General features: G+C 40.6%; 97 protein-coding genes, 7 tRNA genes and 1 riboswitch (1 of these 105 running past the window's edge). Of the genes, 85 read left to right on the plus strand and 19 right to left on the minus strand.

Annotated features, from left to right (window positions below):
• Nucleotides 1-121: 121 nt before the first annotated feature.
• Both ACTNC0_RS10645 and ACTNC0_RS10650 read right to left on the minus strand, forming a co-directional pair.
• Nucleotides 122-192, minus strand: a tRNA-Trp gene (locus ACTNC0_RS10645).
• 138 nt (nucleotides 193-330) lie between these two features.
• A tRNA-Ser gene (locus ACTNC0_RS10650) sits at nucleotides 331-418 on the minus strand.
• A 272-nt stretch (nucleotides 419-690) separates the two neighbouring features.
• Here ACTNC0_RS10650 and epsC point away from each other — a divergent pair.
• The 3 genes from epsC to ACTNC0_RS10665 all read left to right on the plus strand — a co-directional run bounded on the left by epsC (nucleotide 691) and on the right by ACTNC0_RS10665 (nucleotide 2,118).
• Nucleotides 691-1,617 carry a serine O-acetyltransferase EpsC gene (gene epsC, locus ACTNC0_RS10655; RefSeq protein WP_441087341.1) on the plus strand — a complete coding sequence of 309 codons (927 nt, stop codon included), beginning with the start codon at nucleotides 691-693 and terminating at the stop codon, nucleotides 1,615-1,617.
• Between the two features lie 354 nt (nucleotides 1,618-1,971).
• Nucleotides 1,972-2,042: transfer RNA gene (locus tag ACTNC0_RS10660), tRNA-Gly, on the plus strand.
• 3 nt (nucleotides 2,043-2,045) lie between these two features.
• A tRNA-Gly gene (locus ACTNC0_RS10665) sits at nucleotides 2,046-2,118 on the plus strand.
• 143 nt (nucleotides 2,119-2,261) lie between these two features.
• On the opposite strand, the gene ACTNC0_RS10670 is transcribed toward ACTNC0_RS10665, so the two are convergent.
• Both ACTNC0_RS10670 and ACTNC0_RS10675 read right to left on the minus strand, forming a co-directional pair.
• On the minus strand, nucleotides 2,262-2,477 hold the full coding sequence (locus ACTNC0_RS10670; RefSeq protein WP_441087342.1) for a DUF378 domain-containing protein: 216 nt from the start codon (nucleotides 2,475-2,477) through the stop codon (nucleotides 2,262-2,264).
• Between the two features lie 194 nt (nucleotides 2,478-2,671).
• Nucleotides 2,672-3,724 carry a DUF5067 domain-containing protein gene (locus ACTNC0_RS10675; RefSeq protein WP_441087343.1) on the minus strand — a complete coding sequence of 351 codons (1,053 nt, stop codon included), beginning with the start codon at nucleotides 3,722-3,724 and terminating at the stop codon, nucleotides 2,672-2,674.
• Nucleotides 3,725-4,212: 488 nt separating this feature from the next.
• Here ACTNC0_RS10675 and ACTNC0_RS10680 point away from each other — a divergent pair, with 488 nt between their 5' ends.
• The 4 genes from ACTNC0_RS10680 to ACTNC0_RS10695 all read left to right on the plus strand — a co-directional run bounded on the left by ACTNC0_RS10680 (nucleotide 4,213) and on the right by ACTNC0_RS10695 (nucleotide 6,555).
• Nucleotides 4,213-5,136 carry an alpha/beta fold hydrolase gene (locus tag ACTNC0_RS10680; protein ID WP_441087344.1) on the plus strand — a complete coding sequence of 308 codons (924 nt, stop codon included), beginning with the start codon at nucleotides 4,213-4,215 and terminating at the stop codon, nucleotides 5,134-5,136.
• A 111-nt stretch (nucleotides 5,137-5,247) separates the two neighbouring features.
• Complete coding sequence (locus ACTNC0_RS10685; protein ID WP_441087345.1) at nucleotides 5,248-5,415, plus strand: hypothetical protein; 168 nt, start codon at nucleotides 5,248-5,250, stop codon at nucleotides 5,413-5,415.
• Nucleotides 5,416-5,623: 208 nt separating this feature from the next.
• Nucleotides 5,624-6,052, plus strand: a complete 429-nt coding sequence (locus tag ACTNC0_RS10690; protein WP_441087346.1) for a hypothetical protein — start codon at nucleotides 5,624-5,626, stop codon at nucleotides 6,050-6,052.
• The gene (locus tag ACTNC0_RS10695) at nucleotides 6,049-6,555 is read left to right on the plus strand and encodes a VanZ family protein (protein WP_441087347.1); all 507 of its coding nucleotides are present in this window, start codon (nucleotides 6,049-6,051) and stop codon (nucleotides 6,553-6,555) included. The genes ACTNC0_RS10690 and ACTNC0_RS10695 overlap by 4 nt, the downstream gene beginning before the upstream one ends.
• Nucleotides 6,556-6,624: 69 nt before the next feature.
• On the opposite strand, the gene ACTNC0_RS10700 is transcribed toward ACTNC0_RS10695, so the two are convergent.
• Nucleotides 6,625-7,419, minus strand: coding sequence for a sirohydrochlorin cobaltochelatase (locus tag ACTNC0_RS10700; RefSeq protein WP_441087348.1), 795 nt, complete (start codon nucleotides 7,417-7,419; stop codon nucleotides 6,625-6,627).
• A 512-nt stretch (nucleotides 7,420-7,931) separates the two neighbouring features.
• On the opposite strand from ACTNC0_RS10700, the gene ACTNC0_RS10705 reads away from it, so the two are divergent.
• From ACTNC0_RS10705 to ACTNC0_RS10720, 4 genes are all read left to right on the plus strand, one after another.
• Nucleotides 7,932-9,041 (plus strand): glycoside hydrolase family 172 protein, encoded by a 1,110-nt coding sequence (locus ACTNC0_RS10705; protein WP_441087349.1) that lies wholly within the window; start codon nucleotides 7,932-7,934, stop codon nucleotides 9,039-9,041.
• Entirely contained in the window at nucleotides 9,029-9,316 is a 288-nt protein-coding gene (locus ACTNC0_RS10710) for a hypothetical protein (RefSeq protein WP_441087350.1), read from the plus strand. Before ACTNC0_RS10705 ends, ACTNC0_RS10710 begins: the two co-directional genes overlap by 13 nt.
• 76 nt (nucleotides 9,317-9,392) lie before the next feature.
• Nucleotides 9,393-10,328, plus strand: a complete 936-nt coding sequence (locus tag ACTNC0_RS10715) for a helix-turn-helix domain-containing protein (protein WP_441087351.1) — start codon at nucleotides 9,393-9,395, stop codon at nucleotides 10,326-10,328.
• Between the two features lie 235 nt (nucleotides 10,329-10,563).
• Nucleotides 10,564-12,228, plus strand: coding sequence for an alpha-glucosidase (locus ACTNC0_RS10720; protein ID WP_441087352.1), 1,665 nt, complete (start codon nucleotides 10,564-10,566; stop codon nucleotides 12,226-12,228).
• A 210-nt stretch (nucleotides 12,229-12,438) separates the two neighbouring features.
• Here ACTNC0_RS10720 and ACTNC0_RS10725 read toward each other — a convergent pair whose 3' ends face one another.
• Both ACTNC0_RS10725 and ACTNC0_RS10730 read right to left on the minus strand, forming a co-directional pair.
• Nucleotides 12,439-13,470 (minus strand): LacI family DNA-binding transcriptional regulator, encoded by a 1,032-nt coding sequence (locus ACTNC0_RS10725; protein ID WP_441087353.1) that lies wholly within the window; start codon nucleotides 13,468-13,470, stop codon nucleotides 12,439-12,441.
• A gap of 346 nt (nucleotides 13,471-13,816) precedes the next feature.
• Nucleotides 13,817-15,496 (minus strand): glycoside hydrolase family 13 protein, encoded by a 1,680-nt coding sequence (locus ACTNC0_RS10730; protein ID WP_117844514.1) that lies wholly within the window; start codon nucleotides 15,494-15,496, stop codon nucleotides 13,817-13,819.
• 350 nt (nucleotides 15,497-15,846) lie between these two features.
• On the opposite strand from ACTNC0_RS10730, the gene ACTNC0_RS10735 reads away from it, so the two are divergent.
• From ACTNC0_RS10735 to ACTNC0_RS10745, 3 genes are all read left to right on the plus strand, one after another.
• A complete protein-coding gene (locus ACTNC0_RS10735; protein WP_441087354.1) occupies nucleotides 15,847-16,800 on the plus strand; it encodes a diacylglycerol/lipid kinase family protein in 954 nt (317 codons plus the stop codon).
• Between the two features lie 335 nt (nucleotides 16,801-17,135).
• Complete coding sequence (thyA, locus tag ACTNC0_RS10740) at nucleotides 17,136-17,984, plus strand: thymidylate synthase (RefSeq protein ID WP_441087355.1); 849 nt, start codon at nucleotides 17,136-17,138, stop codon at nucleotides 17,982-17,984.
• Between the two features lie 19 nt (nucleotides 17,985-18,003).
• The gene (locus tag ACTNC0_RS10745) at nucleotides 18,004-18,495 is read left to right on the plus strand and encodes a dihydrofolate reductase (RefSeq protein WP_025580581.1); all 492 of its coding nucleotides are present in this window, start codon (nucleotides 18,004-18,006) and stop codon (nucleotides 18,493-18,495) included.
• 151 nt (nucleotides 18,496-18,646) lie between these two features.
• On the opposite strand, the gene ACTNC0_RS10750 is transcribed toward ACTNC0_RS10745, so the two are convergent.
• Nucleotides 18,647-19,672, minus strand: coding sequence for a branched-chain amino acid aminotransferase (locus ACTNC0_RS10750; RefSeq protein ID WP_441087356.1), 1,026 nt, complete (start codon nucleotides 19,670-19,672; stop codon nucleotides 18,647-18,649).
• 487 nt (nucleotides 19,673-20,159) lie between these two features.
• Between ACTNC0_RS10750 and ACTNC0_RS10755 the strand changes: the two genes are divergently transcribed.
• The 7 genes from ACTNC0_RS10755 to ACTNC0_RS10785 all read left to right on the plus strand — a co-directional run bounded on the left by ACTNC0_RS10755 (nucleotide 20,160) and on the right by ACTNC0_RS10785 (nucleotide 33,069).
• Nucleotides 20,160-21,440, plus strand: a complete 1,281-nt coding sequence (locus tag ACTNC0_RS10755; RefSeq protein ID WP_441087357.1) for a 5-bromo-4-chloroindolyl phosphate hydrolysis family protein — start codon at nucleotides 20,160-20,162, stop codon at nucleotides 21,438-21,440.
• 99 nt (nucleotides 21,441-21,539) lie between these two features.
• The gene (locus tag ACTNC0_RS10760) at nucleotides 21,540-22,688 is read left to right on the plus strand and encodes a toxic anion resistance protein (protein WP_441087358.1); all 1,149 of its coding nucleotides are present in this window, start codon (nucleotides 21,540-21,542) and stop codon (nucleotides 22,686-22,688) included.
• A 241-nt stretch (nucleotides 22,689-22,929) separates the two neighbouring features.
• Nucleotides 22,930-23,985, plus strand: coding sequence for a flavodoxin-dependent (E)-4-hydroxy-3-methylbut-2-enyl-diphosphate synthase (gene ispG, locus ACTNC0_RS10765; protein WP_441087359.1), 1,056 nt, complete (start codon nucleotides 22,930-22,932; stop codon nucleotides 23,983-23,985).
• Nucleotides 23,986-23,996: 11 nt separating this feature from the next.
• Nucleotides 23,997-28,487 carry a PolC-type DNA polymerase III gene (locus ACTNC0_RS10770; RefSeq protein WP_441087361.1) on the plus strand — a complete coding sequence of 1,497 codons (4,491 nt, stop codon included), beginning with the start codon at nucleotides 23,997-23,999 and terminating at the stop codon, nucleotides 28,485-28,487.
• Nucleotides 28,488-28,511: 24 nt separating this feature from the next.
• On the plus strand, nucleotides 28,512-30,467 hold the full coding sequence (locus tag ACTNC0_RS10775) for a fructose-1,6-bisphosphatase (RefSeq protein ID WP_118629083.1): 1,956 nt from the start codon (nucleotides 28,512-28,514) through the stop codon (nucleotides 30,465-30,467).
• Nucleotides 30,468-30,938: 471 nt separating this feature from the next.
• Nucleotides 30,939-32,354 carry an amidophosphoribosyltransferase gene (locus tag ACTNC0_RS10780; RefSeq protein ID WP_117844503.1) on the plus strand — a complete coding sequence of 472 codons (1,416 nt, stop codon included), beginning with the start codon at nucleotides 30,939-30,941 and terminating at the stop codon, nucleotides 32,352-32,354.
• A gap of 118 nt (nucleotides 32,355-32,472) precedes the next feature.
• Nucleotides 32,473-33,069, plus strand: coding sequence for a hypothetical protein (locus ACTNC0_RS10785; protein ID WP_441087362.1), 597 nt, complete (start codon nucleotides 32,473-32,475; stop codon nucleotides 33,067-33,069).
• Between the two features lie 117 nt (nucleotides 33,070-33,186).
• On the opposite strand, the gene ACTNC0_RS10790 is transcribed toward ACTNC0_RS10785, so the two are convergent.
• The gene (locus tag ACTNC0_RS10790) at nucleotides 33,187-33,402 is read right to left on the minus strand and encodes a helix-turn-helix domain-containing protein (RefSeq protein WP_117675806.1); all 216 of its coding nucleotides are present in this window, start codon (nucleotides 33,400-33,402) and stop codon (nucleotides 33,187-33,189) included.
• Between ACTNC0_RS10790 and ACTNC0_RS10795 the strand changes: the two genes are divergently transcribed.
• The 14 genes from ACTNC0_RS10795 (at nucleotide 33,403) to ACTNC0_RS10860 (ending at nucleotide 52,048) form a co-directional block, all read left to right on the plus strand.
• Nucleotides 33,403-33,591, plus strand: a complete 189-nt coding sequence (locus ACTNC0_RS10795) for a DUF6783 domain-containing protein (protein ID WP_441087363.1) — start codon at nucleotides 33,403-33,405, stop codon at nucleotides 33,589-33,591. It begins immediately after the preceding gene.
• A gap of 235 nt (nucleotides 33,592-33,826) precedes the next feature.
• Entirely contained in the window at nucleotides 33,827-35,356 is a 1,530-nt protein-coding gene (locus ACTNC0_RS10800; protein ID WP_441087364.1) for a YifB family Mg chelatase-like AAA ATPase, read from the plus strand.
• Between the two features lie 20 nt (nucleotides 35,357-35,376).
• A complete protein-coding gene (gene dprA / locus ACTNC0_RS10805) occupies nucleotides 35,377-36,348 on the plus strand; it encodes a DNA-processing protein DprA (RefSeq protein ID WP_441087365.1) in 972 nt (323 codons plus the stop codon).
• Between the two features lie 183 nt (nucleotides 36,349-36,531).
• Nucleotides 36,532-38,598 carry a type I DNA topoisomerase gene (gene topA, locus ACTNC0_RS10810; RefSeq protein WP_441087366.1) on the plus strand — a complete coding sequence of 689 codons (2,067 nt, stop codon included), beginning with the start codon at nucleotides 36,532-36,534 and terminating at the stop codon, nucleotides 38,596-38,598.
• Between the two features lie 468 nt (nucleotides 38,599-39,066).
• Complete coding sequence (codY, locus tag ACTNC0_RS10815) at nucleotides 39,067-39,852, plus strand: GTP-sensing pleiotropic transcriptional regulator CodY (RefSeq protein ID WP_117675813.1); 786 nt, start codon at nucleotides 39,067-39,069, stop codon at nucleotides 39,850-39,852.
• A 539-nt stretch (nucleotides 39,853-40,391) separates the two neighbouring features.
• A complete protein-coding gene (gene groES, locus ACTNC0_RS10820) occupies nucleotides 40,392-40,676 on the plus strand; it encodes a co-chaperone GroES (RefSeq protein ID WP_117844495.1) in 285 nt (94 codons plus the stop codon).
• A 38-nt stretch (nucleotides 40,677-40,714) separates the two neighbouring features.
• Nucleotides 40,715-42,334: a chaperonin GroEL gene (groL, locus tag ACTNC0_RS10825; RefSeq protein WP_441040097.1), complete on the plus strand. Its 1,620-nt coding sequence runs from the start codon at nucleotides 40,715-40,717 to the stop codon at nucleotides 42,332-42,334.
• A gap of 562 nt (nucleotides 42,335-42,896) precedes the next feature.
• On the plus strand, nucleotides 42,897-43,973 hold the full coding sequence (locus ACTNC0_RS10830) for a hypothetical protein (protein WP_441087367.1): 1,077 nt from the start codon (nucleotides 42,897-42,899) through the stop codon (nucleotides 43,971-43,973).
• A gap of 22 nt (nucleotides 43,974-43,995) precedes the next feature.
• Nucleotides 43,996-46,350, plus strand: a complete 2,355-nt coding sequence (locus tag ACTNC0_RS10835) for a CAP domain-containing protein (protein ID WP_441087368.1) — start codon at nucleotides 43,996-43,998, stop codon at nucleotides 46,348-46,350.
• Between the two features lie 205 nt (nucleotides 46,351-46,555).
• On the plus strand, nucleotides 46,556-47,059 hold the full coding sequence (locus ACTNC0_RS10840; RefSeq protein WP_441087369.1) for a DUF6106 family protein: 504 nt from the start codon (nucleotides 46,556-46,558) through the stop codon (nucleotides 47,057-47,059).
• 109 nt (nucleotides 47,060-47,168) lie between these two features.
• Nucleotides 47,169-48,626, plus strand: coding sequence for an IMP dehydrogenase (gene guaB / locus ACTNC0_RS10845; RefSeq protein ID WP_441087370.1), 1,458 nt, complete (start codon nucleotides 47,169-47,171; stop codon nucleotides 48,624-48,626).
• 354 nt (nucleotides 48,627-48,980) lie between these two features.
• Nucleotides 48,981-49,745 carry a peptidoglycan recognition protein family protein gene (locus tag ACTNC0_RS10850; protein WP_441087455.1) on the plus strand — a complete coding sequence of 255 codons (765 nt, stop codon included), beginning with the start codon at nucleotides 48,981-48,983 and terminating at the stop codon, nucleotides 49,743-49,745.
• A gap of 231 nt (nucleotides 49,746-49,976) precedes the next feature.
• Nucleotides 49,977-50,057, plus strand: a riboswitch (ZMP/ZTP riboswitch).
• 58 nt (nucleotides 50,058-50,115) lie between these two features.
• The gene (locus ACTNC0_RS10855; RefSeq protein WP_441087371.1) at nucleotides 50,116-50,829 is read left to right on the plus strand and encodes an IMP cyclohydrolase; all 714 of its coding nucleotides are present in this window, start codon (nucleotides 50,116-50,118) and stop codon (nucleotides 50,827-50,829) included.
• A gap of 34 nt (nucleotides 50,830-50,863) precedes the next feature.
• Nucleotides 50,864-52,048 carry a phosphoribosylaminoimidazolecarboxamide formyltransferase gene (locus ACTNC0_RS10860; protein WP_441087372.1) on the plus strand — a complete coding sequence of 395 codons (1,185 nt, stop codon included), beginning with the start codon at nucleotides 50,864-50,866 and terminating at the stop codon, nucleotides 52,046-52,048.
• Nucleotides 52,049-52,363: 315 nt separating this feature from the next.
• Here the strand turns inward: ACTNC0_RS10860 and ACTNC0_RS10865 are convergent.
• Nucleotides 52,364-52,436, minus strand: a tRNA-Gly gene (locus ACTNC0_RS10865).
• Between the two features lie 279 nt (nucleotides 52,437-52,715).
• On the opposite strand from ACTNC0_RS10865, the gene ACTNC0_RS10870 reads away from it, so the two are divergent.
• The gene (locus ACTNC0_RS10870; protein ID WP_441087373.1) at nucleotides 52,716-53,810 is read left to right on the plus strand and encodes a 3D domain-containing protein; all 1,095 of its coding nucleotides are present in this window, start codon (nucleotides 52,716-52,718) and stop codon (nucleotides 53,808-53,810) included.
• Between the two features lie 101 nt (nucleotides 53,811-53,911).
• Here ACTNC0_RS10870 and ACTNC0_RS10875 read toward each other — a convergent pair whose 3' ends face one another.
• Nucleotides 53,912-55,195, minus strand: a complete 1,284-nt coding sequence (locus ACTNC0_RS10875) for an O-acetylhomoserine aminocarboxypropyltransferase/cysteine synthase family protein (protein WP_441087374.1) — start codon at nucleotides 55,193-55,195, stop codon at nucleotides 53,912-53,914.
• 120 nt (nucleotides 55,196-55,315) lie between these two features.
• On the opposite strand from ACTNC0_RS10875, the gene ACTNC0_RS10880 reads away from it, so the two are divergent.
• On the plus strand, nucleotides 55,316-55,417 hold the full coding sequence (locus ACTNC0_RS10880) for a DUF6783 domain-containing protein (protein ID WP_349826277.1): 102 nt from the start codon (nucleotides 55,316-55,318) through the stop codon (nucleotides 55,415-55,417).
• Nucleotides 55,418-55,476: 59 nt separating this feature from the next.
• Here the strand turns inward: ACTNC0_RS10880 and ACTNC0_RS10885 are convergent.
• Nucleotides 55,477-55,549: transfer RNA gene (locus tag ACTNC0_RS10885), tRNA-Phe, on the minus strand.
• A gap of 116 nt (nucleotides 55,550-55,665) precedes the next feature.
• A complete protein-coding gene (locus ACTNC0_RS10890) occupies nucleotides 55,666-56,850 on the minus strand; it encodes an iron-containing alcohol dehydrogenase (RefSeq protein ID WP_441087375.1) in 1,185 nt (394 codons plus the stop codon).
• Between the two features lie 356 nt (nucleotides 56,851-57,206).
• Here ACTNC0_RS10890 and ACTNC0_RS10895 point away from each other — a divergent pair, with 356 nt between their 5' ends.
• The 7 genes from ACTNC0_RS10895 (at nucleotide 57,207) to ACTNC0_RS10925 (ending at nucleotide 67,508) form a co-directional block, all read left to right on the plus strand.
• A complete protein-coding gene (locus ACTNC0_RS10895; RefSeq protein WP_441087376.1) occupies nucleotides 57,207-58,574 on the plus strand; it encodes an extracellular solute-binding protein in 1,368 nt (455 codons plus the stop codon).
• Between the two features lie 362 nt (nucleotides 58,575-58,936).
• Nucleotides 58,937-59,839 (plus strand): carbohydrate ABC transporter permease, encoded by a 903-nt coding sequence (locus tag ACTNC0_RS10900; protein WP_291811366.1) that lies wholly within the window; start codon nucleotides 58,937-58,939, stop codon nucleotides 59,837-59,839.
• Nucleotides 59,840-59,842: 3 nt separating this feature from the next.
• Nucleotides 59,843-60,691 carry a carbohydrate ABC transporter permease gene (locus ACTNC0_RS10905; RefSeq protein WP_291811368.1) on the plus strand — a complete coding sequence of 283 codons (849 nt, stop codon included), beginning with the start codon at nucleotides 59,843-59,845 and terminating at the stop codon, nucleotides 60,689-60,691.
• Nucleotides 60,692-60,820: 129 nt separating this feature from the next.
• Nucleotides 60,821-62,608 (plus strand): sensor histidine kinase, encoded by a 1,788-nt coding sequence (locus tag ACTNC0_RS10910; protein WP_300336003.1) that lies wholly within the window; start codon nucleotides 60,821-60,823, stop codon nucleotides 62,606-62,608.
• Nucleotides 62,601-64,160: a response regulator gene (locus ACTNC0_RS10915; protein ID WP_441087378.1), complete on the plus strand. Its 1,560-nt coding sequence runs from the start codon at nucleotides 62,601-62,603 to the stop codon at nucleotides 64,158-64,160. The genes ACTNC0_RS10910 and ACTNC0_RS10915 overlap by 8 nt, the downstream gene beginning before the upstream one ends.
• An 80-nt stretch (nucleotides 64,161-64,240) precedes the next feature.
• Nucleotides 64,241-66,361, plus strand: coding sequence for a glycoside hydrolase family 3 C-terminal domain-containing protein (locus ACTNC0_RS10920; RefSeq protein ID WP_287638007.1), 2,121 nt, complete (start codon nucleotides 64,241-64,243; stop codon nucleotides 66,359-66,361).
• Nucleotides 66,362-66,446: 85 nt separating this feature from the next.
• Entirely contained in the window at nucleotides 66,447-67,508 is a 1,062-nt protein-coding gene (locus ACTNC0_RS10925; RefSeq protein ID WP_441087379.1) for a DUF4340 domain-containing protein, read from the plus strand.
• Between the two features lie 186 nt (nucleotides 67,509-67,694).
• Here the strand turns inward: ACTNC0_RS10925 and ACTNC0_RS10930 are convergent, their stop codons facing one another.
• Nucleotides 67,695-69,269, minus strand: a complete 1,575-nt coding sequence (locus tag ACTNC0_RS10930) for a glycoside hydrolase family 43 protein (RefSeq protein ID WP_441087380.1) — start codon at nucleotides 69,267-69,269, stop codon at nucleotides 67,695-67,697.
• Between the two features lie 338 nt (nucleotides 69,270-69,607).
• On the opposite strand from ACTNC0_RS10930, the gene ACTNC0_RS10935 reads away from it, so the two are divergent.
• The 8 genes from ACTNC0_RS10935 (at nucleotide 69,608) to ade (ending at nucleotide 78,791) form a co-directional block, all read left to right on the plus strand.
• Nucleotides 69,608-70,516 (plus strand): NAD(P)/FAD-dependent oxidoreductase, encoded by a 909-nt coding sequence (locus tag ACTNC0_RS10935; protein ID WP_441087381.1) that lies wholly within the window; start codon nucleotides 69,608-69,610, stop codon nucleotides 70,514-70,516.
• Between the two features lie 111 nt (nucleotides 70,517-70,627).
• Nucleotides 70,628-70,930: a thioredoxin gene (gene trxA, locus ACTNC0_RS10940; protein WP_008705666.1), complete on the plus strand. Its 303-nt coding sequence runs from the start codon at nucleotides 70,628-70,630 to the stop codon at nucleotides 70,928-70,930.
• 6 nt (nucleotides 70,931-70,936) lie between these two features.
• Nucleotides 70,937-72,613 carry a B12-binding domain-containing radical SAM protein gene (locus ACTNC0_RS10945; RefSeq protein WP_441087382.1) on the plus strand — a complete coding sequence of 559 codons (1,677 nt, stop codon included), beginning with the start codon at nucleotides 70,937-70,939 and terminating at the stop codon, nucleotides 72,611-72,613.
• Nucleotides 72,614-72,754: 141 nt separating this feature from the next.
• Nucleotides 72,755-73,351: an AIR synthase-related protein gene (locus ACTNC0_RS10950; RefSeq protein ID WP_441087383.1), complete on the plus strand. Its 597-nt coding sequence runs from the start codon at nucleotides 72,755-72,757 to the stop codon at nucleotides 73,349-73,351.
• Nucleotides 73,352-73,421: 70 nt separating this feature from the next.
• On the plus strand, nucleotides 73,422-73,922 hold the full coding sequence (locus ACTNC0_RS10955) for a tRNA (cytidine(34)-2'-O)-methyltransferase (protein WP_008705660.1): 501 nt from the start codon (nucleotides 73,422-73,424) through the stop codon (nucleotides 73,920-73,922).
• Between the two features lie 27 nt (nucleotides 73,923-73,949).
• Nucleotides 73,950-74,531: a TetR/AcrR family transcriptional regulator gene (locus ACTNC0_RS10960; RefSeq protein ID WP_227292099.1), complete on the plus strand. Its 582-nt coding sequence runs from the start codon at nucleotides 73,950-73,952 to the stop codon at nucleotides 74,529-74,531.
• A 297-nt stretch (nucleotides 74,532-74,828) separates the two neighbouring features.
• Nucleotides 74,829-76,805, plus strand: a complete 1,977-nt coding sequence (locus ACTNC0_RS10965) for an oleate hydratase (RefSeq protein WP_441087384.1) — start codon at nucleotides 74,829-74,831, stop codon at nucleotides 76,803-76,805.
• Between the two features lie 261 nt (nucleotides 76,806-77,066).
• Nucleotides 77,067-78,791, plus strand: coding sequence for an adenine deaminase (ade, locus tag ACTNC0_RS10970; protein ID WP_441087385.1), 1,725 nt, complete (start codon nucleotides 77,067-77,069; stop codon nucleotides 78,789-78,791).
• Nucleotides 78,792-78,844: 53 nt separating this feature from the next.
• Here ade and ACTNC0_RS10975 read toward each other — a convergent pair whose 3' ends face one another.
• The 3 genes from ACTNC0_RS10975 to ACTNC0_RS10985 are packed head-to-tail and all read right to left on the minus strand — an operon-like array spanning nucleotide 78,845 to nucleotide 83,348.
• Complete coding sequence (locus tag ACTNC0_RS10975) at nucleotides 78,845-80,257, minus strand: ATP-binding protein (protein WP_441087386.1); 1,413 nt, start codon at nucleotides 80,255-80,257, stop codon at nucleotides 78,845-78,847.
• Nucleotides 80,254-80,955: a response regulator transcription factor gene (locus ACTNC0_RS10980; RefSeq protein ID WP_117675866.1), complete on the minus strand. Its 702-nt coding sequence runs from the start codon at nucleotides 80,953-80,955 to the stop codon at nucleotides 80,254-80,256. The genes ACTNC0_RS10975 and ACTNC0_RS10980 overlap by 4 nt, the downstream gene beginning before the upstream one ends.
• Nucleotides 80,956-80,966: 11 nt before the next feature.
• Nucleotides 80,967-83,348 (minus strand): endonuclease MutS2, encoded by a 2,382-nt coding sequence (locus tag ACTNC0_RS10985; RefSeq protein WP_441087387.1) that lies wholly within the window; start codon nucleotides 83,346-83,348, stop codon nucleotides 80,967-80,969.
• A gap of 584 nt (nucleotides 83,349-83,932) precedes the next feature.
• Here ACTNC0_RS10985 and ACTNC0_RS10990 point away from each other — a divergent pair.
• The 15 genes from ACTNC0_RS10990 to ACTNC0_RS11060 all read left to right on the plus strand — a co-directional run bounded on the left by ACTNC0_RS10990 (nucleotide 83,933) and on the right by ACTNC0_RS11060 (nucleotide 97,069).
• Nucleotides 83,933-84,017 (plus strand) — tRNA-Leu (locus ACTNC0_RS10990).
• Nucleotides 84,018-84,154: 137 nt separating this feature from the next.
• The gene (locus ACTNC0_RS10995) at nucleotides 84,155-85,105 is read left to right on the plus strand and encodes a tyrosine-type recombinase/integrase (RefSeq protein ID WP_441087388.1); all 951 of its coding nucleotides are present in this window, start codon (nucleotides 84,155-84,157) and stop codon (nucleotides 85,103-85,105) included.
• Nucleotides 85,106-86,204: 1,099 nt separating this feature from the next.
• Complete coding sequence (locus ACTNC0_RS11000; RefSeq protein ID WP_441087389.1) at nucleotides 86,205-86,348, plus strand: hypothetical protein; 144 nt, start codon at nucleotides 86,205-86,207, stop codon at nucleotides 86,346-86,348.
• Between the two features lie 480 nt (nucleotides 86,349-86,828).
• Nucleotides 86,829-87,914, plus strand: coding sequence for a hypothetical protein (locus ACTNC0_RS11005; protein WP_441087390.1), 1,086 nt, complete (start codon nucleotides 86,829-86,831; stop codon nucleotides 87,912-87,914).
• A gap of 119 nt (nucleotides 87,915-88,033) precedes the next feature.
• Nucleotides 88,034-88,525 (plus strand): hypothetical protein, encoded by a 492-nt coding sequence (locus ACTNC0_RS11010; RefSeq protein WP_441087392.1) that lies wholly within the window; start codon nucleotides 88,034-88,036, stop codon nucleotides 88,523-88,525.
• Between the two features lie 47 nt (nucleotides 88,526-88,572).
• The gene (locus ACTNC0_RS11015; RefSeq protein ID WP_441087394.1) at nucleotides 88,573-88,860 is read left to right on the plus strand and encodes a hypothetical protein; all 288 of its coding nucleotides are present in this window, start codon (nucleotides 88,573-88,575) and stop codon (nucleotides 88,858-88,860) included.
• Between the two features lie 11 nt (nucleotides 88,861-88,871).
• A complete protein-coding gene (locus ACTNC0_RS11020) occupies nucleotides 88,872-89,714 on the plus strand; it encodes a hypothetical protein (protein WP_441087395.1) in 843 nt (280 codons plus the stop codon).
• Nucleotides 89,715-89,815: 101 nt separating this feature from the next.
• Nucleotides 89,816-90,142, plus strand: coding sequence for a hypothetical protein (locus tag ACTNC0_RS11025; protein WP_441087396.1), 327 nt, complete (start codon nucleotides 89,816-89,818; stop codon nucleotides 90,140-90,142).
• 22 nt (nucleotides 90,143-90,164) lie between these two features.
• Entirely contained in the window at nucleotides 90,165-90,344 is a 180-nt protein-coding gene (locus tag ACTNC0_RS11030; protein WP_441087397.1) for a helix-turn-helix domain-containing protein, read from the plus strand.
• Nucleotides 90,345-90,464: 120 nt separating this feature from the next.
• On the plus strand, nucleotides 90,465-91,367 hold the full coding sequence (locus tag ACTNC0_RS11035) for a hypothetical protein (protein WP_441087398.1): 903 nt from the start codon (nucleotides 90,465-90,467) through the stop codon (nucleotides 91,365-91,367).
• 852 nt (nucleotides 91,368-92,219) lie between these two features.
• On the plus strand, nucleotides 92,220-93,404 hold the full coding sequence (locus tag ACTNC0_RS11040) for a hypothetical protein (RefSeq protein ID WP_441087399.1): 1,185 nt from the start codon (nucleotides 92,220-92,222) through the stop codon (nucleotides 93,402-93,404).
• A gap of 165 nt (nucleotides 93,405-93,569) precedes the next feature.
• Nucleotides 93,570-93,716 carry a hypothetical protein gene (locus ACTNC0_RS11045; RefSeq protein ID WP_441087400.1) on the plus strand — a complete coding sequence of 49 codons (147 nt, stop codon included), beginning with the start codon at nucleotides 93,570-93,572 and terminating at the stop codon, nucleotides 93,714-93,716.
• Entirely contained in the window at nucleotides 93,717-94,160 is a 444-nt protein-coding gene (locus tag ACTNC0_RS11050; RefSeq protein WP_441087401.1) for a hypothetical protein, read from the plus strand. It begins immediately after the preceding gene.
• Nucleotides 94,161-94,187: 27 nt separating this feature from the next.
• Nucleotides 94,188-95,750, plus strand: a complete 1,563-nt coding sequence (locus ACTNC0_RS11055) for a hypothetical protein (protein WP_441087403.1) — start codon at nucleotides 94,188-94,190, stop codon at nucleotides 95,748-95,750.
• 14 nt (nucleotides 95,751-95,764) lie between these two features.
• Entirely contained in the window at nucleotides 95,765-97,069 is a 1,305-nt protein-coding gene (locus ACTNC0_RS11060) for a phage portal protein (protein WP_441087404.1), read from the plus strand.
• Nucleotides 97,070-98,137: 1,068 nt separating this feature from the next.
• Here ACTNC0_RS11060 and ACTNC0_RS11065 read toward each other — a convergent pair.
• Nucleotides 98,138-98,347, minus strand: coding sequence for a helix-turn-helix domain-containing protein (locus ACTNC0_RS11065; RefSeq protein ID WP_216417848.1), 210 nt, complete (start codon nucleotides 98,345-98,347; stop codon nucleotides 98,138-98,140).
• Nucleotides 98,348-98,475: 128 nt separating this feature from the next.
• On the opposite strand from ACTNC0_RS11065, the gene ACTNC0_RS11070 reads away from it, so the two are divergent.
• The 12 genes from ACTNC0_RS11070 to ACTNC0_RS11125 all read left to right on the plus strand — a co-directional run bounded on the left by ACTNC0_RS11070 (nucleotide 98,476) and on the right by ACTNC0_RS11125 (nucleotide 108,372).
• Nucleotides 98,476-98,829, plus strand: a complete 354-nt coding sequence (locus tag ACTNC0_RS11070) for a hypothetical protein (RefSeq protein ID WP_441087405.1) — start codon at nucleotides 98,476-98,478, stop codon at nucleotides 98,827-98,829.
• Between the two features lie 135 nt (nucleotides 98,830-98,964).
• Complete coding sequence (locus tag ACTNC0_RS11075) at nucleotides 98,965-100,083, plus strand: Ig-like domain-containing protein (protein WP_441087406.1); 1,119 nt, start codon at nucleotides 98,965-98,967, stop codon at nucleotides 100,081-100,083.
• An 84-nt stretch (nucleotides 100,084-100,167) separates the two neighbouring features.
• Entirely contained in the window at nucleotides 100,168-100,572 is a 405-nt protein-coding gene (locus tag ACTNC0_RS11080) for a hypothetical protein (RefSeq protein ID WP_441087407.1), read from the plus strand.
• An 11-nt stretch (nucleotides 100,573-100,583) separates the two neighbouring features.
• A complete protein-coding gene (locus ACTNC0_RS11085) occupies nucleotides 100,584-101,555 on the plus strand; it encodes a hypothetical protein (protein ID WP_441087408.1) in 972 nt (323 codons plus the stop codon).
• Between the two features lie 411 nt (nucleotides 101,556-101,966).
• Complete coding sequence (locus ACTNC0_RS11090; protein ID WP_441087409.1) at nucleotides 101,967-103,250, plus strand: S1C family serine protease; 1,284 nt, start codon at nucleotides 101,967-101,969, stop codon at nucleotides 103,248-103,250.
• A 102-nt stretch (nucleotides 103,251-103,352) separates the two neighbouring features.
• A complete protein-coding gene (locus tag ACTNC0_RS11095; protein WP_441087410.1) occupies nucleotides 103,353-104,300 on the plus strand; it encodes a 3'-5' exoribonuclease YhaM family protein in 948 nt (315 codons plus the stop codon).
• A gap of 5 nt (nucleotides 104,301-104,305) precedes the next feature.
• Nucleotides 104,306-105,748, plus strand: a complete 1,443-nt coding sequence (rlmD, locus tag ACTNC0_RS11100; protein WP_441087411.1) for a 23S rRNA (uracil(1939)-C(5))-methyltransferase RlmD — start codon at nucleotides 104,306-104,308, stop codon at nucleotides 105,746-105,748.
• Between the two features lie 151 nt (nucleotides 105,749-105,899).
• Nucleotides 105,900-106,223 carry a SymE family type I addiction module toxin gene (locus tag ACTNC0_RS11105; protein WP_441087412.1) on the plus strand — a complete coding sequence of 108 codons (324 nt, stop codon included), beginning with the start codon at nucleotides 105,900-105,902 and terminating at the stop codon, nucleotides 106,221-106,223.
• The gene (locus tag ACTNC0_RS11110) at nucleotides 106,205-106,354 is read left to right on the plus strand and encodes a hypothetical protein (protein WP_441087413.1); all 150 of its coding nucleotides are present in this window, start codon (nucleotides 106,205-106,207) and stop codon (nucleotides 106,352-106,354) included. Before ACTNC0_RS11105 ends, ACTNC0_RS11110 begins: the two co-directional genes overlap by 19 nt.
• A 9-nt stretch (nucleotides 106,355-106,363) precedes the next feature.
• Complete coding sequence (locus tag ACTNC0_RS11115) at nucleotides 106,364-107,149, plus strand: ParA family protein (protein WP_441087414.1); 786 nt, start codon at nucleotides 106,364-106,366, stop codon at nucleotides 107,147-107,149.
• Nucleotides 107,139-108,083 (plus strand): ParB/RepB/Spo0J family partition protein, encoded by a 945-nt coding sequence (locus ACTNC0_RS11120; RefSeq protein WP_441087415.1) that lies wholly within the window; start codon nucleotides 107,139-107,141, stop codon nucleotides 108,081-108,083. The genes ACTNC0_RS11115 and ACTNC0_RS11120 overlap by 11 nt, the downstream gene beginning before the upstream one ends.
• A gap of 1 nt (nucleotide 108,084) precedes the next feature.
• Nucleotides 108,085-108,372, plus strand: coding sequence for a hypothetical protein (locus tag ACTNC0_RS11125; protein ID WP_441087416.1), 288 nt, complete (start codon nucleotides 108,085-108,087; stop codon nucleotides 108,370-108,372).
• A 46-nt stretch (nucleotides 108,373-108,418) separates the two neighbouring features.
• On the opposite strand, the gene ACTNC0_RS11130 is transcribed toward ACTNC0_RS11125, so the two are convergent.
• Complete coding sequence (locus ACTNC0_RS11130) at nucleotides 108,419-109,135, minus strand: hypothetical protein (protein ID WP_441087417.1); 717 nt, start codon at nucleotides 109,133-109,135, stop codon at nucleotides 108,419-108,421.
• Nucleotides 109,136-109,641: 506 nt separating this feature from the next.
• On the opposite strand from ACTNC0_RS11130, the gene ACTNC0_RS11135 reads away from it, so the two are divergent.
• The 6 genes in view from ACTNC0_RS11135 to ACTNC0_RS11160 are tightly spaced (at most 24 nt apart) and all read left to right on the plus strand, a layout consistent with a single transcriptional unit that may run on beyond the window.
• Nucleotides 109,642-110,529 carry a hypothetical protein gene (locus ACTNC0_RS11135; protein ID WP_441087418.1) on the plus strand — a complete coding sequence of 296 codons (888 nt, stop codon included), beginning with the start codon at nucleotides 109,642-109,644 and terminating at the stop codon, nucleotides 110,527-110,529.
• Nucleotides 110,530-110,537: 8 nt separating this feature from the next.
• Nucleotides 110,538-111,149 (plus strand): hypothetical protein, encoded by a 612-nt coding sequence (locus ACTNC0_RS11140; RefSeq protein WP_441087419.1) that lies wholly within the window; start codon nucleotides 110,538-110,540, stop codon nucleotides 111,147-111,149.
• A gap of 17 nt (nucleotides 111,150-111,166) precedes the next feature.
• The gene (locus ACTNC0_RS11145) at nucleotides 111,167-111,790 is read left to right on the plus strand and encodes a hypothetical protein (RefSeq protein ID WP_441087420.1); all 624 of its coding nucleotides are present in this window, start codon (nucleotides 111,167-111,169) and stop codon (nucleotides 111,788-111,790) included.
• The gene (locus ACTNC0_RS11150) at nucleotides 111,790-114,060 is read left to right on the plus strand and encodes an AAA family ATPase (protein WP_441087421.1); all 2,271 of its coding nucleotides are present in this window, start codon (nucleotides 111,790-111,792) and stop codon (nucleotides 114,058-114,060) included. Before ACTNC0_RS11145 ends, ACTNC0_RS11150 begins: the two co-directional genes overlap by 1 nt.
• 24 nt (nucleotides 114,061-114,084) lie before the next feature.
• Nucleotides 114,085-114,297 (plus strand): helix-turn-helix domain-containing protein, encoded by a 213-nt coding sequence (locus tag ACTNC0_RS11155; protein WP_441087422.1) that lies wholly within the window; start codon nucleotides 114,085-114,087, stop codon nucleotides 114,295-114,297.
• 17 nt (nucleotides 114,298-114,314) lie between these two features.
• Nucleotides 114,315-115,343, plus strand: the 5' portion of a protein-coding gene (locus ACTNC0_RS11160; RefSeq protein WP_441087423.1) for a DNA methyltransferase. It continues 72 nt past the right edge of the window; 1,029 of the gene's 1,101 nt are visible here — the first part of the coding sequence; the start codon lies at nucleotides 114,315-114,317; the stop codon falls past the right edge of the window.

Consider the following 115,343-nt stretch of genomic DNA (forward strand, 5'->3'; position numbering starts at 1 on the left):
AAGTATGCCCATACAAAAAAACAAAAAGCAGGAATCGTAGTTTTATAAATGCTTACGATTTCTGCTTTTTGCTAAAGTTAATGACATTGTGTAAATACAAGGCTTTCGAGCGTTTTAAGAGCAGGGGATGAGAGAATCGAACTCCCACCAAAGGTTTTGGAGACCCCTATCATACCATTTGACCAATCCCCTATGTGAATTCTTTTGAAGAATTTCTTTTACTGTTGCAATTATACATATAAAAGCAACGATTGTCAAGGCTATTGTGCAATTATTATAAATAATTTTGCCCACATTACTGAAAATTAGTGTCAACAGTAACATGCAGAGCGGAGATGGAGGGATTTGAACCCTCGCACCGGTTGCCCGGTCTACCGCATTTCGAGTGCGGACCCTTCAGCCACTTGGGTACATCTCCGGATTAATATCAGAAAACAGTTCTGAATATATTCAAATCTGTATATATTCCGGAACTGTTACTTATTATATAAGGAATTAACGGAAAGGTCAATTCTTTTTTATTGACGAATTCTTCTCTCTGTAATAAGATAATAGCAAAATACAGTTATTTATTCTTGGTATTTCTGTGACTGGGTAAATATGAAGCTTATATATTTCATATCAGTTAATAGATATGTGTGATGTTCAGAAAGGTAAATGACTGTCAGAAAGTAGAATAGGATGACAATCATGACAGATAAGAAGAAAACAATTCTGGAGGCAGTGGAGAAGCTGACAGATAATTATCGCAAAGAAGATCTTTTTCTTGGAAAGGACAGAGACCGTCTTCCAAATAAGAAAGAGATTATTAACTTTATTAAAGATATGAGATCTATTATTTTTCCGGGATACTTCAGCGTAGACTCCAGTGCGAAGATGTTTCCGGAGCATTATGTGGCATATCGTTTAAATGACCTGTATGACTGCTTACAGGAGCAGATCGAGGTGGCATTTCTGTATCAGGGAGAGCCAGAGCAGCAGGCAAAAGACCATGCAGAGCAGATTACAGAGAGATTTTTTGCCAGCGTACCGGAGATTCAGTCCATGCTCCTGACAGACTTACAGGCGGGCTTTGATGGTGACCCGGCTGCCAAGAGTAAGGAGGAGATTATTTTCTCTTATCCTGGATTTTATGCAATTTATGTATACAGACTTGCACATGTCCTCTATCGTGAGGAAGTGCCATTTATCCCGAGAATCATGTCAGAGTATGCGCATGGTTATACCGGAATTGATATCAACCCGGGTGCCACGATCGGAGAATATTTCTTTATTGACCATGGTACAGGTGTTGTAATCGGTGAGACCACAGAGATTGGAAAGAATGTAAAACTTTATCAGGGTGTGACACTTGGTGCACTTTCCACCCGTCAGGGACAGTTACTTGCCAATGTGAAGAGACATCCGACCATCAGAGATAATGTGACAATTTATTCTAATTCTTCTGTACTGGGCGGTGAGACAGTGATCGGAGAGAATACCATTATTGGTGGTAACACATTCATCACAGAATCTATCCCTGCAAATACTAAAGTCAGCGCAAAGAGTCCTGAGCTTGTAATCAAGAAACCGAAAAGCGCAGTAGAAGCTAAGAATGTGTGGGATTGGGAGAATTGATAATCTATACCAAATAAACTTTAAATAGGTTATTTGTTTAGGTTATTTGTTGGAGAGTTGTATAGGTCAGATGGATTGTATATATTTGTCTGACCTATAGCAATTTCAGAAAATAATGCGAATTATATGCTATTTTGATTGTGAGTTGCAAAGATAAGAAGTTAGTCATAGAATTATGAGCAAATTTCTGTAATTTTTGAAGTAGCTGGAATGAGGTACAGCCTTGTTTTTTACCTGAAATTGTGCATACTGTTAAAAAAATAGAAAAAATTCAAAAATAGTGTTGACAAATGAAGTTTCATCATATATACTAATCTTCGTTGATGCAACAGAGATGCACAGACAACAAACTGTGCGGGTGTAGTTCAATGGTAGAACACCAGCCTTCCAAGCTGGATACGTGGGTTCGATTCCCATCACCCGCTTATGCGATAGTGGCGTAGTTGGTAACGCGCGACCTTGCCAAGGTCGAGACCGCGGGTTCGAGCCCCGTCTATCGCTCTTAGGACTTCGGATTTTCCGAAGTCCTTTTTTCTTTTAAGAACCACTATAAAAGAACTGCGGCATATCCATTTGATAAATATGCCACAGTCCGTTAGGAAGGATTATAGTATAGAATTATAATTTCAGATGTCGGCTTGTACTCAGGATTGTTCTGAGATAGTGTCGGAATCACCGTAAAAGGTCAGAAGATAGAGTCCGCAGATTCCAACCAGACCATATACGATTCTGGAAATCCAGCTCATGCTTCCGAAAAGGAGAGCGACCAGGTTCAGATTGAAAAAACCAATCAGTCCCCAGTTAACAGCTCCGATAATGGCGATAGTCAGCGCCGTATATCTTAAACATTTGCTTCCCATAAGTCACCATCCTTTCATAACCTGTCGCTGTATACAGCTTTTACAGGAATCATAAAGCCAGTACACCGTTTTCGAATAATGTACTATACATTTCATATTGTTTCACGGAAAATAAAAAATATACACAGCCTTCAAATTTAACCAAATCAAGTAAGTCCCTGCTTCAATTGCGAATATCCGATTGACTACAATCGTTATTTTACTTTAAGAATCTGTTTTGCAGTTGTATCTTCATCAAAGGAATATGCTTCCTGTGCCTGAACGGTGACATCACTTTCATCTGTCAGTGTAAATGCCTGACATACATTTACAGTCTGTCCCGGCTGGATTTCTGCTGTATAATGATCAATTGCATCATCATTATTCTCTGGAATAGCAGCCTCACAGACTTCGCCATGCTGGTAAGCTTTCAGACTTACATCAACCATAGCGCTGGATGCGGAAGCTGAATTGTTGGTGTAATCATAATAAACCATAATACATGGATTTCCTGAAAAGTCTTTGGTGATCACATGTTTCGTGTATTTGATCGTAAATTTCTCTGTGGTAAGATTCAGAATGTCATCAGCAGTTGCCTCTGGTGCATTGGCTGTGGAATTTTCGCCGTCTGCATTGTTAAGTGAATTGTTGATTTCTTCCTCTACACTCTTGAAATTAGCAGACATGATTTTTACTGTTTCATCATCCAGAGAAACGATTTTCCATCCGGAATCTGTTTTAATTACCGGGTAGGTGATATCTGCTTCTGAGAATACATCTTTCTCTACTTTCTTTGCCTGTTCATTCAGAATAGATGCAAGCTTTTCCTGAGTTTCTTCTGTTGTGAGCTGATTTCCGGCATAAGCGATTGAAACGATCTGACGGAGAAACTCTGTGATGGTTGCCTTGTAAATATTGGTTCCGTCAATGTAAGTAATGTGAGCGGTGACAGAAGCAGTACCATTCTGAATGTCAAATCTGTTCTTTGTGATCTTGTAGGTCATTTTCTTATTGATTTCTGAGAAGAAATCAGTGTATGCAGCGTTTCGGACATCTGCATTGTCCAGCGCAGAGAGATCACTGCTCTGAATCATAGATTCCATTGTAGTAAAGTCCATATTCTTCATGCTGTCAAGAAATTGTTCCACTGCTTTGCGTGGCTGCTGGCGCTGATAGAAATAGAATCCTGTGCCTCCGCCAATGGCGAGAACCAGGATTAAAATAAAGATAATCAGCCCGGCGTGTCCTTTTTTATTCTTTTTTGTCATGTTTCCTCCTGTCTTAGAGTTATAGTAATTCCATAAAATACTGTAATTAATCCAGTTTATCGGAGCGTGAAGTCCTGCTGTACTGTCTTATTTGTATTATTTTGTTACTGTTCACACACCACTATCCCGCGAGGTGTTTTGACATAAATATGCCAAAATCCCGAGACATACAAGCCAAAATTCCATTGCCGCAGACAATCTGGAATTTTAGCTACGTTACTGAGAACGGAGTGAACAGTAACATTATTTTCTGAAATTGCTATAAGCTTTGAAACGTATTGTACTGTAGGGACTGCTGTTTACGAAGCGTGTCGTTGTTCACCTGTGCTACATTGGTGAATACGGATTGAACGCTAACAGCATATAAAATGTAACAATTTGATTATAACAGAATGCGTTGACAATGGCAAATACCTTACCTATAATCAAAATAACAGGATAAGGTAAGGGTATAACAATAATGAAAACAGGAAAGAAGGCGTGAATTTATGAAGTACGAGAGCTCTTTTAAATCAGAGGCGGATAATCTTGAGATTTCGATTATGGCGGTGATACCGGATAAGAAGCCATATCGCGCAGTCGTGCAACTGGTGCATGGAATGAGTGAGCATAAAGAGAGATATCTTCCGTTTATGGAATATCTGGCGAAGCTTGGATATGTGACAGTGATTCACGATCACAGAGGACATGGAAAAAGCGTAAAATTTCAGGAGGATCTGGGTTTCACGTATGGCGGAGGCGCACAGGCGATGCTTCAGGATATCCGTACGGTAAACAGAAAAATACATGCCAGATATCCGGAACTTCCAGTGATTTTGATGGGACACAGTATGGGTTCGCTGGCGGTAAGAGCATTTATAGCAGAGCATGACAGCTGTGTCGATATGCTGATCGTATGCGGCTCTCCAAGCTATAATACAGCAATGCCTCTGGGCGTAGGAATTGCGAAGCTGGAGAAAACACTTTTTGGATCCAGACATCGAAGTAAACTGATTGAAGCGATGTCTTTTGGTGCGGGCGTTGCCAAGTTCAGAAAAGATAAAACATGTACCGCATGGATCTGCTCAGATCCTAAAGTGGCAAGAGAATATGAAGAATCTGAATTATGTGGATTTACCTTTACGGATGATGCGTATCTTGCGCTGTTTGAGTTGATGAAACGTGCTTATGATGTGGAACATTTCTCATGTACAAATCCGAAAATGCCGGTATTGTTTGTAAGCGGTGCAGAGGATCCATGCCTGATCAATGTGCGTCATTTTGCAAAGACAGTAAAGGCAATGCGTCATGCAGGTTACAGGGACGTAAAAGGAAAACTGTATCCGGGAATGCGCCATGAGATTCTGAATGAAATCGGAAAAGAACAGGTTTATCATGACATAGCGGTTTATATGCGGAAGAAAGGATTTTAGGGCCTGGAAAAGCATATAGGTTTCTTTGGATGTATAAAATGAATATATCTGGTGAAACTATATAAATCCTTAATATTTTAAAATATTGTGGATGAAAAGGAGAATCAGATATTGAAAAAAATTAAAATATTGCTGCTATTGGTAGCTACATTTGTCTGTGTAAATTGCAGCGGATGTGCGGACAGAAAACAGGAAACAGAGCAAGGAGAACTTGTAAGGAATGAGACTGTCGGAGATTACTGTTCACACGCAACTATCCCGCGAGGTGTTTTGGCATGAAAATGCCAAAATCCCGAGACATACCGCGCGAATTTATGCGAATAGCATAAATTCTGTGCATCGCGAAGCGTGTTACTGGGCACGGAGTGAACAGTAACTGTCGGAGAAATCTGGCAGTCTTTCTCTTTCAGAAGACTTTACGTCTGAGTAAAAAAATGGTAAGATAATAGTCAATTTAACCGAACCCACAAAAGAATTGGAGGTTTTTATGGAGGAAAATAAGAATAAAGAACTACAGGAAGATACACAGGCAGTTGTGGAAAATCAGGAGGAAACGAAATCTCCTAATGCACGATATGCACTTTGGATCCTGGCTGGAGGTTACTTATTATACACAGCTTATAGCCTGTGCAAAGGATTTATAGCAGGTGAAGAAGGTACAAGCGTTGGATTTCTGCTTGCCGGAATTGCGTTTGCGGTAATTGGAGCCAGATTGGTCTTTGTAAGCATCAAAAATATGATTTCAGAAGACCGGCTCAAGAAAGCAAAGGAAGCAACAAATGCAGCAGTGAAAGCGGCAGCAGGCGGAGAATTTGCAAAAGAAAGTGAACCGGAAATACATAAATCTATGAGCATTGCTGAGAGGGCAAACCTTACGAAAAGACTGGATGATGAAGAGGAAGATGAGAAAGAATGAAAGTATTGATCACATTGCTGAAACCCCTTTCTTTTCTGCCGGCACTGCTGATGATGTATATCATTTTTTCATTTTCAGCGCAGCCGGGAGAGGTTTCCGGAAATCTGAGCTATAAGGTAAGCTATGAAATCGTAGAAATGAAAAGCGAACTTTTATCAGAGAATTTAAGCAGTGAGGAACTGGCTTATAAAGCGGATGGGATCCACTATTATGTGAGAAAAGCTGCGCATATGACAGAGTATTTTCTGCTTGCAATTGCGATTTCCTTTCCGTTATATGTGTATGGAGTGAGAGGAATCTGGCTGATGCTCCTTGCCGGAATCGTCTGCGTAGGATTTGCGGGACTTGATGAATATCATCAGTCGTTTGTTGGCGGTCGTACTTCAGCGATAAAGGATGTGGGGATTGACAGCAGTGGTGCTTTTATCGGTATACTGTTAGTACAGGCATTTTGCTGGTCTGTGTTAAACAATCCGAATAAAAAGAAGAAAAAGAGAAAATAATTAATATGGACTGAAAAAATGTGAAGTATCTGCTGTAAAAACAGAAGCTTCACATTTTTTGGAATAGAATTACGAAAGCTTGTCCAGTCCCATTTTAGTGTGGCGGATAAAAATATCTCTGATCGCCTGAATCTCCCCCAGTCCTTTCAGCGTACAGGTGACAGAATAGCCCTCTCTTTCCAGAATGCTTTTCCAGGAATCATCATCTTCTCCGGACATATCATTGGTCGCGTGATCTCCTGCAACGATCATAAAAGGTGCCAGATGAATATGGGCCGGATGAAGTTCTTTTAACTCATCAAGAAAACTTTCGATAGAAAAATCCCCCTCAACAGTTCCCATATGCATATTTGAATAACCAAAATGTTTAAACAGGCCGTCCATTTCCGGATAGAGTTCATTGGCAACATGTTCTGTTCCATGTCCCATAAATAAAAGAACTTCATCAGAACCTGGATGATATTCGGAAGCCATGGCCTGACAGACTTCTTCTTTGTCCTGTCTGGTGATCATCAGGGAATCGCAGATGATAATAGAATCAAAATCATTCTTAAATGCCAGAACCTTTTCTTTCATCGCATCACTTTCAAATCCGGTGATCACATAAGTTGGCTGTACGATCACGTTTCGGATTCCATCATTTTTGATCTGATTCATGACTTCATCGATATCCATGATGTGGATTCCATCTTGTTTTAAGAGTTTGGCACGGATGCGCCGACTTGTCCACGCGCGATATAACGGATATTCAGGATATGCGTGATGCAGATCCTGTTCTATTTGTTCAATTGTTTTTTTTCGTGTTTCCTCATAACTTGTACCGAAACTGATAACAAGAATTGCTGTTTTTTCAGATGCACCCATTTGTGATCTCCTTATATAAAATATAGTTGCCACAAGCTGTCATTTCCGCGAAACAACTGTGACGGTAACAAAAGTAAATACGCACTCATATAAGATATTGCAACCTTTCAGTTACGATATCTGCTCTATTATACAGGGGAAAATACAGAAACTCAAGCAAAAGCTGGAGTCTTTTTCAAGCATGCTATAGTATTTCGTTACTGTTCACTCCGTGCCCAGTAACACGCTACGCGATGCAAAAAAATATGAACCTCCTTGTGCAAAGCCCAAGGAGTATCGTTTGCTTCGCAAACTTAATTTATGCTAAGCGCATAAATTCGCGCGGTATGTCTCGGGTTTTCTGTGACCTTCGCTCACAAAAAACACCTCGCGGAATACTACCAGTGAACAGTAACACGATCATTCTTCTGCCAATAATTATTTTTGTTGCGGTCTTTGAAAAACAGACTATGGATGGTATAATGGCAGATAGAGTAAAAGCATAATAATGAATATATCAGGGAGGAAAAACTATGTATCAGTCATTTAAAGGTGGACTTGGTGGAATCGCGCTTGCAAAGCATGGAAAAAGCCGTGCGATCAATGCAGAGAATCCTCATGGAGAAAAGGGAAAGGGTGGAATGGCAGCAAGCCATCTGGGACCGTCAAGAAAAGGAAGCCCTTGTCTGAGAGATATGGAACCAGGTACAATTGTAACTCTGGCAGAAATGGAAGGACCGGGAGAAATCAATCATATCTGGATTACAGTAGATAATAAGACTACAGATGCAGATTGCTTTGTATTGAGAGATCTGGTTATCAGAATGTATTGGGATGATGAAGAAACACCATCTGTAGAGAGCCCTCTTGGAGACTTCTTCTGTTGCGGGTTTGGAAGGGAATGTATTGTGAATTCTGTGCCAATGGCGGTTGTGCCAAGCAGAGGATTTAACTGTTATTTCCCGATGCCATTTAAGAAAAAAGCAAAGATTACACTGGAAAATCAGCATGCAAATAAAATTCCGGCATTTTTTTACCAGGTAGATTACTGTCTGTATGATGAACTTCCGGAAGACATTACTTATTTCCATGCGCAGTGGAGAAGAGAGCGCCTGACAGAAAAACAGAAGGATTATACGATTCTTGATGGCGTGAAAGGAAAAGGTCATTATGTAGGAACTTATATCGCACTTACAACACTGGAACGATACTGGTGGGGAGAAGGCGAGGTGAAATTTTATATTGATGGAGATGACAAATATCCAACAATCTGTGGAACTGGGTCAGAAGATTATTTCGGTGGTTCCTGGAGCTTTGCTAAGCAGGTAGATGGAAAGACTGTGGAGCAGAATTATAATACGCCGTATCTCGGATACCCGTACTATTCAGCACATGATGAACTGATCCATAATTTTTATCATAATGATGACTGTCCTCCAATGAGGGGATTTTACAGATGGCATATTCAGGATCCGATCTGTTTTGATGAAGATCTTCGAGTGACAATTCAGCAGATTGGCGTCGGTTACAGAGGGTTATTTGAGCGACAGGATGATGTAGCAAGTGTTGCTTACTGGTATCAGACACTTCCTCATGCACCGTTTGCACCATTGATGTCAAAGGAAGACAGGTGGCCAAGATAAAACAGGCTAAAATTTCTACAATACTGGCGTCAGGAGATAAAAACGTAGATCTGATTTCCATTAATGATGAAATGGTTTCGGAATTCAAACATAAGGGATATCTGGTACCATGGGAAGAAATGGTAATGACAGAAGAAGTAAGAACCGGATTTCCTCAGAAATATCTTGAAAATATCTGCGAAGAAGATGGACATATATATTCTGTGCCTTTTTATGATGGATGTTATGATGTTCTGGGTAAATCAGCAACTGCTAAATCAGACAAGTCAATATAGCCTGGCAGGATAGTGGCGTGTGAATAGTAATGAAAAATTTAATTACGGATATTAAATAACAGGAGGCACATTTTTCATGCAGAATCAACAACCATCAACTTTAAAGGAAATCCGTGTTCACGGTACCCAGAATTTTCCCTGTGCGTTTTATCAGACGGGAACCAGGATAAAAGGAAATATGGTGAAGCATCACTGGCATGAAGAGGTGGAACTTCTGTACTTTTCGGGCGGTGAGTTCTGCCTGGAAGTGAACATGGAACGTTTTTATATTTCGGAGGAGTGTTTTTACTTTATTAATCCGGGAGAACTGCACAGTATTTCTGTTGAGAAAAACGGGAGATGCGTGGAAACTGCAGTAGTTTTTCATATGGATATGTTGAATTCTTCGTATTCGCTGGAACAGATTCAGACGAACCTGATCCAGCCGATTCAGAATGGAAGCATGCAGTTTCCGAGATGCCTGAAAAAAGATAATCCGGCATTTGCTCAAGTGCAAAGGACTTATAAAGAGATTCAGGATACGTTTGGCGGCGCGGCATTTAAGGGTAACTATTATGATGGTGAAGCGGTTACGGATGATATTACCCGACAGTTGTTTATCAAATCGGCATTACTTCGGATTCTGGCGGTGTTATCGGCCAATAATCTGTTTGAAGTAACAGAGAAGAATCATGACAGGAGAATTGAAACAATCAAGACAACCCTGACTTACATACAGGAGAATTATAAGGAGAAAATTTATATCCGTGATCTGGCAGGGCTGATAGGGATGAATGAGCAGTATTTCTGCAGATTCTTCAAGAAGGTTATCGGGCGTTCGCCTATGGAATATGTGAATGAGTACAGAATCAAAAAGGCCATTCACTATCTGAAGGAATCAGATCTGACTGTTACGGAGATCTGTCTGGAGTGTGGATATAATAATCTGGGAAATTTCCTGAGGGAGTTCCGAAAATATACCTCAACGACACCATTGCAGTATCGGAGGCATTCCTTAAAAGAAATACAGTAAGATACCAAGGTCAGGGACAAAAGACCTTCTGAACCTGACATCATAATATGTAAAAGTCAAAATTTCGTATTTTTTTATCAAAAAATGATAAGATAGATGCTTTTGTTTTTGCTATAATTTTATTCAAATGAAAAGAGAACTTAGGCGCTAAAGGTAAGATGGTATGATACCGGGGAAAAGAGCAGCAGTGGCGCCTGTTAATAATCAAAAATAAAAACACAGGAGGATTTTTACAATGGTAAAGAAATGGTGGAATGAAAAGGTTGCTTATCAGATTTATCCGAAGAGTTTTTATGATACCAACGGAGATGGAATCGGTGATCTGAGAGGTGTTATTGAGAAACTTGACTATCTGAAGGATCTTGGAGTTGATATCATCTGGCTTTCTCCTTGCTATCGTTCTCCGTTAGCTGACCAGGGATATGATATTTCTGATTATTATGATATTGATCCGCGTTTCGGAACTATGGCAGATATGGATGAGCTGATCGCTGAAGCGAAGAAAAGAGATATGTACATTCTGATGGATCTTGTTGTAAACCATTGCTCTGATGAACATGAATGGTTTAAGAAAGCATGCGAGGATCCGGATGGAAAATACGGCAACTTCTTCTATCTCAGAGACAAGAAAGAAGGAGAACTTCCAACTAACTGGCGTTCTTATTTTGGTGGTCCTGTATGGGAAGACCTTCCTGGAACAAATAAACAGTATCTGCATGTTTTCCATAAGAAACAGCCAGATCTGAACTGGGAGAACCCGGAAGTAAGAGAAGAAGTATACAAGAACATCAACTGGTGGCTGGAAAAAGGTCTTGGTGGATTCCGTATTGATGCAATCATCAATATTAAGAAAGCGCTTCCGATGCATGACTATGAGCCGGATCGTGAAGACGGTCTGTGCAGCATCAAGAAGATGCTGAAAGAAGCAAAAGGAATCGGTGATTTCCTTGGTGAGATGAGAGATCGTACATTTAAGAAATATGATGCGTTCTCTGTTGGTGAAGTTTTCGATGAGAAGGATGAAGAGATTCCGGATTTCATCGGCGATTCCGGATATTTCTCCAGTATGTTTGACTTTGAGGAGACAATCTGGGGAGCATCTGATAAAGGATGGTATGACTGCAAACAGATTACACCGGATGCTTACAAAGAATGCTGTTTCACAACTCAGAGAAAGATTGGCGATATCGGATTTGTTTCCAATATTATCGAGAATCATGACGAGCCTCGCGGTGTCAGCAGATATATTCCGGAAGGTGACTGCTGTGACGCAAGCAAGAAGATGCTTGGTGGACTGAACTTTATGCTTCGTGGACTTCCATTTATCTATCAGGGACAGGAACTTGGTATGGAGAATGTGAAATTTGAATCTATCGATCAGGTAGATGATATTTCTTCATTAGATGAGTACAAAGTAGCTCTGGATGCAGGATGTACACCGGAAGAAGCGTTGAAAGTAATTTCCAGATTCAGCCGAGACAATGCCAGAACTCCAATGCAGTGGAATGATAAAGAAAATGCAGGATTTACAACAGGTACACCTTGGCTTGGCGTAAATGCAAACTACAAAAAGATCAATGCAGAGAGCCAGATCAATGATCCGAATTCTGTAAGAAGCTTCTATAAGAAACTGATTGCACTGCGCAAGAATCCGGAGTACAAAGAGACTGTTGTATATGGTGCTCTGGAACCTGTCTGGGAAGACGTACATAACCTGATGGCATATTATCGTAAAGGTGACAAGACTCTTCTCGTAGTTGGTAACTATCAGAAAGAGTCACAGACAATCGAGCTCGCAGGAGAGTGCAAGAAAGTTCTGATCAATAACTATGATGATGTAGCCATGGATGGAAATAAGATTGAGTTGAAGGGTTATCAGTTCCTTGTTATTGAAATGTAATAAGGAAAATGAGATAGTCAAAAAGCAATATAAAATTGAAAGAATGATGGAGAGCGTGGAGCAATCTATGCTCTCTATTTCTGTTTTGGGAATCTAATGTAGCAGTGAATTGATTCTTGTTTGGTACATAGATATAGAGAAAAAAGAACGAAAAACCAGAAAAGCATTTTGAAAGAGTTTCGTTCTTTTTATGTATAGTTATGCGATGAATTAATCCTGTTTATCGGAATTCAGAATTTTAACACTGTCACGTACAACAAGTTTAACCGGAAGTGTAATATTAGTAGACTTTGGAGTCCATCCGTCAATTATTCTGAGCAGGTACTCGACAGCCATAGTTCCACGCTGAAAGATATTCTGGTGAATCGTAGTAAGGGGAGGACAAGCTATCTGTGCATACAGATTGTCATCGAATCCCGTGATAGAGAGGTCTTCCGGAAAACGGATGCCCCTTTCGCGGAGATATTTCATCAATGTGACTGCATAATAATCTGAGCAGCACATAAATGCAGTGAATTTGTGTGCGACAGCGTAAATCTCTTCCATACTTCCCTGACGTTCATATTTAGATGGACGGATTACGATAAGATTGTCGAGATCTACATCTATGTTATATTCCTGAAGGGCACGTTGATGACCGGTATAACGGACATAATCTACACCTTCCATATTATCAGCAAGGAAAGCAATCTTCCGGTGACCGCACTCCAGAAGATATTTAGTCATCAGATATCCACCCTGCTCATCATCAAGACCGATGTTTACATATTTGGCAATATTCTTTGGCGTATAACTGTCGATGAGGACAACAGGATTCTTATATTTACTCTTGATTCGCAGGTAGTCATCATGGAGCATACCGATAAGAATCAGTCCCTCGGTGTTCCAGCTTACTACATTGCGGACGATTTCGTTGATGTCTTCGGATGTATAAAGCATCATATAATATCCATGTTCGCGGATTGCTGCCTCCAGAGCACCAAGCAATTCTCCGTGAAATGGATCTGCAAAAATATTTTCATATTTGTCTTTGCGTCCTTTTATGACAATTCCAATCAGTCTGGAATGATTCTGCGCAAGGTTCTTTGCACTCATATTAGGTACATAGTCATATTCATCCAGAAGTTTCTGGACTTTTTCGGCAGTTTTCTGAGAGACTTCGCTGGTTTTTCCGTTAATGACGTTAGATACCGTTGTGGTACTGATTCCCAGCATTGCCGCCATTTCTTTGATTGTAATCATTTGAAACACCCCGATGTAAAAAAGTCTGTAGATATAAGAGTGAAAATGCAAAAGTATTTTGAAATCTTATATCCTGTTATGTGGATATTTTAGCACAATGATATACAAAAACGCAAGTATTGCACAAAAAAACTTGGAATAAATGCAAAAAAATTGTCACTGTTGTTCATAAGTCTTGGGATAAAATAGAAGAATGCCGCCAGAATAATCTGGCAGCATCCTTCTGAGTCTGTATATGAGAAAATATATTTCCGGTAACTGCTCAGTATTTTTCACAGTCACTGATTCTTCAGAAAATCACAGTAATCTGGGAATTACTGTGATTCATAAGAAGCAAAATCATTTATTATTTCTGGATTACGATTGCCTCATAAGGTCTGAGGGTAATCTTTTCGCTTACTTTAGCATCGTTGTAGTTGGAAATCAGAATCTTTCCGTCTGTGAATTCTTCCGGAAGTTCTACTTCGCGGGTATTTTCACTGAAGTTGCAATATACGATGAGTTTTTCATCTCCGAGTGTACGGATGTAAGCGTAAATATCTTTATCGTCATCAAGAATCAGATCATAGGTACCGTAAACGATCAGATCACTTTCGTGACGAAGTTTGATCAGTTTCTGATAATATTTAAATACGGAATCCTCGCGGCTTACCTGGTCTTTTGCATTAATCTTAGTGTAGTTCGGGTTCACCATGATCCATGGTGTAGCATCGGCACCGGAGAATCCTGCGTTGGCACTGTCATCCCACTGCATTGGAGTTCTGGCATTGTCACGACCTTTGTAGCCGATTGCTGCCATCATTTCTTCCTCGGTCATTTTGCCCTGTTCCGTTAATTCGTGGAAAGCATTGATACTTTCGAGGTCGCGGAAGTTTTCAAGAGTGTTGAACGGGCAGTTTGTCATACCAAGCTCTTCACCCTGATATACGTAAGGAGTACCCTGCATCATATGAATACAGGTTGCAAGCATTTTTGCAGAGATTTCTCTGTATTCATCGCTGTCGTTACCGAAACGGGAAACGCTTCTTGGCTGGTCGTGGTTCTCCCAGTAAAGGCTGTTCCATGCAATGTCCTGGAGACCTTTCTGCCAGCGGGTAAGAATTTTTTTGAGGTCACGAAGATCCATTTTTCTGGTTGTCCATTTGCCGGCTTTTTCATCGCTGTCAACATCCATATGTTCAAACTGGAATACCATGTTCAGTTCTTTTTCGTCGCTTCTTGCGTATTTCTTTGCTTCTTCGAGAGTAACACCGGAGCATTCACCTACTGTGATGGTATCTGCATTGTTTAATGCTTTCTGACGCATTTCCTGAAGGTATTCATGTACATGAGGACCGTTTGCAGATACATTAAATGTTGCATATCCGTTGATTCCAGGTTCTTTGTCCGGGAGTTCCGGCTGCTCTTTGGAAATCAGGCTGATAACGTCCATACGGAATCCATCAACACCTTTTTCCAGCCACCAGTTCATCATGTCGAAAACTTCCTGACGTACGACCGGGTTGTCCCAGTTGAGGTCTGGCTGTTTTTTAGAGAACAGATGCAGGAAATACATATCTGTTGTTTTATCATATTCCCATGCAGGACCGGAGAAGCAGGAGCCCCAGTTGTTCGGAAGGCTGCCGTCTTCTTTTGCAGGACGCCAGATATAGTAATCTCTGTATGGATTGTCTGTGGATTTACGGCTCTCGATAAACCATTTGTGCTCGTCAGAAGTATGGTTTACAACAAGGTCCATCATAATTTTGATGCCTTTTTCGTGAGCTGTAGCGAGCATACGGTCGAAGTCTTCCATTGTTCCGAATTCGTCCATGATATCCTGATAATCACTGATATCGTATCCGTTATCATCATTCGGTGATTTGTAAACAGGAGAGAGCCAGATAACATCAACACCAAGCTCTTTTAAGTAGTCAAGTTTGCTTGTGATACCGTTCAGATCACCGATACCATCTCCGTTGCTGTCGCAGAAGCTGCGAGGATAAATCTGATATACGACGCTTTCTTTCCACCATCTTTTTTCCATTGTAAAAACCTCCTGAAATGATTTATTTTATAAGTTTTTATGTTTAAGTTTTATTGACTGCTGTGGTGCTGAAATTGCGCCACAACATATTCTATCTACATTATAAATACTTTTTGAGAAAAATGCTTTCAATATTTTGACGGATTTGTATATTATTTTGACTTCTTGCCTGGAAATTGCTATAGAATAGAAAACAGTAATAAATATGTGGCGATCACAAGGATTTTGGTTGGCTGTGCTCTTGTATGTGGAAGCCAAATATTGTATAGTATAGATACTATAGCGTTTCCAGAGAGTATCTGGATAAAGAATATTCTGGGCAGTGAAAACAGATATAATTGTGAGGAAAAATGAGAAGAATACAGATTATTGTAAATAACGGAGCGGGAACAGGGCAGGCACACCGGGTATGGAATGAGACACAGTGTCTGCTTCGCGGGTATAAAATAAAATATGTGGCGCATACAACCAGATATCAGGGACATGCGACGAAACTGGCAGAGAAGATTTCTTCCATGAAGGGTGATGATCCTATTTATCTGATCGTAGTTGGCGGCGATGGAACGCTCAACGAGGTTCTGAATGGAATTACAGATTTTGACAGAGTACGGCTTGGAGTAATTCCGACAGGTTCAGGAAATGATTTTGGCAGAAACTTAAAATTGCCAAAAACACCGAAAGAAAGCCTGAAACAAATCTGCGCCAGTATCAGAAAAGACCAGCGGGGAGAAGAACTATACAGGATAGATCTTGGACAGGTAAGCTGGGATGGCTGTGATAAATCGCGGATTTTTGGCATCAGTGCCGGACTTGGACTGGATGCACTGGTGTGCAAGAAAGCTCTCCATTCCAGACTGAAGCAGGTTTTAAATCGCTTCCATCTGGGAAAACTTACATATCTTGCATTAACGGTGCAGTCACTTTTTATAATGGAAACTGCAAATGCAAAAGTGATAACGGAACATGGTGGATTTATCCTGCCGAAAATGATTTTCGCAGCTGCCATGAATCTGCCGGCAGAAGGTGGTGGTGTCCCGATGGCACCGGAAGCTTCACCGGAGGATGGTCTGTTGTCTTTGAGCAGTGCATCCGGCATCGCAAAGTGGCGGACATTTTTCTTACTGCCACTTCTGGTTGCAGCCAGACAGGAGCATATCAAGGGATTTAATATCCGGAATGAAAGTGGTTTCCGAATGATTCTGGATAAACCGATGGTGCTCCATGCAGATGGAGAATATTGCGGAGATGTAACGCGGGTAGAATTCAGATGTCTGGAGAAGAAATTGTGGCTGCTGCATGAATAGATTAATTCACTTTGTCTCAAGTAACGTAAATAAAGTCAGGACAGTTGTTACTGTTCACACGCCACTATTCCGTGAGGCGTTTTGGCATGAAAATGCCAAAATCCCGAGACATACCGCGCGAATTTATGCGAATAGCATAAATTAAGTTTGTGAAGCAAACGATACTCCTTGGGCTTAGCACAAGGAGGTTCATATTTTCTGCATCGCGAAGCGTGTTACTGAGAACGGAGTGAACAGTAACGGACAGTTGAGTGGAAAAAACAGAAATGTTATAATGCAGTAAGAGAAATATAGAAAGCAACAGAGAAAATAAGAAAGTGAGAGAGTAGAAAATAATGAGTTACGCAGATGATGTATTTATAAAAATGTGCCAGGATATCCTGGAGAATGGTACGAGCACAGAAGGAGAGAAGGTCCGCCCGGTGTGGGAGGACGGAACACCTGCCTACACAATTAAGAAATTTGGTGTGGTAAACCGATATGACCTTCGGAAAGAATTTCCGGCCATGACGCTTAGACGTACTGCATTAAAGAGTGCTATGGATGAGATTCTCTGGATCTGGCAGAAGAAATCCAATAACATCCATGATCTTCATAGCCATATCTGGGATAGCTGGGCAGATGAAAATGGTTCTATCGGTAAAGCTTACGGATATCAGCTTGGAGTGAAACATCAATATAAAGAAGGCATGATGGATCAGGTAGACAGAGTCATCTATGATCTGAAAAACAATCCATTCAGCCGTAGAATTATGACAAATATTTATGTGCATCAGGATCTTCACGAGATGAACCTGTATCCATGTGCATACTCTATGACATTTAATGTAACTCAGACACCGGGAAATGAGAAACTGACATTGAATGCAATCCTCAATCAGCGTTCTCAGGATATTCTTACAGCAAATAACTGGAATGTCTGCCAGTATGCAATTCTGCTTATAATGATCGCACAGGTATGTGATATGGAGGCAGGAGAACTGCTTCATGTGGTTGCTGACTGTCATATTTATGACCGTCACATTCCTGTGGTAAAAGAAATGATCAAGAGAAAACCTTATCCGGCACCAATTGTTAAACTTAATCCGGAAGTGAAGGACTTCTATCAGTTTACAACGGATGATCTGATTGTAGAAAACTATGAGACATGGCCGCAGATCAAGAATATTCCGGTGGCTATTTGATAAGAGAGGAGAATTCAAAATGAATGTTATTGTAGCAGCAGATCAGAATTGGGGAATCGGTAAGGATAACAAGCTTCTTGTAAGCATTCCGGCAGATATGAAGATGTTTCGCGAAGAAACAAGTGGAAAAGTAGTAGTGATGGGAAGAAAAACTCTGGAAAGCTTCCCGAATGGACTGCCACTGAAAAACAGAACTAATATCGTAATCACAAAAAATAAAGACTATGATGCTAAAGGCGCAATTGTAGTACACAGCATTGAAGAAGCACTGGAAGAAATAAAGAAATATCCGACAGAAGATGTTTACTGCATTGGCGGTGACAGTATTTATGAGCAGATGCTTCCATATTGCGATGTGGCACATGTTACAAAGATTGACTTCGCCTATGAAGCAGACAGCCACTTTCCGAATCTGGATGAAGACGATGAATGGGAGATTACAGCAGAGAGCGATGAGCAGACATATTTTGATCTGGAATACCAGTTTGTGAAGTATGAGAGAAAGAAATAAGACAGAAAATAAAAGATTGACGGCAATAACGGGCAAGTCAGGAAAAGAAAATCAGAATAGCCGGCTTTGAGAGACAAAAGAAATGTTTAAATAAAAAATCCTGCAGAAACAAGAAACGGTGTTCTGCAGGATTTGCTATTTACAGAAAAAATTATTCGATAACTTTTAACCATCCTTCAGGAGCCTGAATACGTCCCATCTGGATTCCTGTTAATGTATCATAGAGTTTCTGGATAACCGGACCCATTTTCTCCATTCCGCTTGGGAAGCAGATTTCTTTGCCATGGTCAACGATCTTTCCAACAGGAGAGATAACTGCAGCAGTACCGCAGAGACCACATTCAGCGAAATCTTTTACTTCGTCGAAGTATACTTCTCTTTCTTCAGCCTCTAATCCAAGATATTCCTTAGCAACATAGATTAAGGAACGACGTGTGATAGAAGGAAGGATACTACCGGACTTTGGTGTTACAACTTTACCATCTTTAGTAACGAAGATAAAGTTAGCACCACCTGTTTCTTCTACTTTTGTACGTGTAGCTGCATCAAGATACATGTTCTCATCGAATCCATTCTTGTGAGCATCTACGATTGCATGTAAGCTCATTGCATAGTTAAGACCAGCTTTGATATGACCTGTTCCATGAGGTGCAGCACGGTCGAAATCGCTGACACGGATTGTGATTGGCTTAGCGCCGCCTTTGAAGTATGGTCCTACAGGTGTAGTGAATACACGGAACATATATTCATCAGCAGGTTTAACACCGATAACCGGGTTTGTACCCATCATATACGGACGGACATATAAAGTAGCACCTGAACCATATGGTGGAACATATGCTGCGTTAGCTTTTACTGTCTGTACGATGGCATCAACGAAACGATCTTCCGGGAATACCGGCATTTCAAGTCTCTTTGCAGAGTTTGCCATACGTTCTGCATTTAAGTCAGGACGGAAAGTAACGATACGTCCGTCTTCTGTTGTGTAAGCTTTCATTCCTTCGAAAGCAGTCTGTGCATACTGGAAAACACCTGCACATTCGTTGAGTGTTACATTAGGATCAGTTGTAAGTTCACCGGCATCCCATGCGCCATCTTTAAATTTTGATACATAACGATAATCAGTCTGTACATAACCGAAGCCAAGACTGCTCCAGTCGATATTCTTTTTTTCCATAATGAATCTTTCCTCCGTTCACACATATTTACAGTATTTCAGGTGTGATTACTGTTTATCTCTTTACCATTGTAAAACTTTTGCTTACTAAGTTCAATGGGAAAATTCCAATTTTGCCCCCAAATTAAGAAAAAAATGTAAAAAATCGAAAGTCCGGCAGTATAAACACAGACAAAGGGATGTATGAACAGGCAAAGGAATATTACCGGATCAGTAGTCGTGAACGTAGAAGACTGTAGTTGCTGGTAAGGAAAATATGGGATGATTGTTATACTCTGTTTTTATCAATTGAGTTTGTAAATTGAGCTAAATATTCGCAATCCGCTTTCGCTACTTGTTCATATCTGATTGACTCAGGAGAACAGGACTGTAGAACGTATAAGTAAATTTATACGTTCTATTTTTCTTTTTGGATGACTGACAGGCGAAAGTCTTGTTTTTTACAAGGTATTTCGCTATAATATGGAATAGAAAAATGGAGGAAAACATGAGCGAAAATTTTGACGAATTAGGCGAGCTTGGGGACAAGATAAAAAAGATCATAGACACAGCAGTTTCCACTAAAGATTACCGGCAGATGACAGAGGATATCAAACAGACAGTGGGACAGACTGTAAATAATGCAGTAAATTCAGCAGTGGATTCCGGAAGTGAAGCAATCAGGAATGGTCTGAACAACGTATTTGGTTCACAGAAACAGGGAACATATCAGAATAAGACAAAAGAATTTGAAGAACGGCGCAGACGGGAGCGCGAACAAGAGGAACAAAAAAGACTGGAAAATGAGAAAGCAAAAGAACGAATGCTGACTCTGTATGAGAAGAACACCGGCGGAAGAATGAAAGGTCTGATGCTTTCTATCTCAGGTGGTATTCTTGCAAGTGGTATGGGATTAGGAACATTGGTTCTGGCTATTTTCGGTGCGGTTGGACATATGAGTTCACTTGTGTTTGGCGGTACATGCTTTATGGCAGCCGGAGCACTGACCGGTGCAGGTCTTCTTGCCGGAGGACTTAAGAAGCTTGGAAAGCTGGAACGTTTTCAGAAATATATCGGTACGCTGGGAGTGCATACCTATTGCAATTTTGAACAGCTTTCCGTTGCAGTAAATAAGCCGGTGAAATTTGTAAAGAAAGATATTAAGAAAATGATCGATGACGGGTGGTTCCGTCAGGGACATATTGATGCGCAGGAGACCTGCCTGATCACAAGTAATGAGACTTATCAGCAATACACTCAGACGCAGAAAGCACTTGAGCAGAAGCAGCAGGAAGAAAAGAGACGTCAGGAAGAGCAGGAGAGAAACAGAGAGAATACATCTCCTGAAGTGCAGGAAGTACTGGACAGAGGAAATGAATTTCTGGATAAGATTCATAAGAGTAATGATGCCATACCGGGAGTGGAAATCTCAGCTAAGATATCCAGAATGGAACTGATTGTGGAGAAGATTTTTGAACGTGCCGAAAAGCATCCGGAGATTATTCCGGATCTGAAAAAACTGATGAATTATTATCTGCCTATGACAGTGAAATTACTGGATGCCTATGAGGAAATGGATCAGCAGCCTGTTCAGGGAGAGAACATCCAGTCATCCAAGAAAGAAATAGAGGATACATTGGATACGCTTAACCAGGCATTTGAGAAACTTCTGGATTCTGTTTTTCAGGACACTGCATGGGATGTGTCAAGTGATATTTCCGTACTGCATACATTGCTGGCGCAGGAAGGCCTGACAGATGATGATTTTGCAAAAATGAAGAAAAACTGATAACCATGAAACGCTATAAAACAAAAACAGCAGGTTTAGGAAAGGATAAGAATCAGAATTACTGAAAATCTGAGAAAAACCTGATAAAAAGGAGAAACCATGGGAGAAGAATTTAAAGATTTTGAAATGGAAGGACCATCATTAACACTGGAACCAGATCTTGGGGAATTCGAGAAAAAAGAGGAGCCTGTAAAAGTGGAGCAGCCACAGCCAAAAGAAGAAGCTCCGGCACTGACACCGGCAGAGCAGCAGATGGTAAATGAATTTGCAGCAAAAATCGATATTGAGAACACAAACCAGATTCTTCAGTATGGTGCCGGAACACAGAAGAAGATGGCAGATTTCTCAGACACTGCATTAGAGAACGTGAAGATGCAGGATCTGGGAGAAATCGGAGATCTGATCACGAATGTGGTTGGAGAATTAAGAGATTTTGATGCGCAGGATGATGGCGGCAGATTTTTCGGGTTCTTTAAGAAACAGTCTTCTAAGATTGAGAATCTGAAGAACAAATATGACAAGGCAGAGGTCAGCATTGAGAAAATCACAGATTCCCTTCAGCAGCATCAGGTGCGTCTGCTGAAGGATTCCGCTATGCTGGACAAGATGTATGAGCAGAACCTGAATTACTTTAAAGAACTTACCATGTATATCCTTGCTGGCAAAAAGAAACTGGAAGAAACCAGAAACGGAAAACTTGCAGCGTTGAAAAATAAGGCGATGATGAGCGAACTTCCTGAGGATGCGCAGGCAGCGAGGGATCTGGATGAGAAATGCAATCGTTTTGAGAAGAAGCTGCATGATCTGGAGCTTACCCGTACGATTGCCATGCAGACAGCACCGCAGATCCGTCTGATTCAGAATAATGATACCGTAATGGTAGAGAAAATCCAGACAACAATCGTAAATACGATTCCGTTATGGAAGAGCCAGATGGTGCTTGCACTTGGAATCGCTCATTCCGCAGAAGCGGCACAGGCGCAGAGACAGGTGACAGATATTACAAATGAACTTCTCAGGAAAAACGCAGAGATGCTTCATACGGCAACGGTTGAGACAGCGAAGGAATCTGAAAGAGGAATTGTTGACCTTGAGACACTTCAGAAAACAAATGCGGATCTGATTCAGACACTGGATGATGTAATGCGCATCCAGATGGAGGGACGCCAGAAGAGACAGGCTGCAGAATCAGAGATGCGCCGCATGGAAGATGAACTGAAGCGGAAACTTCTGGAAATCAGACAGTAGATAAATGGTTGTATATATTCAGCAGTCTATTATTTTGTGAGGGAGCTGAATAGTTACGAATAACGAAAATTGGGCGGGAGCTGCCGGGAACTCGGCCGCTCCTGCTTCTGGTAGAAGATGTTTATAGTAATTTCGGAGAATAATGCACTTAATCTCCGGTTCCGCAGAATCTTACCGATGCCAGACTGGATAGAATGGAGCATTCTGTGAGATTATTATAGGAAAGAATAAGGAGGCAATTATGCACAGAGATCATACAAAAGTCATCCGGGTCGGAGACAGAAAAATCGGTGGTGGCAACCCTGTTTTAATCCAGTCCATGACGAACACAAAGACAGAAGACGTAGAGCAGACTGTAGCACAGATCCTTGCGCTGGAGCAGGCAGGATGCGACATTATTCGTTGCGCAGTACCTACTATGGAAGCTGCAAAAGCGTTAAAAGAAATTAAGAAACAGATTCATATTCCACTGGTAGCAGATATTCATTTCGACTATCGTCTGGCTATCGCAGCGATGGAAAACGGAGCGGATAAAATACGCATCAATCCGGGAAATATCGGAAGTACAGAGCGTATTAAAGCAGTCGTTGATGTGGCGAAGGAACGCAACATCCCAATCCGTGTCGGTGTAAACAGTGGCTCGCTGGAGAAGGAACTTGTGGAAAAATATCATGGTGTTACAGCAGAAGGACTGGTTGAGAGTGCGCTGGATAAAGTACACATTATCGAGGAATTAGGCTATGACAATCTTGTCATCAGTATTAAATCTTCAGACGTTCTCATGTGTGCAAAAGCACATGAACTGATCGCAGAAAAAACAAACTATCCACTTCATGTAGGAATTACAGAAGCAGGAACTCTGTATTCCGGAAATATCAAATCAGCGATCGGTCTGGGAATCATTCTGAATCAGGGAATCGGTGATACCATCCGGGTTTCCCTTACAGGCGCACCTCTGGAAGAAATCAAGTCAGCAAAACGTATCCTGAAGACCCTTGGACTTCGCAAAGGCGGCGTGGAAGTCGTGTCATGTCCAACCTGCGGACGTACACAGATTGATCTGATCGGTCTTGCAAACAAGGTAGAAACTATGGTGCAGGATATCCCGCTTGATATTAAAGTAGCGGTTATGGGATGTGTGGTAAACGGACCTGGAGAAGCAAAAGAAGCAGATATCGGAATTGCAGGCGGTGTTGGTGTCGGACTGTTGATCAGGCATGGTGAGATTATTAAAAAGGTTCCGGAAGAGGAGCTTCTGGATACTCTGCGGGAGGAACTTTTAAACTGGAAGGAATAGGAGATTCTATTTTGAAAAAAGATTTTTTTGACGTATTTCCCAATTTAAAAGTGAAAAAAGAACTGGAAGAGCTGTTGGACATGGTGTTTGTAACCAGAGTTTCCTGCAATCCTTCCAAGACTCATATCTGGGTATATATAAAAAGTGAACGCTGGATTCATAAGAAGCATATTTTTGCCCTGGAAGAGCAGATAGAGAGACAGATTTTTGCAGGACTGGGCGTTACGGTTACCGTAATAGAGAAGTTTCATTTATCAGGGCAGTACACGCCACAGAATTTCCTGGACACATACCGTTCCAGTATGGAACTGGAACTGCGCAATTACAATATGCTGGAATATAACATGTTCAAGCAGGCACAGATTACTTTTCCGGGTGCAAATGATCTTCATATGATACTTCCTGACTCGGTAATAGCCAGAGAAAAAAGCGAGATTCTGATCGAATATCTGCAGAAAGTTTTCTGCGAGAGATGCGGGATGGATTTGAAAGTGGAGCTGGAGTTTACAGAAACGCAGGAGAGCAAATACCGTAAGAATGCAGCAGTTCAGATTGCTCAGGAAGTAGAGAACGTAATTCGTCATGCAAAGATGGATGCCAAAACGGAGGAGACTTCACAGACTGAAGAAAGTGGAACAACGGAGAAAAAGGCAGAGAAGAAAGCAGATAAATCACAGCAGGAAAAGAAGGACAAAAAGTCCGCATTTGCTGATCGAAAAGACAATAAAAAAGGTGATTTCCGTGGTGGATTCAGACGAGACAGCAATCCGGATGTTATCTATGGAAGAGATTTTGAAGGCGAACCAGTTGCCCTTGAAACAATCACCGGTGAGATGGGTGAGGTCATTGTCCGCGGACAGGTTATGGATGTTGAAGCCAGAGAGATTCGAAATGAAAAGACGATTCTGATTTTCCCGATCACAGACTTTACTGACAGTATTGTAGTGAAGATGTTTCTTCGAAACGAGCAGGTTCCGGAAGTCACAGAGCATGTAAAGAAAGGTGCATTTCTGAAGTTTCGCGGCGTAACGACCGTGGACAGATTTGACAGTGAACTGACGATTGCGTCTATCGCGGGAATCAAAAAGATTGCCAACTTTACCACAGCCAGGGTGGATACCGGTCCTCAGAAAAGAGTTGAACTTCACTGCCATACGAAGATGAGCGATATGGATGGTGTCACAGATGCAAAATCTCTGGTAAAACGTGCCTATGAGTGGGGACATCCTGCCATTGCCATCACAGACCATGGTGTCGTTCAGGCATTTCCCGAGGCAAATCATTGCTTCGATGCATGGGGAGGATGTGTGCCGAAGGACTCTGATTTTAAGGTTCTGTATGGTATGGAAGCTTACCTTGTAGATGATTTAAAGGGTATGGTGACAAATGGAAAAGGACAGAAACTGGATGGAAGATTTGTAGTCTTTGATATTGAGACAACAGGCTTCTCTTCTCTGACCTGTCAGATTATTGAGATTGGCGCGGTACTGGTAGAGAACGGAGAGATTACCGCTCGTTTTTCCACGTTTGTAAACCCAAAAGTACCGATCCCGTTCCGTATTGAACAGCTTACAAGCATTAATGACAGCATGGTAATGGATGCGCCGACAATCGAAGAAATTCTGCCAAAATTCCTTGAATTCAGCAAGGGGGCGGTAATGGTTGCACATAATGCGGACTTTGACATGGGATTCATTATGAAAAACTGCGACAGACTGGGAATCAAGCATGATTTTACTTATGTGGATACGGTCGGAATGGCGCGTTTCCTGTTGCCTGCATTGAACAGATTTAAGCTGGATACGGTTGCAAAAGCAGTAGGAGTTTCACTGGAGAATCATCATCGTGCAGTAGACGATGCCGCATGTACAGCAGAGATTTTTGTAAAATTTGTCAAAATGCTGGCGGACAGAGATATTCTTGATGTGGATGAGATGAATAAACAGGGAGCGGTATCGGCCAATACTATTAAGAAGTTACCAACTTACCATGCGATTATTTTTGCCAGAAATGAGACGGGACGCATTAATCTGTATAAACTGGTAAGCCAGTCTCATCTGAAATATTATCACAGACGTCCTCGTGTACCGAAGAGTGTGCTGGAAGAGCATAGGGATGGTCTTCTGGTGGGAAGTGCCTGCGAGGCAGGAGAGCTGTATCAGGCAATACTGCGAAATGCACCGGATACGGAGATTGCCAGACTGGTTAATTTTTATGACTATCTGGAAATTCAGCCGCTTGGAAATAATAAATTTATGATTGCGGATGACAAGCATGATATGATCAATTCTGAGGAAGATTTAAAAGAGATAAACAGAAAGATCGTCAAGCTTGGAGAGCAGTTTAAGAAACCTGTTGTAGCTACTTGTGATGTGCACTTTATGGATCCTCAGGACGAGGTATACCGACGTATTATTATGGCTGGAAATGGTTTCTCGGATGCGGATGAACAGGCACCGTTATATCTGCGTACTACGGAAGAAATGCTGGAGGAATTCTCCTATCTGGGAAGTGAGAAAGCTGAGGAAGTTGTCATTACGAACACCAATAAGATTGCGGATATGATCGAGAAAATTTCCCCGATCCATCCGGATAAATTCCCACCGGTCATTGAAAATTCCGACCAGGATCTGAAGAATATCTGCTTCACAAAGGCACATGAAATGTACGGAGATCCCCTGCCGGAGATCGTGGAAAGCCGTCTGGATAGAGAACTGAACTCTATTATTTCGAATGGTTACGCCGTAATGTATATTATTGCACAGAAACTGGTGTGGAAGTCTAATGAGGACGGATATCTGGTAGGTTCGCGAGGATCAGTAGGATCTTCCCTGGCGGCTACAATGTCCGGTATCACAGAGGTAAATCCTCTGCCGCCGCATTATTTATGTCCGAATCCAGATTGTAAATACAGTGATTTCGATTCGCCGGAAGTAAAGCAATATGCAGGTATGGCAGGGTGCGATATGCCTGATAAAATCTGTCCGAAATGTGGGACAAAAATGAAGAAAGAGGGATTTGATATTCCTTTTGAAACATTCCTTGGATTCAAGGGAGATAAGGAGCCTGATATTGACCTTAACTTCTCAGGAGAATATCAGGCAAATGCACATCGATATACAGAGGTTATTTTCGGTAAAGGACAGACGTTTAAAGCCGGAACTATCGGTACACTGGCAGAGAAAACGGCATTCGGTTATGTGAAGAATTATTTCGAGGAACGTGGCGTGCATAAACGTTACTGTGAGATCAACCGTATCGTGCAGGGGTGCACAGGAGTTCGCCGTACCACAGGACAGCATCCGGGAGGTATCATTGTACTTCCGGTGGGAGAGGAAATCGAGAAATTTACACCTGTCCAGCATCCTGCGAATGACGTAAACAGTGATATTATCACCACGCATTTTGATTATCATTCCATTGATGGAAACCTGCTGAAGCTTGATATACTGGGACACGATGATCCGACCATGATCCGAATGCTGGAGGATCTGACAGGCATCAGTGCGAGGGATGTTCCGCTGGATCAGAGGGATGTCATGTCATTATTTGCAAGCACGAAAGCATTGAAAATCGAGCCGGAGGATATTGGTGGATGTAAGCTTGGATGCCTGGGAATCCCGGAATTCGGTACAGACTTTGCCATGCAGATGCTTATTGATACCAAGCCGAAATACTTCTCAGACCTGATTCGTATTGCAGGACTTTCCCACGGTACAGATGTATGGCTTGGAAATGCGCAGGTACTGATCCAGAATGGCACGGCTACAATTTCTACTGCCATCTGTACCCGAGATGATATCATGATCTATCTGATCGGAAAAGGCGTGGAAAGTGGTCTTGCATTTACCATTATGGAGAGTGTCCGTAAGGGAAAAGGCCTGCGTGATGAGTGGATCACAACGATGAAGGAACATGATGTACCGGACTGGTATATCTGGTCCTGTAAGCTGATCAAGTACATGTTCCCGAAAGCCCATGCGGCGGCTTACGTTATGATGGCATACCGAATTGCGTGGTATAAGGTATTTCAGCCGCTGGCTTATTATGCGGCATACTTTAGTATCCGTGCGACAGCTTTTTCCTATGAACTGATGTGCATGGGTAAAGAACGTCTGGAATATTATATGGCAGAAATCCGTAAGAAAGGCGATGCTGCATCTAAGAAAGAGCAGGATACCCTGAAGGATATGCGTATCGTGCAGGAGATGTATGCAAGAGGTTTTGAGTTCGTTCCAATCGATCTTTACACTGCAAAAGCGCAGCGATTCCAGATTGTGGACGGAAAACTGATGCCATCACTTGCGACCATTGACGGACTCGGAGATAAGGCCGCAGATGCCGTTGTAGATGCCGCAAAACAAGGCAAATTCCTGTCAAAAGACGACTTCCGCGACAGAACTAAAGTCAGCAAGACAGTTATTGATCTGATGGATGATCTGAAATTATTTGGAGATATTCCGCAGTCAAACCAGATGTCACTGTTTGATTTTACGGGATGAGATAGAAAATATAAGGAGATGGATATGAAGAAAGAGGAGCTTAGATATTTACAGAGACTTGCAGAAATTTATCCTACAATTGGAAAAGCATCTACGGAGATCATTAATCTCCAGTCGATTCTGAACCTTCCAAAGGGAACGGAACACTTTATGTCCGATCTTCATGGAGAGTATCAGGCATTTTCCCATGTATTGCGAAACGGTTCCGGTGCAGTACGAAAGAAAATAGATGATGTATTCGGACACACGCTTGGAAATAATGACAAACGCTCTCTGGCGACACTGATTTATTATCCAAGAGAGAAGATGGATCTGGTAAAGGAAACAGAGGATGATATGGAAAACTGGTACAAGATCACGTTGTATCGTCTGATTGAAATATGTAAGACAACAGCTTCCAAATATACCAGATCAAAAGTAAGAAAAGCACTTCCGGCAGACTATGCATATGTGATCGAAGAGCTGATCACAGAGAAAGCGGAGGTCCTGGATAAAGAAGCTTATTATGATGCCATTGTAAATACCATTATTGAAATCGGCAGTGCAGAGAACTTTATCATTGCACTTGCAGAACTGATCCAGCGTCTTGTCGTAGATCACCTGCATATCCTGGGGGATATTTACGACAGAGGCCCGGCACCGCATTTTATCATGGACCGTCTGATGCAGTACCATTCTCTGGACATCCAGTGGGGTAACCATGATGTAGTCTGGATGGGTGCGGCAGCAGGTCAGAAAGCATGTATTGCAACGGTAGTGAGAAACAGCATCCGTTATGGAAATCTGGATATTCTGGAAGATGGATACGGTATCAATATGCTGCCACTTGCAACCTTTGTCATGGAAGCATATAAGGATGATCCATGTGATATTTTTGCCATGAAAGGCGCTTCAAATTACAATGTTCTGGAAGAAGAACTCGGCAAAAAAATGCACAAAGCGATTGCGGTGATCCAGTTTAAATTAGAAGGAAAACTGGTGCGAAAGCATAAAGAATTCCAGATGGAAGACAGGGCACTTTTACATAGGATCAATCCTGAGAAAGGAACAATCATCCTGCCGGATGGAAAAGAATATCCTCTCCGGGACAGCAATTTCCCGACGATTGATTGGAAGCATCCGTACGAGCTTACAGACGGGGAAAAAGAGGTTATGGACAAGCTGTCTTCTGCATTCAGAAACTGCGAGAAGCTGCAGAATCATATCCGGCTGTTACTGGATAAAGGCGGCCTTTATACAGTATATAATGGGAATCTTCTGTTTCATGGAAGTATTCCGTTAAATGAGGATGGAACCTTCCGTGAAGTACAGATTTATGGGAAAAGCTATAAAGGAAAAGAATTGTATGATGTGCTGGAAGCCTATGTACGCAGAGCTTTTTATTCTGTAGGAAAAGATGAGCAGAAGAAAGGCCGGGATATCATGTGGTATATCTGGGCAGCACCGAATTCTCCGTTGTTTGGCAAGAGTAAGATGAGTACTTTTGAGCGTTATTTTATAGAAGATCCGTCCACACATGAGGAGAAAAAGAATGCATATTACCGACTCTGGGAGAATGAAGAAGTAGTTGATAATATGTTGCGTGAATTTGGTCTGGATCCGGAGAAGGGCCATATTATCAATGGTCATGTACCTGTACATCAGAGTGAGGGAGAAAGCCCGGTTAAATGCAATGGCAAGGTTATCGTTATTGACGGAGGCTTCTCCAAGGCATACAGAAAAGTTACAGGTATTGCAGGATATACACTGATTTATAATTCTTATGGATTAAATCTTACAGCTCACGAGCCATTTACTTCCAAAGCAGATGCGGTAGCAAAAGAGACAGATATCGTATCAAATCGTGTAGCAGTCAGCTACATGTCAAGACGTCAGCTGGTAGGTGATACAGATACCGGTCATGCGTTAAAAGAGAGAATTCAGGAACTGATCCAGCTTCTGGATGCATACAGAAAAGGTACTATCAAAGAGAAAAAATAAGAACCAGGCGGATAGATTTTAGAATAAAAATATCCAAAATTTGTAAGCAAACGCCAAAAAGAGGTTGGTTTTACAGGCGATAAAACTCTTTACTTATAAAATTGCGTTCTATATAATGAGTAGTGTTGTGTGATAAACAAGTTACTGTTCATTCAGTTTTCAGTAACATAGCTGAAATTCATGCCAGATTTCTGGTGGCAATAGAACTTATAGCAATCCTCTAAAATAATGCATCTTAATCCAGCCCAACAGAGTGTGAAATCCTGCGTCAGATATCTTTGCCGTACGTCAGCACGTCTGTAGATATTTTCCTTGTCTTTCGCACTCTGCTGAACTGTCTTAAATGCATTATTTACGATGATAGCTATAGGCTTTTATGTTTTGAGATATTATATGTGAGCAGTAATAAAAACAAACATTATGAGGCGGGCAGATATGCCCGGAGATGATGGACAAAAGGAGAATACGATAATGGGTGGAATTTTTGGAGTAGCATCAAAGTCCAGTTGCGTTCTGGACCTTTTCTTCGGAATTGATTATCATTCCCATCTGGGAACACGCAGAGGCGGTATGGCAGTATATGATTCGAAACGTGGCTTTGACCGTGTGATCCATAATATCGAAAATGCACCATTCAGAACAAAGTTTGACGGTGATATCGGTGAGATGGAAGGAAACTTAGGAATCGGATGTATTTCAGATAATGAGCCACAGCCGTTGCTGGTACGTTCCCATCTGGGAAATTTTGCAATCACTACAGTTGGAAAGATCAACAACATGGATGAACTGATCGCAACCTGTTTCAAGAATGGATGTACACATTTCCTGGAAATGAGCGGTGGAAGTGTCAACCCTACAGAAATGGTAGCTGCCCTGATTAACCAGAAGGATAACATGATCGAAGGAATCCGTTATGCGCAGGAAGTAATAGAAGGTTCTATGACGATGCTGATTCTGACACCTAAGGGATTGCTGGCAGCACGTGACCGTCTGGGAAGAACTCCGTTGATCATAGGTAAGAAAGAAGATGCCTGCTGTGTATCCTTTGAAAGCTTTGCATATCTGAATTTAGGATATGAAGACCTGAAAGAACTGGGACCTGGCGAGATCGTTGCAGTGACTCCGGATGGAGTGGAAACTCTGCAGAAGCCTGGCGAAGAAATGCGTATCTGTTCTTTCCTGTGGGTATATTACGGATATCCGACTTCAACTTATGAAGGCGTTAATGTAGAAGAAATGCGTTATCACTGTGGTGATATGCTGGCAAAACGTGACAAAGGCGAAGTAAACCCGGATATCGTAGCCGGAGTTCCGGATTCCGGTATTGCACATGCCATCGGATATGCGAACCAGTCAGGCGTACCTTTTGCCCGCCCGTTTATTAAATATACACCAACCTGGCCGAGATCTTTCATGCCTACTCAGCAGAGCCAGAGAAATCTGATTGCCAGAATGAAACTGATTCCGGTACACCGTCTGATCAAAGATAAGAGCCTTCTTATGATTGATGATTCTATCGTACGTGGAACACAGTTAAGAGAAACAACAGAATTCCTTTACAGAAATGGTGCAAAGGAAGTACATATCCGTCCTGCATGCCCGCCACTTCTGTATGGATGTAAATATCTGAACTTCTCACGTTCCAAATCAGAGATGGATCTGATCACAAGACGTGTGATCGCGAAACGTGAAGGAGAGAATGTAAGTGATAGGACATTGGCAGACTACGCAGATCCGAATTCAACTAATTACAAAGAAATGTTGGAAGAGATCCGTAAGGAACTGAACTTTACATCCCTGAAATTCCACAGACTGGACGATCTGAAGGCTTCTATCGGAATCTCTCCATGCAAACTCTGTACTTATTGCTGGGATGGAAAAGAATAATATTTCGTAACTGTGAAGGTACTGAGTAGTTACAATATTTCTGCATAGAATGATAACTGGAAATGTAGATAGAAAGTAAATACGATATAGAAATACAAAAAAAGAGGAGACGTAGAATTTGCCGGTAGTAAACAATCAGAAAAGGAACAAAAAGAAAAGAAGGCTTAAGAAGCTTCTGGTATTTGTAATCAGCCTGTTTGTCCTGCTTATACTTGCAGGTATTCTGCTGATTCGTCAGCGGGAGAATGAGGACAGGCAGCAGCGCAAGGCAGAAGCAATTGCGGCACTGGAAAGTGTTCCAACTGTAACACCTACACCGGCAGCTACGTCAACCCCGATTCCGACACCAATTCCTACGGTAACGCCGACACCTGTGCTGGAAAGAGCCTATGTTTTTGACCCGGATGATTATCTGGGAAGCTGGCACAGTAAGAATGGCAGGGTTGTGATCGAGATTACGAAACTAAGCCAGAAGTCGGTTACATTTACTTATTCGCAGATAAATAAGAAAAAAACAGCCACCTGTGAAGCTACGGTAAAGAAATCCGTAGCGGGAAATGCGTCAAGATTTTCCTTTACAGATTCCCTGGGAAATGTAGCAAAAGGCTATTTCACTTTTGATAACGGGATTCTGTATGTGAAGATTAAAACAAAAACGAAAGCGGAAGGCGCTAAAGTTCACCCTTCCGTAGATGGTGTTATGATCAGAGGATAACGGGAAGCTACATAAGAAAAATATTGACTGTGAATATGATCTACAGTCATGAAAAAGCAAAAGAAAAACAAAAGGATTCAGGTAACATCAGAAGTTACAGGAATCCTTTTTTGCTTTTTATTTATTCATCTCTTTTTTGTCAGTGCGCCCTACCAGATAGTCAACACTTATGTCATAATAATTTGCCAGTCTGATCAACATTTCGACAGGAATGTTACGTGATCCGGTTTCATAGTGTGAATAGGAACGCTGGCTGATGTGAAGAATTTCGCTAAGCTGTTTCTGGGACAGATCAGCATCTGTGCGTAAATCCTGAATACGCTGAAATTTCATGTGGGGTACCTCCTTCCCTATGGAGAGTGTTTAAAAAATCATCCCGCAAATTGTGACACACATCTTGCAGAAAACTTTTTTCAAACATGCTCTGATATAAAAAAGTATAAAACAGAACAAATTGCACTCTTGCGAAATGGAGCAAAATGGACTATAATAAAAATATCTTTATTCAATTCTGATTTCTGAAATAATACATGACCGTTCAGGTTATGGTAATCCCATAAAGTAAAAAAAGCAATATTTAGCCGAATAGGATAAAACTTTGCTTCTGTTACATGTTTTTGTTCATTCAGTGTCTTACAATCGTTATGAACTACAATAGACAGTAATAAGCAGAGCAATTATTCAGTATGGATATGTATAGATATATGATATGTATAAATCACATCGGGGAGATTTATGCATCCGGAAAGGAGAAAATTTGTTTGCAAGTGTATTATCAGCTGCAATTTTAGGGGTAGAAGTATGTCCTGTCCAGGTTGAAGCAGATGTAAGTAACGGACTTCCTTCTTGTATAATGGTAGGATTTCCATCCGCTCAGGTAAAAGAAGCCCAGGACAGAGTACGTACAGCACTTAAGAATAACGGCTATCAGTTTCCACCAAAGAGAATCACTGTTAATTTCGCACCTGCGGATATGAAGAAAGAAGGTGCTGGCTTTGATGTTCCGGTCGCGGCCGCAGTATTGGCTGCTTTTGAAATCATAAGTTCGCGGGATGTCAATGGAGTCATGATGGCAGGCGAGATCGGACTGGACGGAGAGATTCATGGCATTTCGGGAATCCTCCCCATGGTACTGTGTGCGAGGAGTCTTGGATGCCGATTCTGCGTAGTTCCTTATGAGAATCTGAAAGAAGGAAGACTGATCAAGGATGTGCCGGTAGCAGGGGTAAAGAATCTGAAGGAACTGATCGAATGCATCCAGAATCCGGAACCATATCTGAAAATGGAAATTCAGGAGGATATTTCTGCAAGAAATACGGATAAAGGAATGGATTTCTCAGATATTGAAGGGCAGGAAGGCGCAAAAAGGGCAGCAGAGATTGCAGTAAGTGGCTTCCATAACATGCTTCTGATTGGACCGCCAGGGACAGGCAAGACGATGCTTGCCAGAAGGCTTCCTACGATCATGCCAGGTCTGGGATTTGAAGAGAAACTGGAACTTACCAGAATTTACAGTATTGCGGGGCTTTTATCCAGAGAAAATCCTTTGATGAATGAAAGACCATTTAGAAGTCCCCACCATACGAGTACGCCACAGGCAATAGCAGGAGGGGGACGCAATCCGCGTCCCGGTGAGATTACGCTGGCGCATAAAGGAGTTCTTTTCCTGGATGAAATGCCTGAATTTTCCAGGGCAAGTCTGGAACTTCTGCGTCAGCCACTGGAAGACAAGGTGATTCAGATTGCCAGGGCAAGCGGTACATATAGTTTTCCGGCGGATTTTATGCTATGTGCCGCGATGAACCCCTGTCCCTGCGGATATTATCCGGATTTGAACCAATGCACCTGTACGTCGAGAGAAATTTCACATTATATGGGCAAAATCAGCCGCCCGCTCCTGGACAGGATCGACATCAGCACAGAAGTACCGCCGGTTTCTTTTGCACAGCTTCACTGTGGAAAGAAAGGGGAAACATCTGCAATTATCAGGAAAAGAGTAGAAAAAGTACAGAAAATCCAGGAAGAACGTTATAAAGACGAGAAGATAAGTTTCAACGGACAGCTGAGAAGCAGTCTGATCGATAAATACTGCCCTCTTACGGACAGTGCATCAAAGCTGCTTGCGAGAGCGTTTGAGCGAATTGCATTCAGTGCCAGATCCTATCACAGAATTTTGAAAGTAGCCAGAACGATTGCCGATATGGAGGAAGAAGAAATCATTGCCAGCCATCATATCGGAGAGGCACTTTCTTACAGAGCATTTGATAAAGATTTTGTCATAAAATAAAAGTCTGCGAGGTATTTTATATGGAAAGAACTGAGGTAGAAAAATTCGATTCAGAAAGTTCGGAAAGCATAGATTGGGAAAAAAATAACAGAAAGAGAAATCAGGTGGTGGGAAATTCCATGGATCAAATCCGATGTATAACAAAAACAAGTACAGAGTATCCGGAAAAAATGAAGCAGTATCCCTCCATGCCCGCAAAGCTATATGTAAAGGGGAGAATGCCTGATCCCGACAAGATAACCGTAGCAGTAATCGGAGCGAGAATGTGCAGCCCATACGGCAGAATCCAGGCTTTCCGTTATGCGAAGGAACTAAGTCAGGCAGGAGTACAGATCATCAGCGGCATGGCTCTTGGGATTGATTCAGAAGGGCATAAAGGAGCCCTGGAAGGGAAAATGCCTACATTTGCGGTGCTGGGAAGTGGAGTTGACGTGTGTTATCCGAAAACAAACAAAAAACTTTATGAGAGAATTCTCTGGGAAAATGGCGGGATTATCAGTGAATGTCCGTTGGGCTCGGAACCTGTATCCTGGCATTTTCCGGCACGTAACCGCATCATCAGTGCCCTGTCAGATGCAGTTCTGGTGGTAGAGGCAAAAGAAAACAGTGGCTCTCTGATTACAGCTGGTTTTGCACTGGAACAGGGGAAAATGGTCTATGCCATCCCAGGTGCTGTTACAGATACACTTAGCAGAGGATGCCATAAGCTGATCTACGATGGCGCAGGAATTGCCTACTGCCCGGAAATCATACTGGAAGAACTTGGAATCGGTGCAGAGAAAGCGTTGCAAACAGACGAAAAAAACAACTTAGGACTTGCAAGTGATTTGAATTTGGTGTATAGTTGTCTCGATTTACGACCAAAAAACCCCGATTACATAGTAAGAAAAACAGGCTTTTCGCCGGCACAGGTAAGCAACTGTCTGGTGGAGCTGACACTGCAGGGACTCATAAGAGAAAGCGGGAGACATTACTATGTAAGATGCAGTTAAGTTATTGTTCATGCGCCATTTCTGTTGCTGAGAACGGAGTGAATAGTAACGTGAATAAGCCGGATTGGGAAAAAATCCGTTATCTGGTTAATAATAAGCTGTGAAAAGAATGAATTTGGCGTTATTGGGCGCTTATAGAATTGCTATAGTGAACAGTAACAGATTACGACTAGGAGAGATAGCATGGCGAAATATCTGGTGATAGTGGAATCACCTGCAAAAGTGAAAACAATTAAGAAGTTTCTTGGCGCGAATTACGATGTGGAAGCTTCAAACGGACATGTTCGCGATTTTCCCAAGAGCCAGTTTGGAATTGACGTAGAGCATGATTTTGAACCGAAATATATAACAATACGTGGAAAGGGAGAACTGCTTGCCAAACTTCGCAAGTCTGCCAAGAAGGCAGATAAGATTTATCTGGCAACTGACCCTGACCGCGAGGGAGAGGCTATTTCCTGGCATCTGATGCAGGCCTTAAAAGAAGACCCGAAGAAGATGCACAGAATTACTTTCAATGAGATTACAAAAACGGCTGTAAAGTCATCCATTAAACAGGCAAGAGAACTGGATATGGATCTGGTAGACGCACAGCAGGCAAGACGTATGCTTGACCGTATGGTTGGTTACAGTATCAGCCCTCTGCTCTGGGCGAAAGTCAAGAGAGGTTTAAGCGCGGGACGTGTACAGTCTGTTGCATTGCGTATCATCTGTGACAGAGAGGATGAGATCAACGCATTTATTCCGGAAGAATACTGGAGTCTTGACGGAGAATTTCAGGTAAAGGGCGAAAAGAAACCGCTTCAGGCTAAATTCTACGGTACAGATAAGAAAATGAGTATCCATAACAAGCAGGAAATGGATGAGCTTCTGGTTTCCTTAAAGGATAAAGAGTATGAGATTACTGAGGTAAAGAAAGGTGAGCGAATCAAGAATGCACCTCTTCCATTTACCACAAGTACCTTACAGCAGGAAGCTGCCAAGACATTAAACTTTTCTACACAGAAGACGATGCGTCTGGCACAGCAGTTATATGAAGGAATCGATATTAAAGGAAATGGTACCGTTGGTGTGATTTCCTACCTGCGTACAGATTCTACCCGAATTTCAGAGGAAGCAGATGCTGCGGCAAGAGAATATATCACTGAACAGTATGGTGAGAATTATGTTTCCCAGTCAGAGAAAACAGTGAAAAAAGGACAGAAGATCCAGGATGCCCATGAGGCGATCCGTCCTACAGATATCAGCCGTACACCGGCTGCATTAAAGGAATCTCTGTCCAGAGATCAGTTCAGACTGTATCAGCTTATCTGGAGAAGATTTGCAGCGAGCAGAATGGCACCGGCGAAGTATGAGACGACTTCCGTAAAAATCGGGGCAGATGAATATATCTTTACAGTGTCTGCATCCAAAATCGTGTTTGACGGATTTATGTCTGTATACACAGATGAAGAAGATCAGAAAAAAGGAAATGTACTGAATCAGAGCCTTGAAAAAGGCATGAAGCTTACACTCAAGGAACTGAAACCAGAGCAGCATTTTACACAGCCGCCGGCACATTACACAGAGGCATCCCTGGTTAAAACGATGGAAGAATTGGGAATCGGACGTCCAAGTACTTATGCGCCGACCATTACAACAATCATCAGCCGCCGCTATGTGGCTAAAGAACAGAAGAATCTATATGTTACAGAGCTTGGTGAGGTTGTTAACAACATCATGAAGCAGGCATTCCCGAGTATCGTGGATGTGAATTTCACAGCAACTATGGAAGGGCTTCTGGACTGTGTGGCAGCAGGTACTGTTAAATGGAAAACAGTAGTCAGCAATTTCTACCCGGATCTGAAGAGAGATGTCGATGCAGCAGAGGAAGAACTGGAGAAAGTTGACATCCAGGATGAAGTCACAGATGTAGTCTGTGATAACTGTGGCAGAAACATGGTGATCAAATATGGTCCACATGGACGATTTCTTGCATGCCCGGGCTTCCCGGAGTGTAGAAATACAAAGCCATATTTCGAGAAGATTGGTGTTCCATGCCCGAAATGTGGCAAGGAGCTTGTTCTTAAGAAAACCAAGAAAGGACGTAAATATTACGGATGTGAAGATAATCCGGAATGCGATTTTATGTCCTGGCAGAAGCCATCCGCAAAGAAATGCCCAAAATGTGGAAGCTATATGGTGGAAAAGGGGAATAAGCTTGTCTGCAGCCAGGAAACCTGTGGATATGTGGAGACGAAGGAAGAAAAATAGAAGTAGAATGCATTTTGAAACATGCTTAGAAAATCTTCGTAGATGAAAATATAAAAGATAGTATAAATACAGGAAGAGAATGATACTTTTCCTGTATTTTTTTGTCATAAAATATGTTTGTAATATACATACAGTGTAATAAATAATAATCTGGTTTTGAGAAAAACTGTATTCCGAAATAACACCATATTTATTGAATAATATTTGCAAAAGGAATCTATTTTCAGAAAAGCAAAAATAAATAAAAAAATTATAAAATTTGTCTTGTAATTTATCTGCGAAACGTGTAGTATTAAAGTACGAGTAAAGTTATTGACCGGGTATGTCTGAATCTTCTTTCAGAACAGAGTGAAGATACTGTTCATTGCTTAAATAGTGTCAGAAAAGGTTTCTGTTCATATATTATTAAGATGAGTAAAAGATAAACAGAAAAGAATTCAGATATATGCAAGGCGAAAGGAGGACTATATGAGCGTTCAGTTGCTGGACAAAACAAGAAAAATCAACAAACTTCTGCATAACAGCAGTTCCAGTAAAGTCGTATTTAATGATATCTGTCAGGTTCTGATGGAAACCCTGAGTTCCAATATCCTGGTTCTCAGCAAAAAGGGAAAGGTTCTGGGCGTCAGTTTATGTCCGGGCGTAGAAGAGATTACCGAGCTGATTGAGGATAAAGTTGGCGGATATGTGGATTCATTATTGAACGAGCGATTTTTAGGTGTATTGTCAACAAAAGAGAATGTGAATCTTCAGACACTGGGCTTTGAGCATGTGTCAAGCAGCTATCAGGGAATCATCAATCCGATAGATATCGCAGGAGAAAGATTAGGTACAGTATTTATGTACCGCTATGACAGACCGTATGATATTGAAGACATTATTGTCAGTGAATATGGTACAACTGTAGTTGGTCTGGAGATGATGCGTGCAGTTCACGAAGAGAATGCAGAAGAAGACAGAAAACAGCAGGTTGTGAAATCAGCATTTAATACATTATCCTTCTCAGAGTTGGAAGCAATTATTCATATCTTCGATGAACTTGACGGAGATGAAGGAATCCTGGTTGCAAGTAAGATTGCTGACCGCGTGGGAATCACCAGATCTGTAATTGTAAATGCATTAAGAAAATTTGAAAGTGCCGGTGTGATTGAATCCAGGTCTTCCGGTATGAAGGGAACTTATATCAAGGTTCTCAACGAAGTAATCTTTGATGAACTGGAAGAGATCAAGGCACAGAGAAATAAGAAAGCCTGACTTGCTTTAAATAAATCATAAACCTAAATAATGAAGAACATAAGAAGACTGTCTGCTAATTAGCAGGCAGTTTTTTTGACATTGTAGAATTTTCTAAGGACTTATATCTGATTTTTCATAGGACAGTGTTTCTTTCAATCGATAATGATGCCGCACCGCTTCGTTCTGGTACTTTGTCGATCAAAATTATTCTATGTTTTTTTGGTTTGGCATCAAATCGGTACACGATGAATTTATGCATTAAGATTAAAATTATTTGTAAATTAAGAAAACATGAGAAAAAATTAGAAAAAATAAGTAAATAAGAGAATACATCATATTTTATAATGCTAAAAGCGCTTGCGAAATCAAGCCATTTTAAATAATATAAGGACAGTGATTAGCACTCAAGACAAATGAGTGCTAGCAAAAAGCGGCAGGATTTGACAAAGGCCGAAGCAGTTACTGAAATCTGTATCTCCAATTAATAAGAAAGGGCATTGCAGAGCAGCAGTAACAGGACAAATCTCAATTTGGAGAATAAAGGAGGATCATAGATCATGACATTAGTACCTTTAGGTGACAGAGTTGTATTAAAACAGGTTGAAGCAGAAGAAACAACAAAATCCGGAATCGTTCTTCCGGGACAGGCACAGGAAAAACCACAGCAGGCAGAAGTGGTAGCTGTAGGACCTGGCGGAGTTGTAGAAGGTAAAGAAGTAAAAATGGAAGTAGCTGTAGGTGATAAAGTTATCTACTCCAAATATTCAGGAACAGAAGTAAAAATGGACGGTACAGAATACATCATCGTAAGACAGAACGATATTCTTGCTATCGTTAAATAATTATAGAAGACAGAATTTAAACAGGAGGTCATATTATCATGGCAAAAGAAATTAAATTCGGCGCAGAAGCCAGAGCAGCTCTTGAAGCTGGTGTAAATAAATTAGCTGATACAGTAAGAGTAACATTAGGACCGAAAGGAAGAAACGTAGTTCTTGACAAACCATACGGTGCTCCGCTTATCACAAACGACGGTGTTACAATCGCAAAAGAAATCGAACTGGAAGATGGATTTGAAAACATGGGAGCCCAGCTGATCAAAGAAGTTGCTTCCAAGACAAACGATGTAGCAGGAGATGGTACAACAACAGCTACAGTTCTTGCACAGGCTATGGTTCATGAAGGAATGAGAAACCTGGCAGCAGGCGCTAACCCGATTATCCTGAGAAAAGGTATGAAGAAAGCTACTGATACAGCAGTAGAAGCAATCAAAAATATGAGCCAGACAATCAGCGGCAAGAAACAGATCGCAAACGTTGCATCTATTTCTGCAAGCGATGAGACAGTTGGACAGTTAGTAGCAGACGCTATGGAAAAAGTTTCCAAAGATGGCGTTATTACAGTTGAAGAATCCAAGACAATGCACACAGAACTTGACCTTGTAGAAGGTATGCAGTTCGATCGTGGATATGTTTCCGCATATATGTCAACAGATATGGAAAAAATGGAAGCAAATCTGGACGATCCATACATCTTGATCACAGACAAGAAGATTAGCAATATTCAGGAAATCCTTCCATTACTGGAACAGATCGTAAAAGTTGGTGCTAAACTTCTCATCATTGCTGAAGATGTAGAGGGTGAAGCACTTACAACTCTTATCGTAAACAAATTAAGAGGAACATTCCAGGTAGTAGCTGTCAAAGCTCCTGGATATGGCGACAGAAGAAAAGAAATGCTTCAGGATATCGCAATCCTTACAGGTGGTCAGGTAATCTCCGAAGAACTCGGTCTTGAACTGAAAGATGCAACTATGGAACAGTTAGGACGTGCAAAATCTGTTAAAGTTGCAAAAGAGAACACAGTTATCGTTGATGGTATGGGCGACAAAGATGCAATTGCAAACCGTGTTGCACAGATCCGTGGACAGATCGAAGAAACAAAATCTGAATTTGATAAAGAAAAATTACAGGAAAGACTTGCAAAACTGGCTGGCGGCGTAGCTGTTATCCGTGTTGGTGCTTCCACTGAAACAGAAATGAAAGAAGCTAAACTTCGTCTGGAAGATGCTCTTGCAGCTACAAGAGCAGCAGTTGAAGAAGGTATCATCGCAGGTGGCGGATCTGCTTACATCCACGCATCCAAAGAAGTTGCAAAACTTGCAGCTACTCTGGAAGGTGACGAGAAGACAGGTGCAAACATCATCCTGAAAGCTCTGGAAGCTCCTCTGTTCCGCATTTCTGCAAACGCAGGACTGGAAGGTTCCGTAATCATTAACAAAGTAAGAGAATCCGAACCAGGAATCGGTTTCGATGCTCTGAACGAAAGATACGTAGATATGGTAAGCGAAGGTATCCTTGACCCTGCAAAGGTTACAAGAAGTGCCCTTCAGAACGCTACAAGCGTTGCTTCTACATTACTTACAACAGAATCTGCTGTTGCAATCATCAAAGAAGACAATCCGGCACCGGCTGCTAACCCGGGAATGGGCATGATGTAATCAATAGACAAAAATTGATTATTTAACCGAATCAAGTAAGTACCCTGCTTCAATTGCGTAGAGCAATAAGCAGTGGGCGGGGACTTGCTTGTATCAGGAGGGGTACAAGCCCCTCCTGATAAACTGCGAAGCAGTTATTCGGTTATGAGCAAGTAGCGGAAGCGGATTGCGAATATCCAATTGACTAAAAAGGCGTTTCGTGAATTGAAAGATTCATGAAACGCCTTTTTGTGTGAGTGGTAACAAAGAGAAGATAGTTTTTGACAAATAGTAGTCGTACTTTATTGATTTGCACTATTTTATTGTGATAAAATTACATCATATAATATAACTGAAAAAGGGAGGAGGTAAAGTTGAAAAAAAGAGCAGGAAAAATCTAGCGGAACTTATTGCAGCAACCGACAGCAAGGAAGAAAGGATGTGTGAAAGAATGAAGAAGGATTGCATAAAAAAATCCCATGTAACTGTTTTTATAACAGTGTTAATGTTGCTCACATTTTGTTTTTTATTTGCAAAACCAGCCAGTATATTTGCGGCTACAGATGTTCCTGGCAGGACCACAATGCAGGGTATTTCAACCACGGCCTTTGGACAGGTAAAGCTTACCTGGAAAAAGGCAGATAATGCGACGGATTATCATATCTATTACAAAGAGAAAAAGACCGGAAAGTGGACGAAACTGGCATCTGTGAAAGCTGGAACTACCAGCTATACGCACAAGGCTTCTGCCAAATATCCGCTTACGACAGGCAGATCATATGCTTATACAGTAAAAGCCTATAATTCTGCCTCCAAAAAGTACGGCGCGTATAATAAAAGAGGAATTATGATACAGATTTTACCGGAAATGGTGAAGCTTAATAAAGCAGAGGTTAATTCTGATAAGATTTCCGTAAATCTGTCATGGAGTAAAGCTGGAGGCTGCGATGCTTATGAGATTTATCGCAGAACCTACAGAAGTTCATGGAAAAGGATCGCCAGGGTAAAATCAAATACACTGAAATATAAAGATACGACACCAGTTCGTGGATGGGCCAATTATTATGCTGTATGTGGATATGACAGCAAGACCAAAACAACGGGAAATCGTTCAAATATCCTGCTTGCAGTTCTTGATTCTCCCCAATTTACTTTTCCGACGGTCAGAGATGCATATGTCGATGTTCTGCGTGCAGTTAAAGCAGGGGATAAGACAGGTATGATCGAGCCAATGCCGTACGGCACAGTGAATCTTGAGTATTTTGTTTTTGACATGAACAATGACTCAATTCCGGAACTGATCGTGGGTTCTGACTGCCCCTGGGAGGAAGGAGATAAGACCTATACCCGGAAAATCTGTCAGCTTTATACTTGTGAGAAGACCGGTTCAGGTTATAAATCAAAGCGAATGAGCGGTTATTTCTGGGACCCGCAGATGTCGGAAAAACATGATTATTTATATGAGAATTATTACTGGTATGCTAAATCTGTGAATTTTAAATATCGATGGTTTATAGATAAAGAGGATAACATACTTAAGCATTACAGTGAACCTCTGAACTATAAAGTGGGAAGTAAAGAATTGATTGATTTTGATTCCAGAAATAAGAAACCTTCATGGACAAAGATTACAGATACCAGTGCACTTTCAGGACTGTAAACAGCGAAAGGAGGCAGTCATAATGAGAAAAAAGAATAGAAACCTGTTTTTGTTAGTAATGGTGATGGCAGTTATCTGGCTTGGCGCAGTGAATATATCCGCTTCTACGACGATACCGACAGATGTTGAAACCGCTTCTTCGAATTGTACGCTTCTTGGAGTAAAAGGTGAATATATCACGAAGATTCCACAGGCGTTAAAAAGAATTAATGAGATTCGTAAAGAAGCCTGCCAGGAGGGTGTACCTGATCCTCGGACCGGCAGTCCACTAAAACCATCGGATTATGTGCCAATCAAATGGTCTTCTGATCTTGAATATATTGCAAGAATACGTGCTGCAGAATCAGGAATTACAATGGCACACAAAAGAACAAATGGTAAAAACTGCTTTCAGATCAAGAGCCCTAATTACGTAAGAAGCTATGGCGAAGTTCTTGCCTGGAACTGGGGAAAAACCATGACGGACGGAATTGAACAGTGGTATGAGGAAAAAGCAGACTGGGTAAATCAGGTTCCTGGTGCTGTTACAGGTCATTATACACAGATGATCGATCCGTCCAATACATACATAGGCCTTGGGACATTTTATTCAGAACATACACAATTTCCAAATACAACGGCAGGAGAGTTTTCTTCCGAGACAGGATTGGATGAAACTCAGGGAACAGCGGTAAAGGACTGCGTGCAGATTCTTGAATTCGCAGATTCTTATTGCAGTAATGAGTACAGAATCTCCGGTAATCTTTCTGCGCAGGCAGATAAAACTTCACAGCTGAGAATGACAACGGATATTTCATTCAACGGTACAACTATCAAAAATCTGCAGGTGATGGATCAGATTACATGGAGCTCTTCTGATGATAGTATCGCATCGGTAGACAGTAACGGTGCAGTGACAGTTCACACCTGTGGAAAAGTAACGATTACCGCAAGCGACAGTGCAGGACATAAAGTAGAGACTACACTGGAAGGAAAACATAATTGGGATAATGGAAAAGTTACAAAAAAGGCAACTGCATCTACCAAAGGAGAGAAGGTATATACTTGCCAGAATTGTCATTTAACCAGAACGGAAGAAATTCCTCCACTTACAACAGATACGCCTGGCAAACCGGCATTGGACAAGATTTCTGCCCTTTCCTATAATAAGATCCAGATCAGCTGGAAAAAATCCCTGAATGTATCCAGGTATGTCATTTATTATAGAAAGACAGGAACTGCCAAATGGACACAGCTTGCTACAGTGAAATCTGGTGTAACGAAATATGTCCATACATCCTCTAAGAAATATCCAATCATAGTAGGACAGAAATATGATTATACAGTGAAAGCGTATAATCAGGTTTCAGGAAAATACAGTACCTATGACACAAAAGGTTTAACTGTAAAAACAGTTCCTGAAACTCCACAGCTGGTAAAAGCTGTAGTTAATTCTGATAATACAGTCACTGTCAGCTGGAAAAAAGCAGGCGGCTGTAATGCCTATAGAATTTTCCGCAAAACGACTCTGAGCAATTGGACACAGATCGGATCTGTAAAAGCATCTGCGTTAAGTTTTACAGATAAGAATCCGGTTGCTGACATGAAAAATACTTATACAGTAAAAGCTTATTACAGCAAAACCAAAACTGCCGGAAAATATGATGAACAGGGAGTAAGTGCAAATCTGAGTAAAACAGAAAGACCGGTCACACCGACACCTGCACAGCCGGCAGTCCCGACACCGATTCCGATTCCGCCGGGAGTACATCCGACACTGATGACAGATATAACCTTAAGTCGACGTTCTATCACTATGACATCTAAAGGAGATAGAGTATTTCTTGATTCTATGGTTCTGCCGTTCAGAGCTTATTATAAAATGCTTGGATGGGTAAGTAGCGATCCGTCTGTAGTATCGGTAGGTGGGTATGATTATCTGGCTTCTTCCAGTACAATGCTTACGGCTGTGGGAAATGGAACAGCAGTAGTTACAGCTTATGCATTGGATGGTTCCGGACTGACTGCTCAGTGTAAAGTAACCGTAGATTATAAAGATGACAATGGAACTTCGGAACTGCCTTCTATTCCGGATGATCAGAATACTCAGGTAATCAAAGTGAAATCGATCAAATTAAGCCAGACATCCGTAACAATCACAGACAAGAAGAAGCATTATGTTATAGAAGCAACCTACAGTCCATCCAATGCCACAGTAAAGGGATGCAGATGGACCACGAGTGATAAGTCTGTTGTACTGGTAAACAGTGGATGGGCGACGGAATTCAGTAAACATTACCTCACACCTGTGGGAAATGGAACTGCGGTAATTACAGCTCATGCACTGGATGGCTCGGGTGTGGTTGCAAAATGTGTGGTAACAGTAAATATGAAATAAGTGTACCTGCTCAATGCTTCACAGCTACGGGTCAAAATCCATGGAATATCATCTTTTGTGATGAGATTTTCTAAACTGACAAAATCTGGGGGACTGCCGCATAGACGGCAGTCCCTTTTTGTGCTATAATACCTGTTGAAATATCCGGGCTGCTGAAAAATTGATTCAGGCTGCCGGAAAAAACAGAAGAAAAGGAGCAATGAAGATGAGTGACCTGTATTCAGAATTATTGGTAAAACGGGAGCACACAATCAAAGACAGTCTTGTAAAGTATGGCCTGATTGTGTTGACAGCAATCGCAGTAATTGCCGGACTGATTATCACCCCATTAATATGGATCGTAGCTGTAGCATTTGGAATTGCATGTTATTTCGTAATTCCTAAAACAGACGTAGAATACGAATATCTGTTTATCAACGGCGATTTCGACATCGATATGGTAATGGCGAAAACAAAAAGAAAGAGAGTAAAGAGTTTCAAATTATCAGAGGCAGATCTGGCAGCACCGTTAAATTCCCACAGAATGGACTATTATAACGGAAACCAGAAGATGAAAGTACTGGATTTTTCATCAGGAAATTCAGAGCATAAACGCTTCGGAATCATCACAAGACTGGACGGAGAATTATGCAAGATCATCCTTGAGCCAGACGAGAAACTTGCACAGGCTATGAAAAATTCAGCACCGAGCAAAGTTTTTTTGGATTGACATAGAAACTGATTTTTGTTACACTTGTTGAAAATAAAAGGGCCAGTTAATGGTTCCTTTTTATATTACAATAGTAATTCAATTTCATATACGCAAGGGAGGAAATGCAATGGGTACTATCATTGGTGAAGGCATTACTTTTGATGACGTTCTGTTAGTTCCGGCATATTCAAAGGTAATTCCGAATCAGGTAGACGTTACAACGTACTTAACAAAGAAGGTTAAACTGAACATTCCTATGATGAGTGCAGGAATGGATACAGTAACCGAGCATCGTATGGCAATCGCCATGGCGAGACAGGGTGGTATTGGTATTATCCACAAGAATATGTCTATTGAAGCTCAGGCTGAAGAGGTAGATAAGGTAAAACGTTCCGAGAACGGTGTTATCACAGATCCTTTCTATTTATCTCCTGAACATACACTTAAGGACGCAGATGAGTTAATGGCGAAGTTCCGTATCTCCGGTGTGCCAATCACAGAAGGCAGAAAACTGGTAGGAATCATTACCAACCGTGATCTGAAATTTGAAACAGATTTCGATAAGAAGATCAAAGAGTGCATGACTTCAGAGGGACTGATCACAGCCAAAGAAGGAATCACACTGGAAGAAGCCAAGAAGATTCTGGCGAAATCCCGTAAAGAGAAATTACCCATTGTAGATGATGACTTTAATTTAAAAGGTTTAATTACTATTAAAGATATTGAGAAACAGATTAAATATCCTTTGGCAGCAAAAGATGATCAGGGACGTCTTCTCTGCGGTGCGGCAGTAGGAATTACAGCTAATGTACTTGCACGTGTAGATGCACTTGTAAAAGCATCTGTAGACGTGATCGTAATCGACTCCGCTCATGGACATTCAGAGAACATCCTTAAGGCTGTCCGTGAGATCAAGGCGGCATATCCGGAGCTGCAGGTAATCGCAGGTAACGTAGCAACAGGTGCTGCAACAAAGGCTCTGATTGAAGCCGGTGCAGATGCTGTTAAGGTTGGTATCGGACCTGGATCTATCTGTACCACACGAGTTGTTGCAGGTATCGGTGTTCCGCAGATTACTGCTGTTATGGACTGCTACGAAGCTGCAAAAGAATACGGAATCCCGATCATTGCAGACGGTGGTATCAAGTATTCCGGAGATGTTACAAAGGCAATCGCAGCAGGTGCAAATGTCTGCATGATGGGAAGTATGTTCGCAGGATGTGATGAAAGCCCGGGAACATTTGAACTGTATCAGGGAAGAAAATATAAAGTATACCGTGGAATGGGATCTATCGCAGCTATGGAGAACGGAAGTAAAGACCGCTATTTCCAGGAGAATGCGAAGAAACTTGTTCCTGAAGGAGTAGAAGGACGTGTTGCCTATAAGGGACATGTTGAGGATACTGTATTCCAGCTCATGGGCGGTCTTCGTTCCGGTATGGGATACTGTGGTGCTGAGAATATCGAAAAACTTAAGACAACAGGCAGATTTATCAAGATTTCTGCGGCATCTCTTAAGGAATCTCATCCACATGATATTCATATCACAAAAGAGGCTCCAAACTACAGCGTAGATGATAAATAATAAAGATTTACAATAATAAATGCCCCGGTTGGCTGCTGGCGGAAGGAAAGCAAATACCTTCCGGCATATGCTGACAGGGGTGTTTTTTGTATCAAGAAATCAACTTGTCGGCACACTAGAAGATACAAAAAAGTCTCCATATATGACGGAGAGAAATTATATCGCTGAGGCGATTATTGCAGGTATAGAATCCTGTAAGAGAAGGTAAAAATGCAAAAACAGATAAACAAAACTAAGAAATCAAGTAAAAAAGGCACGAAAACTGCGGCGAAGTCAGGGAGCGCAAAGAAGACGGGGAGAAAAGCAGGAACTTCAAAAAATGCAAAATCAGCCATACCCTATGAGGCGAAAAAAATGACTGTCAGAAAGAAAAGGAGAAAGAGCAGCAGAATAAAACAGAGAAATCAGCGAGTGTTTATAGCTGTCCTGCTAATTATTATCGTGCTTTTAGCTGGATGGATCGTGCTGAATCGTGCCGGAGAAAATGGATGGAGTATTGGGGATTTTTTACATAATTCGGATGACATGGTTTCTGATACAGAGCAATCAGAAATATCCTCAGGAGACGATTCATCCGGTGGACCAGAGCAGTGGCAGAAAGAGGGAGCACCTTATATTGATGTGGAACTGCTCACACCAAATGAGTATTCCAGACCACAGATTCCTATCGAAAGTGTAAACTATATTGCAATTCATTACACTGCAAATCCAGGAGCAACAGCCATTGCAAACAGGAACTATTTTGAGAATCTGGCAAATACCCATGATACGAAGGTAAGCAGCCATTTTGTGGTGGGACTGGACGGAGAGGTGGTGCAGTGTATCCCTACTTCTGAAATGTCTTATGCGACGAATTCGCGCAATGTAGATACAATCTCAATCGAATGCTGCCACCCGGATGAAACGGGGAAATTCAATGATTCAACATATGATTCTGTAGTGAAACTGACAGCATGGTTATGCGTGCGGTTTGGGCTCACATCCGAAAATGTGATCCGCCACTATGATGTTACTGGAAAGGACTGCCCGAAATATTATGTGGAAAATCCGGATGCATGGCTTCAGATGAAAGCGGATATTGCAGCGCAGATCAATGTAGATTATGGATTGCAAGGATAATGACAGTAACGTAGCAAAAATTTATTCCAAATTGACTATATCAATAGAAACTTGGCTTGTATGTTTTGAAATTTTTTATATATGTCAGAGCATCAAGTGATCAATACACTTAAGGGATAGTAATGAGTGAACAATAATAATCACACAGAAAATAAGTACCGCACAAAAAAATTTGCCTTGAAATCCGCAAAAAAGTATTGTACTATAATAGCAACGTGTGAATTTTCACAACAGTACCTGCATGACTGGCGGAAGTAGGATTACCTACAGGGAGTGCAGTGTGTATATGAGCCGACCGCCTGGGCAGCCTGGAGAGAAAGGGTTTCCCAGGCTTTTTTGACCTTATTTTTAATGAAAAGGAGAAAAAATTATGGAAATGTTATCACTGGAAAAAGAACTGAAAGAGAATTCCTATCCGGGAAGAGGAATTGTAATCGGACGTTCCGCAGACGGTAAGAAAGCAGTGACAGCTTATTTCATCATGGGCAGAAGCGAGAACAGCAGAAACAGAGTATTTGTAGAGGATGGAGAGGGAATCCGTACCCAGGCATTTGATCCGTCCAAGCTTACAGATCCGAGTCTGATCATCTATGCACCTGTACGTGTACTGGGAAACAAAACAATCGTAACTAACGGAGACCAGACAGATACCATTTATGAGGGAATGGATCATCAGCTTACTTTTGAGCAGTCCTTAAGAAGCAGAGAATTCGAGCCGGATGGTCCGAACTATACACCTCGTATTTCCGGTGTTATGCACATAGAGAACGGAAAATTCAACTATGCAATGTCAATTCTCAAGAGCAACAACGGAAATCCGGATGCATGTAACAGATACACATTTGCATACGAGAATGCCATTGCAGGAGAGGGACATTTTATTCATACTTATAAATGTGATGGAAATCCACTTCCAAGCTTTGAGGGTGAGCCGAAACTGGTAGCAATTCCGGACAATATGGATGAGTTTGCAGAACTTCTCTGGAATAGCCTGAATGAAGATAACAAAGTATCTCTGTTTGTAAGATATATTGATATCGAGACAGGTAAGTACGAAAGCAAGATCATAAATAAGAATAAATAAAACAGAGCGGATATGATAGTGGAGGATTTATACAATGAAAGAATTCGAATTAAAATATGGCTGTAACCCGAATCAGAAACCTGCAAAAATTTATATGGCAGACGGATCAGAGCTTCCGGTAAAGATCCTTTCCGGAAGACCAGGATATATCAATTTTCTGGACGCTTTTAACGGCTGGCAGCTGGTATCAAACCTGAAAAAAGCTACAGGGCTTCCTGCTGCAACATCTTTTAAACATGTATCTCCTGCCGGTGCTGCTGTAGGACTTCCTCTTACAGAGACTTTGGCAAAGATTTACTGGGTAAATGATATGGACTGGAAGAATTTTTCACCATTAGCATGCGCTTATGCAAGAGCACGCGGTGCTGACAGAATGTCTTCTTTTGGTGATTTTATTTCTCTTTCTGATGTGTGCGATAAAGATACAGCACTTCTGATCAAGAGAGAAGTATCTGATGGTGTTATTGCACCTGGATACACAGAGGAAGCGCTGGAGATTCTGAAGCAGAAGAAAAAAGGAAACTACAATGTGATCCAGATCGATGAGAACTTTGTACCGGCTCCGCTGGAACACAAAGAAGTATTTGGTGTAACTTTCGAACAGGGCCGTCAGGAACTTGAAATCGATGATGAAATGCTCTCCAATATTGTGACAGAGAATAAAGAGCTTACAGAGGAAGCAAAACGTGATATGAAGATTTCTCTGATCATTCTGAAATATACACAGTCTAACTCTGTATGTTTCGTAAAAGATGGACAGGCTATCGGTGTTGGTGCAGGCCAGCAGTCCCGTGTACACTGTACAAGACTTGCAGGACAGAAAGCTGACAACTGGTTCCTTCGTCAGTGTCCGAAGGTGCTGAATCTGCCATTTAAAGATACAATTTCCCGTGCAGAGCGTGACAATGCCATTGATGTTTATATCGGGGATGAATATATGGATGTACTTGCCGACGGTATGTGGGAGAAAACTTTCACAGAGAAACCTGAAGTATTTACAAAGGAAGAGAAACGTGCATGGCTGGATCAGATGACAGATGTTACACTGGGATCTGATGCGTTCTTCCCATTCAGTGATAATATTGAACGTGCGCATAAGAGTGGTGTGAAGTATATTGCTGAGCCGGGCGGATCTGTGCGTGATGATGCTGTGATCGAGACTTGCAATAAATATGGAATGGTGATGAGCTTTACTGGTATCAGATTGTTCCATCACTAAGGTGCTAGTGTGCCGACAAGTTGATTCTTGAAACAATCTTGCAGGATAAATTTTCTTATCATTATATGTTTTTGCCCGCGGTTTCGGAGCCTAAGAAAAACTAAGCGCCAGGAAATCTGCTAAAAACATGTAAAAAAATTTCAAACTCGCCGCAAATGCGGCTCAGACAGTGAAATTTTTTTACATAACGCAGATTTTCTGGCGCTAACTTTTTCTAAGACTCCTGCAAATGCGGGCAAAACCATATAATGTATAGTTATGGAAAGTCTTATAGAAGGGAATGAAAAAAGCATCAGCTTTAGCTGATGCTCTGAGAGCGATAGACGGGGCTCGAACCCGCGGTCTCGACCTTGGCAAGGTCGCGCGTTACCAACTACGCCACTATCGCATTTGTCTGATTGTTTCGGTGAGGTGTTTACCTCAGCGACAAAATATATAATACTATAGAATGCGAGGTTTGTCAAATGGTTTTTTGAAAAAACTATAAGAAATTTATAAGAAAATTTAAATTTTCAAATTCTGAACATTTCGTGAAGTATGGGGTTGGTAAATTGCAAAACGAGAGGGGCTGTGCTATGATTAATGGATGCAAAGAAACTATTCAGTATGCTGCTGTGAAGGTATTCAACAGTCATATGCAAAGCAATAAAGGAGATGAATTTTGTTTATGAAGAAAAGACTGATGTTACTGGCTCTTTGTTCTGCACTTATGGCCCCGACTACAGTATCTGCAGATATTTTGGATTATGAAGGAACTATCAATGCATATAAGCAGGATAATAAGACAGCGCAGACTTTTGAAGTGGACAATGGAAATGGTAAGAAAGTGATAGCTGTTGCCAAGTCGGATACTGTTTCCATATCTGTGAAATATACATATATAAGATCTAATCCGGGCAAGGATGCCAGGAAATTAAAGAAGGTATATCTTGGGATAAAGGTAGAGCGTGTTGCTGTGTGTGATAATGGATGGAGTAAGGTGGCCTATGAGTGCAAAGGTAAAAACGGTACTCAAAAGATCAGTGGATATGTGAGAACTAAGAATATCAATGACAGTGATCAGGTTAAGGCTGCAGAGGGAACGTTTACTGCATTGAAGGACAGTAACATTCTGGATTATCCGGGACGAAAAGATGGAGAAGTGGTAGGTGAGGTTATTCAGGAGGATGAAGTTGACCGTATAGCTACTGTGAATGATATCTGGAGTCAGATTTCTTATAAGAATGATAATGGAAAGAAGATGATAGGTTATATTCCAACCAGTGTTCTGGAAAATGTGACAGATAGTAAAGATGATGAGAAAGAAACGAAAATCGCAGAGGTGGATGGTCAGGAAGCAGGGGTGATTCATAAAAGTGAAGGAAAGGGAGTATTTGCTGATGCTGTGGAGGGAGTAACTGCTTCTAAGGGAGAGGCTGTTAATGGCGTTCAGGTAGGAACTCCTATTGCAGTGTCTTCTGATGCAACACTGAAACCTCTTGGAACTTTTAAGATCACACATTATTGTCCGTGCAGTATCTGCTGTGGTCCCTGGGCAAATGGTGTTACATCCACAGGTGTGACGGCCACAACGAATCGTACGATCGCTGTGGATCCTACGCAGATTCCCTATGGATCCAAAGTTGTGATAAATGGACAGGTTTATGTGGCTGAGGACTGTGGCGGTGCGATCAAACATAATTGTATTGATATCTATGTTGCCACCCATCAGGAGGGGGAAGATAAAGGCGTGTACTATACAGATGTATATCTGCTTGAGTAAAAATTTTGAAGAATATTTTGGGGCAAAATAGTAAAAATCCGGCAAAACCAGAAAGTGATTAAATCATTTCGGAAGTTTTGCCGGATTTTTGAATTTGATTTTTAAGCGTTTTTTAATGCCTGTTTGATGTCTGCAATGATGTCTTCAACATTTTCGATGCCAACAGAGAGACGGATCATTCCAGGTGATACGCCGGCTTCTGCAAGCTGTTCATCGTTCATCTGGCGGTGAGTATGGCTTGCGGGATGAAGGATCATAGTCTTGGATGCTGCTACGTGAGTCGCGATGGTAGCAAGCTTTAAGCTGTCCATAAAGCGGACTGCAGCTTCTCTGCCGCCTGTCAGTTCAAAGGAGATAACGCCGCAGGTTCTGCCTTCGTTCATGTATTTCTGAGCAAGAGGATAATATTTATCACCTGGTAGTCCTGCATAGTTTACGTGAGATACTTTCTCATGGGCATTCAGGAATTCTGCGATCTTCTGTGCATTATAGCAGTGACGTTCTACACGCAGAGGAAGAGTTTCCAGTCCAAGGTTTAACAGGAAACAGTTTGTAGGAGACGGGATGGAGCCAAGGTCACGCATCAGCTGAGAGGTTGCCTTTGTGATATAAGCCTTCTTTCCAAACTGTTTAGTATAAATAACACCGTGATAAGATTCGTCCGGTTCAGTCAGACCATGATATTTATGTCCACAGGCATCCCAGTCAAAGTTGCCGCTGTCAACGATAGCTCCGCCAACCTGCACAGCATGTCCGTCCATATATTTGGTTGTGGAATGGGTAACGATATCAGCTCCCCACTCAAAAGGACGGCAGTTTACAGGAGTAGCGAAGGTGTTGTCTACAATAAGCGGAACTTCATGTTCGTGAGCAACCTTTGCGAATTTTTCAATATCCAGAATTACCAGAGCCGGGTTTGCGATGGTTTCTGCGAAGAGTACCTTTGTATTCGGACGGAATGCAGCAGCGATTTCTTCAGGGCTTGCATCTGTGTCAACGAAGGTGCAGTCAATCCCCAGTTTCTTGAAGGTAACAGCCAGGAGATTGAAGGTTCCTCCATAAATTGTGGATGCTGCTACAACATGGTCACCAGCTTCGCAGATATTGAACACCGCATAAAAGTTGGCTGCCTGTCCGGAAGAAGTAAGAATTGCGGCAACACCGCCCTCTAAATCTGCAATTTTTGCTGCTACAGCATCATTTGTGGGGTTCTGCAGACGGGTATAGAAGTATCCTTCTGCCTTAAGATCGAAGAGCTGTCCCATTTCATCAGTAGTATCATATTTATAAGTGGTACTCTGATAAATCGGGAGTGCGCATGGTTCACCCTTAGACGGAGTGTAACCGGAATGGAGACATTTAGTCTCGACTTTAAAGTCACTCATGAGTTTAGTTCCTTTCTTATGTGAAATATTGCTTCAATAAAATATTGTATTAATATTGGGAAAATTGTGATGATATTGATACAAAATTTCATGATAGTCTTAGAGCATGTTTGAAAAATCATTCCCACAAATTGTGACGCACATCTTGCGGAAAGCATTTTTCAAACATACTCTGGAAAAATTATACTGCTGAAAGTGAGAGAAGACAATATTAAAAAATGAAATAAAAAAATGCTCAGGCTTTTTCTAACCAGCCGTGAGCAAAAAAAGAAAATAAAAAATGCCCAGAGCCGGAATCGAACCAGCGACACGAGGATTTTCAGTCCTCTGCTCTACCAACTGAGCTATCTGGGCATTTGGTCTGTGAACTGTTGTGTATCACAGACCCTATAATAGCATATTGATTGTTTGAATGCAAGTAATTTTTATGATTTTTGCGAAAAAAGAGAAAGCTATAACAAAAATTTATTTTATCTTGCCATAAGGTAGATTTCTTCCATATCTCTCATATTGAGCTGTTTAAAGACTCCAATGGTGCGTGTGTCCTTAAAACTGCATTTGAATGCAAGATCATGAATTTGCTGATCTGTGAGATCCAGACCCAGTTCATGTAAACTGGTGGGCATTTCTACAGACCGGAAAAAATTTTCCATTGTTTCAATTCCTGCAAGGGCTGTTTCTTTATAATCAGTTCCACATGGAATGTCAAATACATTGGTGGCAAACTGAGCAAAACGTTCAGGGTTCACCTCGTAGACGTATCGTGCCCAGCTTCCCCAGATAGCTGCCAGACCTGCTCCGTGAGTTACATTGTAGACACCTCCCAGTTCATGTTCAAGTTGGTGGCATGCCCAGTCACCACCACCTGTACCGCATCCGGTCAGACCGTTGTGGGAAAGGCTTCCTGCCCACATAATTTCTGCCCTGGCGCTGTAATTGTCTGGTTCTTTCATAAGAATACGGGCATTGTAAATGACTGTCTGCATCAGAGCTTCGCTGATACTGTCTGTAATCTCCATAGTTTCAATATTTACAAAATATCGCTCCATGGTGTGCATGAGGATATCTACACATCCGCTTTCTGTCTGATACTGTGGGAGTGTGTAGGTGAGACGTGGATTTAAGATGGCAAATTTCGGCCTGCAGTAATCTGTCTTTGCACATCCACGTTTTTCTTTTGTTTCTTCATTTGTGATAACACTGGAACTGCTCATTTCACTTCCGGAAGCCGCAATTGTAAGGATGACACCAATGGGCAGACAGCCGGTTGGAACAGCTTTTTTCAGACAGAAATCCCAGACATCATTGTTCGGATTGGCAACGCCATAGCCGATGGCTTTGGAAGAGTCAATAACACTTCCTCCTCCTACAGCAAGGATAAAGTCTACATGTTCTTTTTGGCATAATTCGATTCCCTCGCGGACTTTGGAAAGAAGTGGATTAGGAATGACACCACCCAGGGTGATGTATTCAAGACCTTCTTCTTTCAGATTAGAAGTGATCTCATCAATCAGTCCGGAACGGACAGCACTCTGACCTCCATAATGGATCAGAACTTTTTTTGCTCCATACTTCTTCAGCAGGGAACCTGCCTGAAGGTGGGTATCTTTGCCAAAGAGAACCTGTGTTGGTGTATAATATTCAAAATTTCTCATAATATGTAAACGACCTCCTATAGATTGAAAGGTTAACTGAATCAGGTAAGTCCTCTGCTTTAATTGTAAAATGTAATGAGCAGTAGGTGGGACTTCCTTTTTATATTAAAGCAAATAATGGAAAAATAGTCAAAAAATAATAAAAAAATTAAAATTTGAAAGTAATTTTTGCTGGTTCTCAGAAGACATTTTTGGAAAGATTCCAGTACAGATATCTATAATTTTCTGCACACAGAAAACGGAAAGACAGAAATTTATAGATTTTGGACAGAATATTTTATGGGCATTATGTGAATGGAATGCTATGATAAATACACTTGAATATACAAAGTGAATAAAAAAGGAGGAAATAAGAAATGAAGAAAAGAATGTACAAGATTATGGCACTTGCCATGACAGCAGCTATGGTGGTACCTATGGCAGCACAGACAACTGCATTTGCAGCTGACGACAAAGAAATTACTTACTGGAACATCGCGGTAGAGAGCCCGGACAAAGATATTGTTACCGCAGCAGTAGATAAGTTCAACAAAGAAACAGAGTCAGGCTACACAGTAAATCAGGTATCCATCCAGAACGATACATACAAAGAAAAACTTGTTATCGCTATGAGCTCTGGTGAATGCCCTGATATGTACTCAAGCTGGTCAGGTGGCCCAATGTACGAATACATTGATTCCGGATTTGCTCAGCCGATCGATGATCTTCTTGATCAGTCTGATATCAAAGATAAACTTCTGGATGCAGCTATCGAGCAGGGAAGCTACAACGGACATGTATATGCAATCCCATATCTGAACGTATCACTGGCTGGTATCTTCTACAATAAAGAGATGTTTGAACAGTACGGACTGGAAGAGCCGAAAACATTAGCAGATCTGGAGAACATCTGTGCAACATTAAAAGAGAACGGAATCACACCATTTGCACTTGCTAACGGATCTAAATGGACAGGTTCCATGTACTTTATGTCTCTGGCAGCTCGTTATGGCGGACTGGAACCATTCCAGAATGCAGTTGCAGGAACAGGCAAATTTACAGATGACTGCTTCATCAAAGCAGGTGAGAAGATTCAGGAGTGGGTTAACAACGGATACTTCCCGGATGGTGTAAACTCCTTAAGCGAGGATGACGGACAGGCTAAGCAGTTAATGTATCAGGAAACAGCAGGTATGCTGCTCTGCGGATCATGGTATACAGGAACATTCCAGTCTGACAGCGAAGAATTCTACCAGAAGATCGGCTGGTTCCCATTCCCTGCAATCGACGAATCTGACGCTGACTCTACAATCCAGATTGGTACTGTAGGTGACCAGTTCATTTCCTTCAATTGCGAAGGTGACAAACTTGCAGCAGCATTCGAGTGTGCAGCAGACCACTTATCAGACGAAGTTGCTGATATCACATACTCCAACAACAAGATTGTTCCTGTAAAAGATGCAGGCGACCACATCACAGACCCTGTTGTAAAAGAAATCTTTGATGCAGCTGAAAACGCATCCTCTATCCAGCTGTGGTATGACCAGTATCTGCCAACATCTGTTGCATCCGCACATCTTGATGGCTTACAGGAAGTATTCGGTCTGACAAAGACTCCACAGGAAGCACAGGAAGAAATGCAGGCAGCTATGGATGAATATTTAAGCACTAAATCTGATTCCAGTGCAGCTGATGACACAGAAGAAGCAGCAGATGACGCAGCAGTAGAGGAAGATGCTGAATAATCTTTTAAGGTAAAGCAGGCATTCATTCTGACCTGAGTAAGGTGAGAAAAGAAGGGTCTGCACATGTTAAAAGTGCAGACCCCTTCTTAATATGATAGAAAATTATGTCGCTGAAGCGACCCGTCACAGGAGGGAAATCCTGTAAGCAGGATTTTTTTTGGGAAAAATATGTGAGCACACAGAGCGTGCTTGAAAAATCATTTCAATGTCAAACTACATATCAGACAGCATGTCAGAAAATATATAAAAACCATCTCAGAAATATATCTCTAACATATTCCGAAAGCATTTGTCAAACATACTCTGGCACACGTTAGGTCAGATGATCAAATATCAGAAAGTATTAAAAAGGAGGCACTAAAATGAATGAAAAAGGGATATCTCTGGCTCAGTTAAGACAGAGAAAAACACGTCAGACAGCAGCACTTTTTCTGGCACCTGTTATCATTTTATTAGTAGTATTTATCGCGTATCCGATTATTGATACATTTATTACAAGCGGATACCAGTGGAATGGTATTTCCGCAGACAAGAAGATGGTAGGACTTGCAAACTGGGCAAAACTGATTAAAGATACAAAATTCTGGACAGCATTTAAGAACAACGTTATTATCATGATCTTATCTATCATTATCCAGATTCCGTTAGGACTTGCAATGGCAACATTCCTTGACTTTGGCGGTAAGAAACTTACAATTTTCAAGGTTATCTGGTTTATTCCAATGCTTATGTCTTCTGTTGCAATTGGTTTCCTTTTCACATATGCACTTGCAACAAACGGAGGTATTGTCAGCACAATTTCCGGATGGTTCGGAGGGGGAAATATTGACCTTCTTGGTAATCCGAAAGTAGCATTGATCACAGTTATTCTTATCATTGCATGGCAGTTTACACCATTCTACATGGTTTACTTTATGGCTGGTTATACAAACATCCCATATGATGTATTTGAAGCAGCAAGAATCGATGGTGCTACAAGAGGACAGTATTTCTGGAAAATTGCGCTTCCACTTCTGGTTCCGTCAATTAAGAGTGCAGCTATCCTTTCAATGGTTGGATCTCTGAAATACTTCGATCTGATCTATGTTATGACAGGTGGCGGTCCTGGTACTGCTACAGAGCTGATGGCAACCTATATGTACAAAGAATCATTCAAGAACTTTAACATGGGTTATGGCTCAGCCATTGCAGGAGGTATGTTTATTCTGATTACAATGGTATCTATGATTACTATGAAACTTATAAACGGAAAACAGGAGGATTAAGGGATGGACAGCTATAAGAAAAGTAGAAGAAAAAGCATCATAGCCTGGGTCATTGCTTTTGTTCTTGCTATCGGTGCAGCAATTGTATCATTTACACCTTTTATATTCATGGTGCTGAACTCATTCAAAGAGAAATTTGAGATGCTTACCAAGGGTGTATTCCAGCTTCCTGATCAACTGAACTGGTCTAACTACACTGAGGTACTCACAGGCGGATTTGCAAACTATTTCAAGAACAGTGTAATTGTTCTGGCAATCTCCCTGCTCCTGTTACTGTTTATTTCAGCATGTGCTTCTTACCCTCTGGCAAGATTTAAATTCAAAATGGCACAGCCGATCTACGCGATCATCGTAGCATGTATGTCAATCCCTGTACATATTACATTGATCCCTGTATTCAAAATGTCAAAGTCAACAGGACTTTATGATACAATCTGGTCACTGATCGGACCGTACATCGCATTCGCGGTTCCGATTTCTGTATTTATCCTGACCAGCTTTATGAAAGAGATTCCGAGAGAAATTGAAGAGTCCGCTGAAATTGATGGATGTGGAAAAATTCAGATGTTCTTCTCCATGATCCTGCCACTTTCCAAACCTGGGATGGCAACACTGGCAATCTACAATGGTGTAAATATGTGGAATGAGTTCTCATTCGCAAATACACTGACACAGTCCGCACAGAATCGTACACTGCCACTGGCAATCTGGGAATTCCAGGGACAGTACTCCATGAACACACCAATGATCATGGCAGTTCTTACATTAACACTTTTACCAATGGTTATCATGTTTATTGTCTTCCAGGATAAACTGGTAAAAGGTATGACAGCAGGTGCTGTAAAGGGTTGATTCTTTCCGCAGAATCTGTTGTGTCCATTTACCGTTGAACATGGTATGATATTAAGGGGGCAAAATTTTTGCCCCCTAATCGTGTACACGAGTATATGTGAAATTATATGACAGACGAGGAAAGACGACATGAACAAATGGAAAACGAAATTCGGCCGTTGGAAATTTGATAAAAAAATACTTTTGCTTGTAACCGCCAGTATTCTTATTGTAACACTGACGGTTGCAGGTGTTTCCCTGACTTTTTCGCTGGCATCGATGAAAGAGCAGTCGATAGAACTTCTACAGATGCAGAACAATACAGTCGCAGAATCTTTTCAGGGATCCATGGATTCATATAAAGAAATCGTATTGGGTACGATTATGGATGATTCTGTACAGAATTACTGCAGGCAGGTGCAGAGAAATGCGCTGAAAACAGCAGATATTAATGCAGTTTACAGTAAGCTTGAGAATCTGAATAATATGTATGAGAGTCTGAACTTTGCTGCTATTGTCAGTTCGGATTATGAGAGTTACTACTATAGGGGAAAAGGTTCTTTGTCAGTAACACAGTTTGAAGAAGTGTATCCTCAGGCATATGATAAAAGTAAATATGCGCAGAAAGGAACTCTGAAAGTTTCCTATAATAATGATTATTATAAAGGGAACAGATACACACTGAGCCTGTATTATCCGCTATATGATACCAGAAAAGTATCTGATGCCCAAGGTCTTCTGTGTATGAATTTCGATGACCCGGCAGTACAGAGGATGCTGGCTGTGGGAAATTCTTCAGCGGAAACAAGAGTGGTTGACACAGGCGGAATGGTTCTGCTTTCGAAGGATAAAGAGGAGACAGGCCGTTATGTAAATTACATAGATGAGATGGAAAATGGGATACAGATATTTACAAAGAATGGAAATATGTATGTATGTCAGAAAATAAAAAACTGGAACTATTATGTGGTTAGTTCGATTTCATCGTATAAACTGATGGAATCCGGATTCCGTACAATCGTTGTTGTGATCATTGTTCTGATCATAGTGCTGATCACTGTAAGCATTATTATAAGAATTTTGGTCAAGAAGATGTATCAGCCCCTTGATAAGGTAGTATCCAAGATGGATCATGTTGCAACAGGATCCCTGAGAACACGAATTAATGTGGATAATATGGGAGAAGATTTTACCAAATTGGCGGTCGGCTTTAATTCCATGATGGACGAGATCGAAGTACTGATGGAACAGGTAAAACTGGAACAGCATCAGCTGGAGCAGATTCGTTTTAATGCCCTTCAGTCGCAGATCCAGCCGCATTTCCTGTATAATACACTGGAATGTATCCACTGGCAGGCGATTGCTGAAGGAAATAAAGAAATTTCCACAATGGTAAAAGCACTTGCGAAGTATTACAGGATCTGTCTCAGCAAGGGACACGATGTGATACCAATCAGAGAAGAGATAGAACACATCAGAAATTATATGATCATCCAGAACATGAGATACGACAATATTATCGGAAGTGAGATCGTCGTGGAATCTCGGGTGGAAGAAAGCCTGATACCGAAGCTGACCCTGCAGCCTTTGGTAGAGAATTCCATTTACCATGGAATGAAAGTAAAAGAGGGAAAAAAAGGTACGCTTTATCTTACCGCATATAAAGATGGGGATGAAGTTGTGATCAAAGTATCAGATACCGGTACAGGAATGAGTCAGGAACAGATAGATGAAATGAATGAACAGCTCTCCAGATATGAGGATTCCTTCGGATATGGAGTGCGGAATGTAAACAAGAGGATTGAACTTCTTTTTGGTGAAGGATATGGGCTTCATTATCAGAAGAATGATTCGGGTGGGGTAACTGTCGTAATCCATCTGCCATATCAGACAGAAATCAAAAAGAACACAGCGGGAGGCGAGTGGACGTGTGTATAGAGTACTGATAGTTGATGACGAAAAAATGATACGCATGGGTATGAAAAATGCCATAGACTGGAAGAAACTGGGAATTGACGATGTCTTTACTGTTGCGTCAGGAAACGAGGCTTTGAAGATTCTCAAAGAAGAAGGCCCTGAAATTATGGTTACAGATATCCAGATGACAGAAATGACGGGTCTGGAACTGATCAAAGCGGCCAGAGAATTAGTACCTGAACTGCGTGTAATCGTACTTACAGGTTTTGATAATTTTGAGTATGCAAGAGAGAGTCTGCGGCTTCAGGTGCAGGACTTTTTCCTGAAACCGATTGATGAAGATGACCTTTTCGAGGCAATAGAAAAGCAGATAAATGAACTGAAAAAACAGGAGAATGAAGAAAGACATCAGGCCAGAATGTGGAGGTCTCAGGGATCTGTAGTTCAGATGAGGCTGGAGCAGTGCATGAGAAATTTGGTTCATGCGAAGGCAGATAACGAGATGCAGTTATACATTCTGCAGAATGATTTCCAGTTTGATGTTAAGCAGAAAATGAGCCTGATCCTTCTGGAACAGGGTATGTATACAGATCAGCAGAACGATGAAAAATTTCGTGCAATGTCTGTTAAAAATGTCTGCATGAGCATGGTGGATTCCCAAAACAGAGGAATCACATTTATAGATGATGACGGTACGATTGCGATTGTCTGTTTTGAAAAGGATGATGACGATAGCGTTCTGGAACAGATTGAAGAATTGTCGGATGTGCTGAAGGATGAATTTGAATATAAACCAAAGATTACGGTTGGAAGTGCTGTGCAAGGATTTGAAAATCTGGCAATTTCCTACAATGATGCCAGATATCTTCTGGAACATGAAAAAAAGAATATTCAGGACATTATACAGACGATGGGGGCTCAGAACAAGAAGAAAATCTTCTGGGAAATCTATGTAGAACTGCGAAATATCATGATTTCTAACATAGGAACTCCAGATTATATACTAAAGGCATTTAATACCTTTACTAAGGCAACAGAATCCTATAATCTTTCTCCTTCTGCTGTGCGCAGATGTTGTTTCGAGATTGCCTCCGCTCTGATTTTTTCCTACATGGAAGAATCGTGTGAGGTGGAAGAAGGAAAGTTGGATGCACTCTCCAAGAGTCTGTTATCAGCAGGAAAAGAAGAGGCCTGTGAGATTACGAGAATGTTTATTGAGCAGCTCATTGAAAATGATGAAGAGGACGTACATTATACCATTTCCAATGCCAGACACTATATAGATGAGCATCTTGCAGAGGATATTTCGGTTTCCAGCATTGCGGAAAGCCTCTATATCACACCGAATTATTTCTCCAGATTATTTAAGAGGATTACAGGTGAAGGATGTAACGAATACATTGTCAGAAAGAGGATTGAGAAGGCGAAGAGCCTTCTGGAAACTACCAGCATCAGGACTGGAAAGATTGCTATGATGGTAGGATACAGAGATACGAATTATTTCTCACTGGCATTTAAGAAACATACAGGAAAATCTCCGACGAAATACAGAGAAGAAATGCAGAATACATAATGCAGGAGTAGCGGGCTGTGCTGAGGCTTTGTTAATACCTGCTGAATAATTATCAAATTATATAAACAGGAGGATCTGAAATGAAAGATCACAGAAAAGAAAGAGCAGAAGCAAGAAAAAAAGCAGAAAAACTGGTATCACAGATGACGCTTCTGGAGAAGGCTTCCCAGTTAAAATACGATGCTGCTCCCGTGAAAAGACTGGGTGTTCCGGCATACAATTACTGGAATGAAGCACTGCATGGAGTGGCCAGAGCAGGTGTGGCAACCATGTTCCCACAGGCAATTGCGATGGCTGCAGTATTTGACGATGAAGAGATGAAAAAAGTTGGCGATATCATTGCAACTGAGGGAAGAGCAAAATACAATGCATATTCTGCAAAAGAAGACAGAGATATTTACAAGGGTCTTACTTTCTGGTCCCCCAATGTAAACATTTTCAGAGATCCGAGATGGGGCAGAGGGCATGAAACCTATGGTGAGGATCCATATCTGACGTCCAGACTTGGCGTGAAATTCGTAGAAGGAATCCAGGGTGACGGACCTGTAATGAAAGCGGCAGCATGTGCAAAGCATTATGCAGTGCACAGCGGTCCGGAATCGCTCAGACATGAATTTGATGCACAGGCAAGCATGAAGGATATGTGGGAAACATATCTTCCGGCTTTTGAAGCGCTTGTAACAGAAGCGGATGTTGAGGCTGTAATGGGTGCTTATAACAGGACAAACGGAGAACCCTGCTGTGCACATAAATATCTTATGGAAGATGTCCTGAGAGGAAAATGGAAATTCGAAGGTCATTATACTTCTGACTGCTGGGCAATCCGTGACTTTCATGAACATCACATGGTAACTTCCACACCAAGACAGTCCGCTGCTATGGCATTAAATGCAGGCTGTGACCTGAACTGTGGAAATACATATCTTCATATGATGGGAGCTTATCAGGATGGACTGGTAACAGAAGAGAAAATTACAGAATCCGCAGTAAGACTGCTGACAACCAGATATCTGCTGGGCCTGTTTGACGGAAGTGAATATGATAAGATACCGTATAGTGTGGTAGAGTGCAAAGAGCACATTGATGAAGCTCTTAAGATGGCAAGAAAGAGCTGCGTACTTCTGAAGAATGATGGAGTTCTTCCGATTGATAAAACAAAAGTAAATACTATTGGTGTCATCGGCCCGAATGCAAATAGCCGTGCAGCTCTTATTGGAAATTATCATGGAACATCTTCAGAATATATTACTGTTCTTGAAGGAATCCGTGAAGAAGCAGGTGACGATGTAAGGATCCTTTACTCTCAGGGATGTGATTTATATAAAGACAAAGTTGAAAATCTGGCATGGGATCAGGACAGAATTTCTGAGGCAGTAATTACAGCGGAAAACAGCGATGTAGTCATACTCTGCGTAGGTCTTGATGAGACTCTGGAGGGAGAAGAAGGAGATACCGGAAACAGTGATGCATCCGGGGACAAAGTTGATCTTCATCTTCCGAAAGTACAGGAAGAACTGATCGAGAAAGTAACAGCAGTAGGAAAACCTACCATCGTAGTTCTGATGGCAGGAAGTGCGATTGATCTGAATTATGCGCAGGATAACTGTAATGGAATCCTTCTTGCATGGTATCCGGGAGCAAGAGGCGGACGTGCAATAGCAGATCTTCTCTTCGGAAAAGAATCTCCATCAGGAAAACTTCCGATAACCTTCTATAAAGACCTGGAAGGAATGCCGGAATTCACAGATTACTCTATGAAAAACAGAACTTACCGTTATATGGAAAAAGAGGCACTTTATCCATTTGGATACGGACTTACATACAGTGATACCTGCGTAACAGAAGCAGAGGTTGTCGGTGAAGTATCAGCAGAGTCCGACATCATGTTAAAAGCAACTGTTAAGAACAATGGAACAGTAGATACAGATGAAGTTGTTCAGGTGTATATCAAAGACCTTGATTCTCCGCTTGCAGTTCGTAACTACAGTCTCTGCGGATTTAAGAGAGTATCTCTGAAAGCGGGAGAAGAGAAATCTGTAGAATTTACAATTTCTAATAAAGCAATGAATATAGTTGATGAAGATGGAAATCGTTACATCGCAGGAAAACATTTCCGTTTATTTGCAGGAGTATCCCAGCCGGATACAAGAAGTGCAGAACTGACAGGACATAAGCCTGCTGAGGTAGAAATTGCACTTTAACTGAACGGAGTAAGTATTCTGTTTCAATTGCGAAAAGTAACATAAAATAAAAACCATATTATATATGGACAGGAGGAACACAGACATGAAAAACAAAATTAAAAAAATATTACTTCTTGGAATGACAGCCATGTTTACTGCCGGTGCAGCAGGCACAGCAGTTATATCCTGTCCTGTATGGGCAGATGAAGCAGAGAAAGACCTTGAGACTGCAGAAGAAACAACAGCAGAAGCTGAAGAAGAAACTATTGACCAGACTGAAGATAAAACAGAAAACACAGATTTAAAAACTGTAGAACATCCAAGAATGTCTGCCTATTCCATTCGCAGATTTTCCATTGTAAAGGACGGCGAAGAAGTATTTCAGATCAAACAGGAACCGGCAGATTATAAGATGGATTTCGACTACTGGGAAATTACCAATCCGTATGATGAGATTGCAACAGTAAACACAGAGAATATGTATGAAATGTTTGGAGTGCTGGCTGCTTTTGATCTCAGCAACGGCGTCGATGCAGCAAATACAGATACCGGACTGGATAATACAAAGACATATTTTACAGTAGATTTTGTAAATACAGTTAACGATGACACTGCAAAAGAAACGCAGGATGCAGATGCAGCAGCAACGATCCTTATCGGAAATACAGATAAGAATGGTGACTATTATGCATGTGTAAAAGGATACGAAGAGGCTGTTTATCTGCTTTCAAAAGAGTCAGTGAACAGTCTTCTGGAACTGAAACCATTTAATTTGATCCTGAAGATTCCGGCATTGGTAAATATTGATACACTTGACAGTGTGGATATGAGCATTGGAAAGAAAACCTATACCATGAAGCTGGATGGCAGCGATTATAAATTCGGAAAGAAAACTGTAAAGAAGGAGAAATTTACTGAATTGTATCAGGCGCTTCAAAGTATAATGCTTGATTCGGAAGTTGAAGAAACAAAAGATGCAGCAGATAAGGAAGAAGTGCTGACTGTAACATTCCACAGAAACACAGAAGAAGCTCCGGAAGTAACTTTGAAATATTATACATATGATGATACTTATGATAGTCTGGAAATCAATGGAACCGAGAGATTTCTTGTAAAAGCTGAAGATGTGGATGCACTGGTAAAACAGATTAAAAAAGCGTTTTAATCGAATAAATTGTGGAACAGTTATTTGGTTACGGGTAAGTGGAGAAGCGGATGATTTTATCTGATTGATTAAAGAGATATAGATATTGCAAACAGTAAAAACGGATTGCGAAGTTCACGTTGAACGGCAATCCGTTTTTGCGTTATATTTTAAATTTTTTATGGCTTTGTTAATTGTAAACAGTGATTATTCTCCCTGATAATTGAACCAGTCAAAGTCAGCATAATTAGTACTTGGCTGATGGTTGGAACTTGTATACATACCGATGTATGTTCCGGTAAATCCGTTATTTACTACAGAACTTAACAGAGAAGCATCCAGCGCTCTGACAAGCGGGAGCATTTCCTGATCTGTGTATCCGTAATAGAAGTCATAATCAGTAGTATTACCCTGAACACTGAGGTAGAGGCGTTTTACATCTTTGATCTCAGTTTCTGCAAGCAAAGATTTTGTACCATTTTCTGTTTGGTAAGCCTGAAGGAATGGTTTTCCGTCTTTCTGAACTAATACCATAAGATAATGGAAACGGTCATCCTGTACAAGAGCAATTCCGGCCTCTTCATTCTCGTTTGCAGGAGTAAATTCCATAGCTGTTTTTGCCAGGAATACTTTGTGACGCTGTCTGCGTCCTATGAAAGAAGGAAGACAGATTTCGTTCAGAACTTCTTTTCTTGTATACAGACGCAGATATCCGAAGCGGTCTGTCAGAGAATAAATTTGTTTAACTGGCGGATGAATGGTATTCCACTGCATCTGCAGAGTATCACATTCGAAGTTATCAGATTCAGGCATTAATGGATAAATGGTCTTAGGTAAATTCGGAAGACGGTCTTCTGTCTGGACAAGTCCTGTTTTATTGTCAACCATAGGCCATCCGTCTTCGGCCCATATAATCGGAACCATAAAGGTCTCGCGGCCAAGATTATAATGTCCTCCTTCATATGGACGCACAGCCAGAAGGACCATCCACCATTCACCATTCTGAGTTTCTACGATATCAGCATGTCCTGTAACAGAAATCGGGTTCAACAGAGGCATGTGTCTGTGACTAACAATCGGATTTCTCGGGCAGATTTCGTAATCTCCCTGAATTGTACGGCAGCGGGCCATCTGTACACTGTGATTTACGAAAGTACCACCCTCTGCAACAAGGAGATAATACCATCCGTCCTTCTTGTAAATATGCGGAGCCTCAATCCATTTACTGCGTGTTTTTACACCATCCCAGATAATGTAACGAGGTCCCTTGAACTGGAAGGTTTCCGGATCAAGCTCGTTCAGATAGATACCATGATGTCCTTCATAAAGGCAGTCAGGACTGATGTAGTTGCCTACATACCACAGAGAACCGTCATCATCAAAGAAAAGACTGGAGTCGATGCCGTCTGCACCTTTTACAACAATCGGATTACTCCACGGGCCGGAAGGATTTTTTGCTGTAATAATATAATTGTCACGGTCTGCTTCACGTCCTGCAGATACGAAAGTGTTAATGATGTAATAAGTTCCGTTATGATAACGGATACTTGGTGCCCATAATCCTTCAGAAGTTTCGCAGTTTTTATAGTCAAGCTGCTCAGGTCTGTGGATTCCATGACCAACCTGTTCCCAGTGAACCAGATCCTTACTGTGGAAAATCGGCAGTCCCGGATAATAAACGAATGAAGAAGTAACCATATAATAATCATCTCCTACCCGGCAGATAGAAGGGTCAGGATAAAAACCGGGAAGAAGCGGATTGTGATATGTATTTTGAAGCATAAAAAGAACCTCCTTAAAAAACTATAATCATTTTAACTATAGGGTAAAATTATAAGAAGTAAAATAGAAATAAGTTTCTATCTGATGGAAAAAACAGCACAGTTTTTGCTGTTTAACCGAATCAAGTAAGTCCCCTGCGGAGGTTACAAAAAGCAATAAGCAGTGGGTGGGGACCTTAACCAAATTATACCAAAATTATCCAAATAAAATCATGGATTTTTTTCAGAAAACGTAGTATAGTAACAATAGCTGATAATAAGTTACTGAGAACAGAGTGAACAGTAACGATGATATATTACAGTACATTGAAAACAATAACAGAGAGCAGGTGACAGAATTTGGAAAAAGTGATAATCATAGGTGCCGGACCTGCAGGAATTTCCGCTGCGCTTTATGCAGTTCGTGGAAATCTGGATCCCCTGGTGATCAATAATGGGATCGGTGCTTTGGAAAAAGCAGAGAAAATAGAAAACTATTACGGACTGGAACATCCGCTGTCCGGTCAGGAATTATATGATACAGGAATCGCTCAGGCGAAAGCACTGGGCGTACGAATATTGGATGCACAGGTTCTGGGAGTCGGCGGGTTTGATACTTTTGTGGTAAAAACTACAGAAGGTGAATTCGAGACTCAGAGTCTGATCCTTGCAACAGGAAGCAAACGTGCTGCACCGAAGATTCCGGGTGTTAAAGAATTTGAGGGAAAAGGTGTCAGCTACTGTGCAATCTGCGATGCTTTCTTTTACAGAGGCAAGGATGTGGCAGTTCTGGGAAACGGTGATTTCGCCATGCATGAAGCAAAGGAATTGTCCAATACTGCTTCTACAGTAACCATTTATACAAACGGTGAAGAACCGGAATTTACACCTGAAGAAAATATCAGTGTAAACACAATGAAAATCCAGTCTGTAGAGGGTGATGATCTGGTATCCGGAATCCGTCTTGAACCTGATGTGCAGGCAGAGGAAATAAATGCAGAAGCAGGTCAGCAGCCTAATGATTTCTGTCCTGCAGAGGGTGTATTTATTGCAATGGGAACTGCAGGCAGTACTGAGATTGCCCGCCAGATGGGAGCCGAACTTACGGAAAAAGGAAACATTAAGGTTAATGAAAATATGGAAACAACCATCCCGGGACTCTATGCGGCAGGTGACTGTACAGGCGGGCTTCTTCAGGTGGCGAAAGCTGTATATGAGGGAGCACAGGCAGGTATTAATGCAGGGAAGTATGTAAGATCTTTAAAATAAAAAATCTAAAATAAAAACTGAAAATTTAACAGGGTTATAGTGTTGATATTATAAAACCAGAGAACTTACATTGCAAATTTTTATAAAGAATAAGCAAAGGAGATATAAATCATGGCAAAAGAGATTACAACAGCAAATTTTGAAACAGAAGTATTAAAATCTGAGAAACCGGTTCTTATAGATTTCTGGGCAACATGGTGTGGACCATGTATGCGTCAGGGTCCGGTTGTAGAAGAACTGGCAGAAGAGGGATACGCAGTAGGAAAAGTAGACGTAGATCAGAATATGGCACTTGCACAACAGTTTCGTGTAGTCAGCATTCCGACACTGATCCTGTTTAAAGACGGTGCGGAAGTGAAACGCTTCGTAGGTCTTACTTCCAAAGAAGAGCTGAAGAGTGCACTGGAAGGCTAAAGATTTATGAAGATTTTATTAGTGGCATGCAATGCAAAATATATTCATTCTAATCTTGCTGTTTATGATCTGCAGGCATATGCATCCGATTACGCAGATCATATTGTATTAAAGGAATATACCATCAACCAGCAGAAAGATGATATCATGCGTGATATTTATCTGGAACATCCTGATGTGGTATGCGTGTCCTGTTATATCTGGAACCTTTCTTTTGTAAAAGAACTGATGGCAGATCTGATAAAGATTCTTCCGGGCGCCGACTTCTGGGCCGGCGGTCCGGAAGTTTCTTATGATGCGGAGAAATTCCTGACAGAAAACTCAGAATTTAAAGGTGTTATGGTCGGGGAAGGTGAAGAAACATTTAAAGAACTTGCCGGATATTATGTGGAAAAAAATCCGCAGGATCTGAAAGATATGACAGGAATCTGTTACAGAGACGGAGATCAGATCATACATAATGGATGGCGCCAGATCATGGACTTAAGCAGTATTCCATTTATTTACAAAGATTTGTCCGAGTTTAAGAATAGGATCATCTATTATGAAAGCAGCAGAGGGTGTCCGTTCTCCTGCAGCTATTGTCTTTCTTCTATTGATAAGAAACTGCGCTTCAGAGATACAGAGACAGTAAAGAAAGAACTGCAGTTTTTTATAGACAATAAGGTTCCGCAGGTAAAGTTTGTAGACCGTACCTTTAACTGTAAACATGACCATGCAATGGCAATCTGGAAGTATATTAATGAACACGATAATGGTGTGACAAACTTCCATTTTGAGATTTCAGCAGATCTGTTAAGAGAAGAGGAACTGCAGGAAATGTCCACCATGCGTCCGGGTCTGATTCAGCTGGAGATCGGAGTACAGTCAACAAATCCGGATACGATTAAGGCAATTCACAGAACTATGGATTTTGAAAAATTGAAAGGAATTGTTGACAGAATCCATAGCTTTGGAAATATCCATCAGCATCTGGACCTGATCGCAGGACTTCCCTATGAAGATTACGACAGCTTCCGGCATTCCTTTAATGATGTTTATGCACTGAAACCACAGCAGCTTCAGCTGGGCTTTTTGAAGGTGTTAAAGGGTTCCCATATGATGGAGATGTGCAGGGAATATGGTATTGTATACAAAACACAGGAGCCTTATGAGGTACTTTCCACGAAGTGGCTAGATTATGACCACATTTTGAAGCTGAAAACTGTGGAAAATATGGTGGAAGTGTATTATAATAGTGGACAATTCCAGAATACACTTGAATATCTGGAAAAATTTTTCCCGGATGCTTTCTCAATTTACGAGAGACTGGGCAGTTTTTACATGGAAAAAGGCTATGGTGACATTTCTCATACAAGAATGCGAAGATATGAGATTCTGCTGGAATTTCTGGAGGATATGCCGGAGATTTCCGTGGATCAGGTAAAAGACCAAATGGTATATGATCTCTATCTGAGAGAGAACCTGAAAAGCCGTCCCGGCTTTGCCAGAGACCAGAAGCCTTTTGAGAGACAGATATGGGACTTCAGAAAACGGGAAAAAGTGGCAAAGAATGCACATGTGGAAGTATTTGCAGATGGAAAAGTGCTGTTGTTTGATTATGCAGACCGCGATCCGCTGACAAATAATGCCCGCGTGACAGATGTGACGAAAGATGTGTTTGAAAACCCGAACAGGGCTTAAAGAGGTGAAGAAAAATGGGAATGTTTAATCCGAAGAACCGTAAAGTGATCACAGCAATTATTGCAATCATTCTGGTACTGGCAATGGTAGTGCCGACAGTTCTGTCTCTGCTTGTATAATAAATTTTTCAGGAGAAAACAAATGAGACTTGGACAGGCGGCAATGGAGGCTCTGAGGGCAGAAATAACCGGATGCCTGAAACCGGGAGATGAACTGGTGGTGGCATGTCCGGTGGCTCTGAAAGGAACCTCTGTAATAGCAAAAAATAAAAAGGACAAACTGGCAGAGAGATTCTCTGCCGGTTTTATTCAGAATTGCGTTTCACTTCGGGACGATTATGGAGCTGGCAGTATTGTCTGGAAAATTGCGCAGGAGGCAGATGCCAGCGCATTATATGCTATGGGTGAGGGCGGCTTTTTAAGTGCGCTCTGGAAGATGGCAGAAGCTTCAGAAGTAGGACTGGAAGCAGACTTCCGTAAGGTACCGATTCGTCAGGAGACAATAGAAGTGTGCGAGATTTTTGACCTGAATCCATATAAGCTTCAGGCAGATGGAGCAGTATTGATTGGAATCCGCGGAGGTGAAGCACTGGTACAGAGACTTCGCAATGAGGGATTTATGGCAGAGATTATCGGTCAGACTAACAGTGGCAATGACCGTCTTCTATATAGTGGCGGCAGTTCACGCTACTTGGAACGTCCGGCAGAGGATGAACTGCAGCAACTTCTCAAAGAATAACTGCAGGAAACTTAAGAGACAATTTTCTAAGAAAAGACAGACGATTAATAACAAGAGGAATAAAAACAAAATGGCAAAATTAAATATTGTACTTCATGAGCCGGAGATTCCTGCAAACACAGGAAATATCGGCCGTACCTGTGTGGCAACAGGAACCAGACTCCATCTTATCGAGCCTCTGGGATTTTCCTTAAGTGAGAAAGCCTTAAAGAGAGCAGGAATGGATTACTGGAAAGATCTGGATGTAACTACATATCTGGACTTTGAGGACTTTCTGGAGAAGAATCCCGGGGCAAAGATTTACTATGCAACAACAAAAGCACCTCAGACTTATACAGATGTTCATTATGAAGAAGACTGTTACATTATGTTTGGAAAAGAGAGTGCAGGAATCCCGGAGGACATTCTGGTCAATAATCAGGAAACCTGCGTAAGGATTCCTATGATCGGAGATATCCGTTCTCTGAACCTGAGCAATTCCGTAGCAATCGTTCTGTACGAGGCACTGCGCCAGAATAATTTTGACCACATGAATCTGGAAGGACACCTGAGAAACTACGACTGGAAATAATCACAGTAAGCAGACAGGAGGAGTTATATGCCAAATACCACAAAAGCAGCTCTGGAAGAATCCCTGAAACGGCTTCTTCTGAAGAAACCTCTGGACAAGATTACGATAACAGATATTACCACAGACTGTGGAATAAGCCGCATGGCTTTTTATTATCATTTCAAGGATATTTATGATCTGGTTGAATGGTCCTGTGTGGAAGATGGGACAAAAGCTCTGCAGGGTAAAAAGACTTCTGAGTCCTGGACAGAAGGGCTAACCCAGATATTTGAGGCAGTGCTGGAAAACAAACCGTTTATTATGAATGTTTACAGAAATGTGGACAGGGAGCGGATAGAAAATTATCTTTTTAAATTAACCTATGATCTGATCGTGGGTGTGGTGGAAGAAAAAAGCAAGGGTCTGAATATCACAGAAGAGGATAAGAAATTTATTGCAGACTTCTATAAATATGGTTTTGTGGGAATCATGCTTGAGTGGATCAGGGAAGGAATGAAAGAAAATATTGAAGATCTGGTAAGAATGATGGATCTGACGCTTCACGATACAGTGACTACATCCATTCATAACTTTCAGCAGAATATTATGGAAAAAAATACAGAAATATAATCATGTAAAAATTCTTTACAAAAGCCGCAGAGTGATAAAAAACTTATCATTCGGCGGCTTTTGTAAATTGTAGAATCATATTTTTACTGTTAATATACAGCCATAGCAACAAACAGATAATTCAGACGGATGAAATGCTTATGATATGGGAAATATACAGATAAGAATGTAAAAGTCATGAAGAGGTCTTGCCGGGAAATCAAGAGATTTCCGGAAGGCAAAAAGAGTAAAAAGTATTTAAGATAACGAATCTGAAAGAACTTCTAAAGAAGAATTGAAGAAAGGTGGATGTGTATTATGAGTAAAAATAAAGGTTTAGGACTTGTATCCGCATTAGCAGTAGGAGCCGGCGTAGCAGCAGTGGCAGCAGGAAAGAAGTATAAAACAACTGAGACAAAGAAAAAAGAAGAATATGATGCACTTCACAACACGAGTGAATACCGCAATACAGAGCGTGGAAAATATGAAAAAAACAGCAAGGGAATTTATTATTCTAATGGTAACTACGAAGCATTTGCTCATCCGAGAAAACCGGAAGGCGTAGATGACAAACATGCTTATATTGTAGGAAGCGGACTGGCTTCTCTTGCAGCAGCCTGTTTCCTTGTACGTGACGGACAGATGCCTGGAAAGAATATCCATATTCTGGAAGCAATGGATATTGCAGGCGGAGCATGTGACGGTATCTTTGATCCGAGCCGCGGATATGTGATGCGTGGGGGACGTGAGATGGAAAACCATTTCGAATGTTTATGGGATCTTTTCAGAAGTATTCCATCCATTGAAACACCTGGTGTATCCGTACTTGATGAATACTATTGGCTGAATAAGGAAGACCCGAACTATTCTCTCTGTCGTGCAACAAAAGAGAGAGGCAAGGATGCTCATACAGACGGTAAATTCAATCTGAGCCAGAAGGGCTGCATGGAGATCATGAAGCTTTTCATGACAAAGGATGAAGATCTTTATGACAAGACAATTGAAGATGTATTTGACGATGAGGTATTTGATTCCACATTCTGGTTATACTGGAGAACCATGTTTGCATTTGAGAACTGGCACAGTGCACTGGAAATGAAACTGTACTTCCAGAGATTTATCCATCACATTTCCGGACTTCCGGATTTCAGTGCTCTGAAATTCACAAAATATAATCAGTATGAATCTCTGATCCTGCCAATGCAGAAATATCTGGAGGCAGCAGGTGTTGAGTTCCAGTTCAATACTGAGGTTACAAATGTACTCTTTGAGTTTGAAGGAAATAAGAAAATCGCAAAAGCAATCGAGTGCAAGGTAAATGGTGTGGAAAAAGGAATCGTTCTTACTGAGAACGACCTTGTATTTGTGACAAACGGAAGTTGTACAGAGGGAACAATCTACGGTGATCAGAATCATGCACCGAACGGAGATGCAGAGGTTCGTACAAGCGGATGCTGGAGTCTCTGGAAAAATATCGCAAAACAGGATCCGTCTTTCGGACATCCGGAGAAATTCTGTTCTGATATTGCAAAGACAAACTGGGAATCTGCAACTGTTACAACTCTGGATGATAAGATCATTCCGTATATCACAGATATTTGCAAACGTGACCCGAGAACTGGTAAGGTTGTTACAGGTGGTATCGTCAGCTGCCAGGATTCCAGCTGGTTATTAAGCTGGACGATCAACAGACAGGGACAGTTCAAGGATCAGGATAAAGACAAGGTTTGTGTATGGGTATATGGTCTGTTTACAGATGTACCTGGTGATTATATCAAGAAGCCTATGAAGGAGTGTACAGGTAAGGAGATCACAGAAGAATGGCTGTATCATCTTGGTGTTCCGGTTGACCAGATTGAAGACATGGCTGAGAACAGTGCAGTTTGTGTACCGACTATGATGCCTTATATTACAGCATTCTTTATGCCGAGAACAAAGGGTGACAGACCTGATGTTATCCCGGATGGCTGCGTAAACTTTGCATTCCTCGGACAGTTTGCCGATACACCAAGAGATACTGTATTTACTACTGAATATTCCGTAAGAACTGCTATGGAGGCTGTATATGGACTTCTGGGTGTTGACAGAGGTGTGCCGGAAGTATGGGGAAGCGTTTATGATATCAGAGAGTTACTGGACAGCAGTGTGAAGTTGATGGATGGTAAATCTCCACTGGAAATCGAACTTCCGGGACCGCTCAATGCATTGAAAAAACCGCTTCTGAAAGTAGTTAAGGGTACCGTAATCGAGAAGGTATTGAGGGATCATGATGTGATTAAAGATTATATGATGTAATCACTTTTGAAGATCTGAATAATATATTGAATTATGAAAAGACTGTGGGGAAGCCTGCAGTCTTTTTCTACACTGTTTAGTCTAGGATTCTTATAAGAAATAAAAATTATACAGGAAAAATGAGTTGCATATTGATAGGACAGATGATAATATATAATGAAATATAAAGAAAAAAATAAGCATTAGAAAAAGAAGTCTGAAAATATATGGGCTTTTATATGCGCATGATGTGTTGCAAGGATTGAGAAAGGAGGGTGTTTTATGGAACTGGAGGTTTATCGTAGATATTCACAGATGGCAAGAGGTCTTGAGAAGGCGGAGCTGGTTTTTAAGAATGGGCGTGTGTTTAGTTCTGGAACCGGGGAGTTTATTGATGGTGATGTGGCTGTCGCGGATGGGATTGTGATTGGTGTTGGTACATATGAGGGGGAGACGGAGATTGATCTGGATGGGAAGGTAATCTGTCCGGGATTTATTGACAGTCATCTGCATCTGGAGTCCACTTTGGTGACACCGGGAGAGCTGGTACGTCAGGCGGCGCAGTGTGGAACTACTACATTTATTGTTGATCCGCATGAATCGGCGAATGTATTGGGTACGGATGGAATTGATTATATTCTGGATCAGACGGAGGATGCACCGGCGAATGTGTATGTGATGATGCCGTCGTGTGTTCCGGCTACTCATGTGGATGATAATGGATGTCTGCTTACCGCGGGGAAGATGAAGGGATATCTGGATCATCCGAGGATTCTGGGACTTGGGGAAGTGATGGATGCACCATCAGTGATTAATGGAAGTATTGCCATGCATGAGAAGCTTCATCTGTTCCGGGACAGAGTGAAGGATGGTCATGCACCGTTTCTGGCACCAGGTGATCTGGCGGCGTATGTGCTTGGTGGGATTGATACAGATCATGAGTGTGTGGATTATGAATATGCAATGGCTGAAGCGAGAAATGGTATGCAGGTGCTTATCCGTGAGGGAAGTGCGGCGCGGAATCTGGATGCGATTGTGAAGGGGATTGTGGAGCATCATACGGATACTTCCGGTTTTTGTTTCTGTACGGATGATAAGCATATTGAGGAAATCCGTAAAGAGGGGCATATTAATTATAATGTGAAGCGTGCGGTGCAGCTGGGGCTTCCGGTTGAAAAGGCTTTGCAGATGGCAACGATACAGCCGGCAAGATGTTATGGGTTGTATCAGCTTGGTATGATCGCTCCTGGACGTCAGGCTGATTTTGTGATTCTGGATAATGTGACAGATCTGAATGTGGTAGATGTGTATCATTGTGGAAAGAAGATTATTAAGGATGAGAAAGCTGAAGAGAAACCATGTCCGCCACATTTGAAGAATACGGTTCATGTTTCGGGATTTAGTGAAGAACGTCTGAAACTGAAACATTCAGGAGAGAAGGCACATGTGATTCAGATGCTGGAGAAGCAGATCGTGACGAAAGATGTGGTGGAAGATGTTCCTTGGGCGGAAACAGATGGTGAGAGATATTTTACTTCAAATGAGGAATATCAGAAGATTGCTGTAATTGAAAGACATAAAAATACAGGAAAGATGGGTGTTGGTATTGTGAAGGGATATGGAATCCATGGAGGTGCGATTGCTTCAAGTGTTTCACACGATTCTCATAACATTATCGTGGTGGGCGATAATGATCACGATATGGCCCTTGCGGTGAAAGAGATGATGCGGACTCAGGGCGGTTATACATTGGTATGTGACGGAGAGATTTATGCGACTCTGCCACTGCCGGTGATGGGACTTATGAGTGATGCCGGATATGAGAATGTAAATGAAGCTCTGGCAAAGATGATACCGAAGGCTCATGAGATGGGGGTGAAAGATGGATTTGATCCGTTTATCACGTTGTCATTTATGGCATTGCCGGTTATTCCTGAAATAAGGATTACGCCTAGAGGCATTTATCTGGTAAATGAAGACAGGATGCTTAGAACTCCGTTTAGTTAAATAAAAATACCGTAGTGAGAGCAAAATAGCTTTTGTTACGGTATTTTGTATGTTTATTTTGTTTTTTCTAAGGTAAAGATAAATTCTGTTCCTACTCCTTCGGTGCTTATTACATCGATGTTCTGATTATGCGCATTGATGATTTCTTTGACAATAGAAAGTCCAAGTCCAGTACCTTTGCGGTCTTTTCCGCGGGAGGCGTCAATCTTGTAGAAACGGTCCCAGATCTTGTTGAGACTTTCTTTCGGGATTCCTGTGCCATGGTCTTTAACTGATACAAAGACTTTGCCATTTTTGACAGTTGTTTCTATCTGGATAGAGGAATTGTCATTGCTGAATTTAATCGCATTGTCCAGAAGGTTGTAGAGAACCTGCTGAATCTGCTCCATATCAGCTTTGACATAGAGTTCATGCCCAGACAGAATAAGTTCAAGCCGAATCTGGCGGTTTGTGCAGATTCCCTCAAAGGTAGCTGCGGTATTTTTGATTGTATCATTGATATCGAAACGATGAATATGCATCATATGTTTCTTCATATCCAGTTCATTCAGAGTCAGAAGACTGCGGGTGAGTTTTTCCAGACGTTCGGACTCAAAGGCAATAATTTTCAGATAACGTTCCTGCATCTCATAAGGAATCGTTCCATCCAACATGGCATTGACATAGCCCTTGATGGATGTGAGAGGAGAACGGAAATCATGGGAAACATTGGCGATGAATTTGCGCTGGTATTCGCCGTTTTTATTTAATTCATCCGACATATAGTTCAGGGTATTTGCCAGATAACCCATTTCATCTTCTGATGCAACATCAATTTTGTATTCAAGATTACCACCGGCATATTCGCTGGCACCTTTCATGATTTTCGTGAGAGGTTTGCGGATATAATGACTGTAAACCCAGAGCAGGAGACTGGTAGCTGCATAGCAGATAAGGAAAATAAACTGCATAATAAACAGGATGCTGCTTCGACTCTGATACAGGTTAGTCATTGCGTAGTGAATCGCAACGTATCCTTTTGTAGTCATATCTGAAGTAATGGGAGCTATGACACTAAGCTGGTCAGTATCAAAATAGCCATAAAATTTACCGACCTGATAATAGTTACTTCCCCATTTGGTAGCATCAAATTCGTCAAATGGAATCGGTTCATCGATAGCTATATTTTTACGTGTGCTGACAATGATTTCACCATTATTATTGATAATCCATAGTACTGCATCCTGAAAATCCGCGATTGCAGACAGATTTTCCTGAAGGATGTCTACAGTAGCAGAGGAAATATTGGTTTTTACCGCTTCATTAGAGGCAATATTATGTGCTTCAGTATAAAGAGCGGCACTTAAGGAATGCTCGAAATGCCTTTCTACCATATAAGAGCCGCCCAGGGTTACGAGAAAAAATCCAAAAACTCCGATGAAGATATAGAACATCAGAAATTTTGTGGAGAGATGATGCTGTTTCATGGATTTTTTACCTCGAATTTATAGCCGATTCCCCATACAGTAGCAATAGCCCAGTGTGGGTTGTCTTTGATTTTTTCTCTCAGACGTTTGATATGAACGTCTACGGTACGGGTGTCACCAATATATTCATAGCCCCAGATGTGATCCAGAAGCTGTTCGCGGGTAAATACCTGGTTTGGTGAGGATGCAAGGAAATAGAGAAGTTCCAGTTCCTTTGGAGGCATATCTACCTGATGTCCCATATAAGTGACTGCATAGTTTGTCAGATTAATGGTCAGGTCAGGATAGTTGACGCACTTTTCATTAGAAGAAACAACAGGCTGCTTTACCTGGAAGCGCCTCAGGACAGCGCGTACACGGGCAACCAGTTCTTTGGAATCAAATGGCTTGATCATGTAATCGTCTGCGCCAAGCTCCAGACCAAGGACTTTATCAAAAGTTTCGCCCTTGGCAGAGAGCATAATGATCGGCACATCAGAGGTGTGGCGGATCTCGCGGCATACCTGATAACCGTCGATTCCCGGAAGCATCAGATCCAGAATGATCAGATCCGGACGAAACGAAGCAAATTCTTTCAATGCCTCTTCTCCGTCATTTACGATTTTTGTCTCAAAACATTCTTTAGTAAGGTACAGGGCAATGAGCTCTGCGATATTATTATCATCATCAACGATAAGAATTTTCTGTTTGGAAACCATGGCAGTACCTCCTATTTCTTAAATTCTACGATTGTAACACCGGCATCGCCTTCGCCGAATTCGCCGAGGCGGAAAGATTCCACGTGTTTCTGACGTTTGAGGTAATTGTGAACACCTTTTCTCAGGGCACCGGTTCCTTTTCCGTGAACGATACGGACGGATTTAAGATGTGCGATATAAGCATCATCCAGATATTTATCAAGTTCGGCAACGGCCTCATCTACTGTTTTTCCTAACAGGTTGATCTCTGTAGATACGTGGGCAGATTTAGACATACGGATCTTTCCGGCGCCTGTTCGCTGCATGGTCGGAGTTGTGATCTCTGCTTCGTCGATCAGTTCCAGATCAGAGATATGAACCTTGGAACGGATGATACCCATCTGTACAAAAAGGAAACCTTTATTGTCGGGACGGCTGCTGACTGTTCCCTTCAGGTTCATACTGAGAACTTTAACTGCATCACCAAGGGAGATGTCCTTGGCGGTAAGCTCTTTTTTAGGCTTCTTCGCAGCTGCTTTCTGGGACATGCCTTTCTCTGCTTTATTCATACGTTTGCGCAAATCCTGACGTTCTTTTTCCACAGCAGAGAGATCCACATGGTCTTTCTGGAATTTATGGAACATTTTCATGGTCTTGTCTGCATATTCTTTGGCTTCACGGAGAACTGCATGAGCCTCCTCATTTGCCTGACGGATAATGCGGTCGCGCTGTTCGTTCAGCTTCTCCTGTTTGGATTCCATCTCGGATTTCAGAGAAGCGACTTCTTTTTTGTACTGCTCAATTTCACGACGCTCATTTTCGATAGTCACACGACTGCTCTCCAGAGAACTGAGGACATCCTCAAAAGATTCGTCCTGTTCACTGATCTGTTCTTTGGCCTTGTTGATGATGTAGTCTGGAAGACCAAGCTTGGAGGAAATAGCAAATGCGTTACTCTTTCCTGGAACACCGATCAGCAGACGGTAAGTCGGGCGGAGTGTTTCCACATCAAACTCACAACAGGCATTTTCCACACCTGGAGTGGAGAGTGCATATACCTTCAACTCACTATAGTGGGTGGTCGCCATGGTACGGATACCCTGTTCGTGAAGATGGGAAAGGATTGCGATGGCAAGTGCCGCGCCTTCTGTCGGGTCGGTACCGGCTCCGAGCTCATCGAAAAGGACGAGGGAGTGGCGGTTAGCTTTCTTAAGGAAAGAAACTACGTTGGTCATATGTGAGGAGAAAGTACTTAATGATTGTTCAATACTCTGCTCATCACCGATATCTGCGTAAACCTCCTCAAACAGTGCCAGCTCAGAACGGTCCAGTGTTGGAATGTGAAGTCCGGACTGTCCCATCAAGGTCAGAAGTCCGACCGTCTTTAAGGATACTGTTTTACCACCGGTATTCGGACCGGTGACAACAAGCAGATCGAAATCATCACCAAGACGGATATCAATTGGGACGGCCTTCTTTTTATCAATGAGAGGATGACGTGCCTGTTTCAGACGGATCCGGCCTTCATCGTTGAAGATTGGTTCGGTGGCATTCATATCCATTGCCAGGGAAGCTCTGGCGAAAATTACGTCAAGTTGTACCATGATATTCAGGTCAGCGCGGATAGAGTCTGTCTGCTCTGCAGTCTGCTGGCTTAAGTTGGAGAGAATCACTTCGATTTCTTTCTGTTCTTCCAGTTCCAGTTCGCGAATATCATTATTTAATTTTACAATGGCCATAGGCTCAATAAATAAAGTAGAACCGGTAGAGGACTGGTCGTGTACCATACCAGGAACCTGTCCCTTGTATTCTGCCTTGACTGGGATACAGTAACGGCCATTTCTCATGGTGATAACGGAATCCTGCAGGTAATTGCGTGCGCTTCCATTGACGAGAGAAGAAAGCTGTGTATGGATTCTGTCTCCGGTAAGTTTCATATTTCGACGAATCTGACGGAGATTACTGCTTGCGTCATCGCTGATTTCGTCCTCTGAGAGGATACATCTGCGGATTTCTGTCGTGAGTGGAGTCAGTGGCTCCAGTGCCTCAAACATTCCATCCAGAGAGTCAGGGAGGGAATCTCCACGTTCACTTCTGGAGTAAGCTTTGACACGATTGGTATTCTCCAGCAGGCTACAGATTGCAAGAAGCTCACCGATTCCAAGGAAACTTCCGATTTCCAGACGTTTCAGAGAGCCACGCACGTCCTTTACGCTTCCGAAGGAGATGTTTCCCTTCTGGAAGAGACGGGTCAGGGCATCTTTGGTCTGAGTCTGCATATGACGAATCTCATCAATATCTGTAGATGGCTCTGTCTTTCGGCAGATATCCTTTCCCATGGAAGAGGAAGCTTTATCTGTCAGCATATTGATGATCTTATAATATTCAAGTGCTTTATATGCTTTTTGATTCATTGTTGATTTAAATCTCCTGATTTTTTTTAATATTTTATTTTTATACGACCGAAAAAAGGCGGATATCTGTTCTCGGTGATTTGTAATAGTGGGAGTATTTTAGACGTTTTTTGGATATTGCTAAAATACCGTTCTTATTATATATGATTTTTGCAAGTATGAAAAGTGAAAAATAGGTTAGCTCGTTTCCTAAATGAAGATATGACGATACTTATGGGAACCAAAAAAATGGGAACATTTTCAGCTTGTCGTCACGCCGATACACAGTCTTAAAGTGTAAAAAATAATAGTTTTTAGTTACTGTTCACTGCGTTCTCAGTAACACGCTTCGCGATGCAGGAAATATGAACCTCCTTGTGCAAAGCCCAAGGAGTATCGTTTGCTTCGCAAACTTAATTTATGCTAATCGCATAAATTCGCTCACAAAAAACATCTCGCGGGATATTACCTGTGAACGGTAACCAGTTCTTATAAAAAATAAAAAAAAATTCAAAAAAACTATTGACACTTTATATAGTTTTTGGTATAGTACCAATTGTCGCAATAATAAGTAAAACTTATGAAAGAAAAATGAAATGCGATATGCGGAAGTGTCGGAACTGGCAGACGAGCAAGACTAAGGATCTTGTGAGCATTGCGCTCGTGTGGGTTCAAGTCCCATCTTCCGCATGATTGAGAGTGAAAACCTTATAAACATGGGGTTTTCGCTTTTTTTATTTCAAAAAAATCTGGAAAAATTCAGCACAAATTTCTCTAACGTAGTACAAAATCTTATGCAATTTTTGGCGATTAAGGAGGAATAAAAGATGCGTAAAAGAATCCAGATGTCTAGTCAGAGCAATCTATCAATTCAAGAGGCACATGAACGATTTTTGAAAAAATGTGCTGTCAAAAATTTATCCGAAACTACAATTAAAACTTACAACGACCATTTTAAGATTTTTGCTAAATTTGCACATGAATCTCAACCAATTCGCAACATAAAACCTCAGATAGTAGATGATTATATCCTGTTTCTCAGAGATTCGTACAATTGGCAGGATGTAACTATTAATTCACATCTGAGAAGTCTCAGAGCGTTCCTCTACTACTGCATGAGTATGAAGATGATGCCAGAATTTAAAATTCAACTCATTAAGGCAGAGAAGAAAATTAAAGAAACTTACTCGGATTCTGAGTTGGAACTTTTATTAAAGAAACCAAATTTGGCTTATTGTAATTTCACAGAGTACAAAACATGGGTATTTATAAATTATCTGCTTGCCACAGGGAACAGAATCTCTACTGCTTTAAACGTCAAGATTCAGGATGTTGATTTCGAGAATGGTGTAATCCGGCTTGCTAAGACAAAGAACCGTAAACAACAGTTAATTCCACTGTCCCATGCTCTCGCCGAAATCCTTGTTGAATATGTTGAGGTGCGTGGCGGTAGTCCAGATGATTACCTGTTTTGTGGTGCTTGTGGTGAAAAGGCGGCTACTCGCACATTTCAAGACAATGTTGCAAATTATAATCACAGGCGTGGAGTCACTAAGACATCATGCCATGCGTTCAGACATACGTTTGCGAAGCATTGGATTTTAAACGGTGGTGATGTGTTCCGTCTGCAAAAAATCTTAGGTCACAGTGATCTATCTGTAACACGAGAATATGTCAATATGTTTGCACCAGATTTACAGATGGACTTTGAGAGATTCAATCCACTGGATAATCTAAGAGCCAATGAAAAAAAGGAAAAAATTACAATGAAAAAGTAAAAGCAGCCACGCCGCAAACGTGACTGCCGACTTCGGAGTGCTACCAACACAACCGAAGCATAACTTAATATCGTCATACAATTCTATCTTAAAGGAACTGAACTCATCTGTCAAGTGTGAAATACAACTTGGTCTATTAAAGTTACCCTTTTTTAAAGAATTGGACAGGGTTTCAAGGTTACTCCTGTAAAATAAAACCTTGTTTCGGCAAGCATAAACAATAAATTGTCGGGGCTTCTGGCTTGCGTCTATCAAGCCAGAATAACCACAGGGGTTAAAGCGTGTGCAAGACCTCAATAAGCCTAACCAGACCGCCTATTGGTACGGATATGGTCTGTACATTGGTTAAATCAGCATACGGGGGCAAATTGTGAGCCTAGACGTACTTAGGGAACACATGAACCATGGCAGTTTCAACACTGCGGAAATTGGCAAACACTGGAAACGGTGTGTGGTGAGGGCATGGCAGACCACCATGAAAAGCCAATGCTGAAAAAATGCGCTCATAGATTGTACTACTGCTCTACAGATGGAAACCTCACGATAAGGCGGATTAAGCAGGAACAGAGTTTCTTTTTTGCACATAGGGAAACTCTGTCCTCTGATACGAATGTTTCCTATTCCTAGACGGATGATGCGCCTACGGCGTTGCAAAGTCAACCACTTTTTAACAGCCAGAATATGCAGTATTCATAAGGGTTTCAGAGGGGATGTCCGATTTTCTTATTGTGTAGATGTATACGGAAGGGAAGTAAAACTGTCATCCGTTACACTAGACTTTTTTAAATATCCGCAAACCCAGTATTTGTAGGGGGTTCAGGCACTATATCCAATTTTCTTATTATGTACAGGTATATACGAAAAAGTGTCAAAAATGACCGTTTTTTGCATAGACTTAATTACTTTGACAACCTTGAAAGCCTTGGTATCATTGAGTTTCCGAGCATGACGAAATATCCCCTTATGAGGAGAAAGAAAAAAACTGTTAAAAATGACCGTTTTTTGTACATACCTAGCAAATTTTATAGCCGAAATAGCTATATTTTACAAGGGTTTTTGGACTTTTGTTTAATCCCCTATTATGAGGAGAAAGTGAGTAATGAAGATGTTAATGTCGATGCAGCAAATTTCAACCATGCACTATGGGCGAAATTCGGATCATGCCAACGAAGTTATGCGGTTTCCCGGACTTGAAATGTTTATATATGGAGAGAGTGATTTAAAATTACAAAAAAACAGGTAAATTCGCAAATAGATGAGTCATTTCGACCTAAATTTAGAGCGAAATTTAAGTTACATAGGAGAGGGTTTTAGGAAAATTCAACCAAGTTGACAAATTAAAGATAACGCCCATGATTAATGGTTGAAAATTAATGTGTAAAATTTTATAAAAAATCATAAAAATCCATAAGTCATGGGCGAAAATTTTTTTTGAAATGTTTATATATGGAGAGCATACCACAACAGCCGAAAATACAAAATTCAGACCGATTGAAAACACCCATTGCGCATGGGCGAAAATATTTTTTCATTTGTGGCTATATGGAGAGCATACCACAACAGCCGAAAATACAAAATTCAGACCGATTGAAAAATCCAATAACCACAAGGGTTTTCAGGATTCGGGTAACGTATTTATGCGGTTTTCGGGACTTCATTTGTGGCTATATGGAGAGCAACATTTTTTTATGCAACTTTGTTTCGCAGAAAGGACGGTGATAGATTGAATAGCACTAACACGACCAAGCGATTATTTAACAGAACACTCAACCATGAACGGATTGAGATTACAAACTATTATACATCTGAAATTTACAGAGTTTTCTTTAGAAAGAATGACCGTAGCACCACTCCACAAGGCAAAGTGAGACTATTCTACCCTTGCACAACAAACATCAAAATTGGCACGATTTTCTCTTTATATAATAAAGGAAAATATTTGGTGGTGTCACAGGACTCGGATGAGAACAGTGTCTATTATACTTCATTAGCGATCCGCTGTGATGAGATATTCAAGGTCAAACACAACAATACCCTTGTAAGCGTCCCATTTGTGCTTTCAAGCGAAGTTTATGACATCAGTGAAAATTCCACCATCAGCATTATTGATGGCTCTATAATCGCTTATACGGGGCTTACAGACGCAACTAAAGACATAACAGGAACGTATAATGTTTTTGGCGGCACATATCAGGTAAAAAACTCATTTATCCGTAGTGGACTGATTTATTATTATTTGAAGCGCACAGCCAAAGAAACCAATACTCTGACCTATACAGGAGCAACAGAACTTGATACATCTGCTGGAACATATCAATTGACATATGATGCCAAGACAAATGGATATGCCGTTAATGATCCAATACTGACATATGTAACATCTGCGCCGGAGATAGCAACTGTATCTGATACGGGAATGCTTACGCTGCTACAAGCAGGATCTGTTACCATCACAACAACGTGGATTGAGAAAGATGTTGAATGTATCACAGAGGTTACTCTGACAGCATCACCATCAGAACCAGACAATCCAACTACATCTGTTACAATCACAGGTGGAGACACTCTTCGTTACGGTAGAACAAAAACATGGACGGTAGCTTTTACTGATTCTACAGGTGCAACTATAGAGAAAACTGATTTTAAATGGAATGTTGTATCAAATTTTACAGTAACTCAAAATATCACAGGTAATAAAATACAGTTAAAATGTACAGATGATAAGGCAATCGACTGTACATTTACACTACAAGTGTTAGATTCAGATGGAACAACACTTGCTGAACAGATTATCACAATTACAGGATAATGAGCGTTCCCAGATTTGGGAATGCTTAAAATAAAAATCACATTGGGACGGTGATGCTAACTAGGGCTAAGTTTAACTTAGGGGTAGGGAGTCCAGCCGTAACAAGGAAAGGACAAAAAATGGAACTAAAAATTGAAGGATTAACACCAGAACAGATGGAACAGGTAAACAAACTCATCCAGAGTGAGACAGACAAGGTTCGGACAGATTACAGCACTCGTCTGAGGACTGCAAACGAGGAACTTACCAAGTACAAACCACAGGAGAAATCTGATTCTGAAAAGGCTCTTGAAGCAAGATTATCTGCTCTTGAAGCCAAGGAAAAAGAAATTGCTGACAAGGAACGATCAATGCAGATTGCATCCAAACTAAAAGCAAAAGGACTGCCGGAGACACTGGCTCAGTATCTAAATGTAGGTGAGGACATTGATGGAGCAATTGATAAGGTAGGTGCTGAAATTGGTAACTACTTTCTTGCAGGGAGTAATAAGCCTTCCATCCATCAGACCAACAGAGGACTCACAAAGGAAGATTTTAAGAAAATGTCCTACGCAGAAAGGGCAAAACTTTTTCAAGAAAATAATGAATTGTATAAGGCACTTAGCAACTAAGGACTGATTTATTCAGTTCTTTTTTTATGCACAGAAAGGACTGAACGATGGACTTAAACGGAATCCAGCAAGCCATTAGTACATTTGGATTTCCTATTGCCTGCGTAATTTTTCTTGCTTGGTTTATATGGAAAATTTGGAACCAACAACAGGATCAGAACCAAAGCAGAGAAGAAAAATTATATGAATTTTTAGGACGAGCCAATGCACTGAATGAACAATTAACAAAGACAAATTCAGATTTTGTAGATGTCTTGAACACATACAAATCTGACATTGAACAAATCAAAAATGATGTAACTGAAATTAAACAATCAACTATTAAGAAAGATTAAGAGGTAAATGAATGAGTACAATTAACACAAAATTAATCGTTCCAGAGGTTTATTCCGCTTTAGTAAGAGAAAAAATCACAGGAAAATGCAAGGTGGCACAGTTTGCCGTAACAAAAGGTAATCTCGTGGGTCAAGCCGGAGAAACAGTTAAATTCCCTGCATACAAATATATCGGTGATGCTGCTGATTGGCAAGTTGGTACTGCTATGACAGCCGGAGAACTTGAACAAACAACCACATCCGCAACAATCAAAGCAATCGCAGCACCAGGCGTAAATGTTTATGATTATGATGATGAGGTTGCGATGGGTCAGCAGATTAATGAAGCCGCTTCTCAGCAAGCCGTATCTATTGCAAGAAAGATGGATACAGATGCGATTGATGCTTGTCTTACTTCTCCATTAAAGAAGAAACTTGCAGCAAAGAACACTGTAACACAGGATGAACTTATTGCAATGCTTGGTCTTTACGGTGATGATAGAGACTCCGCAGATTTCGATGCAATTGTAATTCATAGTGCATTTGCACCAAGTTTCTATGCTATGGATATGTTTGTTTCCAGAGAAAAAACAATGACCAGAGATGGCAATGGTATCAGCGTGAATGGTATCATTGGATATTTTCTTGATATTCCCGTTGTATTAAGCGATAGACTTTATGACACGACTTCTCAGGAAGGTTTCATCCTTATAATGAAGAAAAATGCGCTGTCCTTACTTCCAAAAGAATCTCCATTCACAGAGGTTGCAAGGGATGCATCTAAACGACTTAGCACCATCTTTACATCTGATTTTTATGCAATGGCATTGACTGACGATACCGCCGTTGTATACGCAAAGAACGTAATCGGCTGATAGAGGGCTGCCTCGTTTCAGGGTATAGTTTGAAGGGTGTCGGTGAACTGCCGATACCCTTTTTACAGGTTCCGCCAATTTTGGCGTAAGGTGCAAAGGTTGTGACGAAATCATCACAAGCTAAAAGTGGACTTACACCAAATTTTGGGGAAGTCCAAAATGAAAGGAGCAAACAAATGCTAGATGGAGGAAAACTTAAATTCCTGCGCTATACGCACGGCAAAACTCAAAAACAAGTTGCAGATTGGTGTGATGTAAACCTGCGCTTCGTTAAGGGAGTTGAGCGCAATGAATATAGTCCCTCGCAGGAAGTTTACGAAGCGTGGCTCAATTGTATTTACGATATTGGCTCGCCAATAAAAAGGGAAAAACCAGTAAAAGAAAAGGTAATAAGTCCATCCAAGAGACGGACAACAACAAAAAAATAAGGCATAAAGGAAGTATCAGATTATGGATGGTGCTGAGTTTAGAAAGTGGCGACGTAGTTTAGAGGTAACACAACAGATGGTTGCAGATTATTGTAATTGCAACAAAAGCACCATTTGTAGATACGAAAAAGGTCAGATTGAATTGTTACCTCATCTGATGGAAAAATTAATGAAATTTAAAGCCACTATAAATAACAAATAGGCAAAGTTGAAGCCGAAATCAGGCAGAAAGGAAAGGTGAGATAATTGCTTAAATGCAAATATTTCGCCTTTATTTTTGTTGACTGTATAAGTGGGTTATCTCACCTGTACGGTGACAAGAATGAAAGCGAATTACAGAAATTTATTATTACAAGGAAACGAATGGATTGACGGATCAGATGAATATGGATTAATTCTCACAGATGATTTAGATTCACTTCTATCGTGTGCCATCCTCAAACAAGTAAAAGGATGGGACGTTGAGCAGGTAATGATTTTTAAGTATGACAAGAATCAAAATTTTGATGCACATGGTATAACCAAAAACGCCACACACGAAGCAATTGGCGTTGATTTAGCACTTACAAATGGAAAATGTTTTGACAATCATCTGACTCAATTCAAATGGAATGGCACAAGTAATCCAGAAAGCATTAACCTCAACAGGATTGCAGGAATTTCCAGAGATAAATATTACAGAAAATATAACCTCTCTACTGTCCTGCTTTTATGGTCTTTATATGACCTGCCAAAAGAGAAACTGTCAGATGAATTAATGATGCTGCTTATAGCAATTGATGGCTCATTCCAAGGCTATTATACAGAAGAAAAATATGTTTGGATTCATAAACATTGGCTGGTAGATGTACTTGACCTACCAGAGTTTTATGAGTGTGAAAAGCGTCATACTAAAGATGAATTTAAGGAAATTCAGAAAAAATATAACATCCATAAAGGCTATGGAAAAATCACATTGAAAAATGGTTATCTCAGTACAGATATAGATATAGAAAGAGTTAATGATGTACTGGGATGGGACACAGATATTGTGGTTGAATTACCTACAGATGGATTCAAAAAGAAAGCAATTTACAGAGATTGTATGAGAAGTATTGATGATTCTACCAGAAGTATAAGTAATTTTTCTGATGATGTATTTTCGTATGCTTTAACCAATAAATACACTGTAAATTATTCAGAAAGGATTGAGGAAAAATGCGATACACAGACACAAGTAGCATAATCATTTACTCCGGCAAAATTGCAAATGAACTACTCAAACGAGGTCACAGGATCGTGAAGGTCATGCCTGATAGGAGAAATAAAATTAAGACAGTATTTGTGTTTGCTAATGAGAGAAATATTGTACGGGATGTGGATGAACTCACACGACCAAATGATAGTGAAATTTTTGCAAGCCTAGATTGAATCTAGGGATGTCATGTTTCGTTACTCCCGTTGTCAACGAAAACTTTTCGCTCACGCCGTGCATACAACCGTAAAATTGTGGAGTGAGAAAAGCAAATCAGAAACTTTCGGACTTGAAATAAATTTACACAAGAAAGGAATCAAAAAAATGAGAAAAACAATTATAATTTTTTCAGCAAGTAAGGCACGAGAACTACTAAAGAATGGATTTCAGATTATTGACATCAAGCCACACAAAAATGATCCTACAAAGAAGCAATCAGTTTTCGTATTTAAGTACGATGATAGAATTAATGATTTTATCTAATTCATTTCTGCTGAAAAATTTCCCAACAAAAAAGAGAAAAAACAAATAGGTGCTTACAGATTGATGCAATCCATTTGACTGTTCCGCTAATGCTGCACAGATCAAATGTCTTGTGATTCACATGAACATTTCCAAAACTGGACAGTTGAAACACACAGATTAAAGAATAGTAAAGTGTATTTCAACTGTCCAAAAATGGAAAAAGAACGAAGGTACAGGTAAATGAAAGCACAAGTGAAAGAAAAAAGTGAGATTTCCTTCACAAAGTGTGAGAGAGAATGAGCGCAAGCGAATGAGCGAACGCACTTTGCATCAATCTGTATGCCCGAATCCAATTGTACAAAAAAGGAGTCATAAAAAATGCTAGAATTAAACAAGGAATACACTTACAAAGAGATTTGTGAGGAATTAGGATGGAAAGTTTCAGATGGAAATTCAAAGAAAGCACAAATCAGAGAGATAGAATCTGCTTTCAAATTTTATCATCCAGAAAACAAGAAAACACATAAACCCAAGAAATCATATATTTTTACTGAGATGCTCCGGGAGTTACAAAAACCATCGGTAAAAAATAATGGTGGATGTCATAATGATAAAAATATTTCACCTATGATGGAGTACCTTAGAGTAATATTCTCAGATGAGAGGTTGCATGAACAACCATTTACGATGACAAATTTGTTTTGCAATGTCCTGAAATTTATGAGAAAAAGTTGCTACGAAAAAGGATATGCCGAAGATGATGAACTTTTGAATTATTGCCAAAGAAATTATATATACAATCCAAATTTATTCAAGGCTTATTCCGCTACCATCAAAAAAGTGTTAAAAGAAATCACTTTAAATGCGATTACGGCATTAGGTAAAAAGAATCTTGCTGAATATGAGGATGGATATATCTTTTACTACAAGATGGCAAAGTCAGATGATCGTATTCTTGGTAATATTTTTTCTGATTATATTAATGATGAAGTCATTGAGGTTGAAAGAAAAATTTGTGAAGAATTTAATGAAAAACACAATTTGTCCTCTAAGATGAAAGGACGACAGTTACTGAGGAAGATATATGCGTCAAAAGCATTACGGGAACAATTTGACAGAGAAAAATGTGCTGAACTGATGAAACATGAGGATGCTATCAGAGACTTAAATGGTGTGATTGAAGAAACATATCAATTTAGTTTTAGTATTCAGTACATAGATGAGGATAGACCACTTATTTCTTATTACAGAGCAGTGAGTATTAACGATATGAAAAAAATCACACTTACAGATAATGAAGTATGGAATCTTGCGAAAAAGATATGTCATATTGTTGTGAATAAGAGCCGAAAATCATTTTTCCAAGACAAACGCAACAGAAAATATGATACTTTTGAGGATATGCAGGATATGGTTGTTACGGAACATCTGCTGTTTAAAAATGGTCTGTTGGATGGTCTTGTAAATGAAAATGGTGACTATGATCTGGTTGTACTGGATGAGAATGGTAAACCAGAACTATGGGCTGAGAATTGGGGACTCCCAGATGTGATGGGATTTTAAGGGTAGGTTCAAATTTCTGTCGGTTTAGAAACGCATTAGACAACGGAAAAATGCGATAAATTCGTTGTTTGAAAACCGATGAAACTTGTTTAGAAACAGAAAACAGGACGGAGGTCTTATAAAAAAGACTTCCGTTATTTTTATACATAAAAAAGGAGTAAAAAAATGACAGAACAAGAAATTAAATGGGAAAATGAAAAATTTGAAATGAAGAAAAGGAGTTTCGAGTTGATGCTTCAAATGCGGGACCATCTCGAAAAGATGACAGAAACGTGTAATAAATCATTGGAAATCTTGAAAGGAGTGAAATAAATGCCAGCGTTTAAGAGCGAAAATCCAAATCCTACTACGATTATAGCAAAAATGACAAAGGTATGTCCTTACTATATTGCAAAATATGTTGAGTGGTATCTCACTCCACCAGAAGAAAGACAGTCATGGGATAATTTATGCAAGTGTGATAATCATTTTCAGAATAAATCTGGTGAAAATAAGACAGAAAAATTTTGTAAAGAAAATTGGTTGGTTCGTGAGGACGCACAAGCAGCCATCAAGATTTACATGAAACATATGCAAACCGTCAACACAATGAAAATTTATCAGAAAATGCTTGATAAGGCTCTTTCTGGTGATGTACAGGCGGCTAAATATATACAGGATTTTCATACGAGTAAGTTTTTTGAAGATGAGCAGGATGAAATCAATGACTTCCTTAATACAGTAAATATACCAAAATTAAAGAAAACTAGGGGGTGATTTATAATGGCACTCTCTAAACAGAACATGGAAAAATTAAAGTGGTTATGGGCTGATGAGAATAAGATTGCATGGATTGAAACTTTTTTGAAAATTGCAGACAAAGAGGGTAAAATTGTTCCGTTCATCTTGACTGATGAGCAAAGAGCATTTGTCTCTGGACTGGAACACAAGAACATCATTTCTAAATCAAGGCAGTTGGGGTTATCAGTTGTTTGTGCCGCATTGAGTATCAGAAAGTGCATCGTGCAGGACAACACAACTTGTGTGCTTATCTCTCACTCTCAGGAGTCTACAAACAAAGTATTTGCTAAATTAAAGCAACAATTCTACTCTCTTCCCGATTGGTTGCGTCCAGATTTGTTGACTAATAACAGACAGGAACTTACATTTACTAATGGCAGCCGTATCTCTTGCCAGACAGCAGGTAATAAGGATTTGTGCAGAGGCGACACGATCAATGGAGTATTACATATGAGCGAATATGCGCTTTGGAAGAATCAGGACGGACAGTTACAATCTCTGATGCAAGCCAGTACAGAATCAGCGCAAATTATAATCGAATCCACGACAAAAGGATTCAATAAATTTACTGAATTATATATGCAGAGTATCAACAATGAGAACGACTTCAAGCCGTTCTTTTTTAATTTCATAAATGGTCGTGCGCTGTTTGAGAACCAATATAAACAATCTGTCAAGTCTTATAAGGCAAGGCATAATGGCAAGATGCTTACTGAGGATGAATATGATGAGGAAGAAAAATACCTTGCTACGCTAGGCATGACACCAGATCAAGCCGTATGGCGCAGAGGTAAGATTGCAGAATCTTCTTTGGATGCTTTTCACGAGGAATTTCCGTCAACATTTGAGGAATCTTGCATTGTAACGGGAAGTAGTGTCTTTGATAACAGTCGTGTTATAAGGATTCAGCAGGCACTTACGGAGAAAAAGGTTAAACCATTGACTCTGGATAAGTTGGTGGGATTACCGCAGATATTACGACCATATGTGCAGAATAAATCCTTACTCATATGGGACGTTCCGAAGTATGGCGTTAAATACTATGCAGGTATTGACGTATCTGAGGGACTTGGTGGAAAACATGACTATTCTACTATATTTATGGTGGATGCGGATGGTAAACAGGTACTGGAATTTAGAAACAATAAGACAAAACCATACATATTTGCCGATGTTTGTGATGCAGTCGGCAGATGGTTCAACAAGGCTCTACTGACAGTTGAGAAAGCAAGTGGCGGTCACTCTGTAATTGAAAGACTTAGATATGAGAAACATTATATGAACATGACTAAGTATAAGACATATGATGAGTATAATCGCACTGTTTGGCAGGTTGGATTTAGCACCAATAACAAGACAAAAAGTATTGCGGTTAATGATGCTCGTGAGTGGTTTGAGAAAGGTCTTATTGCAATAAAGAGTAATAATTTATTAGAGGAAATGAAAACGTTTGTGGCGCAGGACAATGGTGCTTTTAATGCCGTAATTGGGTCACATGATGACTTGGTATCAGGATTCTGGCTCTGTATTCAGGGTATGAAAAACGGATTTTGGTATCCATTTTAGAGAAAGGAGTTAAGATGATTAACGATTATATAGAAAAACAATATGGTAATAATCCGAAATGGTTCATGGAAGAAGTTAATCAACACAATCATGCTGCAAGAATCGCTGATGTTGTTGCTAATCGTGACTATCTTGCAGGACGACACAAGGTGTTAAATCGTGAGGATTCTTATTATAAAGGAAAGAAATATATCACACGAAAAACGATCCTGAACTACGCTAAGACAGTAATTCGATTCCATGACACATTCCTGTTAGGTAATCCTGTCAGTTTATCATGTCAAGACAGCGAAACTTTAAAGACCTTTAATGACATTTACAAGTTAGGTCAATATGAAACTGTTGACTACCAGATTATTGATAGAGTCAATAAATTTGGTGATGCCTTTGAGGTTATTTATGTCGAGGACAGTGTAATAAAATCTAAGGTGCTGGACAGTGCTTGCTGCTATCCTGTTTATGATGACAAAGGGGAATATGTATCATTTATTGAACATTGGACAGATGTCTATACTCACGTGACCTACTGGAATGTCTATTATCCTACATATGTAGAATGTTGGTCAAATGACGGTGGGGATGAGCATTTAGTGAGTACCACCATGAGTATTGGACTGCCTATACATTATCATAATTTTTCAGACAAGGATTATAATTTTGGGGAGTCAATGCTTACGGACATTAAGCCTATTATGGACGAATTAGAGGACTTGCTGAGTAAATTCTCTGATAGCATTTATACCAATACTATGAATGTCTTACCAATTGCTACGGGACAGTATATAGAATCTTCAATTCCTGCTGATGCTACAGGATATGTGCTTAATCTTGATAATGGAGATTTCAAGTATGCTTCTTGTAATATGGACTACAATTCTATTAAACTCTTACTGGATAATCTCAAACAGATGTTGAATGATATTGCTTGCATTCCGTCAGTTTTAGGTAGTTCTACTTCGATTGCTAATATCTCAGAAGTAGCCATGAAAATCTTATTCGCTATGGCAGAGGTTAATGCTAACGAGTGTAAGAAGTGGCTCAATACTGGATTTAAGCAAAGATTTAAGACATTCCAGAAGATATTATCAATGCAGGGCATCAGTGTTGGATGTGACGTTGATGTTGTTTATAATGTGGCAATGCCTGTTGCAGGATCGGAAATGATTTCTAATCTAAAAGCATTACAGGAAATGGGAGCAGTGTCAGTTGATACGATTATGGAAAAAGTAGACCTTGTGAGTGATCCTGAGGTTGAGAAGGTTAGGTTGAAAAATGAGAAAAGTGTTGCAAATCCTAGTGATATAGTAGGAAACGAATGAGGATGATACTGTGGGTGTAGGTGTTTAGTGCTTTAGTGTAGTGAAGTACGACCCAAAATACGTTCTATAAAATTGTACTGAAATAAATACAATCCAACTAATTCATAGTGATATACTAGGAATTAAAATATAGATGATTTACGTCAACGCTTTACTATACTAAAGCAAATTACACTTCCAATAAAAATGTGACTGAAAATGTCAAATAATAACAAAACTTGACTTTTTTGTAGATGAAACCAAAATTTCATGCCAGAATCCGCATAAGATTCCTAATCTTATACACGATTTTAGGACAATATGGGCTGAAAAGATGGTACGGGACGGGTAATTGTCAGAAAATCATCGGATCAGTGCCAGATGCAGCCGTTGTTAGAAGCATTGTGCAAGATATACAAAGAATATTTTCGTGATTTTGTATGAAATTAGAGAGTGTTTTCTGTACAGTTTTATGGCATAACGAGCCGTTACCCCTGTTTGAAAAAATGGTGCGTATGGTATCACTTTTTACCCCACAGCAAAAAATCAAGGTACACCAAAATTGGTTTACCTTGAAATATTGTCACCAAGTGACAACCGATGTGGTAAATGGTATCTTCTCCAAATGGAGAAAATAGCAAAATAATACCGATGTGGTAAAATTACCCACTCGGACAGAGAATAGCTCTTCTCCAAATGGAGAAACCTTTAAATAAAATTCAGTTAAATGGATAGAATCAGTTACACCAATTCTGGTGGAAGTTGATTGAGATAAATCGCCTTTACCAAATTTGGTAAACCCGATTGACTGAAAAACAAGGTCTGGTAATTTTACCATACCTTGATAAGTGGACTTCCTCTAAAATTGGTGTAAGTCCAAGTGAAACAGATTCCCCCCAATTCTGGTGGAAACTGTAAATAGCCTTTGCAGATTTCTTCAAAGCCTTTACCAAAATTGGTAAACCCTATTAGTGAACAGTTTTTGAAGATTTCTTCAACTCCGATGCTGAGTCTCAAATTTGAGATGCAGCGATTCCAAAACAGGAAACGCTCAATAAAAAATAGGTTATGGTAAATTTACCACAACCTTTATTTCTTATGTTTTCTTTTACGTCCAACGAGATAATCAAGAGATACGTCATAATAATCAGCAATCTTAATTAACATTTCTATCGGAACATTGATTTTTCCCAACTCATACTTTGAGTAGGTGGTTTGCTTGATGTTCAAATATTCAGCAATTTCTGTCTGCGTCTTATCAGCATCTTCACGCAAATTACGAATGTTCTCAAATGTCATGTCCGTACCTCATAAATAATTTATCTTTATTATATGAAAGTCGTGACAAGACTATTGAAAAATAGTCGTATTGCGACTATAATTATTTTAAATAACAACAATGTGGTACGATTAGGAAGGAGAAAGTAATGCGTGGAGTAGTTACAAGTTACAACAGGCAGAAATGTGCTGGAATCATCACAGCCGATGATGGCAAAGAGTACACTATCAGCAGATATGATATTGATGGTCTACCAGTGCCGGAACGTGACGACATAGTTGATTTCGAGCCAGATGGTGACAAGGCAACAGATTCAGTGCCTATTATTTCTAAGTTCCTGCTCAGGCGGTATATGAAAAAAAAGGGACTGAGATTGGTTGAAGCCAAAGACCCATTAGGCAACATACGATATATGATCGTGAATGATGAGGACTGGAAACAGAACTTTGAGCGATATTATACATTGACTGAGGTTGCTGAGTGTATGGGGTTTGACTTTTAGTTGAGTCGTAGGGAAAGGAAGGCGAATGGGGAATGTATACATTAGGATGTATAATTGCATATGTAGGAATTGCGGTGTTTATTATCGCATTGTTAAGCTAAAACAATGAAAAAAGAAAAAGTGGAGGAAAAGTTTATGAAAGGCATAAAAAAATATTTTGGAATTATATTGTTTGCGCTCTCTTTAGTGTTATCTGTATCATCAGCCATGCCTGAAATTGGAGGATGCGTCGATGTTCAAGCAGCCAAGATTAAGATAAATAAAACTAAAGCAAGTGTTTATATTGGAAAATCCTTTAAATTAAAGGTTACTGGTACAAAAGCAGAAACAACTTGGTGGTCTGATAATGAAAGTGTGGCAACAGTATCAGAAAATACTGGTAAAGTTACAGGTAAGAAAAAGGGAACAGCGATAATATATGGATATGTGAATAATAGGGCTTTATCAATAGTTAAATGTAAGGTAACTGTAAATTCTGTTATAAGTGTATCACCTAAAACACTTTATATGGACGGTGTAGACGATGAGACAATTAAAGTTACTTTGAAAAAAAGTTGTGGATTAAGATATTCTATATCTAATCCTGATATTGTTTCATGTTCATGGGATGATGATTGGTATAAGAATGGTAAAGTTACATATTTATATGTTACCGCTGAAAAAACAGGAACAACATATATCACTATTTCCAATAAATACAGTAGTGAGAAAGCCAAAATTAAAGTAGTAGTTGATATTGACAGCGATGACGGTAATGATGATGACAATAATCAAAATGCATTTACGCAATTAAAAAATTATATTCTAGCATACGGAAGTCCGAATAATAAAGGTAATAAACTTTTAGATAAAGATATGTATGATGATGAAAATAATTACTGGAAATGGGTAGTTATTTATGAATCGGGTACTGAACAATTACATTTTATGGTTTCGCGTTTAGAATCTGGTTCTAATCAAATGTTTGGAGAAATATGGCTTGATAGTAATTTAAATGCATATGTGAAATATGAATATAGCATATTTGATAACGATGGATATGTAGATGCTATAGCATCTATTAATCCTGCTACATATACAAAGCACACAAAATTAAGATATAATATTATTGAAAATACACTATTCCTAGATTCATCAGTGCCTAGTGTGGCAGATTCGTGCTTAGTAGTAGGTTTTTCTGGATGGAAAATCATATTACAAGAAGCAGGAATTTCATTTAGAGATTTAGGATTTTTGTCATTGAACTTAAACTAATTTAAACTCATAAGACCACGACTACGGTGAAACGCCGTAGCCAGTGGTCTATTTTAATGCACAAATTTAAGGAAAGGAGAACACATGGACGTATTAACAAGATTAAAAATGGAACTGTCCAATCAAGAGTATTTTCCTGACGACCAATACACACAATTTCTGATGGAAAATAATTTGGTTGCGACAGAAACATATAACAAGGAAACTATGTACAAACGACTACTGCTGACGGTGCTTGATGTGTTTGAAGCCGTTGCAAATGATGTTGATTTGATGCAATCCATCACAACAGAATTTAATACCACAGGCGCAGCATACAAGTACATTGAGAAACGTATCGCACAGGTCAAAGACAAGATTGCTTCTATTCCCGATCCTGATGAGGATTACAGTTGCTTCTCACTGATGTTTACCAGAGAACCACAATATACTCCAAGTCGTTACGGGGCTAAGACGATCACACCGAAAGAAATTGATGATATGTTTTAAGGGGGTGGATTATGGTATTTACAGAAGGAACACAAGACAAATATCTTGACGAGGACGGACTGCAATATCTGATTGAGAAACTAAAAGAAAAAATTCCATCCAGCGGTAATGTTGACCTGTCAGATTACTATACTAAGGAAGAAATTGACACTATAGTAAATAATCTTCCTGCTGGTGGCACTGGTACAAGTGGCAAGGATGGCACAGGAATCCAGACAGTTAAGTTAGTGAACTATGAACTAATTGTTACTCTCACAGATGGAACTAAGATTAATTTAGGAAACGTGCGTGGTGCTGATGGTGCTAAAGGTGATAAGGGAGATAAAGGTGATAAGGGAGATAAAGGTGATAAAGGTGATCCAGGACAAGACGGTGCTAAAGGTGCTGACGGTAAGGACGGTATCAATGGCAAGGATGGAGTGAACGGTACAGACGGTATCAATGGTATTGATGGTGTATCTCCCACAGTAGAAGTAACAGAAATCACAGGCGGTCACACTGTGGCTATTACTGATAAGAACGGTACAAAGTCATTTGATGTGTTAGATGGTAAGGATGGAAAAGATGGTGCTAGTGGCTCTGGTGGTGGTTCATCTTCCGGCGGTGGTGATGTCTATTCAACTGAGGAAACACCTATAGGCACATGGTATGATGGCTCAACAATCTACAGGAAAGTTATCGTAATGACGATCAAAACAACCATTAAATCTGGAACTCCTGATATTACATCTGTAAAGCATGGCATTGAGAACTTTAAACATTTGGTGGACTTGCGTTGTATTCCACAAGGATATAGCATGAAGTCGGCAATTGGTGATTTAGGTTTTACGGGAACAAATCTTTACAATGCAACGTCACTTAGTAATTTAAGAGATTATCTGATTCGACCAACAGTATCATATGACAGTATCATGGTCGATGCAGGTTATAGTTGGCGTGGCTGTGAGTTGACTTGCATTATTGAGTATACAAAAAGTAATTAGAAAAAGGATTGACAAGGTTGTTGAAGGATAGTATTATATTAAAAAGAAGTCTTGTGCTGTTTTTTTGAAAGATACAACGAAACTGTTGTTTATAAAGGTTAAAATGCTGTTTTTGTGGAAAGCAAGACTAAGGATCTTGTGAGCATTGCGCTCGTGTGGGTTCAAGTCCCATCTTCCGCATGTGAAACCTTGTATCTTAACTGGTACAAGGTTTTTTTATGCCATTTATCAGGGGCAAAAGACTTTTTGCCCCTAACATCATAATATAAAATTACTTATAGTATATTCATAAAAAATTCATATCTCTTTGGTAAAATAACACATAGATTTGTTAGTCCTGACAGATGGAAGCAATCGGAGATGTTATTAGTGTACTGGATCTGAGTGGAGTGCAACAGGAGAATAAATTTTATGAGACAGGACATTGAGAGAAATAAGAATAAACAAGAATATCAGTTTATGCAGGAAACCATAAAGAAACGACCGACAGAGCGAAGAAGTATGGCACGCAGACTACTGGCAGTTGCCGGCTGCGGAATTCTTTTTGGCGGATGTGCAGCAGTTACATTTGCAGAAGTGTTCCCTGTCCTGGCAGATAAAGAAGAGAATGCACAGCAGAAAATAGAACTGACAGAAACACAGACAATGGAGAAAACAGAAGCAGTATCAGAAGAACAGACAGTAGAGAGTGAAGATACGGCAGATGAATATCAGGAGAGAGAAAAAGGTCCATTGGCTCTTTATGAAGATACATATAAAGAGGTGTTAAAAATCTCTCAGGAAGCCCAGAAATCATTGGTAACTGTTCGTGGAATTTCCAAGGATGAGGATTTGCTGAATAATTCTTATATGCAGCAGGGTGATTCGGAAGGTCTGATTTTTCTGGAAACAGATACACAGTTTTATATCCTTACCTATGAGGAAGAACTGGAGAACTTGCATGAATTGCAGATTACTTTTGCAGATGGCTCTACCGTTTCCGGTGAGTTATGTAAGGGTGATGCGGATACAGGTCTGGCTGTTGCAACTGTAAAGAAAAGCCAGCTTAATGACAGTACGAGAGATGAAATCGTAGTATCTGATCTGACGGATATTGACAGTCCAAAGCAGAGTGATATGGTAATCGCAATCGGAAGCCCGGCAGGTGACGTTGATGCGGTCGTTTATGGAATGGTTACTTCTATATCGGAGAAGCTGATGGCTGCTGATACGGAATATGAAATACTGGCTACGGACATGCAGGGAAGTGAAGACGGAAGTGGTATTCTTCTGGATACTTCTGGAAATGTGGCGGGTATGATTCTGAAAGCAAGTCAGAGTGATGGAGCGAATATTCATGCACTTTCTGCCGAACAGATTCTTCTGCTGGTAGAGAGACTGGCTAATAACGATAAAGTCAGATACACAGGAATTTATGGCACACAGATTAATCAGGCACAGTGCAGCCAGCTGAAAATCAATCATGGACTATATGTGGAACGCACAGAAACAGATTCACCGGCAATGAAAGCCGGGATTCAGTGCGGTGATATCATCAGCAAGATTGATGGAAATGAAATAGAGAGTATGCAGTCCTATTATACATATCTGCAGACAAAGAAAGCAGGAGAAAAGGTTACAGTAACGGTCCTGCGGAAAAGTTCCAATGGAAATTATATGGAAAAGGATTACAGAATAGCAGTTACTGAGAAATAGCTCAGGAGCGCCTGAATGAATACGGGAATTCACAGATAAGTGAATGGAATGATTTCAGGAATGAACTGTTGAAATTATAGGATAGATAGAGAGGCAGATTTTATGCGTTTTTTAAATGAATTACATGAGGGAGACAGAATCAACGGAATTTATCTGTGCAAGCAGAAACAGTCCGCTGTAACGAAGAACGGAAAACCATATGAAAATATTATTCTTCAGGATAAGACCGGAGTTATGGATGGTAAGATATGGGATCCGAATTCTCTGGGAATTGATGATTTTGATGTGCTGGATTATATTGACGTTGTGGGAGATGTGACCAGTTTTGCAGGCGCTATGCAGTTGAATATCAAGCGTGTACGTAAAGCGGCCGAGGATGAATATAATCCTGCAGATTATCTTCCGGTAAGCGAGAACAGCACAGACGATATGTACAGCCAGCTGAAAGCATTTATTGACAGTGTGGAGAATGTTTATCTTTCTGCGCTTCTGAAGAAATTATTTGTGGAAGACGAAGAATTTATCAAAGCATTCGAGGGACATTCCGCAGCCAAAACCGTACATCATGGATTTATCGGTGGGCTGATGGAACACACGCTGGGAGTGACCAGACTTTGCGATTATATGTCAAAGGCATATCCGGTCATTAACAGAGATTTATTGATTACTGCTTCACTTCTCCATGATATAGGAAAGACGAAAGAGTTATCTTCCTTTCCATTAAATGATTATACAGATGAAGGACAGCTTCTGGGACATATTTATATCGGAGCACAGATGATTCATGACCTTGCAAGTCAGATTCCGGAATTTCCGGAAGTGCTTAAGAATGAGCTGATCCACTGTATCCTGGCTCATCACGGAGAACTGGAATATGGTTCACCGAAGAAACCTGCACTGGTAGAAGCGGTAGCTCTGAATCTTGCAGATAATACAGATGCAAGGATGGAAACCATCACAGAGATTTTTGCAGCAGATAAAGGAAAGAAAGACTGGCTTGGATTTAACAGACTTTTTGACTCAAATTTAAGAAGAACTAAAGAGGTGTAATCTTTATGGAATTTCGTAAGAACGATCTTGTTACGTTAGAGATAGAAGATTGCGGAATTGACGGTGAAGGTATCGGAAAAGCCGATGGCTTCACCGTTTTTGTCAAGGACGCAGTAATCGGGGATACAGTAACAGCGAAGATTATTAAGGCAAAGAAAAACTATGGATATGGCCGTCTGATGGAGGTAGTGAAACCATCACCTTACAGGGTTGAGCCGAAATGTGCATTTGCCCGTCAGTGTGGCGGATGCCAGCTTCAGGCACTTTCATATGATCAGCAACTGGAATTTAAGACAAATAAAGTAAAAGGACATCTGGAGAGAATCGGAGGCTTTACCGATATTCCGATGGAGCCAATCATTGGAATGGACGAGCTGTTCCATTACAGAAACAAGGCACAGTTTCCTGTAGGAAGAAATAAAGAAGGAAAGATCGTCACAGGTTTCTATGCGGGAAGAACTCATAACATTATCGAGAACCGTGACTGTGCACTGGGGGTGTCTGAGAATAAAGAGGTACTTGACCGTGTGATCAGCCATATGGAAAAGTATGGAATCGGGCCATATAATGAGGCAACCGGCAAGGGACTCGTGAGACATATTCTGATCCGTTATGGGTATTTTACGAAAGAAGTGATGGTCTGTCTGATTCTGAATGGAAATAAACTTACGAAAGAGGATGTTCTGGTGGAATCTCTGCGTGAAATTCCGGGAATGACAAGTATTACGATTAATGTGAATAAGAAACGTAGCAATGTAATCCTCGGTGAAGAAATCCGTCTGCTCTGGGGACAGGAATATATTACGGATAAGATCGGAGATATTTTTTATCAGATTTCTCCTCTGTCATTCTATCAGGTAAATCCGAGACAGACACAGAAACTCTATGCAAAAGCACTGGAATATGCGGATCTTCACGGAGAGGAAACTGTCTGGGATCTGTACTGTGGAATTGGAACGATTTCCCTGTTCCTCGCACAGAAAGCGAAATTCGTCCGCGGCGTGGAAATCGTGCCGGCGGCAATTGAAAATGCAAAAGAGAATGCGAAACTTAACGGGCTGGAGAATACAGAATTCTTTGTAGGCAAGGCGGAAGAAGTACTGCCGAGAGAATATAAGAAAAATGGCGTTTATGCAGATGTTATAGTAGTAGATCCGCCGAGAAAAGGATGCGATGAGACTCTGCTGGAGACAATGATAGAGATGAACCCGGAGAGGATTGTGTATGTAAGTTGTGACAGTGCTACACTGGCCAGGGATTTGAAGTATTTATGCGAGAGAGGGTATGAACTTAAAAAGGTCTGCCCAGTTGATCAATTTGGTATGACCGTCCATGTGGAGACGGTTTGCCTCTTGAGCAACCGAAAAGCGGATTCTCATATCAGACTTTCCTTAGACATGGAAGAGTATTACGACATCATGGACAAGGAAAAGGCTGAACAGAAATAACTTCATAATATACTGAACTTAAGCGATAGCTGTTGATGCGAAAGCATTGACAGCTATTTTTTTCGCGTTAAGGGAGGTGATGCCATTGGGTGGGATGTGTTGAAACAGGAACCAGCAATCAATGACAAATTATGAAAAGGAGAATTCGATTATGGCAAAGAAGAACAGAAGCTTGAAGGTTGTAGGACAGAGTGGATATCAGTACCGAGAGACGCCTTGTATCATGCTGAAGGGCAAGTGGCTGAAGGAGCTGGGATTTCAGATTGGCGATTATGTTTCCGTCAGCTGTGAGGATGGCAAGATGATCATCACGCTGGATCAGGAGAAGGCAGAGATCATTGAAGCAGAAAAGGCTTTCATGGAACGAGAGACGGAGTCTTTGAAAAAGAAGTTCCAGGAAGAGAAAACACGGATTCATACTCAGTATGTGGCAGAAAGAGAAGCGAGGTACGGTGTATGCGAAAAGACAAATTAAGAATCATCGGCTGGGTGATGATGTTTGTGGTGATAGCGATAGTGGTCATCTGTTTTGATGATATTCAGGCAATGGTAAATGAGGTAATGGTAGAGCAGGCTGAATCCCTTGTGGATCAGCTGCTCAGATAGGAGGCAATCATGGGAAAAATCATTTTGGTAGGAGCCACAAAGGGTGGAGTTGGAAAGAGTGTAACTTCATATAATCTGGCATATTCATTGGCAAGTCTTGGAAAGAAGGTGTTAGCAGTAGATTTTGATAGCCAGGCGAATCTTACTACATGTTTTGGAGTAGAAAATACGGCGGCGGTGCCGGTGACTATAGGGCATCTGATGATGGTTCAGATGGAAGATGAAAAGCTACCGGATCCAACGGAATATATCATGAGTCGAAACGGTGTAGATTTCATTCCTTCCTCTTTGGTTCTGTCAGTGGTGGAAGCAAAGCTGAGACTGGAAATGGGTGCTGAGAGAATGCTGGCAGGGATTCTGGATCTATTGAGAGAACGGTATGACTTCATCATTATCGATACTTGCCCGGCCTTGGGTGCACTGACCATCAATGCATTGGCGGCAGCTGACGGAGTAGTGATCACGGTGAATCCTCAGCTATTGGCCATGATGGGTTTGCAGGATTTTTTGAAAACTATCAAGAAGATTAAGAGCCGCATCAATCCAAAGCTGGAAGTGGAAGGAATTCTGCTTACCATGTGTGAAGCAAGGACGAATCTTTGCAAGGTAATCTCAGAGCAGGTGACGGAAACATTTGAAGGACAAATCCGAATCTTTGGCAGTAAGATTCCCAATACGGTAAAGGTTGGAGAAAGCGTTTATTATAGTGAGCCTCTTCTGGAGTATGCACCGGGGACGAAAGCCTGCAAGGCATATTTGGATTTTGGAAAGGAGCTGATTACTTATGAAGGATAAGAGAAGAATCTTTTGCGATGCAGTGGATCTTTTGGCACCAGAGGCTCCAGAGGGTGGAGTGCAGATGCTTTCAGTGGATGCCATCAAGCCTTTTCATGAGCATCCATTTAAGCTTTATCAGGGCGACAGATTAGAGGATATGGTAGAAAGTATTCGAGAGCATGGTATTCTCACACCGGTCATAGTAAGAAAACTTGGTACGGAATACGAAATGCTTGCAGGTCATAACAGACAGAATGCAGCAAGGATGGCAGGATTATCGGAGATTCCTGCCATTGTAAAAGAAAATCTGTCAGATGAAGAAGCGTGGATTTATGTGGTGGAAACTAATGTAATCCAGAGGTCCTTTAATGATCTGTCAATCTCAGAGCGGATCACGGTATTGTCTGCCAGGTATGATAAGGTTTGCGGTACCAAGAAGAGAGAGGAAATCTTAGAGGAACTACATGCACTCAACGGTGATATCGGTGGACATGATGTCCACCAGGCGGCTAAGAGTAGGGAACTGATTGGCCAGGAATATGGCATGACGGGTAGGAACATTGCCCGGTATGTCAGATGCGGTCAGCTGATCCAGGGATTTAAGGACATGCTCGATGATGGAAGTCTGGCATTGGTGGTTGGTGTGGAACTGTCCTATCTGTCAGACGAAGAACAGAAGCTGGTGAAAGAAGTCGTGGATCAGAACTGCATTTCCATAAAAAATGATATGGCAAAGAAGTTGAGGGCTGCAGCAGGATCCATTACTAAGGAATCGGTTCAAGTGCTGATGGGAGTGGATAAGCCAGTGGAAGTGGCAGAGATCATCAAACCGATTTCGGTTAAGATTTCGGCAAAGGTTTATAGCAGATATTTCTCAGATGTAGCAAAGAAGGATGTGCAAGGAATCCTGGAAGCGGCTTTGGATATGTATTTTTCAGGGAAGGGGGCTTAGGATGTTTACAGAAGAGGAATTGAGTGCCATTGATACCAAGTATTTTTCGGTAATCGTGGCTAATGAATACGATGTGACGCTTATGAGTAAAAACACGGGACATGTCTGGTACATGCACTCGGCGGATCTTCCTGATCGGGATCTGGTAATCTTATTTCATAAGCATCATGCCAGTGATCCGTATCACAATCATGCCAGGTGTGGTAGCTTAAAGAAAGCCATACGGGATATCAAATCACATGATGCATTTCAGCTGAATGGACGAAAGCCAGTCTATAAGAGTCATTAAAAAACGAGGGCGGTAACACGAATGAAGTGTTATCGCCCTCTCGGCATTACTTACGGTTTTTCTTGTGATGATAAAGCTTCAGATAGTCACAAACTGCATCATGGCAGTTGTTGATGACCTGACGACCACGGCTGGACTTGAGACCGATGGTGATGCAGATCTCATCGATAGACATTCCATCAGCACTGAGGCGGATGATCTCGGCATAACGCTGGTTGACCTTCTCGAAGTGTGCCAGCATCTGGATCTTAATCTCTTCTTCAGTAGGCTCAGGCTCCAGTGCATTCAGCACCTGATCCTCTACGGATGGAGTGGTGGTATCTTCAATATCGAAGCTTTCACCTTCGAACTCATAATTCAAAGACATGATATCGACACGGTTAGGATTACGGCGCTCCAGAAGGCCCTTGTGCGGGCAATTCTTGCAACGTCTGGTATTCGGGCAAAGTCTCTCGGTGCCATCAGGATTGGTGAGTACACAGCGACCTTCACGGCGCATCTTGAGATCCTCATTGATATCATTCCAGAAGTCTTTCATATAAGAAGCGAAGTGCTCTTCTGGAATGGCCATGAATCCAATCTCATAAGTAAATTCTCCCAGGGTCATGGTGGTGAAGTTGGCCTGGATGTAATCAGACTTCTTCAGGTTGAAGGTGTCTTTTCTGAAAGGAACCAGGACCTTTCCTGCTTCTACAGGCTTGCCGTCAAAGCTTTGTCTGTTGCTGTACTTCTTAGTGTTACTGTAATTTGCGATTCTTCCCATTTGGATTTCCTCCTGCGATTTGCGATGGAGGAATCCTCACGGGAAATATTCATTTGTCTTATCAGTCGACCGATCATAGGTATTCCTCCTATTTACCGGTCAGCTGTTCTCTTATGCCGACGTTTACGGGGTACTTCACTCTTCTGATGAGAGAACCACCACCCTGGCCAAGGTGATGCAGTCAGTTGAATGAAGAGTTTCCATTTGTAATGCGCCTCAGCTCTTGGCGCAGAGAATAAGAAAATTTTATGAAATTAAAACAAAAATTGAAATCACATATAAGAATGATAAATCTGCAATTATCCATAAGAAATTCACGAATGCAAATTATTTTTATGGAATCATTATCTGAAGTGTGTTATGATAGAAACATCTATCCTTGTTTGCTTTTCTTTTTCTTATCTATAAATGAACCTATTGATACTCTTGGTACTGTCAATGGGTAGAAATGGCATACAAGTCGATACTTTTGATGAAAACTGATACTATTTTGTGGAGAGAGAAAAATGAGTGAAAATCATGTGCCTTATTTGTGTGGAGGAACTTTTTTCTATTTGTTAATAAATGCTAGGTGGACTAAAAGCACTCCCAGAGAACGTCGAGGCGGAATCAAAGATGGTTTGAGAGATTGCGATTTGATGAATGCATTACTGTCTGTGATAAATGGGTATGATAACGAAAATCCGGGAAGTAGCTTGAAGAAAGATATTTCTAGTTTTCGGGAATGTTCCATTGACGGTTCATCGAGCATCCCTTTTGATAGAAAAGATACATACTTGGTTTTGGATAATAAAATGAAGTCAGAGTATTCAGAGACATTGGCAAGAATGCAAGAATTTGTTACAGGATTCATAGATCAAAATAAATATCTACTGTTGGTAAAACGATTATTGGCAGTAATTGAATTGGATGACATTCCAGATGACGAAGAGTTCTATATATTAGACGGGACAACGCCTGTTTCTAAAGGAGAAATGCTTAGTAAAAAGCAGTTTGTAATCGAACCATTTCTACTGGGAATTGTGCATTACATTCTTGGAAGTGAAAGGAAAAACACACCAGGAATAGACACATTGAATTTCTGGTGTCCCAAAGAAGAGGGAAAGGAACGTGGATTAATTAAACAAGAGATGAACCTTGATTCGTATAGTGAAATATCTGTTAGTAGAGCATCTATTGAAGTTGTCAATAAAAAGGAATTCTATCAGGATGAAGAAGAAAATAGTGATGCAGAGTCTGTTGAAGAAGATCCGGATATTGTTGAAGAGGCAGCAGATTCGTACGAGGGTAATCAGAATTCCGTAACTATAATTAAACAACAGACTAATGTGATTCAAAATGGGCAACAGAATATAAACCTTACCAATAATGGAAACATTACTTTCAATTTTTAGGAGAACATATGAGCCAGAAGGATTTATCGGTAGTACAAAACGGAGAGAATAACATTTTCATCAGCAATGAAAAGAATGTGAATATAAATGTATCTTCTGGTACCAGTATTTCGGTATCAGAAGAAGGGGTGCATGTAGCTGAAAATGTAAAGGTCGCCTTTGGAGAGGAACAGTTATCGCTGGAAGATGCTAATTTATTAAATGACTTTCGTAGGGATTATGACAATCTTATAGTCAAGTGCATCAAGACGGATTATACGGTGCCAGGAATTAATATAGATTTTCCAGACATTATTGATGGACTTTATTCGGAAAGATGGGATGTTAAGAGTTTGAAAACCAGGAATAAGGTACTGAGAAAACTGGTTCTTGATACTCTCCAGGCATTAAACGAATTAAGTGGATTTATGTCTGATAAGTATATGAGAATTATTGAAGATGCACATGGAAATTGTTCCTATATCCCTAGAAATGAATCGCTGGAGCAGGGGGATCGTCTTAGGGATGAATTGCGCCCAAAGACCAATAAGCTAAGATATAAATTGAGAGATTTATACAGAGAGCTTCATCCAGAGGATTACGAGGGAATCCCGCCGTTTGAAGATTACTGTGAAGAATAAATTGAGGGGGAACACGAGTGAAAAACGAACTAATTGTCAATCAGAGTCAAGATAGTAAACCAGTAGTGAAGCAAGATGGACAGCATAATATTTATGTAGAAAATCATGCGACAGTCAATTTGAACGTGTCAAATTCTCGCCTGGGCAATATGTCTATTGCCGGACTATTAAGAAAACTGAAGAGCCTTGATAATGAATACTATAATCTTCTTGTTACATTGGAGGATCTTAGTCAGCAGGATTATATTACAGTTTCAACGGAAAGGGCATTGACGAAGGATACTGTACCCGAGGAAATATATGAGAACTGTTCGAATCTGTCAGATGAAGCCATAGAGAGATTGATGACTTATCCGGCCATAATATGTAATGAGAATACAGACTATTATGGGAAAACGAATCCAGAGCAGAAAGCAATATATGCTGTGATCACAAAAATCAAGAAACATGGAAAACAGATAAGAGTGTACTTTCAGCCAATAGATACTTTTGAACAGCAGAAACTTATAGATTATGCCTTTGACTTCGATCTGGATATGGACTGTGCAATTACAGATTTAAACAGATCCTGGTGGCTGGTAAAAAAAGTAAATTTGGCTGAGGTGTTTATTGACGTAGGGATAGAAATGGGGAATTGCTGATGGGAAAAAAGATACCAGGGGAAATACGAGAGATTGCATTGTCAGATGCAACTTATGCTGGAACAGGTGTAAAAATACAACCTACTTTTGTGAATTTCTTTTTTGGAAACAATGGGGTAGGAAAATCTACGATAGCACGTGCCATAAAAGATTTTTCAGGCGTGTCCTTTGCGGCTGGGAAGAAATCTATGGATTATGTTCCACTTGTATATAACCAAGAATTTATAGACGCAAATTTTCAAAACTATAGGAACATGCGAGGTGTTTTCACTGTCAATGAGAAAAATGCAGAAGTGCAGAAAAAGGTTGACGAGAAAAATACAGAACTCGATTTGCTTAAAATTGATCAAGACAAATCAAAAAGTGATCTGGCTCAAAAAAAGGGTAGACGCGAGACTTTAAAAAAGGATTTCCATAAGGAATGCTGGGATCGTATGGAAAATTATCGTAAAGATTTTCCGAAATCCATGGACAAGAGAGGGGTTTCGAGAACCTTTACTGAAGCAATCACGGCTTCACAACAAAATGAGGCAGATTTGGGAGATTTAAAAAGATTTTATAATAGTGCTTTTTCAAATACGGCAAAGCCATATGATGAATTTACAGAGATTCAGGATACGAAGTGTCTTGATAGAATCATGGATAAAGAGTTGTTAAAACTCCATATTGTAAATTCATCGAATACTCCATTTGCAGAATTCTTGCAGAATATCGGAGCAACGGAATGGGTCAGACAAGGACATTCGGAATATGCCCATAAGACCAATGGGAAATGTCCATACTGCTATAGACAGTTAGATGATGACTTTGAAGAAATGATGAAGCGTAGCTTTGATACTCAGTACACCGATAACTTGCAAAAACTCAAGAATTTGCTTGGAGCATACAAGCATGAGGCAAATACAGTATATCCAACTCTTCAGAAGATTCCGTCAGAGATCTATCCGCAGATTTCTGTGACAGCATATACAAAGAAGCTTGAAGAAATTAAGAAAACAATCCAGCTTAATATTGATGCTATTCAGAAGAAGATTGATGATCCATCTATTTCTGTTGAGGTGGAACCGGTAGAGCCGCTTTTGGAAGAATTATCAGAGATCATAAAAGGCTTTAACAAACTGATTAAAGCGAATAATGATATTCTGAAAGCAGGTCCCAAAAAACAAAAAGAATGCACCGATATGCTCTTTGCGCATATGGCATATGAGTTGCGTGATGTTATTGCAGCATATGATAAAAGTGATCGTGATTTGCAATCAGAAATCAAAGATTTGGAAGGTAAGATAAAGAGCAGCGATACAAAACTGTGTGACTTGAAAAAGGAAATATCCAGTCTTAATAGCCAAACAGTAGAAACTGAAACGGCAATGAATAGCATCAATACTATGCTCAGGGATGCCGGATTCCAAGGATTCAGTTTGAAGCCACACGAAACGCAAAAGCATGTTTATAAAGTGGTTCGTCCCAATGGTGACATAGCAGAGAATCTGAGTGAAGGTGAAAAGAATTTTATAGCTTTTTTATTCTTTTATCATCTCGTAAAGGGTAGCGAATCTGCAGATGGGGAAAGTAGGGATAAAATAGTTGTTATTGATGATCCAGTTTCCAGTATGGACAGTACTTCTTTGTTTATTGTGAGCTCTATTGTTCGTGAAATGATAGAAGTTTGCCGTAATAATGCTGATAACAGGAATATGACAGCAACTGGAAAGCATATTAAGCAAATATTTATACTTACCCATAATGCTTATTTCCATCGTGAAATAACCTACAATTATGTTTCAAAGTATGAGTATGTGTCATTTTATCTTATTAGGAAACAGAATAATCAATCTTCAATTCGCTTGTGTGAATGTACAAATCCAAATGAGCCATCAGAAAAGATGAATGTAAATCCTGTAAAGAATTCTTATGCGGCTCTCTGGGATGAGTATAAGGAAGTCAAGTCTGGTGTGCCTTTGATGAATGTCATTCATCAGATACTGGAATATTATTTTGTTCAATTATGTGGATATCCAGGAACACATCTAAGAGATACTATTTTGAACAAAAAGAATTTTCAAAATCCGGATGGTAGTGAAGATACAGAGAGGTATCAGCTTGCAGAGGCTATGCTGTCATACATAAGTGCATCGACAATCGGAATGAGTGATGGATTACATTTTGTTGATGATTGTGTAGATCCGGATGAATGCAGGAAGATGTTTGAAAATATATTCCGGTGGATGAACCAGGGGCAACACTACGATAAGATGATGGAAAAATATTGATGCGAGATTGCTGGAGGTTAAGATATGCAGCTAAGTTATAAAAAATTATGGAAAATGCTTATAGATCAAGATATGAGTAAACAGGATTTGCGAGAGAAAGCAGGAATAAGTTCGGCTTCAATGGCAAAGTTAGGGAAGGGAGAAAATATCACTACAGATGTTCTCTTAAAGATTTGCAAGACTATGAATTGCAAGGTAGAAGACATTATAGAAACCATCTCAGACGATGAAGAATAAAGGAAAGGGAAGAATACATGGAACAACTTTCATTACCAGGATTTGAAACTGATGAAAATAAAAGAGATAAAATAGAAATCCCAGTAGACGATCGTATTAGCGGAAGCAAAGCGATGCAGATGCTTGCATTATCCCGTCATACATTTGAGAAGGTCGTAAAAGAAGAGCTTATCAAACAATATACTGATGGAAAAAAGAAATATTACTCTACAACTGAATTAGAAAAATTTATGTCTACAGAGGCGTATAAACAATTAGCAGAGGGAACTGTAGATAAACGCAATAATCTTAATGATTTAACAGGAAAAGATTGGCTGCCTGAAACCAAAAGTTTTTTCTATCAAAAAGGACTTGGCGCAGATAGCCCAGAAGCGCAAATAGAAAAACTTCATCCTGCACCATATTCTTTTCAGGATATTGGGCACCTTATTAGGTTCTTTACAAAAAAAGGAATGCGTGTATTGGATCCGTTTGGTGGAGTAGGATCAACAGCGAAGGCCTGTGAAGTTGATGGAAGATTATGTACGAGCATAGAATTATCACCGAAGTGGCACGAATTATCTATAAAGCGTCTTGAGACTGAGGTGGCTGAAGGCAGTAGTTCTAAGCATACATTTATTAATGGAGATTCGTGTGAGGAGCTATTGAAAATAGAAGATGAATCTATTGATTTTGTAGTGACGAGTCCTCCATATTGGGGAATACTTAATAAGCTCGACCAAAAGGTGATTAAGAATAGAGTTAATAACAATTTGGAAACAAAGTATTCTGAAAATGAGAAAGATCTTGGAAATGTAGAAAGCTATGAAGAGTTTCTTGATATTCTGGTAAATAAAGTGTTTCTTCAATGTGCAAGAACGCTCCGAACGGGAAAGTATATGGCAATAGTTGTATCAGATTTCAGAGATAAATCGGATTTTATTAGTTTTCATAGTGATTTGGTGCAAGCTATGAATAAAGTCCAGATTCCGAATGGTGGTGTACTTAAATTACAGGGAATAAAGATTCTTTTGCAGAATCACAAGAGCTTGCTACCGTATGGGTAT

Origin of the sequence: Blautia sp. HCP3S3_B11, from assembly GCF_052064435.1 — a bacterium.
GTDB lineage: Bacteria > Bacillota > Clostridia > Lachnospirales > Lachnospiraceae > Blautia_A.

What these genes read in the sequence shown, in the direction of transcription:
- epsC (WP_441087341.1), top strand. Translation starts at nt 691, where the DNA reads ATGACAGATAAGAAGAAAACAATTCTGGAGGCAGTGGAGAAGCTGACA.
- ACTNC0_RS10670 (WP_441087342.1), bottom strand. Translation starts at nt 2,477, where the DNA reads ATGGGAAGCAAATGTTTAAGATATACGGCGCTGACTATCGCCATTATC.
- ACTNC0_RS10675 (WP_441087343.1), bottom strand. Translation starts at nt 3,724, where the DNA reads ATGACAAAAAAGAATAAAAAAGGACACGCCGGGCTGATTATCTTTATT.
- ACTNC0_RS10680 (WP_441087344.1), top strand. Translation starts at nt 4,213, where the DNA reads ATGAAGTACGAGAGCTCTTTTAAATCAGAGGCGGATAATCTTGAGATT.
- ACTNC0_RS10690 (WP_441087346.1), top strand. Translation starts at nt 5,624, where the DNA reads ATGGAGGAAAATAAGAATAAAGAACTACAGGAAGATACACAGGCAGTT.
- ACTNC0_RS10695 (WP_441087347.1), top strand. Translation starts at nt 6,049, where the DNA reads ATGAAAGTATTGATCACATTGCTGAAACCCCTTTCTTTTCTGCCGGCA.
- ACTNC0_RS10700 (WP_441087348.1), bottom strand. Translation starts at nt 7,419, where the DNA reads ATGGGTGCATCTGAAAAAACAGCAATTCTTGTTATCAGTTTCGGTACA.
- ACTNC0_RS10705 (WP_441087349.1), top strand. Translation starts at nt 7,932, where the DNA reads ATGTATCAGTCATTTAAAGGTGGACTTGGTGGAATCGCGCTTGCAAAG.
- ACTNC0_RS10715 (WP_441087351.1), top strand. Translation starts at nt 9,393, where the DNA reads ATGCAGAATCAACAACCATCAACTTTAAAGGAAATCCGTGTTCACGGT.
- ACTNC0_RS10720 (WP_441087352.1), top strand. Translation starts at nt 10,564, where the DNA reads ATGGTAAAGAAATGGTGGAATGAAAAGGTTGCTTATCAGATTTATCCG.
- ACTNC0_RS10725 (WP_441087353.1), bottom strand. Translation starts at nt 13,470, where the DNA reads ATGATTACAATCAAAGAAATGGCGGCAATGCTGGGAATCAGTACCACA.
- ACTNC0_RS10730 (WP_117844514.1), bottom strand. Translation starts at nt 15,496, where the DNA reads ATGGAAAAAAGATGGTGGAAAGAAAGCGTCGTATATCAGATTTATCCT.
- ACTNC0_RS10735 (WP_441087354.1), top strand. Translation starts at nt 15,847, where the DNA reads ATGAGAAGAATACAGATTATTGTAAATAACGGAGCGGGAACAGGGCAG.
- thyA (WP_441087355.1), top strand. Translation starts at nt 17,136, where the DNA reads ATGAGTTACGCAGATGATGTATTTATAAAAATGTGCCAGGATATCCTG.
- ACTNC0_RS10745 (WP_025580581.1), top strand. Translation starts at nt 18,004, where the DNA reads ATGAATGTTATTGTAGCAGCAGATCAGAATTGGGGAATCGGTAAGGAT.
- ACTNC0_RS10750 (WP_441087356.1), bottom strand. Translation starts at nt 19,672, where the DNA reads ATGGAAAAAAAGAATATCGACTGGAGCAGTCTTGGCTTCGGTTATGTA.
- ACTNC0_RS10755 (WP_441087357.1), top strand. Translation starts at nt 20,160, where the DNA reads ATGAGCGAAAATTTTGACGAATTAGGCGAGCTTGGGGACAAGATAAAA.
- ACTNC0_RS10760 (WP_441087358.1), top strand. Translation starts at nt 21,540, where the DNA reads ATGGGAGAAGAATTTAAAGATTTTGAAATGGAAGGACCATCATTAACA.
- ispG (WP_441087359.1), top strand. Translation starts at nt 22,930, where the DNA reads ATGCACAGAGATCATACAAAAGTCATCCGGGTCGGAGACAGAAAAATC.
- ACTNC0_RS10775 (WP_118629083.1), top strand. Translation starts at nt 28,512, where the DNA reads ATGAAGAAAGAGGAGCTTAGATATTTACAGAGACTTGCAGAAATTTAT.
- ACTNC0_RS10780 (WP_117844503.1), top strand. Translation starts at nt 30,939, where the DNA reads ATGGGTGGAATTTTTGGAGTAGCATCAAAGTCCAGTTGCGTTCTGGAC.
- ACTNC0_RS10790 (WP_117675806.1), bottom strand. Translation starts at nt 33,402, where the DNA reads ATGAAATTTCAGCGTATTCAGGATTTACGCACAGATGCTGATCTGTCC.
- dprA (WP_441087365.1), top strand. Translation starts at nt 35,377, where the DNA reads ATGGAAAGAACTGAGGTAGAAAAATTCGATTCAGAAAGTTCGGAAAGC.
- topA (WP_441087366.1), top strand. Translation starts at nt 36,532, where the DNA reads ATGGCGAAATATCTGGTGATAGTGGAATCACCTGCAAAAGTGAAAACA.
- codY (WP_117675813.1), top strand. Translation starts at nt 39,067, where the DNA reads ATGAGCGTTCAGTTGCTGGACAAAACAAGAAAAATCAACAAACTTCTG.
- groES (WP_117844495.1), top strand. Translation starts at nt 40,392, where the DNA reads ATGACATTAGTACCTTTAGGTGACAGAGTTGTATTAAAACAGGTTGAA.
- groL (WP_441040097.1), top strand. Translation starts at nt 40,715, where the DNA reads ATGGCAAAAGAAATTAAATTCGGCGCAGAAGCCAGAGCAGCTCTTGAA.
- ACTNC0_RS10830 (WP_441087367.1), top strand. Translation starts at nt 42,897, where the DNA reads ATGCAGGGTATTTCAACCACGGCCTTTGGACAGGTAAAGCTTACCTGG.
- ACTNC0_RS10835 (WP_441087368.1), top strand. Translation starts at nt 43,996, where the DNA reads ATGAGAAAAAAGAATAGAAACCTGTTTTTGTTAGTAATGGTGATGGCA.
- ACTNC0_RS10840 (WP_441087369.1), top strand. Translation starts at nt 46,556, where the DNA reads ATGAGTGACCTGTATTCAGAATTATTGGTAAAACGGGAGCACACAATC.
- guaB (WP_441087370.1), top strand. Translation starts at nt 47,169, where the DNA reads ATGGGTACTATCATTGGTGAAGGCATTACTTTTGATGACGTTCTGTTA.
- ACTNC0_RS10850 (WP_441087455.1), top strand. Translation starts at nt 48,981, where the DNA reads ATGACTGTCAGAAAGAAAAGGAGAAAGAGCAGCAGAATAAAACAGAGA.
- ACTNC0_RS10855 (WP_441087371.1), top strand. Translation starts at nt 50,116, where the DNA reads ATGGAAATGTTATCACTGGAAAAAGAACTGAAAGAGAATTCCTATCCG.
- ACTNC0_RS10860 (WP_441087372.1), top strand. Translation starts at nt 50,864, where the DNA reads ATGAAAGAATTCGAATTAAAATATGGCTGTAACCCGAATCAGAAACCT.
- ACTNC0_RS10870 (WP_441087373.1), top strand. Translation starts at nt 52,716, where the DNA reads ATGAAGAAAAGACTGATGTTACTGGCTCTTTGTTCTGCACTTATGGCC.
- ACTNC0_RS10875 (WP_441087374.1), bottom strand. Translation starts at nt 55,195, where the DNA reads ATGAGTGACTTTAAAGTCGAGACTAAATGTCTCCATTCCGGTTACACT.
- ACTNC0_RS10890 (WP_441087375.1), bottom strand. Translation starts at nt 56,850, where the DNA reads ATGAGAAATTTTGAATATTATACACCAACACAGGTTCTCTTTGGCAAA.
- ACTNC0_RS10895 (WP_441087376.1), top strand. Translation starts at nt 57,207, where the DNA reads ATGAAGAAAAGAATGTACAAGATTATGGCACTTGCCATGACAGCAGCT.
- ACTNC0_RS10900 (WP_291811366.1), top strand. Translation starts at nt 58,937, where the DNA reads ATGAATGAAAAAGGGATATCTCTGGCTCAGTTAAGACAGAGAAAAACA.
- ACTNC0_RS10905 (WP_291811368.1), top strand. Translation starts at nt 59,843, where the DNA reads ATGGACAGCTATAAGAAAAGTAGAAGAAAAAGCATCATAGCCTGGGTC.
- ACTNC0_RS10910 (WP_300336003.1), top strand. Translation starts at nt 60,821, where the DNA reads ATGAACAAATGGAAAACGAAATTCGGCCGTTGGAAATTTGATAAAAAA.
- ACTNC0_RS10920 (WP_287638007.1), top strand. Translation starts at nt 64,241, where the DNA reads ATGAAAGATCACAGAAAAGAAAGAGCAGAAGCAAGAAAAAAAGCAGAA.
- ACTNC0_RS10925 (WP_441087379.1), top strand. Translation starts at nt 66,447, where the DNA reads ATGAAAAACAAAATTAAAAAAATATTACTTCTTGGAATGACAGCCATG.
- ACTNC0_RS10930 (WP_441087380.1), bottom strand. Translation starts at nt 69,269, where the DNA reads ATGCTTCAAAATACATATCACAATCCGCTTCTTCCCGGTTTTTATCCT.
- trxA (WP_008705666.1), top strand. Translation starts at nt 70,628, where the DNA reads ATGGCAAAAGAGATTACAACAGCAAATTTTGAAACAGAAGTATTAAAA.
- ACTNC0_RS10945 (WP_441087382.1), top strand. Translation starts at nt 70,937, where the DNA reads ATGAAGATTTTATTAGTGGCATGCAATGCAAAATATATTCATTCTAAT.
- ACTNC0_RS10950 (WP_441087383.1), top strand. Translation starts at nt 72,755, where the DNA reads ATGAGACTTGGACAGGCGGCAATGGAGGCTCTGAGGGCAGAAATAACC.
- ACTNC0_RS10955 (WP_008705660.1), top strand. Translation starts at nt 73,422, where the DNA reads ATGGCAAAATTAAATATTGTACTTCATGAGCCGGAGATTCCTGCAAAC.
- ACTNC0_RS10960 (WP_227292099.1), top strand. Translation starts at nt 73,950, where the DNA reads ATGCCAAATACCACAAAAGCAGCTCTGGAAGAATCCCTGAAACGGCTT.
- ACTNC0_RS10965 (WP_441087384.1), top strand. Translation starts at nt 74,829, where the DNA reads ATGAGTAAAAATAAAGGTTTAGGACTTGTATCCGCATTAGCAGTAGGA.
- ade (WP_441087385.1), top strand. Translation starts at nt 77,067, where the DNA reads ATGGAACTGGAGGTTTATCGTAGATATTCACAGATGGCAAGAGGTCTT.
- ACTNC0_RS10975 (WP_441087386.1), bottom strand. Translation starts at nt 80,257, where the DNA reads ATGAAACAGCATCATCTCTCCACAAAATTTCTGATGTTCTATATCTTC.
- ACTNC0_RS10980 (WP_117675866.1), bottom strand. Translation starts at nt 80,955, where the DNA reads ATGGTTTCCAAACAGAAAATTCTTATCGTTGATGATGATAATAATATC.
- ACTNC0_RS10985 (WP_441087387.1), bottom strand. Translation starts at nt 83,348, where the DNA reads ATGAATCAAAAAGCATATAAAGCACTTGAATATTATAAGATCATCAAT.
- ACTNC0_RS10995 (WP_441087388.1), top strand. Translation starts at nt 84,155, where the DNA reads ATGCGTAAAAGAATCCAGATGTCTAGTCAGAGCAATCTATCAATTCAA.
- ACTNC0_RS11000 (WP_441087389.1), top strand. Translation starts at nt 86,205, where the DNA reads ATGAAGATGTTAATGTCGATGCAGCAAATTTCAACCATGCACTATGGG.
- ACTNC0_RS11010 (WP_441087392.1), top strand. Translation starts at nt 88,034, where the DNA reads ATGGAACTAAAAATTGAAGGATTAACACCAGAACAGATGGAACAGGTA.
- ACTNC0_RS11015 (WP_441087394.1), top strand. Translation starts at nt 88,573, where the DNA reads ATGGACTTAAACGGAATCCAGCAAGCCATTAGTACATTTGGATTTCCT.
- ACTNC0_RS11020 (WP_441087395.1), top strand. Translation starts at nt 88,872, where the DNA reads ATGAGTACAATTAACACAAAATTAATCGTTCCAGAGGTTTATTCCGCT.
- ACTNC0_RS11030 (WP_441087397.1), top strand. Translation starts at nt 90,165, where the DNA reads ATGGATGGTGCTGAGTTTAGAAAGTGGCGACGTAGTTTAGAGGTAACA.
- ACTNC0_RS11035 (WP_441087398.1), top strand. Translation starts at nt 90,465, where the DNA reads ATGAAAGCGAATTACAGAAATTTATTATTACAAGGAAACGAATGGATT.
- ACTNC0_RS11040 (WP_441087399.1), top strand. Translation starts at nt 92,220, where the DNA reads ATGCTAGAATTAAACAAGGAATACACTTACAAAGAGATTTGTGAGGAA.
- ACTNC0_RS11045 (WP_441087400.1), top strand. Translation starts at nt 93,570, where the DNA reads ATGACAGAACAAGAAATTAAATGGGAAAATGAAAAATTTGAAATGAAG.
- ACTNC0_RS11050 (WP_441087401.1), top strand. Translation starts at nt 93,717, where the DNA reads ATGCCAGCGTTTAAGAGCGAAAATCCAAATCCTACTACGATTATAGCA.
- ACTNC0_RS11055 (WP_441087403.1), top strand. Translation starts at nt 94,188, where the DNA reads ATGGAAAAATTAAAGTGGTTATGGGCTGATGAGAATAAGATTGCATGG.
- ACTNC0_RS11060 (WP_441087404.1), top strand. Translation starts at nt 95,765, where the DNA reads ATGATTAACGATTATATAGAAAAACAATATGGTAATAATCCGAAATGG.
- ACTNC0_RS11065 (WP_216417848.1), bottom strand. Translation starts at nt 98,347, where the DNA reads ATGACATTTGAGAACATTCGTAATTTGCGTGAAGATGCTGATAAGACG.
- ACTNC0_RS11070 (WP_441087405.1), top strand. Translation starts at nt 98,476, where the DNA reads ATGCGTGGAGTAGTTACAAGTTACAACAGGCAGAAATGTGCTGGAATC.
- ACTNC0_RS11075 (WP_441087406.1), top strand. Translation starts at nt 98,965, where the DNA reads ATGAAAGGCATAAAAAAATATTTTGGAATTATATTGTTTGCGCTCTCT.
- ACTNC0_RS11080 (WP_441087407.1), top strand. Translation starts at nt 100,168, where the DNA reads ATGGACGTATTAACAAGATTAAAAATGGAACTGTCCAATCAAGAGTAT.
- ACTNC0_RS11085 (WP_441087408.1), top strand. Translation starts at nt 100,584, where the DNA reads ATGGTATTTACAGAAGGAACACAAGACAAATATCTTGACGAGGACGGA.
- ACTNC0_RS11090 (WP_441087409.1), top strand. Translation starts at nt 101,967, where the DNA reads ATGAGACAGGACATTGAGAGAAATAAGAATAAACAAGAATATCAGTTT.
- ACTNC0_RS11095 (WP_441087410.1), top strand. Translation starts at nt 103,353, where the DNA reads ATGCGTTTTTTAAATGAATTACATGAGGGAGACAGAATCAACGGAATT.
- rlmD (WP_441087411.1), top strand. Translation starts at nt 104,306, where the DNA reads ATGGAATTTCGTAAGAACGATCTTGTTACGTTAGAGATAGAAGATTGC.
- ACTNC0_RS11105 (WP_441087412.1), top strand. Translation starts at nt 105,900, where the DNA reads ATGGCAAAGAAGAACAGAAGCTTGAAGGTTGTAGGACAGAGTGGATAT.
- ACTNC0_RS11110 (WP_441087413.1), top strand. Translation starts at nt 106,205, where the DNA reads ATGCGAAAAGACAAATTAAGAATCATCGGCTGGGTGATGATGTTTGTG.
- ACTNC0_RS11115 (WP_441087414.1), top strand. Translation starts at nt 106,364, where the DNA reads ATGGGAAAAATCATTTTGGTAGGAGCCACAAAGGGTGGAGTTGGAAAG.
- ACTNC0_RS11120 (WP_441087415.1), top strand. Translation starts at nt 107,139, where the DNA reads ATGAAGGATAAGAGAAGAATCTTTTGCGATGCAGTGGATCTTTTGGCA.
- ACTNC0_RS11125 (WP_441087416.1), top strand. Translation starts at nt 108,085, where the DNA reads ATGTTTACAGAAGAGGAATTGAGTGCCATTGATACCAAGTATTTTTCG.
- ACTNC0_RS11130 (WP_441087417.1), bottom strand. Translation starts at nt 109,135, where the DNA reads ATGGGAAGAATCGCAAATTACAGTAACACTAAGAAGTACAGCAACAGA.
- ACTNC0_RS11135 (WP_441087418.1), top strand. Translation starts at nt 109,642, where the DNA reads ATGAGTGAAAATCATGTGCCTTATTTGTGTGGAGGAACTTTTTTCTAT.
- ACTNC0_RS11140 (WP_441087419.1), top strand. Translation starts at nt 110,538, where the DNA reads ATGAGCCAGAAGGATTTATCGGTAGTACAAAACGGAGAGAATAACATT.
- ACTNC0_RS11150 (WP_441087421.1), top strand. Translation starts at nt 111,790, where the DNA reads ATGGGAAAAAAGATACCAGGGGAAATACGAGAGATTGCATTGTCAGAT.
- ACTNC0_RS11155 (WP_441087422.1), top strand. Translation starts at nt 114,085, where the DNA reads ATGCAGCTAAGTTATAAAAAATTATGGAAAATGCTTATAGATCAAGAT.